Below are 83,766 nucleotides of genomic sequence, written 5' to 3' on the forward strand. Positions count from 1 at the left end.
AGGGGACACGGCAAGCGCAGGCGCAGCCGGAGCGGGGGTGAGGGGGTCTCGACGCGTGAGGCTCCTCCGGAGACCCCCCCTCACCCCCGCCCTGCGGGCTCGCTGCACCCCCTGAACGGGGGCGCAGCCCTCTCCCCGCCCGCGGGGAGAGGAGAAGACCCGCGCGTTTTCCTGGTCCCGGACAGCCCCGCCGCGAGCGGGGAGGGGCATCCTGCATCATTCCGAACGGATCCATGACGACCTCCGCCGCCATCCTCGCCGCCCTGGCCCCCGCCGCCCTGCGCGGCCGCCTCCTGCCCGACCATCCCCTCGCCGACCTGACCTGGTTCCGGGTCGGAGGGCCGGCCGACGTGCTGTTCACCCCCGCCGACGAGGAGGACCTCGCCGCGGCGCTCGCCGCCCTGCCGGCGGAGGTGCCCGTGACGGTGATCGGGCTCGGCTCGAACCTGATCGTGCGCGACGGCGGGGTGCCGGGCCTCGTCATCCGCCTCGGCGGCAAGGCCTTCGGATCGATTCACGTCGAGGGCGAGACGATCCGGGCCGGCACGGCCGTGCCCGACATGAAGCTCGCCCGCGCGGCGGCGGAGGCCGGGCTCGACGGCCTCGCCTTCTACCGCGGCATCCCGGGCTCGGTCGGGGGCGCGCTCAGGATGAATGCCGGGGCGCATGGCGGCGAGACCACCGACGTGCTGGTCGAGGCCCGCGCCGTCGACCGCAAGGGCGCCCTGCACGTGCTCTCCCACGCCGAGATGGGCTTTGCCTACCGCCACTGCGCGGCGCCGGCCGACCTGATCTTCACCCAGGCGACCTATCGCGGAAAGCCCGGCGACCGGGCCTCGATCGAGGCCGAGATGGACCGGGTCACCGCGGCCCGGGAGGCGGCGCAGCCGATCCGCGAGCGCACCGGCGGCTCGACCTTCAAGAACCCGGACGGGGGCAAGGCCTGGCAGCTCGTCGACGCCGCCGGCTGCCGCGGGCTCACCCGCGGCGGCGCCCAGGTCTCGGAGATGCACTGCAACTTCCTGATCAACCGGGGCGGCGCCACCGCGGCCGACATCGAGGGCCTGGGCGAGGAGGTGCGCACCCGCGTCCGCGAGACCTCCGGGGTCGATCTGCACTGGGAGATCAAGCGCATCGGCGTGCCCGCCCGCTGATTCGCGAATCGGCCCGCGCGTTAACCAAGCCGGCGGGTGCCCGGTGCGCGCGGCCCCGCGACCGGATGACCGGACCCGTTGCGCAAAGGTGACGCTCGCCGGTGCCGGCATCGGCCCCGCCGGGGCGACGAGCGGAATGGCCGGCACCTCCCCGGTGCTTCCTCCACCCCTCGCCAAGCAGTTGAAACAACAACGGGATCGAGAGGCGAACGCGGCCTCGCCACGGCCGGCCCGATGCTCCCGCGGCGGCCGGATCCCGGCCCTTCGAAGGCGCGCTCGGGACCGCCGCATCCGGGGCGGCGGTGCGTGCGATCGGCGTGCCGGCGGCGGAAATTTTACCGGATATTTACCAGCGAGTTCGAGAGTTGGCGTTAACGGCGCATCAAGCACTTGGACGCCGGGACGCCAGCCGAGCCGACCCTCCGCCACGACGACCACCGGGTTCTCCGCCCCGGTGAGCCCGTGATCCGCGAGGGCCGCCGACGGGCCCCGGACGACTCCAGGCCGCTTCCTTCGCGCCGGAGATCGCAGCCCGTGCCGGGTCCAGTTTCGGTGAACTCGTCCAATGGATGGTGGAGGACGCTTCCCTGAGCCGCCGATCGCCGCCGGTTACGCCGGCGGAGATGCCGGCACGCCCGCTCCCCATCCGGGGACGGCGCCGGCCTGGGGCGGCCCTGCGCGCGAATCGCGCCTGGCCCGCTACCTGCCGCGGTTCCTGCGCCCGCGCCGCTCGTCGGTGGCGGTGCCGATCGAGCGGCGGATGCCGCGCCATCTCGGGATGGGCCTGGCCTTCGGGTTCTTCGGCCTCGTCGCGGGGGCCGGCTTCGTGTCCGGCGGCGGCTACGCCGAGATGGCGGCGCGCTCCGGCACGCCCCTCGACATGGCGGCCCGGGCGCTCGGCTTCGGCCTCGACAAGGTGACGATCTCGGGCCTGGTGCAGCTGCGCTCGGCCGAGATCCTGCAGGCCGCCGGCATCGACCAGCGCAACTCGCTGCCCTTCCTCAGCGTGGTCGACGTGCGCGACCGCCTGTCCACCGTGCCGCTGATCGGCGCGGTCTCGGTGCGCAAGATCTACCCGCGCGAGCTCCTGATCACGCTCACCGAGCGCGAGCCGAGCGCCCTGTGGCAGCGCAACGGCGAGATCGCCGTGATCGCCGCCGACGGCACGGTGATCGACCAGATGCGCGACGGCCGCTTCTCCGACCTGCCCCTGGTGGTGGGCGACGAGGCCAACCTGCGCACCAAGGAATACCTCGCGCTCCTCGAGGCCGCGGGCCCGCTCAAGGACCGGATCCGCGCCGGCACCCTGGTCTCGGGCCGCCGCTGGACCCTCAAGCTCGACGGCATCGACGTGCGCCTGCCCGAGACCGGTGCCCGCGAGGCGGTGGCCCGCCTCGTCAAGCTCGAGGCCGAGTCGAGCCTGCTCGAGAAGGACATCATCGCGGTCGACCTGCGGCTGCCCGACCGGGTGGTGGTGCGGCTGACCGAGGAGGGCGCGGCGGCGCGCCTGGAGGCCCAGAAGAAGCAGCAGAAGAAGCCCAAGGGGACCGAGACATGACCCGCGCGCGAGACGTGACGCCCGCCGGTCTCCCCGGTTTCCGCAGCCCCCAGATCCCCCTTTCATCCCCGGTGAGCGTCGCGTCATGAGTCTCCTCCAGCACGGTCTCACGCCGCGCTTAAAGCCGCTCTCGGCGCGCCGGAGCGCGACCCTGTCGGTGCTCGACATCGGCACCAGCAAGATCGTCTGCCTCGTCGCCGAGCTGCAGCCGGTCGAGACGCTGGCGACCCTGCGCGGCCGCACCCACCTCGCCCGGATCATCGGCATCGGCCACCAGCGCTCGCTCGGCCTCAAGGGCGGCGCCGTGGTCGACCTCGAGGCGGCCGAGACCTCGATCCGCCAGGCGGTCCACGCCGCCGAGCGCATGGCCCGGGTCGAGGTCCAGTCGGTCATCGTCAGCCTGTCGGGCGGCCGGCTCGGCTCGCAGCACTTCGACGCCAAGGTCCCGGTGCGCACCGGCGCCGTCACCGGCTCGGACGTGCAGCGGGTGCTGGAGGCGGCGAGCACCCACAGCATCAGCCCGGGCCGCGCCGTGCTGCACGCCCTGCCGACCGGCTACTCCCTCGACCAGCAGAGCGCGGTGGTCGATCCGTCCGGCATGCTCGGCGAGCGGCTCGGCGTCGACCTCCACGTCGTCACCGCGGAGATCGCGGCGGCCCGCAACCTGATGCTGGCGGTGGAAAATACCCACCTGCGCGTCGAGGCGGTGATCGCGACGCCCTACGCCTCGGGCCTCTCGGCGCTGGTCGACGACGAGGCCGAGATGGGCGTCGCCGTCGTCGACATGGGCGGCGGCACCACCAGCGTCGGCGTGTTCTCGGGCGGCCACCTCGTCCATTGCGACGCGCTGGCGGTCGGCGGCCACCACGTCACCATGGACATCGCCCGCGGCCTCTCGACCCGGGTGGCGGCGGCCGAGCGGCTCAAGACCCTGTACGGCGCCGCGATGGCGACGGCGTCGGACGAGCGCGACATGATCGCGGTCCACGGCGTCGACGAGGACGAGCGCGACCTGCCCCACCACATTCCGAAGTCGCACCTCGTGCGGATCATCCGCCCGCGGGTCGAGGAGGTGCTGGAGCTGGTGCGCGACCGCCTGCGCAACGCGGGCTTCGCCGCCCAGGCCGGGCGCCGGGTGGTGCTGACGGGCGGCGCCAGCCAGCTCGTCGGCCTGCCGGAGGTCGCCCGCCGGATCCTGCAGGGCCAGGTCCGGATCGGCCGGCCGCTCGGCATCAAGGGATTGCCCGAGGCCGCCAAGGGCCCGGCCTTCTCGGCCGCCGTCGGGCTCCTGGTCTACCCCCAGGTCTCGCACGTCGAGCATTTCGAGCCGCGCGGCCAGACCGGCCATGCGGGCCTCGGTTCGGACACGTACCTCTCCAAGGTCGGACGCTGGATCCGGGAGAGCTTCTAACGAGATCGCCTCCCGGCGCGGGCCCCGGAAACGGGCCGCGCCGGAGAGGCGGGACGGCAAACGGCGCCGCTACCGCGCCACCAGAAACGAAACGATCACCAGAGGCTCGCGCATCATGGCCATCTCCCTGCAAGCTCCGGACATCCGCGAACTGAAGCCCCGCATCACCGTGTTCGGCGTCGGCGGCGCCGGCGGCAACGCCGTCAACAACATGATCGAGTCGGGCCTGCTCGGCTGCGAGTTCGTGGTCGCCAACACCGACGCCCAGGCGCTGACCTCCTCGAAGGCCGAGCGCGTGATCCAGATGGGCATCGGGGTGACGCAAGGGCTCGGCGCCGGCTCGCAGCCCGAGGTCGGCCGCGCCGCCGCCGAGGAGGTGATCGACGAGATCCGCGACCAGCTCTCGGGCGCCCACATGTGCTTCATCACCGCCGGCATGGGCGGCGGCACCGGCACCGGCGCGGCCCCGGTCATCGCCCGCACCGCCCGCGACATGGGCATCCTGACGGTCGGCGTGGTGACCAAGCCGTTCCAGTTCGAGGGCGTGCGCCGGATGCGCACCGCCGAGTCGGGCATCAACGAGCTGCAGCAGGCCGTCGACACCCTGATCGTGATCCCGAACCAGAACCTGTTCCGGGTCGCCAACGAGAAGACCACCTTCGCGGACGCCTTCGCGATGGCCGACCAGGTGCTCTACTCGGGCGTCGCCTGCATCACCGACCTGATGGTGAAGGAGGGTCTCATCAACCTCGACTTCGCCGACGTGCGGGCGATCATGCGCGGCATGGGCAAGGCGATGATGGGCACCGGCGAGGCGTCCGGCGAGAAGCGCGCCAACCGCGCCGCGGAAGCCGCGATCGCCAACCCGCTCCTCGACGACGTCTCGATGAAGGGCGCCCGCGGCCTGCTGATCTCGATCACCGGCGGCAACGACCTCACCCTCTACGAGCTCGACGAGGCCGCCACCCGCATCCGCGAGGAGGTCGATTCCGACGCCAACATCATCCTGGGCGCCACCTTCGACGAGAGCCTCGACGGCATCATCCGGGTCTCGGTCGTCGCCACCGGCATCGAGCCGGCGCTGATCAACGCCAACGCCATCGGCTCGCCGGAGATCGCCCAGACCGAGCAGCGCATCGCCGAGGTCGCCGAGCGCCTGCGGGCCGAGGCGCGGGCCCGGGCCGCCGCCCCGGCGGCGCCCGCCCCCTCCTTTCGTCCCGCCGAGGCCCCGGTAGCGCGGGCCCCGGTGGCGGAGCCGGTGGCGCACGCCCCCATGCACGCCCCGATCTCCGCCCCCGAGGCCCTGCGCATGGAGATGCCGACGGCCCACCAGGCCGCCAGCCTGATGCGCGACGAGGTGCAGATCACCCCGGCCCAGCCGCGCACCCCGGTCTACGAGCCGGCCCCGGCCCCGGTCTCGGCGCCCGAGCCGCAGATGCCGATGGCCTCCGGCCCGTTCATCCCGCCGTCCCCGGCGGTGGTGCGCGCGCCGCGCATGCCGCGGGTCCAGGACCTGCCGATGCCGGCCCAGAACCAGATCCGCGCCAGCCGTGGCGAGGAGCCGGTCCAGCAGGTGACGCCGGATGCCAAGCGCACCTCGCTGCTGCGCCGCCTCGCCACCGTCGGCTTCGGCGGCCGGCGCGAGGACGAGGCCGGCCAGCCGGTCCAGGCTCCGGCGGCCCCGATGGCGCATGCCGCGCCGCAGCCGGCGCCCCGGCCGATGCCGCAGGCTCCGGTCCACCAGGCGCCGGTCCAGCACGCCCCGGCCGCCCCGCGCCAGCCCGCGCCGCAATACGCCCCGCAGGCCGGCTACCCGGCCCAGCCCCAGGGCTACCGCCCGGCGCAGGGCAACCTCGACGCGCAGGGCCGCGCGGTGCCGGCCGGCACCCGCATGATGGACGACGACCAGCTCGAGATCCCGGCCTTCCTGCGCCGCCAAGCGAACTGATTGCGGCGAACTGATCGCCGCGATCGGGTCGCGGGGCACCCGCCCCGGGGGGCGTCGCCGGCAGGCGGTGCCCCCGCGGGGTCCGGACACCGCCTCGACCGGGCCGCGCGAGCCCCGCAGTGCCGCCCAAATGACACACCCCGAGGCCCCCCGGCCTCGGGGTCGTCGTGTTTTATAAACTATTGAAGGGTAAGGGCTTTTCGAGTCCGGTGCCGGTCCCCGGAGTTGTTACAGAGCGTAAGAATCCGTGATTTGGCCGTGCTTCCGAGCGCGACTATAGGTGATCTACGCACAAGGGCGAAGGCCGAGCGACTGCCGGCACTGACACCCACAGGGGCTTCAAGCAACGGACGGATCGCCTCGAAACGTGGCCTGGACAACGGGACATGATGGTGAGTCGCGGCCGAGGGCTGAGGTAATGAAAACAAGTCAACAGACGACCCTACGCTCCGCCGCGAGCCTCTCCGGCATCGGCGTCCACTCCGGTAACCCCGTCTCGATCACGCTCCATCCCGCGGAGGCGCATCATGGCATCGCCTTCCTGCGCACCGGCCTTGCCGACGACCGCGACCGCCTGATCCAGGCCCACCACGCCCAGGTCAGCGCCACCGAGCTCTGCACCGTCATCGGCAGCCGCGAGACCGGCGCCGTCGCCACCATCGAGCACCTGATGTCCGCCCTCTACGGGCTCGGCATCGACAACTGCCTCGTCGAGATCGACGGCCCCGAGATGCCGATCCTCGACGGCAGCGCCGCCCCCTTCGTGGCGGCGATCGAGGCGGTCGGCACCGCCTCCTGCGGCACGCCCCGCCGCTTCATCAAGGTGCTCAAGACCGTCCGCACCGAGAAGGGCCGCGCCTATTCCGAGCTGCGCCCGTTCGAGCGCGGCTTCCACCTCGACGTCGAGATCGACTTCGAGAGCCCGGTGATCGGCCGCAGCCGCAAGGCGCTGACCCTCACCCCCGCCGCCTACCGCCGCGAGATCGCCCGCGCCCGCACCTTCGGGATGATGCGCGACGTCGAGCGCTACTGGAAGGCCGGCTTCGCGCTCGGCGCCTCGCTGGAGAACACCGTCGCGGTCGGCGACGGCGGCGTGGTGAACCCCGAGGGCCTGCGCTATCCGGACGAGTTCGTCCGCCACAAGATCCTCGATGCCGTCGGCGACCTGGCGCTGGCCGGCCTGCCGATCCTCGGCGCCTACCAGTCCTTCTGCGGCGGCCACGGCCTCAACGTCGCGGTCCTGACCGCCCTCTTCGCCGATCGCTCGAACTACGCCATCGTCGAGGGCGCCGCCGCCCGCCGCGAGCCGGCCTTCGCCGAGTTCGGCGTCGGCCTGGGCGCCGCGGTCTACGCGCCGGAGCTCTGAGCCCGGACCGTTGCGGCCGGGCCACAGCCGGCGGGTTTCGGCGCCGGATGCGGACTTGATCCAGGTTTCGCGCCTCTCCGCGCCGTCTTGGCGCCCTATTCGCCCCACAGGGTTAAGGAAGTCCCCGATCAACGGCCGCTTGCTCCCGCGCTGTGGCCGTCACGGGCTTGGCGCGCCGCGCCGGCCTGGGCTAAGGGGCTCGTGGATCAGCGGCACGACAGGCCGCCTGCTTGGGGAAGAACCCGAATGCCGTTCGCCCACCCGCTTCGCGCCGCGAAGGTGACCGTCCTGCGGACCGCGCTGCTCGCGGCATGCGGCCTGGGACTGGCCGGCTGCGACGCGATCGATTCCATCAATCCGTTCGCCAACGAGAAGTACAAGACCGAGATCGTCCCCGACGTTCCGGCCGACAAGCTCTACAGCCAGGGTCTCGGCAAGCTCGAGGATCGCGACTACGAGGGCGCGACGAAGCGGTTCGAGGACCTCGACAAGCAGTACGCTTATTCCGACTGGTCGCGGAAGGCGGTGCTGATGACCGCTTACTCGAACTACGAGGGCGGCCGCTACGAGGACGCGATCACCGCCTCGAAGCGCTACCTGCAGCGCCATCCCGGCTCGAAGGACGCGGCCTACGCCCAGTACCTGCTGGCGATGTCGCACTACAAGCAGATCCCGGACGTGACCCGCGACCAGGACCGCTCCGAGAAGGCCCTCGTGGCGCTCACCGAGCTGGTGCAGAAGTACCCGACCTCGGAATACGCCGCCGACGCCAAGGCCAAGATCCAGATCACCCGCGACCAGCTCGCCGGCAAGGAGATGGAGATCGGGCGCTACTACCTCGAGCGGCGCAACTTCCCGGCGGCGATCAACCGCTTCCGCGACGTGGTGAGCAAGTATCAGACGACCCGCCACGTCGAGGAGGCGCTGGAGCGCCTGGCCGAGGCCTACATGGCACTCGGCATCACCGGCGAGGCCCAGACCGCCGCCGCCGTGCTCGGCCACAACTTCCCCGATTCGCCCTGGTACAAGGACGCGTTCAACCTGCTCCAGAGCGGCGGCCTGCAGCCGCGCGAGGAGAAGGCGTCCTGGATCAGCAAGGCGTTCCGCGGCGTGATCGGGATGGACACCCGCACCGCCGAGGCGCAGTAAGGCCCTCGCGGCGTCCCACCGGACATGCGGCCGTGGCGCGCACTCGCGCCGCGGCCCGTTCGGCTGTAGATACCCGCCCGTTCCTCCTCGTCCCGTCCTCCTCCTCGTCCCGGCAAGGGTGGCATGCTGGTTCAGCTCGCGATCCGCGACATCGTCCTGATCGATAAGCTCGAGCTGAACTTTCGCGAAGGCCTGAGCGTCCTGACCGGGGAGACCGGCGCCGGCAAGTCGATCCTCCTCGATGCCTTCACGCTGGCGCTCGGCGGCCGCGGCGACGGGCGCCTGGTGCGCCAGGGCGAGGCGCAGGGGCAGGTCACGGCGGTGTTCGACGTCGCCCCCGACCATCCGGCCCGGACCATCGCGGCCGCCTCCGACATCGACACCGAGGGCGACCTGATCCTGCGCCGCATCCAGGTCGCGGACGGGCGCACCCGCGCCTTCGTCAACGACCAGCCGGTCGGCGTGCAGGTGCTCCGCGCCATCGGGGCGGCGCTCGTCGAGATCCACGGACAGCACGACGACCGGGCCCTGTCGGATTCCACCACCCACCGGGCGATTCTCGACGCCTTCGGGGGCCTCGGTACCCGGCAGACCGCGGTGGCGGACGCCGCGCGCCGGGTGCGCCAGGCCCGTACCGCCCTGTCCGAGCACCGCGCCCGGGTCGAGGCCGCCCGCAAGGAGGTCGACTTCCTGCGCCACGCCGTCGAGGAGCTCGCCGCCCTCGACCCGAAGCCCGGCGAGGAGACCGAGCTCGCCGAGCGCCGCACCCTGATGCAGCAGGGCGAGAAGGTCGCCCGCGAGCTCAACGAGGCCCTCGATGCCGTCGGCGGCCAGGGCTCGCCCACCGCCCACCTCTCAGCAGCGCTGCGCAAGCTCGAGCGCCGCGCCGCGCAGGCGCCGGCCCTGGTCGAGCCGAGCATCAACGCCCTCGACAACGCCCTCGTCGCCCTCGACGAGGCCCGGACCTGCCTGGAGGACGCGCTCCAGGCGGCGGAGTTCGACCCGCGCGAACTGGAGCGGGTCGAGGAGCGGCTGTTCGGCCTGCGCGCCGCCGCCCGCAAGTACAACGTCGCCGTCGACGACCTCGCGGCCCTGCGCGGGCGCTACGAGGGCGACGTCGCGGTGATCGATGCCGGCGAGGAGGCCCTCGGCCGGCTCGAGGCGACGCTCGCCGCCGCGGACGCGGCCTATCTCGAGAAGGCCGAGGCGCTGAGCAAGGGCCGGCGCAAGGCGGCCTCCGCCCTCGACAAGGCGGTGCAGGCCGAGTTGCCGCCCCTGAAGCTGGAGCGCGCCCGCTTCATCACCGAGATCGCCACCGACCCGGAAGCCCGCGATCCCGCCGGCCTCGACCGGGTCGAGTTCTGGGCCCAGACCAATCCGGGCACCCGCCCCGGCCCGATGATGAAGGTGGCGTCGGGCGGCGAGCTGTCGCGGTTCATGCTCGCCCTCAAGGTGGTGCTGGCCGACAAGGGCTCGGCCCCGACCCTGATCTTCGACGAGATCGACACCGGCGTCGGCGGCGCAGTCGCGGACGCGATCGGTGCCCGCCTCGCCCGGCTCTCGGCCCGGGTCCAGACCGTGGCGGTCACCCATGCGCCGCAGGTCGCCGCCCGCGCCTCGACGCATTTCCTGATCGCCAAGGAGGCGGTGAAGGGCTCGGACCGGGTCGCCACCCGGGTAAAGCCGCTCGCCGCGATGCCGCGACAGGAAGAGATCGCCCGGATGCTCGCCGGCGCGACGGTGACCGAGGAGGCGCGAGCCGCCGCCGCCCGCCTGCTGCAGGCCGCCGAGGCTTGACCGCACACGAGCGTGGCCGGCCAGCACATCCTGCTGTATGGTCAAGCTCGCGGCGCGATTCGCCCCGGCAGCGCTGCTGTCGCCGACATGGTGAACGAAAGAAAAATTTTAACGAAATCTTTACCATGTCGACCGAGAGTGCTTCGTCTCGGCGCGGATCAGCCTTCCCTCGGATCCGCGCAACCGGCACGGGGCCTGTGGTCCGATGAAACAGGAAGTGAGTGCGTCCCGGGATCGCGTCGAGGAGACGGGCCTGCCTGCGCTCGGCGCGGAGGCGCAACGGCGTCTCGGACGGACGCTGCGGTCGCTCTACGAGCGCACGGTGGACCGGCAGCCGATCCCTCTCGACCAGGTCGACCTGCTGCTGCGGTTGCGCCATCGCGAGCGCGAGTTGCTGCGCCACCGCTGAGCGGTCCGGTCGAGGAGGGGCGCCAGATAAATGGGCGCTCCGCCGGGTGGCGGAGCGACGGCGATGCAGATGCTCGCCGTCATCGAGATCCCCTCGACGAGGAGGGGACGATCACCCGATGGAGAGGGGAGGGCGCCTCAGCGGCGCCGACGATCGCGCACCCGTACCGGGACGAGAGCCGGGGCCTGGGCCCGGGCACCGGCTACCGCGAGGGCACCGGCGAGGCCGAGAGCCGTGAGGATGCCGGTGATCACCATCGGCGAGGCCGTCAGAAGACCCGCCAGCAGGGCGAGCAGCACGAGGCCGGCACGCAGGGCATTGGAACGGATCATCATCAAGCCTCCATCCAGACGCCGGTGAGAACGTGTGGCGCGAAACCCGAGTTCCGCGCTGGCCTCGCCGGCCGTGCCATCCGAATGTGGGGTGTCCGAGGCGATCGCGCTACCTGCGACACGTTGGAACCTACGGTCAGGCTTGCCGTTATCTTGCCATGATCGGCCGCGGGCCGAGAGATCTGACAAGAGGGGTTACGCCATGCTGGGTTGGGCTGTCACTTTCCTCGTCGTGGCGCTGGTCGCCGCGCTGTTCGGCTTCGGCGGCATCGCCGGGACGGCCGTCGAGGCCGCCAAGCTCATCTTCTTCGTTGCCGTGGTGCTGTTCGCCATCTCGGCCGTGGTCGGCCTGATGCGGGGCCGTTCGCCGACGCTGTGACGGCCAGGCCCTGAACACGCCGTAAGCCTTTAGCCAACGCCGAGGCCGAGCGCCGTCCCTCCCCGCGAGGGGCGGCGTTTCACTGTCGGGCATGCCGGCCGAAGACCACGGGTCGCTTCGGAGGGGCGCTTCGGAGCGGGGCGCCGATTCGCGGATCACTCCTCGATCGGCGATCCGTCCGGTGCCTTAGCGTCGCTGCGTTCGAGGCTGGCGAGGAGATCGAGGAACCGGTCGGGGATCGGTTGCTGCATCATCTCGTCGTACATGGCGCGCAGGTGCGACCCGATGCGTCCCTGAACGCCGCGGTCGAGCGTGGGCTCGCCGGACCCGGCGGCGGGGCCGTCCCCGTCCTCCGGGGACTGATGGGACGACTGCGGACCGGGCGCGCCCGGGTCCTGCATCCCCTTGCCATCGTTCATACCATTCCCCTTCGCCCGTCCTGGACATGCGGACAGGGCGATGCCATGGCGCCCGGTATGCCGGGTCGCGCGCTTGCGGCGACAACGCGGGTCGGGGGAATCAGTTCCGCGCCGGTTCGGAACGAATGCGGCGACGCGGCGTTGAAGGCACGAGGTCCGACGAGCGAAACGATAAGACCCGAGCGGAACGATAAGACCAAGGGGATCTGAATGTCGACAGCACAACTCGTGGTGCAGCACCTGCCTTACCTGCGTCGCTACGCGCGCGCCCTCACGGGCAGCCAGGTGGCCGGCGATGCCTACGTGGCGGCGACGCTCGAGACGCTCGTGAACGAGCCCGAGACCCTCGGGCGCAGCACCAACGTCAAGGCCGACCTGTTCCGCGTCTTCACCCGGATCTGGAACTCGCTTTCGGTCAACGGCCAGACCGACCAGACGCAGCACGACCTCCCGGCCGAGGTGCGGCTGGGCCAGATCACCCCGCTGCCGCGCCAGGCCTTCCTGCTCTCCTGCCTCGAAGGCTTCTCCGAGGAGGATGCCGCGACCATCCTGGGCGTCGACGTGTCGGAGGTCCGCGACCTCGTGGACGAGGCCGGCCGCGAGCTCGCCGCCGACATGGCGACCGAGATCCTCATCATCGAGGACGAGCCGCTGATCGCCATGGACCTCGAGGCCCTGGTGGAGGGTCTCGGCCACAACGTCACCGGCGTCGCCCGCACCCGCACCGAGGCGGTCAAGCTCGCCTCGACCAAGCGCCCCGGCCTGATCCTCGCCGACATCCAGCTCGCCGACGGCTCCTCGGGCCTCGACGCGGTGAACGACCTCCTGAAGTCGTTCGAGGTGCCGGTGATCTTCATCACCGCGTATCCCGAGCGCTTCCTCACCGGCGAGCGGCCGGAGCCGGCCTTCCTCATCGCCAAGCCGTTCCAGCCCGCGAACGTCTCGGCGGTGATCAGCCAGGCGCTGTTCTTCCAGCAGAGTGCCCGCCGCCGCGAGGCCCGCGCGAGCGCATGATGCCATAGCGCCGCCCCCGGGCGGCGCGGCCTTCCGAGTTGCAGTCCCGGGCCCGCCGCGAGGCGGGTGCCGGGACTTCGTCGTTCTTGGGGGCTCGGGCAAGGATTGCTCGTGCGGGCGACGGAACGATCGGGGCGATCGCCAACGGCATCGCCTCCCAGCCGCTCCGATTTGCCCGCTTCGGCTTCCCTCGCTTCCAGGCTGATTCTCGCGCATTTCGCCCGCGTCGACACTGCCCGCAAGGCCGAGAGAAGTCTGCTGGTAGCGGAAGGTCGGCGATCCTGGCCGGGACCCGGCCGTCGGCGGTCGCCCCATGCCACGTAACGGCCAGCTAACGCCTGCGCGGGCGCGCGGACACGGCGCCGGGCCGAGCCCTCATCACGATGTCGCGTTTCGGCTAGACTTGAGGGTGTCCGATGAGGCCGTCCCAATACAAAAGAACGGGCCGGATCAGGATCCGGCCCGTTGGAAGAGTTTCCGGCCAATGCACAAGGGGAATGCGGGGAGGACCAGGTGGCCGGGTTGCCATATCAACGGGAATCCCACCGGAAAGGTTCCGGCGCGATGGAAGATCGTTCGTTTGTCGTTGCATGTGGCGAAAATGACGCGACTTGGAGCGGGCGGCAGCCGCCATCGGCCGGTTAACGAGAGGTTGCCGCGCTCCATCGCCTTGTCGGCATGAACTGTCCCGGACAGGCACGTCGGCGGGAACTACTGGCGCCGGGCGCGCGTTAAGAAAGCATTATCAAGCTTCGCCGCGAGGGCCACGCGTATGCTCCGCCCCCACTTCTTCTTCGGAATTACGGTTCCCGCCGCGTTCGTCGCGCTGGTCGGTCAGCCGCTGGTCCAGCACTCCGTCGAGGCCTTCGCCCGCCCGGCCGTCGAGCAGGCGGCGATCAAGGGCGACCGCCTCGGGCCGGTCCGCCCGGCCGCGAAGGTGCAGGTGCCGGTGGCGGTCGAGATCACCGGGCTCGGCGCCGCCAAGGTCACCCTGCGCAACGAGGCGGGCGACGTGGTCTACCAGGCCGACGCGCATCGCAACACGACGCTGGTCGCCCGCGACACCAGCATCCCGCAGGTCACCGTGCGCGAACGCGCCGGCGCCTCGGTGGCGCAGCGCGACGTCGGCCAGGCCGGCCAGGCCGGCCAGGCGGTGCGCCGGATGCCGGAGGGCTGCGAGGGGGCGATCAGCGGCCTGGCCGGCCACGAGGCCCGTCGCCTGCTGCCGAGCCGCTGCCTCGCCGATGCCGGCGACGCGCTGCCCTTCCGCGTCGCGGCCCTCTGACGCCATCCCTCGACAACGGGGCCGTTCACCATGACCGATCCGCGCGAATACGAGCACCCTTCGCCCGAGCCGCTGCCCCTGGAGCGCGTCCATCGCGACGGGCAGGTCGAGCCGGACATCGACCGACTCGCCAGCCTGCTGGCCGGCCTTACGGCAGTCCGGCCCGTCGACGACGTGATCTGCGCCGCCCTGGCAAGACGCAACCTCGTGGTCACGGCTCGGCCCCTCGCCGCCTGAGCCAGGTTCCCGATCATCGCACAACGACGGACCCCGGGGCGCACGCCCCGGGGTCCGTCGTTGTGCGTACAGATGTCGAAAGCGGCCCACACTGATGCGCCGGAGAGGGGAAATCTCTCTCCGGCGCATGAGGATGGGTCTCGAACCGTCAATCGTGCCGATAGGGCCCTGTCCAGATGAAGGCGGCCGCGGACGCCCGGATCGGACCGGCGCCTCACTCGTCGGTGGCGCGCCCGCTGCCCGAGGCCTGCCCGCCCTTGCGGCCGGCCGACGAGGCCAGTTCGCGGTCCTGCGAGAAGGAGCGCTTCTCCGCCGGCACGCTGCGACCGCCCTTGCTGGCAATCTCGCGCTGCCGCTCCAGATCCATGGATGCGAAGCCGCGCTTCGAAGTCGAATTTCCGGTAGCCATGAGTGCCTCCTTGGCCGGTGTTCTCAGACCGAACAACCTTCAGCGGAAATGATGGTTCCTGCCACGCATGCGAGGCAAGCCGTCGTGATGGTCCCGAAACGGGCCAGTACAGGCATCGCCACGAGAGGCCGGCGTCCTCCGGCCACTTGAGTCAACGCGCCGCAGCTGCGTGGAAAGCTTGGCCGTAGCGACGGCCCGGGCCGGGAACCCGTCCGGCGGGCCGGCGTTCGCCCGGGACCCCGCGGCAGGCGGCTCCACCGCCGCCCTTCGCCGTCGAAGGCCCGTCCAGTCCGGAGATCCCGATGACCAACAGGACCATGGTGACCCGAGAGGCCGCCGCGCACCCCGAGACCGCCCCGGCCCCCAATCGGGACGCCGCACCGGCGATGCCGGCCGAGGAGGGCAGCCCGCACCCGACCACGACCGAGGAGCCGGGCGACTCGCCCCAGCCCAACCGCCAGTTCGGCGACGAGCCGGTCGGCGGCCTGACCACGCGAAAAGAGCGGCCGCGCAAGGATTAGAGCGTGATCCGGCCGGTGGGGCCGGCACGGCAGCGGTTCCCAGCCCCGCTCCGTCCCTCTACACAGGCAGGCGGGATGGGGCGGCGGACGATGAGCGGCGGGGCGCGAGCAGCGGAGGGCACGGCCGACGGGATGGCCCGGGATACGGACGACCGCCCGGCCGGCGGCCGGGACGGGGATCGGGCGGCGCGCCGCGAGGCGATCCCCGCCAGGGCCGGGAACGACCCGGAGGCGGGCGACGCCTCCGGCGGCCTCGACCGCAGCCTATTCCGCTACATCTGGCGGCACTCGAAGCGCGACCAGATCCTGATCTGCGCCGTCGTGCTCGCCTCGCTGCCGCTCTACTTCGCCTCCCTCGACCTGCCGCGCCGCATCGTCAACGAGGCGATCCAGGGCCACGCCTTCGAGAAGGGCAACGAGACCGCCAAGTTCCTGGTGCTGCGCCTGCAGATGCCGGACTGGTTCGGCCACGATCTCTCGCTGTTCGACGGCTTCGACGTCGATCGGTTCGAGCTCCTGTTCGGCCTCTCGTCGATGTTCCTGCTGCTGGTGCTGATCAACGGCGCCTTCAAGTACTGGATCAACGTGGCCAAGGGGGCGCTCGGCGAGCGCATGCTGCGGCGCCTGCGCTTCCAGCTGTTCTCGCTGATCATGCGCTTCTCGCCGGACGCGCTGCGCCACACCAAGGCCTCCGAGGTCGCCACCATCATCCGCGACGAGGTCGAGCCGATCGGCGGCTTCATCGGCGACGCCTACATCCTGCCGGCCTTCCTCGGCACCCAGGCCGCCACCGCGATGACGTTCATCCTGCTCCAGAACGTCTGGCTCGGGCTGCTCGCCGCCGGGGTGGTGGGGGTGCAGTTCGTGGTCATCCCGCGCCTGCGGCGCGAGCTGCTGCGCCTCGGACGCCAGCGTCAGCTCGCCTCGCGCCGCCTCGCCGGCCGGGTCGGCGAGGTGGTGGACGGCATCGCGGCGGTGCATTCCAACGGGGCCGAGGCCTGGGAGCGGGCCGAGATCGGCCACCGCCTCGGCGGGCTGTTCGACCTGCGCCTGCGCATCTACCGGCGCAAGTTCATGGTCAAGTTCCTGAACAACCTGCTCGCGCAGATGACGCCGTTCCTGTTCTACTGCATCGGCGGCTACTTCGCCCTGAAGGGCCAGCTCAGCATCGGCCAGCTCGTCGCGGTGATCGCGGCCTATCGCGACCTGCCGCCGCCCCTCAAGGAGCTGATCGACTGGGACCAGCAGCGCCTCGACGTGCAGGTGAAGTACGAGCAGGTGCTGCAGCAATTCCTGCCCGAGCGCCTGCTCGGGCTCGATGCGCCGGGCCGCGACGAGTCCCTGTGCGGGCGGCTGGCCGCCGAGGGCGTCGGCGTGCAGGAACCGCACGGGCCGGTGCTCGCCAACGTCTCCCTCGCCCTGCCGCTGCCGGCGATCGTCGGCATCGTCAGCGACGGTGGTCCCGCCGCCTCGACCTTCGCGCGGGTGCTGGCGCGCCGGACGGTGCCGACCTCCGGCCGGGTCACCCTCGAGGGCCACGACCTTTCCGAATGGGCGGGCGCCGCGCTCACCCGGCGCATCGCCTTCGCGGGCGTCGACCCGATCCTGTTCCCGGGGTCCTTGCGCGAGAACATCGTGTACGGCCTCAACCGCCGCCCGCCGGATTCCGCCGTGACCGACGCCAAGGCGCTCGCCGAGGCGCACCGCACCGGAAACCCGGTCGCACCGTTCCCGGCCGACTGGATCGACTACGCCCAGGCCGGCGTCGCCGATGCGGGCGAGCTCGACGCCCTGATCCTCGACTGGCTTACCCGCATCGGCATGGGCGAGGAGGTTTATCGCTTCGGCCTCCTCGGCCAGGTCGATCCCGAGCGCCATCCCGACCTCGCCGCCCGGCTGATCGAGGCGCGGATCGCCTTCCGCGAGCGCCTGGCGGCGGAGGGGCACGCCCACCTCGTCGAGCCGTTCGATCCCGCCCGCTACAACCGGCAGGCGACGGTGGCGGAGAACCTGCTGTTCGGTGTCCCCACCACCACGGCGCTCACCGGCCGGGCGCTGGCCGAGCACCCGGTGGTCCGCCTCGTCCTCGACCGGACCGGGCTCGCCGACGACCTCGTCACCATGGGCGAGCGGATCGCCGCCACCATGCTGGAGATCTTCCGCGGCCTGCCGAGCGGGCATCCGCTGTTCGAGCAGTTCTCGTTCCTCTCCGCCGACGAGCTGCCGGAATACGAGGCGATCCTCGCCCGCCGCACCGCCACCGAGGCGTCGGCCGAGCGCCACGGCACCTCGGCCTTCGAGCGGCTCCGTCGGCGCTGGATCGGGCTGGGCCGCTACGGCTCGGCCGACGCGACCCGGCTCATCGCCCTGCCGCTCGCCTATATCGAGCCGCGCCACCGCCTCGGCCTCATCGACGACGCGTTCCGCGAGCGGCTGGTCGAGGCGCGGGGGGAGCTGCGCATCACCCTCGACGAGGCCGGCCTCGGCGGCGTCGACTTCTACGACCCCGACCGGGTCTGCGCGGCGGCCCCCTTGCGCGACAACCTGCTGTTCGGGCGCATCAACCAGTCGGTCGCCGACGCGGTCGAGACCGTGACGGCGACCGGTACCGCCCTCGTCCAGGAGATGCGGCTCGCTCCCGACATCACCCGGGTCGGCCTCGACCATCAGGTCGGTCCCGAGGGGCGCTTCCTGTCGGGCAGCCAGCGCGCGGTGGTGAGCCTGGTCCGTGCCCTCGTGCGCCGGCCCGACCTCCTCGTCCTCGACGGCGCCCTCTCGCCGATGGGCGAGAACCGGGCCCGCACGGTCCTCGAGCTCCTGCTGGAACGGTTCGGCCGCGAGAACAGCCTCGTGGCGGTGCTCCCCAACGACCGGGTGGCCGACCGCTTCGCCCTGGTGCTGCGGGCCGTCGGCACGCAGATCCACGGGCCGGAGGCGCCGCCGGCGCGGCAGGACGACGTGCCGCGGCAAGACGCGGCGGCGCGGCAAGACGCTGCGGCGGGGCAAGACGCGGCGGTGCGGGAAGAGGCGCCCGCCGCCGGTGGAGCCCTGGCGGACGGCCCGGAGCCCGGCACCGATCCCGACCCGGAGGAGGCGCGCCGGGCCGAACGGGACGCCTTCGCCGCGGCCGATGCGCCCGGCGCGGGAAGCAGCGCTTCCGGCGGAGTGGTGCCGGCGGGGGCTGGCGTTGCAGCGCCGGCTGCGGCAGTCTCCCGGCGCGCCGACAACGAGACGGGGCCGGAACCGGCGCGCGTCGAGCAGGATGTGAAGGCATGACGCTTGAGACCGAGGTGCAGTCGCTGCGCCAAGTGCCGATGTTCCGCGAGGTGGACCCGGCCCGCCTGAAGCTCCTCGCCTTCACCAGCGAGCGGGTGCATTTCGCCGACGGCCAGCGTTTCTTCGACCGGGGCGACGCGGCGGACGCGGCCTACCTGATCCTGGAGGGCGAGGCGGCCGTCACCCTGGACGGGCCCCAGGGTCCGATCCGCCTGGCGCTGCTCGGCGCCAATGCCCTCGTCGGCGAGATGGGCATCCTGGCCGACCAGCCGCGCTCCGCCACCGTGACCGCGGTGGTGGCGACGACGGCGCTTCGCATCGACCGCCGGGTCTTCCTCGAGCTCCTGAGCCAGTTCCCGCAGATCGCCATCGCGGTGATGCGCGAGCTCGCCCATCGCCTCGAGATGACCAACCAGCAGCTCGCTCAGACGCGGACCGGCTGACGCGCCTTCCGGAAAGCGTATCACCAGCCCGCGCGGGTGGAGCCGCAAGGTCCACGCGCTCGAGCGAAGCCGGTTTCCGCGTCGCGAAGCGATTGCGCCGCAATCGCCGAGCGATCAGTGGGGAGCCGTATGACACGACCGACGAGGCCGGCCCGCGAACGAGGCCGGCCCGGACAGCGATTCGGGGGGAGACCATGGATCTCGCAGCCGGCCTGAAGGGCCGCCACGTCCTCGTGACCGGGGCCTCGGGCGGCCTCGGCGACCATTTCGCCCGGCTCTGCGCGTCGTGCGGCGCCGCCGTCACGGTGGCGGCGCGGCGCAAGGAGAAGCTCGACGCCCTGGTGCGCGATCTCCTCGCCGCCGGTGCGCCGGAGGCACGGGCGGTCGCCCTCGACGTCGCCGATCCGGATTCGGTGACGGCCGCCTTCGCGGCGCTGCACGCCCTGCCGGACGTGGTGGTCAACAATGCCGGCATCGCCGAGGGCGGGGCGGCGATCGACGTCGACATCGCGACCTTCGACCGGGTGATCGACACCAACCTGCGCGGCGTCTGGGCGATGTCCGTCACCGCGGCCCGGGCCTGGCGCGACGCCGGCCGCGGCGGCGTGATCGTCAACGTCGCGTCGATCCTCGGCCTCAGGGTCGCCGGCGGGGTCGGGCCCTACACCGTGTCGAAGGCCGGCGTGGTGCAGATGACCCAGGCCCTCGGCCTCGAATGGGCGCGCTACGGCATCCGGGTCAACGCGCTGGCGCCGGGCTACATCGGCACCGACATCAACCGCGAGTTCTTCGAGACGCCCCCCGGTCAGGCGATGCTCAAGCGCATCCCGATGCGGCGGCTGGGCCGTCCGGAGGACCTCGACGGCGCCTTCCTGCTGCTCGCCGGCGACGCCTCGGGCTGGATGACCGGCGCGACCCTGCCGGTCGACGGCGGCCACCTCGTCTCGGGGCTTTGATCCGCTCGCCTCAGTTCGTCAGCCGGACCTGCGCGAAGGTGTTGAACAGCTTCGTCATCGCATCGCCGATCGCGCCGGTCTTGCCCGCCTCCATGTAGAAGTCGCCGCTGGTCGCGCAGGCGGCGAGCTGGGACGGGATGTCGTCGAGGCGCGTGCCCCGGCCGCGGATCTGGCTCGGCTGGCCGAGGGTGGCGTTGTAGCCCCAGTCCCAGGTCATCGGCAGGTAGGGCGTGTAGATCACCCCGACCCAGACCGGCAGCTTGGCGCTGCCGCCGGGCGCCTTGAGGGCGGCGCATTGCGCCGGATCGAACGGCGCGACGAGGGCGCGCTTCGGCACGTCCCAGGTCCAGGACCGGCCCGGATCGGCGACGCCGTCGGTCGCCAGGATCACGAGCTTCTTCGGGGTGGTGATGCCGTCGCCGCTCGGGCCCACCGCCTGGGTGAAGGCCGGCATGATGCCCGAAAACAGCGTCGCCCCGTCGCTCTCGCCCGAGGCGCTCGGCGTCTTGGGCAGGTTGCGGGCCACCTTGGACAGGTCGCTCGTCGGGTCGAGCACCTTGGTGAGCTGGGTGCTGAACGCGTAGATCGCGACCCGCACCCGCTTGCTCGCCGCCTCCTGCCGGCGCAGCGAGGCGACGAAATCCAGGATGCCCTGGTTCATCTCGTCGAGGCGCAGGGTGATGCCGTTGGCCTTCGCCCACTGGTAGCTGTCCAGGCTGGTATTCTTCACCGGCTGGCCGTCGTGGCAGGCGAAGGCGCACCCGTTCAGGTTGGCCTGGAGCGCCGCGATATCGGCGTTCGTCGCCCCCAGCGCCATCGAGCCCGACACGTCGATCAGCAGGTAGACGTCGATCAGGGGCGACAGGTCGGCGCTGGCCTGCGACGCGCCGTCATAGGGCATCGCCGCGGTGCCGATGACCCCCATCAGGGTCGTCTTGGTCGAGGCGGTGTAGGTCCCCGAGACGGTGACGCTGCGGCCCGCCAGGGCGACGGTGAAGCGCGCCTGCGCCGCCGTGGCGGCGACCACCTTCGGGGCCACCGTGGCGAAGACCTGCGTGGCGGTGTCCATGCCGGCCTGGCGGATCGCGGCGTCCGACTGGCCCTTGGCATCCGCCGCCCGCACCGCCTGGGCGCCGGCCAGCACCGCGGCGTCGAGGGCGGCGTCGAGGCGCGAGCGGTCCTGGCGCGAGCGGGCGAAGTCGAATCCGGCGCCGGCCAGGATCAGCAGCACCAGGAAGGTCAGGCCGACCAGCATCGCGACGCTGCCGCGTCGGTCGTGCCGGAAGGCCCGGAGCCGCGCCGTCAGGGTGAGCAGGAGGGGAGGCAGGGGCATGATGAACCGACCGGGAGGCGTCCGCCATCCTGCCCCGACGGGCGTTTCCCCGCCGTGAACGCGATCGTCGAAACCCACGGCCGTACGGTCCCGGCGCCAGAATCATATTGACCCAGGGTCAGTATAGTGGGCCGCTATCCTTCGCGTCGGCCGTCGGCCGGGGTCAAGCCGTCGGATAGGTGATGAACTCCAAAAGCGACCCATCGGGGTCGCGGAAATAGACGCTGATTCCCTCGCCGACGGCCCCGCGGCGCGGCACCGGGCCGAGCTCGACCGGCACGCCGTGGCGTTCGAGATGGGCCGCCGCCTCCTCGATCGGGCCGGGCCAGCGGAAGCACAGGTCGCTGTTGCCGGGCGCCACCGGCAGCCGGGCCCGGGGCTCGCCGATCTGGCCCGGTCCGTGGCAGTTCAGCTGCACGCCGCCGAAGCGGTAGGCGTAGCCCCGCCCGACCGGGATCACCTCGGCCCCGACCACGTCGCGGTAGAAGGCGGTCGAGCGCTCCCAGTCCGAGACGTGGATGACGCAATGGTCGAGGTGGATCGCCGGGGCGACGCCGGTCACCGGCGCGGCGGGCGCGAGGTCGGAAAGGGTCTCGGTATCCGGCATCGCGGGCCTCCGGGCTTGCACGCGGCTCAAGGTCTTGCACGCGGCTGAAGGTAACGCGGCGCCGGCGCCGGTGAACAGCGGGCCGGCGGGAAATGTCGCGCCATCGCGACGCGCCGGTCAGGCGCGCCAGAACGGCTTGAGGCTCTCCTGCCGCACCGTGTCGGGGTCGAGGCCGGTATCGCGCATCTGCGCGGGCGTCAGCGCGGCGAGGACCCGGCGGTCCCGGGCGCGCCGCCACCAGAGGCCGAGGAGGGTCGGGCGGGGCGGCCGAGGGGCGGAGACGGAATCGGCGAGCGGCAGGGAGAAGGCGGGCATGGGGGTCGATCCGAACGGGGAGAGGGCAGTCCGGCCGGGATTGCGCCGCCAGGATTGTATCGATACGAATATCGGTGCAATCGAAACATTGTTCTCGGAGCAATGATGGCCGCACTCGACTATCGCGGGCTCGCCGACACGGTGGCGGCGGAGATCGCCGACGGGCGGCTGCGTCCGGGCGAGAGGCTGCCGCCCCAGCGCGACTTCGCCTATGCCCGCGGCATCGCGGTCTCCACGGCGAGCCGGGTCTATGCCGAGCTGGCGCGGCGCGGCCTCGTCCTCGGCGAGGTCGGGCGCGGCACCTACATCCGCTCCGATCTCGGCGCCTCCGAGCCGATCCGCCCGGAGCCGCCGCCGGCCGCCCTCGATCTCCAGCGCACGATGTCCCGCCTGCCCGAGCAGGAGGCCCTGCTCGCCGAGACCCTGGCGGGGCTGGGACGCGGGGCGGTCGAGGCGGCGCTGACCCAGTACGGCCCGGCCGGCACGCCGCAGGCGCGCGGCGTCGCCGCGCGCTTCCTGGCGCAGGACGGCTTCGCCCCCGATCCGCACGGGATCCTGTTCACCGGCAACGGGCGCCAGGGGCTCGCCGCCGCCCTGGCGATGCTGGCCCCGCCGGGGGAGCGCATCGGCTGCGAGCCGCTGACCTATCCGGTGGTCAAGGGCATCGCGGCGCGGCTCGGCATCGCCCTCGTGCCGCTGCCCCTCGACGGGGAGGGCGTGCGGCCAGACGCCATCCTCCAGGCCCACCGCGCCGCGCCGCTGAGCGGGCTCTACCTCCAGCCGACGCTGCAGAACCCGCTCGGGGCGACGATGGGGCCGGGGCGCCGGGCGGAGATCGCCGCGGTCCTGGCGCGGACGGGGCTCACGCTCGTGGAGGACGCGGTCTACGGCTTCCTGCGCGATACCACGGCCATCGCCGCCCTGGCGCCCGAGCGCACGATCCTGGTCGACAGCCTGTCGAAGCGCGTGATGCCGGGCCTGACCGTCGGGATGATCGTGAGCCCGCCCGAGATGACGGACCGCCTCGCGGCCTCGGTGCGCCAGGGCGGGTGGAGCGCCCCGGGGGTCGCGCTCGCCGCCGGCACGCGCTGGATGGAGGACGGCTCCGCCGCCCGGCTCGCCCGCGCCAAGCGGGCCGACGCGGCCGAGCGGCAGGCGATCGCCCGGGACCGCCTCGCCGGCCTGCCGGTGACGGGCGACGCGGCGGCCTATCACCTCTGGCTCACCCTGCCGGAGACGTGGCGGGCCGAGGCCTACGCCGCGGCGGCCCTGCGGCGGGGCATCGCCCTCATCCCGGCCTCCTCCTTCGCGGTCAGCCCGGGCCACGCCCCGAACGCCGTCCGGCTCGCCCTCGCGGCGCCGGCGCGGGACGAGCTGGCGCGGGCGCTCGACGCGCTGCGCCGCCTCGCCCTCGCGGGGGACGATCAGGTGGTCGAGTAGGCGGCGCCTCCCGGCGGCCTCTCACTGCGCCAGGCGCACCGGCTGGTCCTTCGCCGGGCCGACGCCCGAGGGCACCGGCACGGCCGAGGAATTGTAGTTGGCGTTGATCATCAGGTTGGCGCTGCCGGACGTGCGGATCGACTTGGCGACCACGACCGTCCAGGGCGACTGGTCGGCGATCTTGTTGCCGTATCCGCTCACCGTGAGGCTTGCATTCGGCAGGTATATCGTGCCGACGATCTTGCGGGCGTTGTTGGTCGAGATGCCGAAATCGCCGTAATAGCTGCGGTCGGTGATCAGGGCGAAGCCCGCATAGGGCCCGCTCTTGCGGCCCTCGATCTCGAGCTTGGCCATGCCGATCACCTGGGCCGACAGCAGGCCCTTGAAGATCAGCACCACGTCGGTGCCGGTGATGGTAGATTGCCCGAGCAGGTTGAGGATCGGGCCGACGAAATAATGCTCGCCGGGCTGGAGCACGATGTTCGTCATCCCCAGCAGGGTCAGCTCGCCGCAATGGACGCCGGGATTGAGGTAAGTGGTGCCGCTGCCGATGTTGATCGTGAGCAGATCGTCGCACAGGAGCGGCACGTCGATGCGCATCTTGGCGAACGGGTCCGCCATCGTCGGGGCGTCGGTGACCGGGACCGGGCGGACCGGGCCGGTCGCGCTGCCCGCCGCCCGCACCTCGCCCGCCCACAGGGCCGTGCCCATCCCCGCCGACAGGTTGGCGTTGCTCTGCACGAGGCAGTCGTTGGCGGTGATCGCCGAGTTGCCGTTCAGGCCGACGGCGACCGGCGCGCCGAGGCCGATGGAGTCTTGGGAGCCCAGCACGCAGAGCGGCTTCCGCGCGGTGCGGATCGCCGTCGCGCTGGCCTCGATGGTCCAGCCGCCCGGCGGCAGCATGTTGCGGAAGAACGAGGCCCGGTGCCCGGTCTGGCGCACCGTGACCGTGCGCGCCGCGGCGTCGATCGTGGCGCTCGACGTGATCGTCCAGCGCCGGCGCAGGGCGGCGGCCATCCCGTCGGCGGCGAGGCGGGCGCGCTCCGTCGTGGCGGCGGACTGGTCGACGCCGAACTCGCCCGCGCCCTGGATCGCCGCGGCGTCGACGTAGCTCTGGAGCTTCGACTTCGCCAGCATCACCTCGGAGACCTCGGCGACGCCCACCGCCGCCGTCGCCAGCAGCGGCAGCAGCAGGCTCAGCACGACGATCACCGAGCCGCGCCGGCAGCGCCGGAAGCGGTCGAGGAGGAGCGGGGCGAGGTTCGGGCAGGCTTTCATCGGCGCGGCGGGCTGCCATTCAGGTTGTAGCCCAAAAAACTGCTATCGACAGTTGTTTTCGGGTCTCACAACGTCGGCACGCCCCATCTCTGCCGCCGGAATCCGAACAAAAGCCTAATGCCGTTGTTCGGTTGTAAGATTACGGGGTTAGTTGCAGCTCGGACTTGTGTCCGGGTTCCCGGGTCCGGCGCGGCACAGGTTCGCCGCGCCGGGTTATCTCTGGGTCAGCCGGCGACGTCGTGCTCGATCGCCCCGAAGATCGAGTGCCCGCCGGCGTCCTTCATCTCGACCCGCAGGCGGTCGCCCGCCGCGAGGTAGGGCGTGCGCGCCCAGCCGCCGGTGAGAGCCTCCGCGGCCCGCGCCTCGGCGAGGCAGGCATAGCCGGCCCCACCCTCGGCGGCGGCCCGACCCGGCCCGCCGTCGATGCCGCGGTTCGAGACCGGGCCGGCGCTGACCAGGGTCCCGGCGCCGATCGGCCGGTCGCGCGCCGCCTCCGCCACCAGGGCGACGAGGCCCTGCGCCAGGTCGGCGCCCGCCTCCGGGCAGCCGAGCGCCTTGCCGTTGCGGCTCACCAGGAGCGGTCGGTGGAGCGCGCCGTCGCGCCAGACGGTCCCGAGCTCGTCGGGCGTCACCGCCACCGGGGCGAGGCTCGCGGCGAGCGCCGGCGCCTCGGCGCCGTCGAGGTCGAGCCCGTCGGGCCTCAGCCGGTCGTGGCGGATCACCTCCGCCACCAGCGTCACCAGCCGGATCGCGGCTTCGGCCTCCGCCGCCCCGGCGCCCCGGAGCAGGTCGCCGGTGATCACCGCGAGGCCCGCCGAGAGGTCGAGGGAGGCCGCCGGATCGTCGGCGACCAGGGTCTCGCGGGGGGCGAGGAATCCGTCCGAGGGGGCGTGGCGCAGGCGGCCCGCCTCGCTCCCCGTCGCCTCGGCGCCGGCGGCCTGGCGCAGCAGGGCCGGGTAGCCCGGCCAGGCGGCGGCGTGCCGGCGGGCATAGGCGCGGGGCAGGGGGGCGACGCAATCGTGCTCGTGGAAGCGGAACGACGGCACCGAGCCGTGCTCGAGCTGCTCGGCGAGGGCGGCGAGGGCCGGGGCGTAGCGCTCCCAGTCGTCGAGGGCCTGCTGGAGCGTCGGCACCACGATGAAGGCGTCGGTGGCGCGGGTCAGGTCGCGCGAAACCACGACGAGGCGGCCGTCGCGGCCGTGCTTGAGGCTGGCGAGCTTCATTCGGCGTCCCTCCTGTCGCCCGCTGTTGCGGGCGTTCGAGCCTGCCGAGACGGCAGGCCTGCGGCCCGGTTCGTCGGGCACGTCGGTCCATCATGGACCGCCCCGGCCGCGGAGGCTACGGCCGGGGTTCAAGCTTCCCTTATGTCAGATCGTGCCGTGGACGAGGCCGTGGATGAAGCCGAGCTTGGCGATGACCGGCGGCGCCAGCACGAAGGGGTAGAGGTCGCCCTGTCCCATCGCCCGGTTGACGCTGTTCAGCGCGAACACGAAGGGCAGCCAGGCCGCCACGATCTGCTCGATGCTCTGCGCCTCGTAGGGATCGAAGTCGATCCGCGCCGCGAGCTCGCCGTTGGCGTCGAGCAGCGGGTGGACCTGCATGCCGAAGGCGCTCGCCATCTCCAGCGTGTCGACGATGTGCAGGTAATGCGCCCAGGTCTCGGCGAAGTCCTCCCACGGATGGGTGGTGGCGTAGGCCGAGACGTGGGTCTCCTGCCAGTTGGCCGGGGTGCCCTGCTCGTAATGGCGCTGGAGCGCCGCGTTGTAGTCCTGCGTATCGTCGCCGAACACCGCCCGGCAGGCGTCGAGCCGCCCGGCGTCGCGCACCAGGATGTCCCAGTAATGGTGCCCGACCTCGTGGCGGAAATGCCCGAGCAGGGTGCGGTAGGGCTCGCCCATCTCGCGCCGCCGCTTCTCGCGCTCGGCGTCGTCGGCCTCGGCCAGCGCGATCGTGATGACGCCGTTGTCGTGCCCGGTCATCACCTTCGGGCCCTGGTTCTCCGGCGGATCGGCGAGGAAGTGGAAGATCAGCCCGTGCTCCGGGTCCTCGGCGCGGGTCTTCAGCGGCAGGTTCCAGCGCAGCAGGGTGTAGAACAACCGGTGCTTGGCGAATTCCAGCTCGCGCCACTTGGCGAGGTATTCCGGGTTCGAGACGTCGGGAATCGTGCCGTTGTGCCGGCAGGCGAGGCAGAAGGCGTCCCCGGATCCCGGCGGCACCAGCCAGTTGCAGGCATCGTGCACCGCGTTGGCGCAGAACCGGCTCGGCCGCTCCGGCACCGCGAGCGGGCTCCAGTCCTCGCCGCCGGCCGGCGCGAGGGCCGAGAGCGTGCGGGTCTCGGGCAGGTAGGCCAGGGTGTGGCCGCAGCGCTGGCAGGTCCGGTTCTCGAAATACAGGATGTTGCCGCAGGACTGGCACTGGAACAGTTTCATCGGGCTCTCCACCGGGCGCGACCGCCCGCCGCACGGTGCAACGAACGTGCTAGGGGGGCGGGGGTTGCGGCGGGCCCGCTGCCTTGCGCGGGCCGGGGGGCTGCCTTCGGTCGTGAGACCGGGCCATGAGGACGACCGTGATGGATGCGAGCGCCGAGCTGGACGAGCCGATCCCCTACATGGCGCGCACGCGGGCCTATTACGGGGCGCTGGGCTACCCGCCCTACCGTTGGGCGCATTCCGGCGACGTGCCCTTCGCCTCTCTCGGCAAAGCCCTCGGCGAGAGCTGCATCGCCCTCGTCACGACGGCGGCGCCCTACCGGCCGGACAAGGGAGACCAGGGGCCGGGCGCGCCCTACAACGGCGCGGCCAAGTTCTTCTCGGTGTACTCGGCCCCGGCGGACGGGAGCCCGGACCTGCGCATCGCCCACATCGCCTACGACCGCGACCATACCCGCGCGGACGATCCCGGCAGCTACTTCCCGCTCGCGGCCCTGAAGGCGGCCGCCGCGGCGGGACGGATCGGGCGCGTCGCGGCCCGCTTCCACGGCCTGCCGACGAACCGCAGCCAGCGCACGACGATCGCGGTCGACGCGCCGGAGCTCCTCGCCCGGATCCGCGCCGACGGGGCGGATGCGGCGATCCTGGTGGCGAACTGCCCGGTCTGCCACCAGTCGCTCGCGCTCGCCGCCCGGGCGCTCGAAGCCGCCGGCATCGCCACGGTGCTGATGGGCTGCGCCAAGGACGTCGTCGAGCATTGCGGCGTGCCGCGCTTCCTGTTCAGCGACTTTCCCCTCGGCAACGCCGCCGGCCGGCCGCACGACCCCGCCTCGCAGGAGGCGACGCTGCACCTCGCCCTCGCGCTCCTCGAATCGGCCGTGGCGGCGCGCACGACGGTGCAGTCGCCCCAGCTCTGGCGCCCCGATCCGTCCTGGAAGGCGGATTACGCGAGCCTCGCTCGGCTCTCGCCCGAGGAGATCGCGCGCCGCCGCGCGGAGTTCGAGGGCGAGAAGCACCGGGCGCGGCCCGGGCGCGGGGCGTCCGGACCGGCAGCCTCCTGACGATCGGCTCCATCCCGACGGGACCGCCGTCCCGGTCCGGTGCGGCAGCGCCCACCCCCCATGCCTTCGAGGCCCTCACACCCCTTCGCGAAATCCCCTATCACCGTACCGCGAACACGAACCGGGCCGTCAGACGCCCGCGCGACGAGGAGATGCCGATGGCGATGAACGGGGCCGAGAGCCTGGTGCGCACCCTGGTGGCGGGGGGCGTCGAGGTGTGCTTCACCAATCCGGGTACCTCGGAGATGCACTTCGTCGCCGCCCTCGACCGGGTCGAGGGGATGAGGGCGGTCCTGTGCCTGTTCGAGGGCGGCGCCACGGGCGCGGCCGACGGCTATGCCCGCATGGCCGACAAGCCGGCCTCGACGCTGCTCCATCTCGGGCCCGGCCTCGGCAACGGCATCGCCAACCTGCACAACGCGCGCCGCGCCCGCTCGCCGCTGGTCAACATCGTGGGCGAGCACGCCACCTACCACCGCGCCTTCGACGCGCCGCTGACCTCCGACATCGAGGGTCTGGCCGGCCCCGTCTCGGCCTGGCTCCGCACGGGGATGAGCGCCAAGGCGGTGGCGGCGGACGGGGCCGACGCCATCGTCGCCGCCCGCACGGCACCCGGCGGCGTCGCCACCCTGATCCTGCCCGCCGACACCGCCTGGGAGGAGGGGAGCGGCATCGCCCCCCTGCCGGCGATTCCCGAGCGCCCGCGGGCGAGCGACGAGGCGATCGCGCACGCGGTCGCGGCGCTCCGCAGCGGCGAGCCGGTGCTGCTCCATCTCGGCGACCGGGCGGTGCGCGACGAGGGACGGCGGATCGCCGACCGGATCGCGAGGAAGACCGGGGCGAAGCTGCTCGCCATGACGTCGAACGCCCGCATCGACCGGGGTGCGGGCACGGTGCCGATCGAGCGCCTGCCCTATCCGGTCGATCCGGCCCGAGAGGTGCTGGCGCCCTACAAGCACGTCATCCTCGTCGGCGCGACCCTGCCGGTGGCGTTCTTCGCCTATCCGGGCAAGCCGAGCGCGCTCGCCCCGCCGACCTGCGACGTCTTCGCGCTGGCCACCCCGGAGCAGGACCAGATCGACGCCCTCGCACGCCTCGCCGAAGCGGTCGGCGCGCCGGCCGAGGTGCCGGTGCCCACCGGCCCCCGCCCGGAGCTGCCGGGGGAGGGACGCCTCGACCAGGATTCGATCGCCCGGGTGCTCGGCGCGCTGATGCCCGAGGGCGCGATCGTCTGCGACGAGTCGGTCACGACCGGGCGCAACTTCTTCCCCGCCACGCATGCGGCGGCGCCCCATACCTGGCTCCAGCTCACCGGCGGCTCGATCGGCCTCGGCATCCCGATGGCGACCGGCGCGGCGGTGGCCTGCCCGGACCGCAAGGTGATCTCGCTCCAGGCCGACGGCAGCGGCCTCTACACCGCCCAGGCGTTGTGGACCCAGGCGCGCGAGCGCCTCGACGTGGTGACGCTGATCTGGTCGAACCGCTCCTACGCGATCCTGCGCCACGAGCTGACCAATGTCGGCGCCAATCCGGGCCGCAAGGCGATCGACATGCTGACCCTCGACGACCCGCCGATCGACTGGGTCAGCCTGTCGAAGGGCTACGGCGTCGAGGCGCGTCGGGTCGAGACCCTGGCGGCGTTCGTCGACGCCCTGAAGGGCGCGCTCGCCCGCCGCGGCCCGTTCCTGATCGAGGTGGCGCTGGCCTGAGGCCGGGCCGCGCGGATCCTCCGTTCCGGCCGGCGCGAATCGCGATAGCGAGCCGGCTCGGTTTAACGGTCTGGAAGTCGCGCGCCCGATACGGCTCGGGCGCTGCGGCTGCGGATCGGACGGGATGAGCGGGAACGCGACGCGAGACGGCTCCGAGGGGCTGCTGCACCGCTGGCACGCCGCGCGCGCCGCCGCCCGCGGGCTGCCGGCCTACGAGGACATGGTCCTGGGCAATCTCGGCCGCATGGCGAGCCAGGCCGCCCTGGTGGACGCCTCGCCGGGCCGTCCCCGCCTGCTCTGGGTCGGCGAGGCGTTCGAGGACTGGCTCGGCCCGGGCCGGGCGCCGCGCGCGGCGGCGGCCGAGGCATCCTCCGATGCCATCTCCGATGCATTCTCCGGTTCTTGGGCCGGCCGCCTCCTCGAGGCCGTGCCGGGCGGGCTCTCCCATCCGCTGCAGGAGATCGTCGCCGACGCGCTCGCCGGCGGCGCGCCGGTCAGCTCGCCTTGCGCCCGGGTGGCCGGCGGCGTCGCCTACACCACCGAGGTGGCCGGCCTGCCGCTCGCGGGCCGGTCCGGGCGCCTGGTGCTGCTGTGCCTGGCCGGCCAGACCGTGCGGACGGATCTGCTCAAGACCCTGTTTCGCTCCACCCGGCAGGGCATGGCGGCGGTCACGGCGCTGCGCGACGGCGCCGGGACGGTGACGGATTTCCGCATCCTGTCCCTCAACGACGCCGCCGCGGCGATGATGCGCACCAGCATCGAGCGGGCCCAGTGGCGGCGCCTGTCGACGCTTCTCCCCGCCGCCACCGTCGGGCCGATGCTGGCGCGCCTGAACGCCGCCTTGTCCGGCGACCGGCGCCACTACGAGACCTCCTACACCCGGCCCGACGGGAGCCCGCTGCACGTCCGCGTCGAGATCGCCGCGATCGGCGACCTCCTCGGCGTGACCCTCACGGATATCGGCGACCTCAAGGCCCGCGAGGCCTCGGCGCGCCTCCTGTTCGAGCACAACCCGGTGCCGATGTGGCTCTCGGGCGAGGGCGGGGCCGTGCTGGCGGTCAACGACGCCGCCACCGGCCATTACGGCTTCCCGCGCGAGGATTTCCTGCGCCTGTCCGCCGGCGACCTCGTGATGCCGGGCGCCGCGGGGCCGGCCCAGCGCCACCGCCGGCGGGACGGCGGCGTCATCGACGTCGAGGTGTTCTCCGGTCCGATCCCGTTCGAGGGCCTGAGCGCCACCCTGACGGCGTGCGTCGACGTGACGGAGCAGCGCCGGGCCGAGCGGCGCATCGCCCACATGGCCCATCACGACGCCCTCACGGGCCTGCCGAACCGCGTGCTGTTCCACGAGCGCCTGGCCGCCCTGGTGGCGGAGCGGGCGCCGGCGGGTCTGCTCTGCCTCGACCTCGACCACTTCAAGCTCGTCAACGACACGCTCGGCCATCCGGCGGGCGACGCGCTGCTGCGCCAGGTCGCCGAGCGCCTGCGCGCCTGCCTGGGCGGGGACGGGCTGGTGGCGCGCCTCGGCGGCGACGAGTTCGCGGTCCTCCACCGCGCCGAGCGGCCGGCGCTCGTCGCGCTCGCCGACCGGATCATCGCCGCGCTCTGCCGGCCCTTCGCGCTCGACGGCCAGGACGTCACCGTCGGGGTCAGCATCGGCATCGCCCTCGCGCCCGAGCACGGCGACGACCCGGACGGGCTCCTGCGCAAGGCCGACACCGCCCTCTACGCCGCCAAGGCCGACGGGCGGCGCACCCGGCGCCTGTTCGAGCCCGCCATGGACGCGGCGCTCCAGGCCCGCCGCGCCCTCGAGCGCGACCTGCGGGCGGCGATCGCCGCCGAGGCGCTCGAGGTCCACTACCAGCCCCTCGTCGACGCCAGGACCCTCGCGGTGACCGGCTGCGAGGCGCTGCTGCGCTGGCGCCACCCCGAGCGCGGCTTCGTCTCGCCGGCCGACTTCATCCCGGTCGCCGAGGAGACCGGGCTGATCGCATCCCTGGGCGAGTGGGTGCTGGCCCGGGCCTGCCGCGAGGCGGCCGGCTGGCCGCGCCCGGTGCGGGTCGCCGTCAACCTGTCGCCGGTCCAGTTCCGCGCCCCCGACCTCGTCGGCACCGTGGCCCGGGCGCTGACGGAATCGGGCCTCGACCCGGCACGCCTCGAACTCGAGATCACCGAGCAGGTGATGCTGGAGGAGAGCGCCGCCAACATCGCGGTGCTGCACCGGCTGCGCGGCCTCGGGGTGCGCATCGCGATCGACGATTTCGGCACCGGCTACGCCTCGCTGAGCTACCTGCGCGCCTTCCCGTTCGACAAGATCAAGATCGACCGCTCGTTCACCGCGGCGCTCGGCCAGGAGGCCGCGGCTCTCGCGGTGGTGCAGGCGGTGATCGGGCTCGGCGCCAGCCTCGGCACCACCACGGTGGCGGAGGGGGTGGAGACCGAGGCGCAACTCGCCGTCCTGCGGCGCAGCGGCTGCGACGAGGTGCAGGGCTTCCTGTTCAGTCGTCCGGTCCCGGCGGCCGACCTGCGCGCCCTCGTCGCCGCCCCCGCGGTGCCCTGGCTGGCGGCAGCCTGACCTCTCAGACCGACTTTCCCCGACCCTGAGTCCGGCGGGACACAACCTGCGGCGGCGGGAGCGGCTAGGCATGGACCTTCCCGACGGGCTGCCGACCGGCCCGTCCCGCCGAAAGGTCGCCGCCCGATGCCCCCGCGCCGCCTCGTCCTCGCCCTCCTCGCCGGGCTGCCGCTCGCGGCCTGCAACGCCCGCGGGCCCGCCCAGGTCGCGGCGGTCGATCCGGATGCGGCCTGGTACATCGGCACCATGCCCGACCAGCCCTACGACGTGCCGCTGGTCGACCGCAGCCGGATGGACGCGAAGTACCGGCGCCAGACCGTCGCCTATACGGGGCTGGAGAAGCCCGGCACCGTGGTGGTCGATATCGACGAGCGCATGCTCTACCTCGTGCAGGAGGGCGGCCAGGCGCTGCGCTACGGCGTCGGCGTCGGCAAGCTCGGCTTCTCCTGGAAGGGCACCGCCACGGTCGGCCGCAAGGGCGTCTGGCCCGATTGGGGCCCGACCGCCAAGATGGTCAGCCTCAACCCCGACCTGCCGCGCACGCGCAAAGGCGGCGTCGACAACCCGCTGGGCGCCCGCGCCCTCTACCTCTACCAGGGCGGCCGCGACATCCTGTTCCGCATCCACGGCACCAACGAGCCCTGGAGCATCGGCGAGCAGATGTCCTCGGGCTGCGTGCGGATGCTCAACGAGGACGTGGTCGATCTCTACAACCGCGTGCCGGTCGGCACGACCGTGATGGTGAAGCGGAACGGGAAGTACCGGGTTTAAGGAAAAGCGTCGTGGGGGGCTCGTGAACCCTCCTCCCTCTTCGCAATGCTGTTCGGGGAAAGAGGAGGCGCGGGTTTCCCCTCTCCCCGCCCGCGGGGAGAGGAGAAGTCCTGCGCCATCCTTTTCCTCGGACAGCCCTGTGCAAAGGGGGAGGGTTTTGGCGGGTGCGCCCCCTCACACCGGCGGGTGCATCCAGAACTGGGCGATCAGCGCCGCGCCGAGGAAGGTGCCGGCATTCGCCATGAACGACACCACCACGATGCGCCAGCCGAGGCGCCGGAAGGCCGGAAAGTCCTTGGCGAGCGACAGGCCCGCGAAGGCGAGGATCGGGGTGGCGAGCGCCAGGAAGTTGATCCGGCCCGTGGCCGCGGCGATCTCCGCCGAGAACGGCGTGCCCGGATAGGTCAGCGCCATGCCGATCAGCGATGCCCACACCACCGCCGGCAGCCGGCGCCCGGCGAGGCGATAGAGCACCTCGCCGACGATCACCACGGCGACGATGATGGCGGCGCCGGCGAGCACCTGCCCGTCGGGTTTCGTGCCGTAGGTGAGCCAGTTGCCGATGAGGCCGAGCGCCGCCGTGGCGATCCAGATCAGCACCAGGGCCGGCAGGCCGAAGGCCGGGGCGGCATGGGCCGGGGAGGCATGGGCCACGACCGTCCCGGACGGCGCGGGCGCGGGTGCGGCCTCGGTCCGGCCGCGACCCCGGCCGAGGATCGGCTCCAGCACGCCGTAGGCCCAGATCGTGAAGGGTAGGGACAGGAACAGGGTGAAGTAGGTGCCGATGGTGGTGGTGATGAGGTTGCTCGCCGCCGCGAAGGTGGCGACTTCCTTCGCCATCTCGGGGGTCTGCTGCGCCGCGATGGCACCGGCGGCGGCCGCCATCATGCTGCCCGAGCCGACGCCCGCGCCCATGGCGAGCGCCAGCGGGTTGAAGATCCCGAGGCTCGCGATCAGCCCGGCCAGCACCGCGATGAACACCGCCCCGAACACCGTGCCGGTGAGGTACTCGGCGAGCACGCCGCGGCCTTCCGGCGAATCCATGCCGTAGCGCTCGCCGATGATCGCGAGGCTCGGCTCGCGCCCGACCGAGAAGGTGGCGCCGATCGCCTCGCGCTTGAGGCCGAGCAGGAGCGCCACCGGCAGGCCGAACACCATCGTGCCGAAGAAGTGGCCGAATTCCTGGAACACCAGGGCCCAGCCGGCGCCGAGGATTTTCGGCAGCGACCCGCCGACGAGGAGCCCGAGCTTGGCGACGAAGAGCAGCAGGGCCGGCTGCAGGATCGCGCCCGCCGCGTGCTGGAGCGACACCGGCAGCCGCAGGGCCGGCGGCAGGCGCGGCGCGGCGAGGCCGAGGCCCCCGCCCACCAGCAGCGCCCAGAGCAGCGGCAGCAGGATGATCTTGCCGTGGCCGAGCGGGATCGAGACGTTGCCGATCAGCTCGGCCAGCGTCACCACCACGAGGGCGAGGAGGAAGAGCGTCAGGATGCCGGTGCGCCCGGCATGGGTCGTGGGCGCGACGGCCGGGCCGCCGCTCGCGAGGGTACCGCTTGTCATGGGGTGACGTCTCCGGTGCGAGGGGGCGGTCCGGGGGCCGCCCCCCGGACCGGGTGGGGTGTCAGGCGCCGACGCCGGGGGCGTAGCCGAAGGAGGCGGCGGGAGCGGCGGCGGTCTCGACCCAGACGCTCTTGACCTGGGTGTATTCGTGCAGGGCCTCGAGGCCGCTGGAGCGGCCGTAGCCGCTCATCCCCGAGCCTCCGAAGGGCGAGGAGACGTGGATCGTCTTGTAGGCGTTGATCCAGAAGGTCCCGGCCCGGACCAGGGCCGCCACCCGGTGGGCGCGGCCGACGTCGCGGGTCCAGACCGCGCCGGCGAGCCCGAACGCGGAATCGTTGGCGATGGCGACCGCCTCCTCTTCCGTGTCGAACGGGATCACCGTCACCACCGGCCCGAAGATCTCGGTGCGGGCGCAATCCATGGCGTTGTCGGCGCCCGACAGGACCGTCGGGCGGACGTAGAAGCCTCCCTCCGCCGGGTGGCCGTCGCTGCCGGCGGCGAGCCGGGCGCCCTGGTCGAGGCCGCCGCGGATCATCGCCAGCACGTGGCGGTACTGGGCGGCGTTGCTGATCGGCCCGACCTCGGTCTGCGGATCGAGCGGATCGCCGACGCGGATGCGGTTGGCGCCCTCCGCCAGCATCGCGACGAAGCGGTCGTGGACCGGGCGCTCGACGAGGAGCCGCGAGCCGGCGACGCAGGACTGGCCGGCGCCCGCGAAGATCGCCGCTTGCGCGCCCAGGCACGCCCGCTCGAGGTCGGCATCGGCGAACACGATGTTGGCCGACTTGCCGCCGAGCTCGAGCACGCAGGGCTTGAGGTGGCGCGCCGCGGCTTCCGCGATCTTCGCGCCGGTGGCCGGCGAGCCGACGAAGACCACCTTGACCACCGCCGGCTCGGCGAGCGCCGCCTGCCCGGTGGTGTGGCCGTAGCCCGACAGCACGTTGACGACCCCCGCCGGCAGCCCGGCCCGCTCGGCGAGCGCCGCCACGGCGAGCGAGGTGAGGGGGGTCAGCTCGGAGGGTTTGAGCACCACCGCGTTGCCGGCGGCGAGCGCCGGGGCGAGCTGCCAGCCGCAGGTGAAGACCGGGGCGTTCCAGGGCGTGATCTGCAGCACCACGCCGAGGGGCTCGCGGCGGGTGTAGTTGAGGTGGCTGGTCGGGACCGGGATCACCTCGCCGTGCAGCTTGTCGGCCCAGCCGGCATAATACTCGAACATCTCGGCGACCTTGGTCGCCTCGACGCGGCAGTCGCGGATCGGCTTGCCGGCGTTCAGGGCCTCGAGGCGGGCGAGGGGCTCGATCTCGCCCCGGATCGTCCGGGCGATCTCCTGCATCACCCGGCCGCGGGCGGCGCCGGTGAGCGCGGCCCAGCGGGCCTGGCCGGCGACCGCCGCCCGTGCGGCCTCGGCGGCGACCGGGGCGCCGGCATCCGGGTATTCGGCCAGCGTCAGGCCGGTGGAGGGATCGACGAGGCGGACGGTCTCGCCGGTGCCCGGCACCATGCGGCCGTTCACCCAGGAGCCGATGACGGAGGTCTCGGGGAAGAACGGCCGCATCAGGGCGGCCAGGGTCTGGGGGCGGGTCTCGGTCATGACGGGTCCTTCCGGTCAGGCGAGCTGGAGCTTGACGATGGCGTTGAAGTCGGCGTCGTCCGCGATCTCGGCGCTGTCGCGCCACAGCCGGGCGGCCTGCGCCGACAGCGGCAGGTCGAGGTCGAGGGCGGCGATCAGCTCGCCGGCGAGCCGCACGTCCTTGCGCATCAGCTTCATGGTGAAGCCGGAATCGAAGGCGCCGTTGAGCACCCAGGTCGGGAAGTTGACCTGCGTGACGCCGCTGCGGCCCGACCCGGCATTGATGCCGGCCAGCAGGCGCGCCGGCTCGACGCCGGCATCCCGCGCCATCCGCACGGCTTCCGCGGCGGTGATCAGGTGGGCGGCGCAGAGCAGGTTGTTGGCGAGCTTGGTGACGTGGCCGGCGCCGACGCCGCCGACATGCACCCGCGTCGCGCTCATCGCGGCGAGCACCGGCTCGGCCCGGGCCACCGCCGCGTCGCTGCCGCCGAGCACCATCGTCAGCGTCGCGGCGTGCGCGCCCTTCGGGCCGCCGCTCACCGGGGCGTCGATCAGGTCGAGGCCGGCGGGCTCGAGCGCCGCCGCGATCCGCCGGGTGACGTCCGGGTGCGAGGTCGAGGTGTCGACGATCAGGAGGTCCGTCTTCGCTCCGTGGAGCGGCCCGTCGGCACCGAGCAGCACCGCCTCCACCACCTCGGGGGTCGGCAGCGACAGCACGACCGCGTCGCACTCCCGCCAAAGGGCCGCGGGGGTGTCGGCGACCGTGATCCCGTCCGCCTCCAGGGCCGCGCGGGCGGCGGGGGCGGGGTCGTAGCCGATGACCTCGAAACCGCCCCGCCGCAGCGAGAGGGCCATGCCCCGGCCCATGTTGCCGAGCCCGACGACGCCGATCGTGCGCATGTCCTGATGTCTCCCGTGGGCGCCGGGATCGTTGGCCGCGGCGCCTCCTGGGAACCGGAGAGTGAGGCAGGCCGGCGTTGAGCAGAACGGCACTGGCAGGTATTTTGCGTTGACTTGCCGGCAACGCACCCGGTGGGTGGGGAGGGAAGACGTCCGATGCAGAGCCTCGACGAACGCTGCCTGCGCTACCTTGCGGAGGCGGTCGGCTGCGGCTCGGTCCGCGCCGCGGCCGACAAGCTCAACGTCAACGCCTCGGCGGTGAGCCGCCAGATCGTCCAGATGGAGGGGCAGCTCGCCACGCCGCTGATCGAGCGTCACCGCCGCGGCGTGCGGGCGACGCCGGCCGGCTCGCTCCTCCTCGACTATTACCGCCGCCAGGCCTCCGACCGGGAGGACATCCTGGCCAAGCTCACCGAACTCAAGGGCCTGCGCCGCGGCCATATCGACGTGGTGCTCGGCGAGGGCTTCGTCGGCGACCTGATGTCGGGCCTGCTCCAGGGGTTCTGGGCCCGCCACCCCGACCTGACCATGACCCTCGACCTTGCCGCAACCAACGACGTGGTGCGCCGGGTCGTCGAGGACGAGGCGCATCTCGGCCTCGTCTACAACCCGCCGCCCGAGCCGCGGCTGCGCACCCACCTGGCGATGCCCCACCCGATCCGGCTCCTGGTGCGGGCCGACCATCCGCTCGCCGCCCATCCGGGCCCGGTGCGGCTGGCCGACCTCGCCGGCCACCGCCTCGGCACGATGCATCCGGCCTACGGCATCCGGCAGATCATCGCGGCGGCCGAGCGGGCCGAGGGCGTGCGGCTCGATCCCGTCCTGATCACCGGCTCGATCGGCGTGCTCAAGCAGTTCGTCGCCTCCGGCATCGGCGTGACCCTGCTGCCGGCCTTCTGCGCCGCCCAGGAGATCTCGGCGGGCAGCCTGGTGGCGCTCCCTCTCGCCGATCCCGGCCTCGACGGCGTCGAGGCCCAGATCGTCACCCGCCTCGGCCGCCAGCTCTCGCCGGCCGCCGGTACGCTTCTCCAGCACCTCGCCCGCGGCATGGCCGGGGAGGCGAGGAGCGGGATCCGCAGGCCGTCTTCCTCAAGGTGATGCGGAGCCGGCGCAGCAAGAAAAAATCACGGGATCAGTGGAACTTTCCCGCTTGTCGTCGAAAGCGGATTTTCGGCGGTTCCCGGCAGTGTAGGGGTGGCGATATTCACGCTGCATTAGGATCTCTACCGCAGCGTCGGCCAACCATATGCTGTCCCGATGGTGGCCGGAACGGCCCGTCCCGGGACCTCCGGGAGTGTCCGTCCATGTCGTCCCGCCCAATATCATCCCGGGCCGCGCCGTCTCGCGCCTCGTCGCTTCGCCTGGTGAACCTGCCGCTCGCCGCCAAGATCGCGGCGGCCCCCGTCCTGCTCCTGTGCCTCAGCCTCGCCGTCGCGGTCGTGTCGTGGCGCAACCTCGAGACCGTCGAGGAGACGACCGCCTGGTCCGCGCATACCCGCGAGGTGATGCAGAACGTCGACCGCACGGTCCTCGCCATGGTCAACCGCGAATCGGGGCTGCGCGGCTTCCTCCTGTCGGGCGAGGCGTCGTTCCTGGCGCCCTACCGCGCCGGTGAGGCGGACTTCGCCGCCGCTCTCGGGCGGGCCCGGACCCTGGTGGCCGACAACCCGGAGCAGCGTGCCCATCTCGACGCCCTCGGGCGGCTCGAGCAGCAATGGACCGGCGAGGTGGCCGCGCGGGCGATCCGTCTGATGGAGGATCCGGCGACGCGGGAGGCGGCGCGGCGGATCGAGGCCTCGGGCGCCGGCAAGGCGGTGATGGACGCGATCCGCGCCAAGGCCGCCGCGCTCGCGGCGGTCGAGCAGGCGCTCCTGGACGAGCGCCGGGCGGCCTCCGCGGACGCCGTGCGGCAATCGCGCCTCGCCAGCCTCGTCGGCTTCGCCGTGATGGTCGCGGCGGCGGCGCTGTCGCTGCTGCTCCTGCATCGCGGCGTGATCCGGCCGATCCGCGGCATGACCGCGGCGATGGGCCGGCTCGCCGGCCACGACCTCGCCGTGGAGATCCCCGGCGCCGGCCGGCGCGACGAGATCGGCGGCATGGCCGATGCCGTCCAGGTGTTCAAGGACGGTCTGATCCGGGCCCGGGCGCTGGAGGAGGAGACGAGGCTCGCCCGCGCTTCCGCCGAGGAGCAGCGCCGCGCCGGCATGCGCCAGATGGCGGACGCCTTCGAGCACGCGGTCGGCGGCATCGTCGGCCAGGTCGCGGCCTCGGCGACCGAGCTGCAGGTCACCGCCCGGGCGATGTCCGCGACCGCGACCCGGACCGCCGCGCAATCGACCGCCGTGGCCGCCGCCGCCGAGGAGGCCTCGTCGAATGTCGGCACGGTGGCGGCGGCGGCCGAGGAACTCGGCGCCTCGGTCCAGGAGATCGGCCGCCAGGTCGACGGCTCGGCCGGCCTCGCCCGCACCGCCGCCGCGGAGGCCGGCGCGACCGCCGGGGTGGTGCGCGACCTCAGCCTGGCGGTGAACCGCATCGGCGACGTGGTCGGGCTCATCTCGTCGATCGCCGCCCAGACCAACCTCCTGGCGCTCAACGCCACGATCGAGGCGGCGCGCGCGGGGGCGGCCGGCCGCGGCTTCGCTGTGGTGGCGGCGGAGGTGAAGGAACTCGCCGGCCAGACCGCCAAGGCCACGGACGAGATCACCGGCCAGATCGCCGCCATCCAGGCCGCGACCGGCCGGGCGACCACCGCGATGGCGGGCATCGGCGGGCGGATCGACGAGATCAGCGGCGTGTCGGCGGCGATCGCGGCCGCCGTGGAGGAGCAGGGCGCGGCGACCCGCGAGATCGTCCGCAACGTCTCCCAGGCTGCGACCGGCACCGGCGAGGTCACCGGCACCATCGCCGGGGTCGCGGGCGCGGCGGAGGAGACGGGCGCGGCCGCCGGCCGGGTCCTGACCTCGGCCTCCGCGCTGTCGCACCAGTCGGAGCGTCTCTCCGCCGAGGTGACGCGCTTCCTCGCCACCGTGCGGGCGGCCTGACGGTCCTGCGAGGATCCGAACGCCCGACGGGGGCCCCGCGTGCCGCCCGGTGAGTTCTCAGGCGGGCGGGCAGGTCGGGCCCGGTTCCTCGGCCGCCCGTCCGAGGGCCGCGCGGAAGTCCGGCAGGGCGAGGACGTGCAGGAGGTCGCGCAGCAGGCCCGCCCGCTCGGGGCCGAAGGCGGCGTCGAAGCGGCCCTGGACCTCGTCCCACAGCGGGGTCGCCTCGGCGAGCTTGGCGGTGCCGGCCTCGGTCAGCGCCACGCGGCGGGCCCGGCGGTCGTGCGGGTCCGGCACGACGCTGACATAGCCGTCCCGGGTCAGCGGCTTGAGGGTGTGGGCGAGCCCGGAGAGGTCCATCACCATCGCCTCGGCGAGCGTCCCCATGGTCGGGGTGCCGAGTCCGCGGATCGTCGCCAGGAGGCCGAACTGCGTCGCGCGCAGCCCGCAGGGCGCCAGCGCCTCGTCGTAGAGCTGCCCGACGCTGCGCGTCGCCCGGCGCAGGGCCGCGTTGCTGCAGCGGGTCGGCTTGATCGTCACGGGCGGGCCTCCGCATCCCGGTGCCCTGCTGCCGCTCGGGAGCATCCTCGGGTATGCAGCCTGGCGCACGCCGCCGCAATGCACCCGCGCCGAACGTCGCGGGAGTTCGGGGGAAGACGGGGTGACGGGCTCCGCTATATGCAGCGGCCGACGCGGTCGGGCCCCGCCCCGGGCATGACCGCGGAGGCGCCCGGACGGATGGGAGACGGATGACGCAGGGCCCGGACCTCGAAGCGGAGAACGAGCGCCTGCGCGCCGCGCTGGCGACGGCCGAGCGCGAGCGGGACGCGGCCCGGGCGGAGGCGCGGTCGGCCGTGACCTCTCCGGCACGCGGCGTTCCGGCCGGGACTGACCGCCCGGGTGGGTTCCTCGCCGACCCGCGCCTGCGGGCGGCGCTCGGCATCGCCACCGTCGGGGTGATCGTGTTCGACATGGCGGGCCGGGTGCTGGAGGCCAACGACACCTTCCTGGCGATGAGCGGCTACGACCGCGACGATCTCGCCCTGGGCCGTCTCACCGGCGCCACCCTGGTGCCGCCGGAATGGCAGGCGGTGTCCCGCCGCGTCATCGCCGAACTCCAGGCGCGGGGCCGCTCGGACTCGACCGAGCGCGAGTACCTGCGCCGGGACGGCTCGCGGTTCTGGGGCCTATGCGCGGCGACCCGGCTCGACGACGGCAACGGCTTCGAGTTCATCATCGACATCACCGACCGGCGTCGGACCGAGGAGGCGCTGCGGCGCAGCGAGGCGCGCTACCGCACGCTGTTCGAGGCGATCGACGCCGGCTTCTGCGTCATCGCGCTGCAGTTCGGGGCCGACGGCAGGGCCGAGGATTACCGCTTCCTCGAGGTCAACCCCGCCTTCGCCCGCCATACCGGCGTCGACGGGGCGGCCGGGCGGCGGATGCGCGAGCTCGCCCCCAACCACGAGCAGCACTGGTTCGACCTGTACGGCCGGGTGGCGCGGACCGGCGAGTCGGTGCGCTTCATGCAGCCGGCCCAGGCGCTCGGCGACCGCTGGTACGAGGTCCACGCCTTCCGGGTCGATCCGCCGGAGGCCCACCACGTCGCGATCCTGTTCAACGATGTCACCGCCCAGCGCCGGCTCGAGGAGGCGCTTCGCAGCCTCAACGAGACCCTGGAGCGCCAGGTCGCCGTGCGCACCGCCGAGCGCGACCGGATCTGGCAGGTCAGCCGCGACATGCTCGGCGTCGCCGACGCCGCGGGTGTCTGGCTCAGCGTCAACCCGGCCTGGACCGCGACCCTGGGCTGGCAGCCCGAGGAAGTGGTGGGCCGCAGCTCCGCCTGGCTCGAGCACCCGGACGACCAGGACCGGACCCGCGACGAGATCCGGCGCCTGGCCGCCGGCGAGCCGACCCTGTCGTTCGAGAACCGGTTCCGCACCCGGGACGGAAGCTACCGCACCCTGTCGTGGCGGGCGGTGCCGTTCGAGGGCAGCCTGTACTGCGTCGCCCGCGACGTCACCGACCAGCGCGAGCGGGCCCAGCGCCTCGTCCAGGCCGAGGAGGCCCTGCGCCAGTCGCAGAAGATGGAGGCGGTGGGCCAGCTCACCGGGGGCGTCGCCCACGATTTCAACAACCTGCTCACGATCATCCGCTCGTCGGTGGATTTCCTGCGCCGGCCCGAGCTGCCGGAGGCGCGGAAACGCCGCTACCTCGACGCGGTGTCCGACACGGTGGACCGGGCGGCCAAGCTCACCGGCCAGCTCCTCGCCTTCGCCCGCCGCCAGGCCCTGGCGCCCGAGGTGTTCGACGTCGTCGCCCGTCTCCAGGGCGTCGCCGACATGCTCGACACGGTGACGGGCGCGCGCATCCGCGTGGTGACCGAGGGCCCCGACCGGCCCTGCTTCGTGCGCGCGGACCTGAGCCAGTTCGAGACCGCGCTCATCAACATGGCGGTCAACGCCCGCGACGCCATGGAGGGGGAGGGAACCCTCACCCTGGTGGTCGCCTGCGGGGCGGAGAAGCCCGAGATCCGCGGCCACGCCGCCGCCAGGGGCCCGTTCGCGGCGATCTCGCTCACCGATACCGGCACCGGCATGAGCCCGGCGGTGATCGACAAGATCTTCGAGCCGTTCTTCACCACCAAGGAGGTCGGCAAGGGCACGGGTCTCGGCCTGTCGCAGGTGTTCGGCTTCGCCAAGCAGTCGGGCGGCGACGTCGACGTGACGAGCCGGGTGGGGCAGGGCTCCACCTTCATCCTGTACCTGCCGGAGGTGGCCGCCCCGGCCGAGCCCGGGTACGCGGCCCCGGCGGACGAGGGAATGGCGCCGGCCCGGGCCGGGCAGCGGGTGCTCCTCGTCGAGGACAATGTCGGCGTCGGCCGCTTCGCCGCGCAGATCCTCGGCGACCTCGGCTACGTCGCCACCTGGGTCACCAACGCCGAGGCCGCCCTCGACGTGCTCGGCGAGGACGCCGCCTACGACGCGGTGTTCTCCGACGTGGTGATGCCCGGCATGGGCGGCATCGAGCTCGCCAAGACCCTGCGCCGGCGCCATCCGGGCCTGCCGGTACTGCTCACCTCCGGCTACAGCCACGTCCTGGCCCAGGAGGGCTCCCACGGCTTCCCGCTGCTGCACAAGCCCTACTCGGCCGAGCAGCTCTCCAGGATGCTGGCGAGCGCGATCGGGCAGCGGCGGAGTTGACACTCCGGCGCATGGCGGAGGGGTCTGACGGAACCCTGTTCGTCGTCGACTGCGCCGGTCCGCATTGCAACTGCGCCGACAAGGCCACCCTGCATCTGGCCGAACTCGGCGTGCCGGTGAAGGTGATGATCGGTGGCGTCACCGGGTGGGTGGACGAGGGCGTCTCAGTGGTGCGGGCCTGAGCCGCCGCGAATGCCCAAGCCGAATCCAATTTCGGTTGACAATAAACCATATGGTTTAATATAAAACGATATGGTTTATTCATCCGACGCCACGCTCGACGCGCTCTTCCACGCCCTCGCCGATCCGACCCGCCGGACGATCATCCGCATGCTGGCCGAGGGGCCCCGCGGCCTCGGCGAGGTCTCGGCTTCGTTCCCGATCTCGAGCGTGGCCGTGTCGAAGCATGTCAGGACGCTCGAGGCGGCGGGTTTGGTCACGCGTCAGGTGCAAGGGCGCTCGCATTTCTGCCGCCTCGAACCGATGGCCCTGCTGACCGCCCATCGCTGGCTGCAAGCATATGAAGGCTTCTGGACCGAGCGCCTCGACGCCCTGGAGGACCTTCTGGGCGAGATGAAGCGGGAATCCGGCCCGCCCTGACGCCCGCCCCGAACCGGCAACCAACCAGACAGGGAGGACGGACATGGCACACGACATCGTGGTGCGGCGTGATGCCGCGCGGGCGGACCGGACCGGGGCAGGGCCGGATTCCCCCGCGATTCCCGACGATCGCGGCCGCGTCCGGCGCGTCGTGGTCGCCTCCTCCCTTGGGGCCGTCTTCGAGGCCTACGATCTGGTGCTGTTCGGGCCGATGGCCGCCATCATCGCCCGGCAGTTCTTCTCCGGGCTCGACGAAACCTATGCCTATATCTTCACGCTCCTGTCCGCCGCCGTGACCTTCCTGGCGCGGCCGTTCGGAGGCGTGATCTTCGGCCGCCTCGGCGACCTCGTCGGCCGGAAATACACCTTCCTCTTGACGATCGTCATCATGGGCGGCTCGACGGTCGCCATCGGCCTGCTGCCGACCTATGCGGCTATCGGCATGCTCTCGCCGCTGCTCCTGATGAGCCTACGCATCGTGCAGGGCCTCGCCTTCGGGGGCGAGTTCGGCGGGGCTGTGACCTACATCGCCGAGCACGCCTCCGCCGAGCGGCGCGGGCTCGCGACGAGCGCGGTCGGGATCACCATGGCCTGCGGGCTCGTCCTCGCCATCCTGGTGGTGATCGCCTGCGAGACCCTCCTCGGCAAGGCGGCCTTCGAGGAATGGGGCTGGCGGATCCCGTTCCTGCTCTCGGCCGTGCTGATGCTGGTCTCGATCTACATGCGGCTGCGGCTCCAGGAATCGCCGGTCTTCCTGCGGATGCGTCGGGGCGGCGGCGGCTCGTGCGAGCCACTCCGGGAGACCCTGGGGCGGTGGACGAGCCTGCGGACCGTGCTGCTCGTCCTGTTCGGCGCCGCCGCCGGACAGTCGGTCGCCTCCGCCACCGGCTCCTACCCGATCTACCTGCTGATGCTGAACCTGAAGATCGACCCGTTCCTCCTGCACTACACGATCCTCGGCTACAGCACCGGCCTCGTCGCCTGCATGGTCGCAGCCGGCTGGCTCTCGGACCGGGTCGGCCGCAAGCCGGTCATGCTCACCGGATTTATCGGCACGGCCCTCCTGGCCCTGCCGGTCTACGAGGGCGTGACGCGCTACGCCCATCCCGACCTCGCCGCGGCGGTGGCGGAGCACCCGATCACGGTCGCCGCCGATCCGGCCGGATGCCACCGCCCATTCGATCCGTTCGGGATCGCCCGCTTCGACAGCCCGTGCGACATCGCTCGCCGGGCGGTGGCCAAGCTCGGATTCCCCTCCACGACGCGCGACCTGCCCGCCGGCGAGCCCGTCCGGATCACGGTCGGCGCGGCGAGCCTCCCGTCCTTCGACGGCGCCGGTCTCGACAAGGCGGCGCTCGACGCACGGGTGGCGGAACTGGGCAAGGCGCTGGCCGGCGCCGTCGCTGCGGCCGGCTATCCGACCCGGGCCGATCCCGCCAGGACGAACGTCCCGGCGCTGATCGCCCTCCTCAGCCTGCTCAACGCCTTCGTGGCCCTGGCCTCGGCCCCGCTCGCCGCCTGGATGATCGAGCTGTTTCCGACCCGGATCCGGAACACCGCCCTGTCGATTCCCTACACGTTCGGCGGCTGGTTCGGCGGCTTCCTGCCGGCCATCGCCTTCGCGGCCTTCACGGCGACCGGAAACCTCTATGCCGGCCTCTGGTACGCCGTCGCGATCCTGGCCCTCGCTTCCATGGTCTCCGCCCTGTTCCTGCCCGAGACGCGGGGCCGCGCGCTCGACACCATCGCCTGACGGACGGATCCCGATCATCCTGGAAGGAGCCGAGAGCCATGTCCGCAACCATGTCCGACGATACCTCCGACGCCCCGCGGATCGCGATCGCCCTCGTCCGGCAGCTCGATGCCGCCGCCGCTTTGGTCTTCGACGCCTGCACCGATCCGCGCCGGCTCGCCCGCTGGCTGACGCCGGGGGCCGGCGAGGTCCGGGCGGCGAGCGGCGACCTGCGGGTCGGCGGCCGGTTCAGCCTGGAGGGCTGCAACCCGGATGGCGGGGCCTACGCGGTCTCGGGCGAGTATCTGGAGATCGTGCCGGCGCGCCGGATCGTCATGACGTGGCACTATGCCGGCGCCGGCCCCCTCGGCGGTCCGCCCTCGCGGGTCCAGATCGACCTGCGGCCCCTCGGGGCGGACGTCACCGAATTGACCTTGTCGCACACCCGGCTCGACCGGCAGGACGCGGCCGACCGCTACCGCGCGGCCTGGGCGATCTGCCTGGAGCGCCTGCACTGGAGCACGGCGCCGCGGCCGGAGGAGGCGGTGTTCACCCCGCCCCTCGGGGCGATCAGCAACCTCTACGGGGCGCGGCACCGGGCCTTCCAGGAGACGTTCGAGACCGGCGACCTCGCCAACCGGCTGCGCAGCCTCTCGGTGACGCGGGAGCTGAACCCGGCCCAGCGGGTCTTTGTCGAGGGCCGGGACATGGTCTTCGTCACCTCGATCGACCACCGCGGCTTCCCGACCTGCTCGTACAAGGGCGGCGCGCCGGGCTTCGTGCGGGTCGTCGATCCGCGCCGCCTCGAACTGCCGATCTATGACGGCAATGGCATGTATCTCACCGCCGGCAACCTCGCGGCGAATGCCAAGCTCGGGCTGCTGTTCATCGATTTCGAGACGCCGCATCGCCTGCGCCTCCACGGCACGGCGCAGGTCCTGCGGGACGCGCCGTCGCTCGCGCGGCATCCCGAGGCCGAGCTGGTCGTGGCCATCGCGATCGCGGAGGTCTTCGTGAACTGCCCGCGCTACGTCCACCGCTACCGGCGCGAGGCGAACTCGGCCTTCGTGCCCGGGCAGGATCGGGCGGGCGCCGTGCCGGCCTGGAAGCGTATCGACGTGTTCGGGGATGTCCTGCCCGGCCGCGACCGGGCCGCGCTCGGGGCGGACGATGTCGGATCGCTGACCCTGGACGAGTACCGCGCCCTGCTGAGGCGAGGGGAGACGTGATGTCGTGCCCGAGCGAGATGGACCGGAGGCTTTGCGCCTCCGGTCCATCTCAAGTTCACACTGCCGCGAAAGCCCGCAGCACCGCGTCGGCCGCCTCGCGGGTCGTGGCCGTGCCCTTGAGGTCGCGGGTGCGCGACGCCGGCTCGCGGAGCGCCGTCTCGATCGCCGCCACGATGGCGTTCGCCGCGTCCACCTCGCCGAGATGTTCCAGCATCATCGCGGCGGTCCAGATCTGGCCGACCGGGTTGGCGATGCCTTTGCCCGCGATGTCCGGCGCCGAGCCGTGGACCGGCTCGAACAGCGAGGGGAAGCGCCCCTCCGGGTTGATGTTGGCCGAGGGCGCGATGCCGATCGTGCCGGTGCAGGCGGGCCCGAGATCCGACAGGATGTCGCCGAAGAGGTTGGACCCCACCACCACGTCGAACCGGTCCGGGTTCAGCACGAAATGCGCGGTGAGGATGTCGATGTGGTACTTGTCGCGACGCACGTCGGGATAGCGCTCGCCCATCGCCTCGACCCGCTGGTCCCAGTACGGCATCGTGATGGCGATGCCGTTCGACTTGGTGGCCGAGGTCAGGTGCTTCTTGGGCCGCGACTGCGCCAGGTCGAAGGCGAATTTCAGGATCCGGTCGACGCCGTGACGGCTCATCACCGTCTCCTGGATCACGATCTCCCGCTCGGTGCCCGGATACATCGTGCCGCCGACCGACGAATACTCGCCCTCGGTGTTCTCGCGCACGACGTAGAAGTCGATGTCGCCGGGCTCGCGGCCGGCGAGCGGGCAGGGCACGCCCGGCATCAGCCGGACGGGGCGCAGATTGACGTACTGGTCGAACTCGCGCCGGAACTGCAGGAGCGAGCCCCAGAGCGAGACGTGGTCCGGCACGGTGGCCGGCCAGCCGACGGCGCCGAAGAAGATCGCATCGGTCGGCGTCAGGACTTCCTTCCAGTTCGCCGGCAGCATCGTGCCGTGCTCGGCGTAGTAGTCGCAGGAGCCGAAGGCGTGGTGCTCGAGGTCGAGGCGAAAGCCGAACCTCTCCGCGGCGGCCTCGAGGAGGCGGACGCCCTCGGGCACGACTTCCTTGCCGATGCCGTCGCCGGGGATGACCGCGATGCGGTAGGGCTGAGTCTTGGTCGTCATGGCGAAACGTCCTCTCACGCCAGCGCGGCGCGCACGTCGGCGACGTCGAGGACGTCGTTCAGCGTCTGCTCGAAGCGGGCGAGCAGGGTGTCGATGTCCTCGTCCGTGCAGCAGAGCGGCGGCGCGAAGCCGACGATGTCGTCGGCGAAGGCGCGGAAGATCACGCCGTTCCTGTAGCCGAACCGGGCGAGGTGGCCCGAGATGCCGAGATCGGCCGAGGGCTTGGTGCGCTTCTCCTTGTTCGTGACGAGCTCGACGCCGGCGAGCAGGCCCCGCACCCGCACGTCGCCGACGAGGGGATGGTCGGCGAGGCGCTCGAGGCCCGCGGTGAAGCGCTCGCCCGCCCGGCGGCCGTTCTCCAGGATGCCGCCTTCGGTGTAGAGCCGCAGCACTTCGAGCCCGACTGCGGCGCTGACCGGATGGGCCGAGTAGGTGAAGCCGTGACCGATCGGCTTGCCGGCCGGGGCCCCGTCGGCGATGGCGCGGTAGATCCGGTCCGACATCAGCACCGCGCCCATCGGGCTGTAGCCCGAGGTCAGGCCCTTGGCGGTGGTCATCAGGTCCGGCACCACGCCGTCATGCTCGCAGCCGAAGAGCGGGCCGGTGCGGCCGAAGCCGGTGATGACCTCGTCGGCGACGAACAGGATGTCGAGCTCGCGCGCGGCCTCCCGCATCGCCTTCAGCCAGCCGTCCGGCGGCACGATCACGCCGCCCGAGCCCTGGACCGGCTCGGCGAAGAACGCCGCCACGTTGTCCGCGCCCAGCTCCTCGACCTTGGCCTTCAGCGCCGCGACCGATGAGGCGATCACCGCCGCGTCGTCGTCGCCGGCCGGGTTGCGGTAGGGATAGGGCGAGGGAATGTGGTGCTGGAGCGTGGTCGGCGCGTCGAAGCCGTCGTGGAAGGCGGGAATCGCGGTCAGCCCGGCGCCGACGGTCGAGGAGCCGTGATAGCCCCGCTCCAGGGCGATCATGTGCTTCTTCGTCGGCCGCCCGGTCACGTTGTAGTAGTAGCGGATGAACCGCACCGCCGAATCGACCGCGTCCGAGCCGCCGAGCGTGAAGTAGACGTGGTTGAGGTCGCCCGGCGCCAGTTCGGCGAGGCGCGCGGCCAGCCGGATCGCCGGCTCGCTCGAGAAGTGGAAGTAGCCGGTGGCGTAGGGCAGCCGGCGCATCTGCTCGGCCGCGACTTCCACGATCGACTCGTGGCCGTAGCCGACATTGACGCACCACAGGCCCGAGAAGCCGTCGAGCAGGGTGTGGCCTTCCGCGTCGGTGAGCGTCGCGCCCTGGGCCGATTGCAGCACCGTGGCGCCGCGCGCCTCGTGGCCCTTCCACGAGATCACCGGGTGGATGAGGTGGTCGCGGTCGAGCTCGATCAAGGAATTGGGGCGCATGGCTCAGAGGCTCCGGGGCGGCGTGAGTTGCAGGATGCCCGGGGGGCCGCGGGATTTTTTGCCGAGATGGGCGGGCGGCACCGCGCGGGGAGCGGGTTTGGACGGGGCGGGGCGGCAGAATCGATGGGGGGAGGGATCTGGTGAACAGCCCGGGCGTGTGATGCGCGACTGACCGTCAGGACCGCGGGTCTCCCCCTCTCCCCGCGGGCGGGGAGGGTCTTCACCCCCCTTGTCGGGGTGAAGGGAGCCCGCAGGGCGAAGGTGAGGCCGGGGAAGTCTCCCTCGTCGAGACCCCCTCACCCTCGCTCCGGCTTCGCCTGCGCTTGTCGCTTGCACGACAAGGTGCAAGCGACCCTCTCCCCGCCCGCGGGGAGAGGGGGAGACCCGCGCTTGCTTTGTCTTGGGACAGATCGCCTTCTGCGAAGAAGGCGCGCTACGCCGCCGCCCCGCGCCCGGCGCACACCTCGTCGAGCCACCCGGTCCGCAATTCCGGCACCGAGGACAGGAGCAGCCGCGTATAGGGCTCCTTCGGATCGGCGAGCAGCGCCTCGGTCGGGCCGGCCTCGACCACGCGGCCGTGCTGGAGAACCATGACGGCGTCGCTGATCGAGCGGATCACCCCGAGGTCGTGGCTGATGAAGACGTAGGCCACGTTGAGGTCGCGCTGGATCTCGACCAGGAGGTCGAGCACCGCCTCGCCGACGACGGTGTCCAGCGCCGAGGTCACCTCGTCGCACAGGATCACGTCGGGCTCGGCGGCGAGCGCGCGGGCGAGGTTGATGCGTTGCTTCTGGCCGCCGGAGAGCTCGCCCGGTCGCCGCTCGGCGACGCTGCGGGGCAGGCGGACCTGGTCGAGGAGCTGCATCAGCCGCTGGCGGCGGGCCGCGGCGCCGAGGCGGTGGTAGAAGGCCAGCGGCCGCTCCAGGATCTGGGCGATGCTCTGGGCCGGGTTCAGCACCGTGTCGGCGTTCTGGAACACGATCTGGATCCGCCGCAGGGTCTCGCGGTCGCGCCGGTCGAGCGCCGGGGCCAGGACCTTGCCGTCGAGCCGGACCTCGCCGCGGGCGGCCGGCACGATGCCGGAGACGACGCGCGCCAGCGTGCTCTTGCCCGAGCCCGATTCGCCGATGATCCCCAGGGTCTCGCCGCGGCGCAGCGAGAAGCCGACGTCGTGCAGGATCTTGACCCGCGGCAGGCCGTCGGCCCCGGCCGGGCCGTAGCCGGCGGTGATGCCGGTGGCGGCCAGCACCGGGGCCTCGCCGGTCTCTGGAGCAGCCTCCGCGCCCTTGCGCTTGACCGGGGAGGCGGCCGCGATGAGCTGGCGGGTATAGGGGTGGGCCGGCGCGCTCACCATCTGCTCGACGGCGCCGATCTCGGCGAGGCGCCCGTGGCGCAGGACCGCGATCCGGTCGGCGATCTGGGCCACCACCGCGAGGTCGTGGCTGACGTAGATGCCGGTGATGCCGCGCTCGCGGATCGCTGCCTTGAACGAGACCAGCACCTCGATCTGGGTCGTGACGTCGAGCGCCGTGGTCGGCTCGTCGAAGATCACGAGGTCTGGATCGTTGAGGAGCGCCATGGCGGCGAGCAGCCGCTGGAGCTGCCCGCCCGAGACCTGGTGGGGGTAGCGGTCGCCGATCGTGTCCGGGTTCGGCAGGGCGAGCTCGGCAAACAGGGTCTTGGCCTTGGCGGTGGCGGCCTCCGCCGTGAGCGAGCCGTGGATCAGCGCGCTCTCGATCACCTGCGCCATGATGGTGCGGGCGGGGTTGAACGAGGCCGCGGCCGACTGGGCGATGTAGGCGATGCGGTTGCCACGGAGTGCCCGCAGCTCGGAGGGCGACGAGGCCAGGACCTGCGTCCCGAACACGTCGACGCTGCCGCCGCGGATGGCGCAGCCCTTGCGGGCATAGCCCATCATGGCGAGCGCGATCGTGGTCTTGCCCGAGCCCGATTCGCCGATCAGCGCCAGGACCTCGCCGCGGGCGATCTCGAACCCGACCTCGTGGACGATCGTCGTCTCGCGGCCGTCCTCGGCCTTGGCCGCGACCTTCAGGGCCTCGACCCGGACGGTGCCGCTCTTGTGCGCGTGCGCCATGATCAGCGCCCTCCCGCTCTCGCCCGGCCGGGCAGGTTGTCGACCAGGAGGTTCACCCCGATGGTCAGGATCGCGATGGCGATGGCCGGCATCACCACCGCCGGGGCGCCGTAGCTCAGGCCCGCCACGTTCTCGCGCACCAGCGAGCCCCAATCGGCGTAGGGCGGCTGCACGCCGAGCCCGAGGAACGACAGGCTCGAGAGCAGCAGCACCACGAAGACGAAGCGCAGGCCGAAATCGGTGGCGAGCGGCCCGACCATGTTGGGCATCACCTCGCGCAGCATGATGTAGCCGCGGCCCTCGCCGCGGGCCTTCGCGGCGAGCACGAAATCCTCGGCCGCGATGTTGACGGCGAGCGCCCGGGTGATCCGGTAGCAGCCCGGCACGTAGATGAACGCCATGGTCAGCACCAGGATCGGCAGCGACGAGCCGAGGCCGGCGATCAGCACCAGCGCCAGCATCTTCGAGGGGATCGAGGTCAGCGCGTCGAGGAGCCGGCTGAGCGCGCTGTCGGTCCAGCCGCCGACCACCGCGGCGAACAGGCCGAGCCCGATGCCGGCGGTGCAGGCGAGCGCGGTGGCGAGCGCCGCGATGCCGACCGTGTAGCGGGCGCCGAGCAGGATCCGGCTCAGCATGTCGCGGCCGAGATAGTCGGTGCCGAGGGGGAAGGCGGGGCTCATCGGCCCGAACACGTCGGTGTCGACGATCGCGCCGGCATCGTGGGGGCTCAGCGCCTGACCCAAGATGGCCATCGCGATGCCGGCCAGCACGATGCCGGCGCCCAGGCACGCCGTGGGGGAGAGCCGCAGGCGCAGCCGCGGGGCCGCCGGGGCGATCTCCGGCACGGTCTCGCCGAGGCCAAGGTTCTGGTCACGCATGGCGCAGCCTCGGGTTGGACAGGATGGCGACGATGTCGGCGGTGGTCACCAGCAGCAGGTAGACGGCGCAGAACACGATGGCGCAGGCCTGCACCACCGGCATGTCGCGCATCGACACGCTGTCGACCATCAGCTTGGCGATGCCCGGATAGTTGAAGATCGTCTCGACGATGATGACGCCGCCGAGCAGGTAGGACAGGCTGAGCGCGACCGCGTTGGCGATGGCGCCGACCGTGTTCGGCAGGACGTGGCGCAGGACCACCCGGGCCGGGCTCGCGCCCTTGAGCGCCGCCATCTCGACGTAGGGCGCCTTCATCGCCTCGATCACGGCGGCGCGGGTCATCCGCACCATCTGGGTGATCACCACGAAGGACAGGCTCATCACCGGCATCGCCACGGCGCGCAGGAATTCCAGCGGGGTGGCCGAGCGCGGCACGAAGGAGAGGGCGGGCAGCCAGTGCAGGTGGACGGCGAAGACCAGCACCGCCAGGGTGGCGACCAGGAATTCGGGCACCGACACCGCCGCGATCGTCAGGATGCCGACCGCCCGGTCGTAGGCCGAGCCGCGCCAGACCGCCGCCGTGATGCCGAGGGTCAGCGCCACCGGCACCGAGATCGCCGTCACGATGCCGGCGAGGATGAGCGAGCTCGACAGCCGGGCCCAGATCAGGTCGCCGACCGGCTGGCGGCTGACCAGCGAGGTGCCGGCATTGCCGGTGAGAAGGCCGCCGAGCCAGGTGGCGAAGCGCTGGAGCGCCGGGGCGTCGAGGCCGAGCGCCTGGCGCAGGCCCGCCACCGCCTCCGGGGTCGCGCTCTGGCCCAGGATCGCCTGGGCGACGTCGCCCGGCAGGAGCTGGGTCGCCCCGAACACGACCACCGAGACGAAGAGCAGCGTCGCGGCGGCGACGAGCACGCGGCCCGCGATCATCGTCAACATGCGGCGGCTCATGCGCCCTCCCTGATCCTTGGATGGCCGGCCCTCCCGGGCGGGCTTGTCGTTGCAGGTTTCGGTGCAGGTTCGGCGCCGCGGGACCGCGACGCCGCGCGGCCGGCGCCCCCGACGCGCCGCGCCCCCGGGGCTGGGCCTGGGAGGATGCGGGGGACGGGGACGTGCCCCGTCCCCGCGCGGCGAGAGATCAGGCGTCGAGCCAGGCGTACTCGCCGAAGGTGTAGCCCATCAGGCCGCCGGTCGGGATCGGGTGCAGGCCCTTGATCTTGCTGGAGTAGCAATCGATGTTGCTGATGAAGGCCGGGATGCCGATGCCGGCCTCGTCGTGCACCAGCACCTGCGCGTCGTGGTACATCTGCTTGCGCTTGGCCTCGTCGCGCTCGGCCCGGGCGGCGACGATGAGCTGGTCGAACTTCTCGTTCTTCCAGCGCGACTCGTTCCAGGCCGCATCCGACTTGAAGAACAGGCTGAACAGCAGGTCGGCGGTCGGGCGCGGGTTGATGTTGCCGAAGCAGAACGGGCTCTTCATCCAGTAGTTCGACCAGTAGCCGTCCGACGGCACCCGCTGGACGTCGATGTTGAGGCCGAGCTTCTTGGCGTCCTGCTGCATCAGCACCGCCATCTCGACCGAGGCGTCGGCCGCCGGCGAGGCGACGAGCGGGATGGTCGAGCCGAGCACCCCGGCCTTGTTGAAGTGGAACTTGGCCTTCTCGGGGTCGTAGGGCCGCTGCGGGATGTCGGCGGCGTGGTAGCGGTTCGAGGACGGGATCGGGTGATCGTTGGCGACCTCGGCGTAGCCGCGGAAGACCGCGCTGCGCATCTGGGTGCGGTTGAGCAGGTACTTCATGCCGAGCACGAAGTCCGGGTTGGCGCCCGGGCCCTCGTCGAGGCGGGCGATCAGGTTGGTGTAGAGGCCGGCCTTGGTCTCCAGCACGCCGAAGCCGCCCATGCTCTCGATCACCCGCAGCGAGCGCGGGTTGATCACCGCGGCGATCTGCACGTCGCCGGACATGAGGGCGTTCACCCGCGACTGCTCGTCGGGCAGGCCGAAGAACTCGATGCTGTCGAGGAACGGGCCGGGCTGGCGCCAGTAGTCGCCGTTGCGCACCGCCATCGTGCGTACGCCCGGGGTGAACTCCTTGCACTTGAACGGGCCGGTGCCGATGCCCTTCGAGAAGTCGGTCGTGCCGGCCTGGACGATGTGGAAGTGGGCGGTGCCGAGGATGGTCGGCCAGTCGGCGTTGGCGCCGCTGAGCACGATGCGCACCTCGTTCGGGCCCGCGGCCTCGATCGCGGTCATCTGCTTGGCCAGCGTGTTGGCCTTGGAGCCGACCGCCGGGTCGAGGTGGCGCTTGAGCGAGAAGACCACGTCCTCCACCGTCAGCGCCTTGCCGTCGTGGAAGGTCACGCCCTTGCGGATCTTGAAGGTCCAGGTCTTGGCGTCGGGGCTGTCGTAGCTCTCGGCCAGCTCCGGGCCCGGGGCGCCGGTCTGGTCGATGCGGACGAGCTTGTTGTAGAAGAAGTTGCAGCGGACGTAGTCGCTCGCGTTCGACTGCTTGGCCGGGTCGAGCGTGTCGGAGGTCGAGCTGGTATAGGTGCAGACCCGGATGTTGCCGCCGCGCTTCGGCGTCTGGGCCAGCGCCTTCGTGGCGCTGCCGAACACCGTGCCGCCGGCGAGAACGCCCATGCCGGCCGAGCCGAGCAGGCCCAGGATGTCGCGCCGCGACGCTCCCCGGCGCAGGCCGTCGAGGACGCGGCCGCGGTCGGCGGGGCTCATGGTCTCAAAGGCGTCTGCGTCCAGCTGCGACATCGTCTTCCCCTCGGGCCTGGCTTGGCGGTGGCGTTGTCTGGCGGCGCCGTCCGTTTCGCGGTGCGATGGCGCCATGCTGCACCGCCGAAATTTTGGGCATGATCCGTTCGGCACAAACAATCAGCACCATCTTCGTAGGATTGTCAACAATCTGAATCGTTCGCGGCCGCTGCTTCCGGCGACACGGGCCGGACCCGGGCTCTCGCCGCGATCCGACCGTGCCTTCATGCCGTCCGGAGCGCCTCCGGCGGCAGCTTCTGCGGTACCGCTCCCCGCCTTCGACCGGGGCGCCGCGGCGCTCCGGCGGTATGATTCGGGCAGTCCGCCGATCCGCGAGAGCCCGATGTCCGACGCCGCCGCCCTCCTGTCCGCCCTCGTGGCGATCCCCTCGGTGTGCCGCATGCCGAACGGCGCGATCGTCGCGCTGGTGCGCGACCACCTCGCCCGCCACGGCGTCGAGGCGGCGGTCCTGCCGGGGCCGGAGGGCGACCGGGCCAACCTGTTCGCGACGATCGGCCCGCGCGACGTGCCGGGGATCGTCCTGTCGGGCCATCTCGATGTGGTGCCGGCGGGCGAGGGCTGGACCGGCGACCCCTTCGCCCTGCGGCAGGCCGGCGACCGCCTGGTCGGGCGCGGCGCCGTCGACATGAAGGGCTTCGTCGCCTGCCTGCTGGCGCTCGTGCCCGAGATGGTGCGTGCGCCGCTCGCCCGGCCGATCCACCTCGCCCTGTCCTACGACGAGGAGGTCGGCTGCGTCGGCGTGCGCCACATGATCGCCCGGCTGCCCGAGCTCTGCGCCACCCCCACCGCCTGCCTCGTCGGCGAGCCCTCGGAGATGCGCCCGGTCCTGCGCCACAAGGGCAAGGTGGCCGGCCGCCTCACGGTGCGGGGGCGCGCCGGCCATTCCTCGCGGCCGGATCTCGCCGACAACGCCGTGCACCTCGCCGCCGACCTCGTCGGGCTGGTGCGCGGCCTGCACGAGGATTTCGTCGCGCGGGGCCCGTTCCACGATATGTTCACGCCGGCCTCCTCGACCCTGCAGGTCGGGGTCATCGCCGGCGGCACCGGCGTCAACGTCGTGCCCGATACCTGCCGGATCGACTGGGAGGCCCGCGCGGTGCCGGGCACCGACCCGATGACGATCCACGACGCCCTCCTCGCCCGGGTCGCCGGCCTGGTCGACCCCCTGCGGGCGGCCGGCCGCGAGGTCGCGGTCGAGAGCGAGGTGTTGTCGGCCTATCCCGCCCTCGATCTGCCCGACGACGCGCCGTTGCGGAGCCTCGCCGAGGCGTGGTCGGGCCACGCCGCCCTCGGGGCGGTGAGCTACGGCACCGAGGCCGGCCTGTTCCAGGCCGCCGGCATCCCGTCGATCATCTGCGGGCCCGGCCGCATCGCCGAGGCGCACCGGCCGGACGAATCGATCGGGCTTGCCGACCTCGACGAATGCTGTGCGATGCTGCGCCGCGTCATCGCGCAACAGAGTTGAGGCCAGGTGGAAGCCAGGTGAACCGCACCAGTCTGCGCACGTTGTCGGGTCCAGGACCTCACAAATCCAGGATCCGACAGGAGAGCAGCATGCGTTCGATACTCGCCGGACTTGCCGCCGGCCTTCTCGTTGCCGGTGCCGCCTCGGCCCAGACCGCCGCCCCCTCGACCGCCCCGATGGCCACCCCCGGCCCCGGCACCGGATCGAGCATGGGCACCGGCCCGGCCGCGACCGGCACCGTCGCGCCGATGCCGAACAACACCGGCGGTGCGGCCGGCGGCGTCGTGGCGCCCGGACCGACCGGCGCCTCGACCGTCACAGGCAATTCGGCCGCCGGCGGCAATGCCGGCCAGCCGTCCCGGGCGGTGCCGCAGGGCAGCGGCGGCAGCGGCAGCCGCTGAGCGCTCCCGGGCGGGCCATATCGCGATCCTATCGCGTCCGCCCGTCGATGGTATTGGAAATGCCCCTCCCGGCGCGGTAACACCGCGCCCAAGAGCAGGCCGGCCGCCGACACGGCGGCCGGTCGCCACGGGAGGTTTGACAGCATGAACGCCCACCAGCACTTCATCGGCGGCACCTGGACCGGCAGCGAGGCGACCCTGCCGGTGGTCAACCCGTCGCACGGCCAGGAGATGGCCCGCATCGCCCGGGGCGGCGCCAAGGAGATCGATGCCGCCGTCAAGGCTGGACACGCCGCCATGGACGGCGAGTGGGGCCGCCTCGACGCCGCGTCCCGCGGCCGCCTGCTCCTCAAGCTCGCCGAGCTGATCCGCCGCGACGCCGAGATCCTGGCGAAGATGGAGAGCGAGGACGTCGGCAAGCCGATCACGCTCGCCCGCAACGACGCCCAGGTCTGCGCCCGCTACTTCGAGTATTACGGCGGCGCCGCCGACAAGGTGCACGGCGACACGATCCCGTTCCAGAACGGCTTCACCGTCATGACCGTGTACGAGCCGCACGGCGTCGTCGGCGTGATCGTGCCGTGGAACTATCCCCTCCAGATGACCGGCCGCTCGGTCGCCCCGGCGCTCGCCATGGGCAACGCCGTGGTGCTGAAACCCGCCGAGGACACTTCGCTGTCGGCGCTGCACCTCGCCAAGCTCGCGGCCGAGGCCGGCTTCCCGGCCGGCAGCCTCAACGTGGTGACGGGGCTCGGCGAGGAGGCGGGCGCCGCGCTCGCCTCGCACAAGGGCATCCACCACATCAGCTTCACCGGCTCGCGCGAGGTCGGAACCCTGATCCAGACCGCCGCGGCCAAGAACACGATTCCGGTGACGCTGGAACTCGGCGGCAAGTCGCCCCAGGTGGTCTTTGCGGACGCCGACCTGTCGGAGGCCGGCACCGTCATCGTCAAGGCGATCACCCAGAATGCCGGCCAGACCTGCTCGGCCGGTTCGCGCGTGGTGATCGAGGACGCGATCTACGACAGCTTCGTCGCCGACCTCGCCAAGCGCTTCAAGGACCTGCGGGTCGGCTCGGGCGAGCAGGACCTCGACCTCGGCCCCGTCGTCAACGCCAAGCAGTGCGAGCGGGTGCAGAGCTATATCGATCTGGCGCGCCGCGACGGCCTGACCATCCTGGCCGAGGGCGAGCTCGGTACCAACGTGCCGGGTGACGGCTACTACGTCCGCCCGACCCTGATCGGCGACGTGCCGCCCGACCACCGCCTCGCCCAGGAGGAGATCTTCGGGCCCGTCCTGGTGGCGATCCGGGTGCGCGACGAGGCCGAGGCCCTGAAGGTGGCGAACGGCACCGAGTACGGACTGGCCGCCGGCATCTGGACCCAGGATCTCGGCAAGGCGCTGCGCCTCTCGAAGGGCATCAAGTCGGGCCAGGTCTTCGTCAACAATTACGGCGCGGGCGGCGGCGTCGAGCTGCCCTTCGGCGGCGTGAAGGGCTCGGGCCACGGCCGCGAGAAGGGCTTCGAGGCCCTCTACGGCTTCGGCTCGATGAAGATGATCGCGATCAAGCACGGGGTCTGACGGTCATGGCGGCGGGGAGTGGTAGGGTCAGGCCGCTCGAGGGCCTGACCGTGGTGGCGCTCGAGCAGGCGGTGGCGGCACCCTACTGCTCCTCGCGCCTGGCCGATGCGGGCGCCCGCGTCATCAAGATCGAGCGGCCGGAGGGCGATTTCGCCCGCGGCTACGACGCGGCGGTGAACGGGCTGGCGAGCTACTTCGTCTGGCTCAACCGCGGCAAGGAGAGCCTGGTCGCCGACATCAAGGACCCGGGCGATGCCCGGCTCCTGCACGCGGTGCTCGCCAAGGCCGATGTGTTCATCCAGAACCTCGCGCCCGGCGCCGCGGCCCGCGCCGGGTTCGGCTCGGACGAGCTGCGCGCCCGCTACAAGCGGCTCGTCACCGTGGACGTCACCGGCTACGGCGCGGGCCACGCCTATTCGGACATGAAGGCCTACGACCTCCTGGTCCAGGCCGAGAGCGGCCTGGCCGAGATCACCGGCCATCCGGCGGGTCCCGGCCGGGTCGGGGTGTCGGTCTGCGACATCGCCTGCGGCATGGCGGCCCATTCCGCCGTGCTGGAGGCGCTGATCGCCCGGGGCATCACCGGCGAGGGGGCGAAGCTCGAGGTCAGCCTGTTCGACGGCATGGCCGACTGGATGAACGTGCCGCTGCTCTACTTCGAGGGCACCGGCCGGGCGCCGCAGCGGGTGGGCCTGGCCCACCCGTCGATCTGCCCCTACGGCGCCTTCCCGACCCGGGACGGGGCCCTTGTGCTGCTCTCGATCCAGAACGAGCGCGAATGGGTCAAGTTCTGCGCCGCGTTCCTGCGCCAGCCCGAACTCCCGTCGCGCCCGGGCTTCGAGAGCAACACCGCCCGGGTGGCGAATCGCCCCGAGGTCGATGCCGTGGTGGCGCGGGTCTTTTCGGAGTTGAGCCGCGACGAGGCCGCCGACCGATTGAGGGCCGCCGGCACCGCCTACGGCTTCGTCAACGGGCTGTCCGACCTCGTGTCGCATCCGGCGCTCCGCCGGGTCACCGTCGAGACCCATGCCGGTCCGGCCTCGATCGTCGCGCCGCCGGCCTTGCGCAACGGCCAGGCCCCGGTGCTGGGTCGCGTGCCCGGGATCGGCGAGCACAGCGAGGCGATCCGGCGGGAATTCGCAGCCGCGTAGACCGCTTGGCGGTGTAGACCACTTGGCGGTCATGCGATCGATCCCACCCACCACCTCGTCCTGAGGTGCCCGGCGATCGAAGATCGCCGGGCCTCGAAGGAGGGCTCCAGGAGGCGCGGAGTTCGCTGGAGCCCTCCTTCGAGGCTTGCTTCGCAAGCACCTCAGGATGAGGTTCGTCTCTGGATAAACCGAACAGACGGGCGCACGGCCTGAGAGGACGACCACCATGGCCACCATCCGCGAAGACGACCTGGTCGCTTCCATCGCCGACGCCCTGCAGTTCATCTCGTACTACCACCCGGCCGACTACATCGAGAACCTCGCCGAGGCCTGGCGGCGCGAGGAGAGCCCGGCGGCCCGGGACGCGATGGCGCAGATCCTGGTCAATTCGCGCATGGCCGCCTTCGGCCGCCGGCCGATCTGCCAGGATACCGGCACGGCGCAGATCTTCATGAAGGTCGGGCTCGGAGCGCGGATCGTCTCGAACCGCTCGCTTCAGGAGATCGTCGACGAGGGCGTGCGCCGGGCCTGGCGCGAGGAGCGCAACCCGCTGCGCGCCTCCGTGGTCTCCGAGCCGCTGTTCGGGCGCCGCAACACCGGCGACAACGCGCCGGCCATGCTCCACGTCGAGATGGTGGCGGGTGAGCTGGTCGAGGTCCACGTCGCGGCGAAGGGCGGCGGCTCGGAGAACAAGGCGAAGTTCGCCGCCCTCAACCCGAGCGATTCCGTCGCCGACTGGGTGGTGCGCACCGTCGAGACGCTCGGCGCCGGCTGGTGCCCGCCCGGCATGCTCGGCATCGGTGTCGGCGGCTCGCCCGAGAAGGCGATGACGCTCGCCAAGCTCTCGCTCCTCGATCCGATCGACCTGCCGCAGATCCGCGCCCGCGGGCCCTCGTCCAGGGAAGAGGAATTGCGGCTCGAGATCTTCGAGCGGGTCAACGCGCTCGGCATCGGCGCGCAGGGGCTCGGCGGCCTCACCACCGTGCTCGACGTCAAGCTCAAGACCTTCCCGGTCCACGCCGCCTCGCTCCCCGTCGGCCTGATCCCGCAATGCGCCGCCGACCGGCACGCCCACTTCACCCTCGACGGCAGCGGCCCGGCCGTCTTCACCCCGCCCTCCTTCGATCTCTGGCCGCAGGACATCAGCGTCGCCACCGCCGCCGGGCGGCGGGTCGACCTCGACCGGCTGACCCGCGAGGAGGTGGCGACCTGGCGGGCCGGCGAGACCCTGCTGCTGTCGGGTCACCTCCTCACCGGGCGCGACGCGGCGCACCTGCGCCTGACCCGGATGCTGGAGGCCGGCGAGGAGCTGCCGGTCGATCTGCGCGACCGGGCGATCTACTATGTCGGGCCGGTCGATGCCGTCGGCGACGAGGCGGTGGGTCCCGCCGGCCCCACCACCGCGACCAGGATGGACAAGTTCCTGGAGCCGATCCTGTCGCGGACCGGCCTCCTCGTCATGGTCGGCAAGGCCGAGCGCGGCCCGGCCGCCGTCGAGACCATCGCGCGTCACGGTGCGGCCTACCTGATCGCGGTGGGTGGGGCGGCCTACCTCGTCTCGAAGGCGATCAAGTCGGCCCGGGTGCTCGCCTTCGCCGATCTCGGCATGGAGGCGATCCACGAATTCGTGGTCGAGGACATGCCGGTGACGGTCGCGGTCGATGCCGCCGGCACCTCGGTCCACCGCGACGGCCCGACGAGGTGGCGCCGGCCGGTGCGGGAGATGGCGCCGGCGTAACTCCGGGATCGGTCGTTCGGTCGAGCGCGGGCTTCTCCCTCCCTTCTGCGGGGGAGGGTACGGGCTCACCGCTGTCGCGTCTTACCCTCCACCGTCACCGTCCAGTCACGCCCGCGTGCTGAATCGGGCGAAAAAGGAGAACCGCGTGACCGGCGCCCCTCGCTACGCCCTCTACTTCACGCCGAAGCCCGGCTCGGACCTCGCCCGGTTCGGCAACGCCGTGCTCGGATACGACAACCACACCGGCGCCGAGGTACCCCGCCCCGAGGGGATGGCCGACCTCGCGGACGTGACCGATTCTCCCCGCCGCTACGGCTTCCATGCCACCCTGAAGGCGCCGATGCGGCTCGCCCCCGGTCTCGCCGAGGCCGACCTGCTCGCCGCGGCGGAGACGCTGGCGGCGGACCATCCGCCGGTCCCGGTCGGCCTCCTGCGGGTCGCGACGCTCGGCGCCTTCACGGCCCTGGTTCCCGACGCGGCGCCCCCCGAGCTCGGCCTGTTCGCCGCCGAATGCGTCGCCGCCTTCGAGCCGTTCCGCGCCTTCCTCACCGAGGCCGAGGTGGCGCGCCGCAGGCCCGAGCGCCTGAGCCCCCGGGGCCGGGCGCTGCTCGCGGCCTGGGGCTACCCGCACGTCTTCGAGGAATTCCGCTTCCACATGACCCTGAGCGACGCGCTGCCGGAGGAGGCCCGCGCGCCCTGGCGCGAGCGTCTGGCGGCGGCCTACGGCGCGGGCGCCCCCCTCGTGCTCGACGCCCTGTCGGTGCTGCGCCAGGACGGGGCCGCCCCGTTCCGGGTGCTGCGGCGCATTCCCCTCGGAGGCTGACGCGATGGCCGGACAGCTGGGCCTCGAGCCCGTCATCGACCCGACCGCCACGGTCCGGGAGTGCCGCTTGGGCCGCTACACCGAGGTCGGCCCCCGCACCCAGCTCGCCGAGACCGTGCTCGACGACTATTCCTACATCGGCAACGACGGCGAGGTGATCTACACCACGATCGGCAAGTTCTGCTCGATCGCCGCGATGGTGCGGATCAATCCCGGCAACCACCCGATGGAACGGGCCTCGCAGAGCCACTTCACCTACCGGGCCGCCTCGTACTGGCCGCAGGAGGCGAACGAACCGGCCTTCTTCGAGCGGCGCCGGGCCCTGCCCGTCACGATCGGGCACGACGTCTGGATCGGCCACGGGGTCGTGGTGCTACCCGGCCGCACCATCGGCACCGGGGCGGTGGTCGGCGCGGGCGCCATCGTCACCCGGGACGTCGCGCCCTACACCATCGTGGTCGGCAACCCAGCCCGCCCCGTGCGCCGCCGCTTCGACGAGGCGAGTGCCGAGCGCCTGCTGCGGCTGGCCTGGTGGGACTGGGACCACGAGCGGTTGCGCACGGCGCTCCCGGACTTCCGTCAACTGCCGATCGAAGCCTTCCTTGATAAGTATGCCGGCTAAGCACTGACGCGCTGTCATCCTGTTGTCGCTTAACCAGCGTTTACGTTCGCCGAACAGTCGAATCGGGCGGGCGAATGCTGGTTGTCGAGAACCTTACGCGTCAATACGGGGCGCGCCGTGCGGTGGACGGCGTCAGCCTGTCGATCGAGCGCGGCAGCTTCGTCGGCGTGATCGGACGCTCGGGTGCCGGCAAGTCGACCCTGCTGCGGATGCTCAACCGCCTCGCCGACCCGACGGCCGGGCGCATCCTCTTCGACGGCACCGACGTGACGGCGCTCCGCGGCCGGGACCTGCGTGCCTGGCGTGCCCGCTGCGCCATGATCTTCCAGCAGTTCAACCTCGTCGGGCGGCTCGACGTGATGACGAACGTGCTGATGGGCCGGCTCGACCAGGTGCCGACGCACCGCTCGCTCCTGAAGCTGTGGAGCGAGGAGGACCGGGCGCTGGCGCTCGCCGCGCTGGAGAGCTTCGACATGGGGGCGTTCGCCGCCAACCGGGCCGACCAGCTCTCGGGCGGCCAGCAGCAGCGCGTCGCCATCGCCCGCGCCCTCGTCCAGGAGCCGGAGATAATCCTGGCCGACGAGCCGGTGGCCTCCCTCGACCCGCGCAACACCCGCCTGGTGATGGACGCGCTCGCCGACGCCAACAAGCGCTACGGCATCACCGTGCTCTGCAACCTGCACTCCCTCGACCTCGCCCGGGCCTATTGCGACCGCTTGATCGGCCTCTCGGCCGGCCGGGTGGTGTTCGACGGCCGCGGCTTCGACCTCACCGAGGACGTCGCCCGCACCCTCTACGGCCTCGAGGCCGGCGAGGTGATGGACCGCGGCGAGCCCGAGACGGCGCCGGTGCTGGCCCCCGTGCGCGCCCCGGTCCGCCACGCCGAGGCGCTGAGCGCCTGATCTTTCCGAGACCCCAGACAAGGATTCGACCGATGCTGACCCGTCGCACCCTCGTGGGCGCCGCCGCCCTGATGCTCGCCGCCGGCCCCGCCTTCGCGCAGGACTGGAAGGCCAAGTATCCCGAGCTGACGCTCGGCGTGATCCCGGCCGAGAACGCGTCGGGCACCGTCGACCGCTACACCCCGCTCACCGCCTACCTCTCGAAGGAGCTCGGCGTGCCGGTGAAGCTGCGGGTCGCCAACGACTACGCGGCGGTGATCGAGGGCCAGCGCGCCGGCAACATCCAGATCGCGTTCTACGGCCCGGCCTCCTTCGCCCGCGCGGTGATGACCGGCGTGAAGACCGAGCCGGTGGTCAACCAGAAGCACGAGACCGGCGCGTCGGGCTACTACTCGGTGATCTACGTGAAGGCCGACAGCCCGTACCAGAAGATCGAGGACCTGAAGGGCAAGAGCCTCGCCTTCGTCGACCCGAACTCGACCTCCGGCAACCAGGCGCCGCGATACTTCCTGCAGAAGGCCGGCCACGACCCCGAGAAGCTGTTCGGCAAGACCTTCTTCGCCGGCAGCCACGAGAATGCCGTGCTGGCGCTCATCCAAGGTACCGCGGACGCCGCGGCCAATCTCTGGAACTCCGAGACCGACACCACCATCACCCGCATGGCCGCCAAGGGCATGAAGAAGCCCGACGGCACGCCGCTGAAGCAGGCGGATGTCCGCGTCATCTTCAAGTCCGAGTTCTTGCCCGAGGGCCCCTTCGCGGTCCTCGCCAGCCTGCCCGACGACCTGAAGCAGTCGATCCGCCAGGCCTTCCTCGCCCTGCCGACCAAGGACAAGGCCACCTTCGACAAGCTGTCGGACGGCAAGGACCTCGGTCTCAACGCGGTGACGCTGAAGGACTACCAGCCGATCATCGACATGCTCCGCCACAACGACGAGCAGCGCAAGCGGTCGTAAAACGACGTTTTACAAGTATGGCGCTTCCCCTCCCCTTGTGGGGAGGGGCTAGGGGTGGGGGTGGTGCCGGATAGACCTCGGCGGTGCCTCCTGAACCACCCCCACCCCCAACCCCTCCCCACAAGGGGGAGGGGAGGAGCACCCCCCGTGACCGTCCGCATCGAGAAACTGCCGCCCGAGCGCGAGAGGACCCTGCTCGCCGCCTATTCCGGTGCCGTCGCCTCGACGCGCCGGCGCACGCTCGGGGTCTTCGTCGTCGTCGTGGCGCTGTACCTCCTCGCCGGCTGGATGGCCGAGGTGCGGCCGCTCACCTTCCTCGACAACATCCACAACTTCACCGCCTATCTCGGCCAGATCCTGCCGGTCCTGACCCTGGACAACCTGCCGGCGGACCTTGCCGCCTGGTACTGGGGCCTGCCGAAATGGCTCTCGCTCTTGGGCGAGACGATCCTGATGGCCTATCTCGGTACGCTGTTCGGCGGCATCGCGGCCTTCTGCCTGTGCTTCCTCGCTTCGGCCAACCTGGTGCGCTCGACCGCGATCCGCTTCTGCGCCCGGCGCTTCCTGGAGGTGTGCCGCACGGTGCCCGAGGTGGTGTTCGCGCTGATCTTCGTCATCGCCTTCGGGCTCGGGCCGATGGTCGGCGTGCTCGCCATCGCCATCCACACCACCGGGGCGCTCGGCAAGCTCTTCTCCGAGGTGGTCGAGAACATCGACATGAAGCCGGTCGAGGGGCTGACCGGGACGGGGGCGGGCTTCCTCGAGACCGTGCGCTTCGCGGTGGTGCCCCAGGTGCTCTCGAACTTCGCCTCCTATGCGCTGCTGCGCTTCGAGATCAACGTGCGGGGTGCCGGCGTGATGGGCTTCGTCGGGGCCGGCGGCATCGGCCAGGAGTTCCTGGTCGCGATCCGCAACTTCTACTATTCGGACGTGAGCGCGATCCTCGTCCTCATCATCCTCACCGTCGTGGCGATCGACCTCGGCACCGAGCGCCTGCGCCATCACCTCCTCGGCCGGGAGGCCCACGCGTGACGCGCCGCTCCCCTTCCGCCCTGCGTCGGGCCGCGCTCGCCGATCTCGAGGGCCTGCGCGCCCGCCACCCGGCGGTCTTCCGGCCCTCGTGGTCCCGCCGAGCCGCGGTGGTCGGCACCCTCGCCGTGATCCTCGGCCTCGCGGCCTTCGCGATGGTCCGGCTCGATTTCTCGCTCCTGCGCATCGTCCACGGCCTGCATCGGCTGGGCGAGTTCGCCGGCATGATGCTGCCGCCCTCGGCCGAAGGGCGCCTCGCGCTGTTCCTGTCGGCGCTCGGCGAGACCCTGGCGATCGCGTTCCTCGGCACGCTGACGGCGGCCTGCCTCGCCTTTCCGGTGGCGTTTCTCGCCGCCCGCAACGTGGTGCCCAACCCCTTCCTGCGCTTCGGCGTGCGCCGCGGCTTCGACGTGATCCGCTCCGTCGACGTGCTGATCTGGGCGCTGATCTGGATCAACGTCGTCGGCCTCGGCCCCTTCGCCGGGGCGCTCGCCATCGCCTGCTCGGATTTCGGGGCGCTCGGAAAACTCTTCTCCGAGGCGATCGAGACCGCCGACCGCAAGGCGTCGGAGGGCGTCACCGCGTCGGGCGGCTCGCGGCTGCACCGGGTGCGGTTCGGCCTGGTGCCGGCGGTGCTCCCGGTCCTGGCGAGCCAGGTTCTCTACTTCTTCGAATCGAACACCCGCTCGGCCACCATCATCGGCATCGTCGGGGCGGGCGGCATCGGCCAGTACCTGACCGAGCTGATCCGGGTGCTGGAGATGCAGCAGGTCGCCTTCCTGGTGCTGATGATCCTCGTCACCGTGGCGCTGATCGACCTCGTCTCGGGCCGCCTGCGCCGGGCGATCATCGGGGGCCCGGCGCACTGATCCCGAGGGGTTAGGGGCCTGATTCCACCGGGTTTTCGCAGGCGCGACGGGCTGCGAGAACCTCGCGCGGCGCGCGTGTCTTCCCGATTGTCTTCCCCCGGGAGCGGCGCCTATAAGCCGGCTGTCTCATCCGTCCCTTGCGGCGTCGAGAGCCTCGCCGGGCGCTCTCCGCGCGCCGGGGCGATCAATCCGCCGGGGAGCGCCATGGCCGGGCATTCACAGTTCAAGAACATCATGCACCGCAAGGGCCGCGTCGACGCGGTCCGCTCGAAGGTGTTTTCCAAGCTCGCCCGCGAGATCACCGTGGCGGCCAAGCTCGGCACGCCGGACCCCTCGATGAACCCGCGCCTGCGCGCCGCGATTCTCGCGGCCCGGGCCGAGAACATGCCCAAGGACAACATCGAGCGCGCCATCAAGAAGGCGGCCGGGGGCGACGCGGAGAACTACGAGGAGGTCCGCTACGAGGGCTACGGTCCCGGCGGCGCCGCGCTGATCGTCGAGGCGCAGACCGACAACCGCAACCGCACCGCGTCCGACGTCCGCTCGGCCTTCACCAAGTCCGGCGGCAGCCTCGCCGAGACCGGCGCCGTGTCGTTCATGTTCGACCATGTCGGCCTCGTCGCCTTCGACGCCAAGGTGGCCGACGCCGACACGATGCTGGAAGCCGCCATCGAGGCCGGCGCCGACGACGTGAAGTCGGACGAGGGCGGCCACGAGGTCATCTGCGAGCAGGGCGCGATGGGCGAGGTCTCCAAGACCCTCGAGGCCCGCTTCGGCGAGCCCCGCCGCACCGCCCTGATCTGGCGCGCCCAGAACACCGTCGACGTCGACGACGAGACCGCCGAGAAGCTGATCCGCCTCGTCGAGACCATCGAGGACCAGGACGACGTGCAGAACGTCTTCGTGAACTTCGCGGTGTCGGACGCGATGATGGCGAAGATGCAGGGGTGAGGCTGAAGGGGCGGTCATCCATGACCGCTCCTTGAGCCTCACAGGGTCATCCCTGCCCCTGATGACAGTAATTTTTCGCAAGATTGTTCTGCCCCACCCGCGACCTCATCCTGAAGTGCGGGCGATCGAAGATCGCTGAGCCTCGAAGGAGGGTTCCAGGGATCGCGGAGATTTCTGGAGCCCTCCTTCGAGGTCAGTCGATCTTTGATCGACTAACACCTCAGGATGAGGTGGGAGGGTGGGACCTGTCGCCTGCTTCGGCTTTCGCCCGACCCACTCACCCCGGCAGCCGCAGCCGCGCCCGCAGACCCCCCATCGCCGACCTGTCGAGCTCCAGCCCGCCGCCATAGAGCTCCGCCAGTTCCGTGGTGATGGCGAGCCCGAAGCCGTGGCCCGGCACGGTCTCGTCGAGGCGCCGGCCGCGTTGCGCCACCGCCGCCAGGGCCTCCGGCCCGAGGCCCGGCCCGTCATCCTCGATCCGGACCACGATGTCGCTGCCCGCGGCGTCGGCCGACACCCGTACCGCGCGGGTGCACCAGGTGCAGGCATTGTCGATCAGGTTGCCCAGCATCTCGTCGAGGTCTTGCGGGTCGCAGGCCGCCGCGAGGCCGGGCGGGATCGCGGACGTGATCCGCACGCCCTTCTCGGCGTGCAGGCGCTCCAGGGCCGATGCGAGGTCGGCGACCGGGCCGGCGAGGTCCGTGCGGATCCGGGTCGCCCCGGTCAGCGCGGCGCTGCGGGCCCGGCGCAGGTGGTGACGCACGCCGCGGTCGAGGCTGCCGACGAGGTGCGCCAGGCGCCCGTCCGGGTCGCGGCCGGGCTCCGACAGGGCGAGGCTCAGGGTGGCGAGCGGCGTCTTCAGCCCGTGGGCGAGGTTCGCCACATGGGTGCGGGCCTGGGCGAGCTGCGCGGCGTTCTGGTCGAGGAGGGCGTTGATCTCGGCGGCGAGCGGCCGGACCTCCGCCGGTTGGGAATCGGGCACCCGCTCGCGCTGCCCGGCCCGCACCGCTTCGAGTTCCCGGCGCAGCCGGTCGAGGGGCTTGAGGCCGAGGCGCACCTGCGCCACCGCGCCGGCGGCGAGGCACAGGCCCAGCACCCCGAGGCTCGCCGCGAGCGCCAGGCCCGCCTCGCGCAGCGGCCCCCAGAGGGCGGCGCGCGGCGCGCTCGCAAGGACCACGGTGCCGTCCGGGAGGGACAGGACCCGCAGGATCAGCGCCTCGCCGCGCGGGCCGGTTCCGTCCGCGGGACGGGGCCGGTCGTCGTCCGCCTCCGGGACCTGCGGGGGAGCGAGGTCGCGCCCGGCGAGGGAGGCGGAGCCGAGCGTCGCCGCGCCCCGCCGCACCTGCCAGGCCCAGCCCGAGCCCGGTCGGTCGAAGGGCGGCGCGTCGAGGTCGCGCGACAGGCGCAAGGCCGGGCCCGGCTCCAGCCCCGAGACCAGGGAGACGATCTGCGCGTCGAGCCGGGACTCGATCTGCCCGCGCACGAAGCGCGCGAGGATCAGCCCGATGGCGAGGCCCGCCACCACCAGCGCCGCCACGATCAGCGCCAGCGCCGCGAGGAGCAGGCGCCGGCGCAGGGAGCCGATCTGGCCTAAGCCCGTCACGCCGCCTCGCCCGCGGTGAGCCGGTAGCCGTGGCCGCGCACGGTCTCGATCCGGGCCGGGGCGATCTTGCGGCGTAAGCGCGTGATGATGACCTCGACCGAGTTCGAATCGACCTCCGCGTCGCCCTCGTAGACCCGTTCCAGCAATTCGCCCCGGGGCACCACCCCGTCGCGGCGCAGGATCAGGCAGGACAGGACCCGCCATTCGAGGGCGGTGAGCTTGAGCGGCAGCCCGTCGCGGGTGAAGGCGCCGAGGCCGGGATCGAAGGTGATCGGGCCGCAGGCGATGCTCGTCGCCCCGTGGGCGGCGGCGCGGCGCACCAGCGCCCGCAGGCGGATCACCAGCTCCTCGACCCGGAACGGCTTGACCAGGTAATCGTCGGCCCCGGCCTTGAAGCCCGCCACCTTGTCGCTCCAGGCGTCCCGCGCGGTGAGAATCAGCACCGGCAGGGTGCGGCCCGCCGCCCGCCAGCCCTGCAGCACCGCGATCCCGTCGCGCTTCGGCAGGCCGAGATCGAGCACCGCCGCGTCGTAGGTCTCGGTGTCGCCGAGATGCGCGCCGTCCTCGCCGTTGCGGGCGTGGTCGACGGCGCAATTCTCGGCGCGCAGGACCCGCAGGATCTCGGCGGCCAGCGCCGCGTCGTCCTCGACGAGCAGGAGCTTCATGGGCGGATGACTCGGAGGTGGGAACGCGGATTCCGCCGTAGTCCCGGCTGTTTAACCGAACCTGAACGGCGAGGTTCAGGCCCGGTTCCCGGGCCCTGACGTAGAAGAGCGCCAACCCGGAAGGGCCCCAATGACAGGAACACGCCGATGACCGACCACACCACCATCGAGGGCAAGGCCACCGAGATCGAGACCGCCAAGGTCGAGACCGGCGCGACCGAGACCGTCGCACCCGCCCCGCGCACCAAGCCCCGCCGCGGCCTCCTCGTCGGCGCCGTCGCGGTGCCGCTGGCGCTCGGCGCCGTCGGGCTCTCGCTCGCCCAGCCGGCGCAGACCCCGCTCACCCCCGTCGCCCCCGTCGCCGTGAGCGCTCTGGCGCCGTCTGGCGCCACCGCCGCCAAGGGCGAGGTCGCCGAGATGTTCGGCAACAAGTTCATCCTTCAGGACGGCACCGGCCGCGCGCTGGTCGAGACCGGCCGGGCCGGCGAGGGCGGCACCCTGGTCGCCAAGGGCGAGAGCGTGACGGTGCAGGGCCGGTTCGAGAACGGCTTCCTCCACGCCAGCGCGCTCACCCGGGCCGACGGCAAGATCGAACCCTTGCGCCCGATGGGCCCGCCCCCCGGCGGCCTCGACTGGGCGAAGGACAAGGCCGGGCTGGGGCCGACCATCGACGTCCCGGCCCTCACCAAGGCGGTCACGGATGCCGGCTACTCGGACGTGCGTGTCGCCGGCCGCGGCCCGCGCCACCTCGACGTGGCGGCCAAGGGCCAGGACGGCAAGGAGCGGATGCTCCATGTCGGCTTCGACGGGCAGATCCGCGAGAAGCGGGTGTTCTGAGGGGCGTGACGGGCTCGGCCCGACAGTGTCGGGCCGCCTCGCATGAGGCGGGCTGTCCGAAAAAAAGGAGAGGCGCGGATTTCCCCCTCCCCCCTCTTCGGGGTAGGGTGCTCCACGGAGTGGGGCGGGAGAGGGGAACCACGTTTCCGGAAAAGACTGAGCCGTTCTGAAGGGCGCGCTCTGGATCAGCGTCGCGCTGCCCCTCTCCCGCCCGGCGCACGAGTGCTTCGCACTCGCAGCCGGGCACCCTCCCCCGCAGAGAGGGGAGGGGAAAGCCCACGTCAGCGTAGGGGCTGATCGATCGCGTCCCATCGTCTGAGCCGACGTCACAACGTCGCCAGCACGCCCCCGTCCACGTAGAGGATCTGGCCGTTGACAAAATCCGAGGCGGACGAGGCCAGGAAGATCGCCGCGCCCTGCAGCTCCTCCACCCGGCCCCAGCGCCCGGCCGGGGTGCGGTTCCTCAGCCAGGCGTCGAAGTCGGGGTTCTCGATCAGGGCCTGGTTGAGCGGCGTCGCGAAGTAGCCCGGGCCGATGCCGTTCACCTGCAGGCCGTGGCGGGCCCAGTCGGTGCACATGCCCTTGGTCAGGTTCTTCACCGCGCCCTTCGAGGCGGTGTAGGGGGCGATCGAGTAGCGCGCCGCCTCGCTCTGGAGGCTGGCGATGTTGATGATCTTGCCCCGCTTGCGTCCGATCATGTGCCGGGCCACCGCCTGGCCGACATAGAACACGCTGTCGAGGTTGACCCGCATCAGCTCGTGCCAGGTCTCGACGGAATACTCCTCGAGCGGCGCGCGGCGCTGGATGCCGGCATTGTTGACCAGGATGTCGAGGGGGCCGATCTCGGCCTCGATCCGGTCGACGCCCGCCTTCACGGCGGCCGCATCCGACACGTCGAAGGCCGCAGCCTCGGCCGTGATGCCCTCGTTCCGCAGCTCCGCCACGGCGCCGTCGAGCTTTGCCGCATCGCGGCCGTTGAGCACGATCGCCGCTCCCGCGCGGCCGAGGCCGAGCGCCAGCGACAGGCCGATGCCCTGGCTGGAGCCGGTCACCAGGGCACGGCGGCCCGACAGATCGAACAAGGCGGTCGACACCGGCGAACTCCTCCCCGACGCGCTCCGGCCGGCGACCTTCGGGCCGCTCCTTGCGGTTGCGCTCGTACCCGAAGGGAAGCATGGTACCGATACCAAGGCAAGCGGCATCGCGGCGCCGGTGATCCGGCCGCCAGCGAGCCCACCGGGAGGAGATGTTTGGCCATGACGCTCGCCGCGCGCATCCACGCCGCCAAGGACCTGCGGGTCGAGACGATCTCGCTGCGCGAGCCGGAGGCGGACGAGGTCGTGGTCGCGCTCGGCGCGGGCGGCATCTGCGGCTCGGACCTGTCCTATTACGGAAAGGGCCGGGTCGGGGATTTCAGCTTGCGCGAGCCGATGGTGCTCGGCCACGAGGTCGCCGGCACGGTGACGCGGGTGGGCAACGCGGTCACCGGCGTGAAGCCGGGCGACCGGGTCGCGGTCGATCCGAGCCGTCCGTGCCTCGCTTGCGACTATTGCCGCGCCGGCCGCTCGAACCTGTGCCGCAACATGCGGTTCTTCGGCTCGGCGGCGATCTTCCCGCATGTCCAGGGCGGCTTCAGCGAGCTCTTCCTCGCCCGGGCCGACCAGTGCGTGCCGATCCCCGACACGATGCCGATGCGGGTCGCGGCCTGCGGCGAGCCCCTGGCGGTGGCGCTCCACGGGATCCGGCGGGCCGGCGAGCTCCTGGGCCGCCACGTCCTCATCGCCGGGGCCGGGCCGATCGGGCTCCTGTGCCTGATGGCGGCGCGGCTCGCGGGGGCGCGCCGGATCGTCTGCACCGATCTCGCCGAGGCGCCGCTCGCCATCGCCCGCGAGATCGGCGCGGCCGAGACCATCAATGTGGCCTCGCAGCCCGAGCGGCTCGCCGCCTACGAGGCCGACAAGGGCACCTTCGACGTCGCGCTGGAAGCCACCGGCGCGCCCGCGGCGCTCGCCTCGCTGTTCCGGGTGGTGCGGCCCGGCGGCCGGGTGGTGCAGCTCGGCATGATGCCGCCGGGCGACGTGCCGGTGCCGGCCAATCTCCTGATGGCCCGCGAGATCGATTTCGTCGGCGCCTTCCGCTTCCACGAGGAGTACCGCACCGCCATCGCGCTCCTGGCCTCCGGCCGGATCGACGTCGCGCCGATCCTGTCGGCCGAGCTGCCGATGTCCCGGGCCGACGAGGCCTTCGCGCTCGCCGCCGACCGCAGCCGGGCGATCAAGGTCCACCTCGCCTTCTAGGCCGGCCGATGGCCGACGGGTCCACGCCCCCGCGCCGGGCACCGACGATGCGCGACGTGTCGCGCCTCGCCGGCGTCTCGCCGATGACGGTCTCGCGCACGCTGGCCGCGCCCGCCCGCGTCTCGCAGGAGACGCGAGCGCGGGTGCTGGCGGCGGTGGACCGGCTCGGCTACGTGCCGGACCGCGGCGCCGGGAGCCTGTCGTCGCGGCGCACCGGCTTCGTCGCCCTGATCGTCCCGACCCTGACCAACCCGAACTTCGCCGACACCGCCGCCGGCCTCACCGCCGTGCTGCGCCCGCGCGGCTACCAGCCGCTGATCGGGGTCACCGGCTACTCGGTCGCGGAGGAGGAGACGGTCCTGCGCGCGATGCTGTCGCGCCGCCCGGACGCGATCGTGGTGTCGGGGATGCACCGCTCGTCTCGCGCCCGCGACCTCCTCGCCCGGGCCGGGGTGCCGGTGGTGGAGATCTGGGACCGGCCGGAGGCGCCGATCGACCGGGCGGTGGGCTTCTCGAACTACGAGGTCGGACGGCTGGCGGCACGGACCCTCGCGGGTCTCGGCGCCGCCCGCATCGCCGGCCTCGGGCCGGAGCGCATCGGCGAGGTCCGGGATTTCCGCGGCGAGGAGCGCCTGCGCGGCTTTCGCGACGGTCTCGCCGAGGCGGGCCGTGCCGACGATCTGGTCCTGCACCACGGCCGCGCGGCCGGCGCCTTCGCGCACGGGGCCGAGGCGCTGGCGGAGCTCGTCGCCCGCGGGGGCGCCGAGGCGGTCTTCCTCGTCTCCGACATCTCGGCCTTCGGGGCGCTGATGGAGTGCCAGCGCCGCGGGATCCGGGTGCCGCAGGACGTGAGGCTCCTGGGCTTCGGCGATTTCGAGATCGGCCGCCAATGCGTGCCGCGCCTCTCCACCATCGCGGTCGATCCCGACGAGATCGGCCGGCGCACCGGCGCCCTGCTGCTCGGGCTCCTCGACGGCGGGGCGGGGGAACCGGCGGTGATCGACCTCGGGTTCAGGCTGCTCCTGCGGGAGAGCACCGGCTAGGCAGATTTCGCCGAAGTGGTGACCGGTTCGGCGCCGAAAATCTGCGACAGAACAAGAACCCAAGCGGTTAAAGCGTTGGCCTGCCAACGCAGGTCGGCTTGGGGTCGCGACGGGAGCCGAGGTCGCGAGCCTCGCGGGTCAGGCCACGCGCGGCCGGGGCGCCGGGCGGGGCCGCAGCACCGGGGCGACGGCGTCGTGACCTTCTTCCACCGGGCTGCGTTGAGCGGCCCGGGGCTGCTCGACCAGCGGAAACAGGTCCTGCAGCCCGCGCGAGACGCCGGCGAGCACCGGCGCGAAGGGGCCGACGAACGGGGAGGGGGCCGTGTCGGCCTTGACGAAGCGGGAGTTGGACATGTCGCACTGCAAACCTGTGGGCGAGAGTTAACGCGCCGCAACACGGTTTGGTTCAATGCGGATGCCCGACGATCGCCGGGCCGGCCTTCAGCGGCTCGGCGTCGGGGCGATCAAGGTCTCGGCGGCGCCGGCCGGATCCATGCCGATGCGGCCCCAGCCCGGGAGCTTCAGGGCCGGGCGGCGCAGGTCCAGCCCCGCCACCGCGCCCAGCACGTTGACCTCGATCCCCTCGACCCAGCCGAGGGTCAGGCCGAGATAGCCCCGGGCCGAGAGCTGGAGGCCGGTTCGGCTCGGCGTCCAGGCGACGGCGCGCTCCGAAAAGTCCTTGCCGAGGGCCGTCGGCGGCAGCGCCACCCCGAGGTCGGGCACGGCGCGCAGGACATGGGCCACGAAGGTGTTGGAGTTCGGCCCCGGCCAGGCGCTGTAGCTGCCCGCCGCCCGGTGCGGGTAGGTCGCGACGGCGGCGTGGATCCGCGGCACCGCGGCGGCCGCCGCCTCGCCGTCGAGGGCGAGCACGACCTGCGGCGGGTTGCCGAACCAGCGCGCATCCGCCGCGTAGGCGTCCTTGCGCACCGGCAGGCCCCAGCCGACCACGTCGTAGCGGGTGTAGCGCGGTGCTCCGGCCTCCTTGACCACGATCCAGGTGTGATGGGCGAAGATGCCCCGCCAGCGCCCGACCCGGGCGGCGTAGATCCGCACCAGGGCCTCGGGCGCCGCGGCGGGAGCGGGCAGGAGCCGCGCGCTCGACCAGTCGGCGGTGGCCCAGTCGGGGGCGAGGTCGTCGCGGCTCCACCACCACAGGGCGTGGGCGGCGAGCGGCAGCAGGAACAGGAGAACGAGCGCCAGCACCAGGGTGCGCGCACACCAGGCCAGGGCGAGCAGCATGACGCGAAGATGGTCGTCGGAGCGGGGCGGCGCAACCGCGGCCGGGCGAGACCGTTGTTGGCCTGCAACGAGTACTGCGGACGGGTACGGGAGAACGCGATGGCCGAGGTGAAACGGGTGCTGGACGCCCTGGTGCGCAGCCGCCGCGGCGGGCTCGCGGCCTCCGCCGCCCTCGGCGGCCTGGCGCTCATCGCCGGCCTCGCCGTGCGGGCGACGCAGCGCGGCGAGCCCGGGGCGGAGCCGGCGCGAGGGGCTGGAGCCCCGCAAGGTCCGGCCCGGGACACGGCCCGCGCCCCGGCCGCGACGCCCTTCGAGGCCGGTGCGCTCAGCGACGACGAGGCGACGCTGTGCCTGCGGATCATGGTGGCGGCCTCCGCCGCCGACGGGGTGATCGACGCCCGCGAGCGCGAGCGGCTGGACGCCGCGGTCGCCGAATCCGGTCTCGACCTCGCCGGCCGCCAGTGGCTCGCCCGCGAGCTCGAGGACCCGGCGACGATCGACGAGATCGCCGACCGGGTCGCCACTCCCGAGGCCGGTGCCCGGGTCTACGCCGCGGCCCGCCTCGCCATCGATCCCGACACGATGCAGGAGCGCGCCTTCCTGCGCATGCTGGCCGACGCCCTCGACCTCGACGACGACGCGCTCGCCCGGGTCGAATCCGGCCTCGCGGCCTGATCGGCAACCCCGATGCGCCTCGACGGCCGGCAAGCCCTCGAACTGCTCGCCCGCCTCGGCTACGGCGCCCGCGGGGTCACCTACTGCCTCGTCGGCGGCCTCGCGGTGCTCGCTGCGATCGGCGTCGGCGGGCAGACCGGGGGCAGCCGCAGCGCCCTGCTGATCCTGCTGGAGCGGCCGTTCGGCTGGATCCTGCTCGGCGTCGTGGCCCTCGGGCTCGCCGCCTTCGCGCTCTGGCGCGTGGTCGAGGCGGTGACCGATGCCGACCGATACGGCCGCTCGGCCAAGGGATTGGCGACCCGGGCCGGCCACCTCGTCAGCGGCGTGACCTATGGCGGCCTCGGCCTGTCGATGATGACGGCGGCGCTCGGCCGCGGCACGGCGCGCCAGGCCGAGGACCAGGGCGCCCGCGACTGGACCGCCTGGCTGCTGCAGCAGCCCTTCGGCCAATGGCTCGTCGGCGCGGTCGGCCTCGTGGTGATCGGCGCCGGCCTCGCCTTCGCGGCCAAGGCCTGGAAGGGCGACGTGTGCAAGCGCCTCTCGGTGCCGCACGACGCCCGCGACTGGGTCCGGCATGTCGGCCGCTTCGGCTACGCCGCCCGGGCGCTGACCTTCGGGCTGATCGGCGGCTTCCTGATCGCGGCCGCGGTCGAGAGTCGGTCGAGCGACGTGAAGGGCCTCGGCGGCGCCCTCCAGGCCCTGCGCGACGAGCCCTACGGCTGGGTGCTCCTCGGGCTGACCGCGGCCGGCCTCGCGGCCTTCGGGATGTTCGGCCTCGTCCAGGCCCGCTACCGCCACATAGACCCGCCGGACCTCGACGCTGCGCGTCGGGCGGTGACAGAGATTACTCGCTGATTCATAATCATTAGAAAATGATTATCACAAAAATATATGCCTTGTCTTTTTTATTTTTTGTTTCTTGACAAAGTAAGTTGCCGCAAATTATAAAAATCCTAGGTGTATGATGGGTGTTTCTCATGGAAGCGCAAACTATAAATAGATGTTTTATGAGATTCGAAGACCGCGCGGAGAGAATTACAGCAAAGCAGGTCGCCGAAACTTTTGTGTCGGTAGGTCCGCTTATTGATTTACTGAGTTCTAGAAACAATCAAATTGTTTATGGGAGGCGTGGTACAGGAAAAACCCATGCACTTAGATACTATCAAAGCATGTGTAATAAAACAAGAGATGTCGCAATATTTATAGATGCTCAAAATATTGGATCTAACGGATCTATTTATAATGATCATTCGATACCAGTTAGCGAGCGTGCCACACGATTGTTAGTCGATGTTTGCTCTGCGATCCACCACGAGTTGATCGTCATTTTTAGCGATCCAAGCCGTGGATGGAATTTGGCGGAAGCAGCCCCAGTTCTGGACGGATTTGTTGCTGGTTTCAGCGAGACCAGAGTTGATGGCGCCGTTGAGCGAGAAGCAAGTCATAAAGACAGTTCGGTTTCTAAATCAACCGCATCAGCAACTATCAATCTTGGAACAATTCCGAATTCATCGTTCGGCTTGTCAAATGAAGATTCAACTAATCAGGAGCACGCAACCAAGATCAAAGTAACTGGAACGGATCACACTTGGATTGATTTCAACTATTTTTCGAGGGCGATTCGCGCCTTGGCGCGCTATCTTGGCGCCTCCCGATTGTGGGTCCTAATAGATGAGTGGACTACTATACCACCTGAAATACAGCCGTATCTTGCAGATCTGCTGCGTCGAGCGATGTTCAGCGTCCCGAACATTACCGTAAAAATTGCAGCAATCGAGCATCGTGCCTCTTTCAAGATCGATCTTGCAAACGAAGGCTATATTGGATTCGAGCTTGGTGCAGATATCAGCACTGCGATAAATCTTGACGATTATCTTGTAATTGATAACGACGAAGAAAGAGCTAAAAATTTTTTCCGAAACTTTGTAAGCAATCATGCTATTGCGATAGCCTCTGAAATCGGACTGAATATCGGACATCCAGGGTCTATCATAGCAAGATCTTTTACTCAGGAGAATGTGTTTACTGAGTTTGTGCGCGCTACAGAAGGAGTGCCGCGAGATGCTATGCATATTTTAGCATTGGCAGCTCAAAAAGCGAGTACAAATCAGATATCGATGCCCGTTGTGCGCTCCGCTGCCCACTCATTTTTTCAGACGGAGAAATACAATACAATACAAGCTAACAAGGAAAATCGCGTCCTGCTTGATTGGATTAGGGACGAAGTTATCAGTAATAGACGTACGCGTGCCTTCTTGTTGCCAGTTGCTGTGGAAGATGTCATCATAGATCGACTCTTTGATAGGCGTGCTTTGCATATTCTCAACCGAAGCAGATCGGCTGCGCACAGGCCCGGCGAAAGATTTATTGTATATAAACTTGATTATGGCCTCTACGTAGACCTAATAAATACTGATAAATTCCCCGAGGGCCTGCTTCTGTCACTAGATGCTGGCAAAGATGTCGATTTCGATGTGCCCTTAGATGACGCACGCTCTTTCCGTAGAGCAATACTTGATTTAGATCAATTCTATGCAGCTAATCCCCAATTCAAAAGAGCGCCATAGCACATAAGATGCTCGCAAAAGCTCTCCCTGCGCTGGGCTGGGCTTTTGCAATCATCTGTTGTGCAACCTTAAACGTCAATATATTTACTTTAAATTTTATTGAAAAAATAAACGCATTGTCTTAAGCGTTATTAAATAACAGTACGTCGTGACGAGATCATAAATATTTCAATGGTCGTGCCCGTGCTCCGGCAGCGTCAGGCCGAAATGCGTCACCAGGTCCTGGACCTGGGCCGGGGTCAGGTGGCGCGGGTTGAGGTTGCGCAGGAGCAGGTAGAGCTTGGCGGTCTCCTCCAGCTCCTCGGTGGCGAAGACCGCGGCCTCCAGGGTGTCGCCGGCCACCACCGGGCCGTGATTGGCGAGCAGCACCGAGGAATATTGCCCGGCGAGCCCCCGGATCGCGTCGGCCACCGCCGGGTCGCCGGGGCGGAAGTAGGGCACCAGTGCCACCGCGCCGGCCCGCATCAGGCTGTAGGGGGTGAGCGGCGGCAGCACGGCGCGGGGGTCGATCTCCGGCAGCATCGAGACCGCGACCGCGTGGGTCGAGTGCAGGTGGACGATCGCCCTGGCCGACGAGCGGCTGTCGTAGAGGGCGCCGTGGAGCGGAATCTCCTTCGTCGGCTTGTCGCCCGACAGGAGCTTGCCGTCGCGGTCGAGGCGCGAGATCCGGGCCGGATCGAGGAAGCCGAGCGAGGCGTTGGTCGGCGTCACCAGCCAGCCGCCGTCGTCGAGCCGCAGCGAGATGTTGCCCGACGAGCCGGGCGTCAGGCCGCGCTCGAACAGCGAGCGCCCGAACCGGCAGATCGCCTCGCGCAGGGCGGACTCGCTCATCGTCGACACGTCCGTCACGCGGTCGCTCCCTCGATCAGTTCGAAGCCGAGATCCACCACCGTCGCCGGGCTCCCCGTGCAGAGCAGCCGCGCCGCCGTGGCGCCGGCCTCGACCCGCGGGGTGCGGATGGTGGCGAGCGGCTGCGGCATCAGCCGGCCGACATCGAGGCCGTTATAACCGAACAGGGCGAGCCGCCCCGGCACCGCGATGCCGTGGGCCAGGCAGTGGAAATAGCCGCCGAGCGCCATGTCGTCGTTCGAGAAATAGGCCGCGTCGAGGTCAGGCACCCGCTCCAGCAGGGCGGCAAGCCCCTGCCGCCCGGCCTCGACCGAGGAGGGGCTTGCCACCCGTTCCTCGCCGGCCGGCCCCATTCCGGTCTCGCGCAGGGCATCGCGAAAGCCCGCGTAGCGCTTGGCGGCGCGCCGGTCCTTCGTCAGGTCGTGGCCGATATAGCCGATGCGGCGGTAGCCGCGGCCGACGAGGTGGCGGGCGCTCGCCTCGCCGGCGGCGCGGTTGGAGTAGCCGACCACGATGTCGAGGCCCGGCCCGTCGGTGTCGAGGAGCTCGGCCACCCGCACGCCGCTCGCCGCGAGGCGCCGCCGCGTGCCGGGATTGTGCTCGAGCCCGGTGACGATCAGCCCGGCCGGGCGCCAGCTCAAGAGCGAGCCGACCACCGCCTCCTCGCGGTCCTGGTCGTAGTCCGTCACGGCGATGACCGACTGGAAGCCCTCCTGCTCCAGGGCCGCGGTCGCGCCGCGCAGGAGGTCGGGAAAGACGATGTTGGTGAGCGAGGGGATCACGATGCCGATCAGCCGTGAGCCGGTCGAGGCGAGGGTGCCGGCGATCCGGTTCGGCACGTAGCCGAGGCGCGCCACCGCCGCCTCGACGCGGGCCCGGGTCTTCTCCGAGAACGAGCCGTGGCTGCGCAGGACCCGCGACACCGTGCTCTCGCCGACCCGCGCCTCGCGGGCGACGTCCGCGAGCGTGATCGGGCGGCGGCCGGTCCCGTCGAACGGCTCCGCGTCCCCCGTCGCGAAGGCCTCGTTGCCTCCCTCGTCCATCCCTCGTCCCCCGACGCGCCGCGTCTTGTCATCGCCGCGCGGCAGCGCCACGATGTCATGGTTCCCGGGCCGGCTCAACGGATCGTTGGTCCGTATTGGCAGCGCTGCCAATTCGGTGCTAGAGCCTGGGACGAGGGCGCGGCGTCAGATCGCGCGGGACAGCGGATCGCAAGATCCGCAGGAGGAAACGGCATGAGCGACACACCCGCCCGCGTCGCGGTGATCGGCCTCGGCTCGATGGGCTACGGCATGGCCCAGGCCCTGCGGCGCGCCGGCCTCGACGTCGCCGGCAGCGACGTCTCGTCCGAGAGCGTCGCGCGTTTCGTCGCCGAGGGCGGCCGGGGGGCCGAGAGCCCGGCCCGGGCGGCCGCGGATGCCGGCATCGTGGTGTGCGTCGTGGTCAACGCCGCCCAGACCGAGGCGGTCCTGTTCGGGCCCGACGGCGTCGCCGCCGCCATGCCGGAGGGCGCGGTCTTCGTCTCCTGCGCCACGATGGACCCGGAGGTCGCCCGGCGGCTCGCCGCCCGGCTCGAGGCCACCGGCCGGCACTACCTCGACGCGCCGATCAGCGGCGGCGCCCAGCGCGCGGCGCAAGGCGAGCTGACGATCCTGGCCTCGGGCAGCCCGGCGGCCTTCGCCCGGGCCAAGCCCGCCCTCGATGCCATGGCGGCCAAGCTCTACGAGCTCGGCGACGCCGCCGGCGCCGGCGCGGCCTTCAAGATGATCAACCAGCTGCTCGCCGGCGTCCACATCGCGGCGGCGAGCGAGGCGATGGCCTTCGCGGCCCGTCAGGGCCTCGATCTGAGGCGCGTCTACGAGGTGATCACCGCCTCGGCCGGCAATTCCTGGATGTTCGAGAACCGGATGCCGCACGTCCTCGACGGCGACTATGCGCCGCGCAGCGCCGTCGACATCTTCGTCAAGGACCTCGGCATCGTCCAGGACATGGCCCGCACGCAGAAATTCCCGGTGCCGGTGGCGGCGGCCGCCCTGCAGATGTTCCTGATGGCCTCCGGCGCCGGCATGGGCCGGGACGACGACGCCTCGGTGGCGCGGATCTACGCCCAGGTGACCGGGACCGCGCTGCCGGGCGGGGCGGGGTGACTGTCGGCTCCCATCCACTGAATTGACATCCACCGGGGCATTCCGGGCTTTGCTTCGCAGCCCCGGGATGACCCCGAGAGGTGGTGATGTGAGTGGCCGTTCGACCGGCTTTGCCGGTCTGCCAGGATAAGCCCACCAAGACGCCCGGGAGGGAGGACCACGATGCCGCGCTTTGCCGCGAACCTGACCCTGATGTTCACGGAAGTCCCGTTCCTCGACCGGTTCGCGCAGGCCGCGGAGGCCGGGTTCGAGGCGGTCGAGTTCCTGTTTCCCTACGAGCATCCGCCCGAGGCGATCGGCGAGCGCCTGAAGGCGCACGGCCTGACCCAGGCCCTGTTCAACCTGCCCCCGGGCGACTGGGCGGCGGGCGAGCGGGGGCTCGCGGCCCTGCCCGACCGGTTCGAGGAGCTGAAGGCCGGCGTCGAGACGGCGCTTGCCTACGCCCGCGCCACCGGCGTGAAGCGCCTGCACCTGATGGCCGGCATGGCCGACCGCAGCGATTCCAGGGCGCAGGACTCCTACCGCCGCGCCGTCGGCTGGACGGCGGAACGGGTCGGCCGCGAGGGGCTCGACCTCGTGCTGGAACCGATCAACGCCCGCAACATGCCGGGCTACTTCCTCAACGATTTCGATTATGCCGCCGACCTGATCCGCGCGCTGGCGCTGCCGAACCTGAAGCTGCAGTTCGACCTCTACCACTGCCAGATCCTGCACGGCGACGTGACCATGCGGCTGCGGGCCCTGATGCCGATGGTCGGCCATGTCCAGACCGCCAGCGTGCCCGAGCGGCACGAGCCCGGCAGCGGCGAGATGAACGACGCCTTCCTGTTCGCCGAACTCGACCGCCTCGGCTACGACGGCTTCGTCGGCTGCGAGTACAACCCGCGCGCCGGCACCCGCGAGGGCTTGGGCTGGTTCGACGCCTATAAGGGAGCCCGCGCATGACCCTGGCACTGGGCTGCGTCGCCGACGACTATACCGGCGCCTCCGACCTCGCCAACACCCTGACCAAGGCGGGCCTGCGCACGGTCCAGACCATCGGGGTGCCGGCGGACGATCTCGCGCTGCCCGAGGTCGACGCCGTGGTGGTCTCGCTCAAGAGCCGGTCGATCCCCGCCGACGAGGCGGTGGCCCGCTCGCGCGAGGCCGCCGCGTGGCTGAACGCCCGGGGCGCCGGCCACCTGCTGTTCAAGGTCTGCTCGACCTTCGATTCGACCGACGAGGGCAATATCGGCCCGGTCACCGACGCCCTGCGGGAGGATGCCGGCGAGGCGATCGCGCTCGTCACCCCGGCCTTCCCGGAGACCGCGCGCACGGTCTATCTCGGTCACCTCTTCGTCGGCATGGTCCCGCTCGCCGAGAGCCCGCTCAAGGACCATCCCCTCAACCCGATGCGGGATTCGAACCTCGTGCGGGTGCTGGCGCGCCAGAGCCGGGCGGGTGTCGGACTGGTCGACCTCGCGACGGTGGCGCAGGGCGCCGAGGCGGTGGGGGCCCGGCTCGACGCGCTCGCCCGCGAGGGCAAGGGCGCGGCCATTGCCGACGCGGTGCTCGACCGCGACCTCGCGGTGCTGGGCGCCGCCGCCCTGACCCGCAAGGTCTCGACCGGCGCCTCGGGCCTCGGGCTGGGGCTCGCCCGCGCCCTGGTGGCGGCCGGG

Annotated in this window: 74 protein-coding genes and 2 pseudogenes; 50 read left to right on the forward strand and 26 right to left on the reverse strand. The window is 71.6% G+C overall.

What is annotated here, in order from left to right; genetic code table 11:
* Positions 1-233: 233 nt before the first annotated feature.
* From murB to HPY23_RS03695, 9 genes and pseudogenes are all read left to right on the forward strand, one after another.
* Positions 234-1,154: a UDP-N-acetylmuramate dehydrogenase gene (murB, locus tag HPY23_RS03660; RefSeq protein ID WP_091881686.1), complete on the forward strand. Its 921-nt coding sequence runs from the start codon at positions 234-236 to the stop codon at positions 1,152-1,154.
* 308 nt (positions 1,155-1,462) lie between these two features.
* Positions 1,463-1,750: pseudogene (locus HPY23_RS33985) on the forward strand (D-alanine--D-alanine ligase); the annotation flags it as partial.
* Complete coding sequence (locus tag HPY23_RS03665; protein WP_060847008.1) at positions 1,720-2,712, forward strand: cell division protein FtsQ/DivIB; 993 nt, start codon at positions 1,720-1,722, stop codon at positions 2,710-2,712. The pseudogene HPY23_RS33985 and the gene HPY23_RS03665, both read left to right, overlap by 31 nt.
* An 85-nt stretch (positions 2,713-2,797) precedes the next feature.
* The gene (ftsA, locus tag HPY23_RS03670) at positions 2,798-4,123 is read left to right on the forward strand and encodes a cell division protein FtsA (RefSeq protein ID WP_060847009.1); all 1,326 of its coding nucleotides are present in this window, start codon (positions 2,798-2,800) and stop codon (positions 4,121-4,123) included.
* 115 nt (positions 4,124-4,238) lie between these two features.
* Positions 4,239-6,071 carry a cell division protein FtsZ gene (ftsZ, locus tag HPY23_RS03675; protein ID WP_060847010.1) on the forward strand — a complete coding sequence of 611 codons (1,833 nt, stop codon included), beginning with the start codon at positions 4,239-4,241 and terminating at the stop codon, positions 6,069-6,071.
* A 418-nt stretch (positions 6,072-6,489) separates the two neighbouring features.
* On the forward strand, positions 6,490-7,437 hold the full coding sequence (lpxC, locus tag HPY23_RS03680) for a UDP-3-O-acyl-N-acetylglucosamine deacetylase (RefSeq protein WP_060847011.1): 948 nt from the start codon (positions 6,490-6,492) through the stop codon (positions 7,435-7,437).
* Between the two features lie 246 nt (positions 7,438-7,683).
* Positions 7,684-8,586, forward strand: coding sequence for an outer membrane protein assembly factor BamD (locus HPY23_RS03685; protein WP_060847012.1), 903 nt, complete (start codon positions 7,684-7,686; stop codon positions 8,584-8,586).
* A 123-nt stretch (positions 8,587-8,709) separates the two neighbouring features.
* A complete protein-coding gene (gene recN / locus HPY23_RS03690) occupies positions 8,710-10,383 on the forward strand; it encodes a DNA repair protein RecN (RefSeq protein WP_060847013.1) in 1,674 nt (557 codons plus the stop codon).
* A 205-nt stretch (positions 10,384-10,588) separates the two neighbouring features.
* Positions 10,589-10,792: a hypothetical protein gene (locus HPY23_RS03695; protein WP_060847014.1), complete on the forward strand. Its 204-nt coding sequence runs from the start codon at positions 10,589-10,591 to the stop codon at positions 10,790-10,792.
* Positions 10,793-10,929: 137 nt separating this feature from the next.
* Here the strand turns inward: HPY23_RS03695 and HPY23_RS03700 are convergent, their stop codons facing one another.
* Positions 10,930-11,127 (reverse strand): hypothetical protein, encoded by a 198-nt coding sequence (locus tag HPY23_RS03700; RefSeq protein WP_060847015.1) that lies wholly within the window; start codon positions 11,125-11,127, stop codon positions 10,930-10,932.
* A 199-nt stretch (positions 11,128-11,326) separates the two neighbouring features.
* Between HPY23_RS03700 and HPY23_RS03705 the strand changes: the two genes are divergently transcribed.
* On the forward strand, positions 11,327-11,503 hold the full coding sequence (locus HPY23_RS03705; protein WP_048429091.1) for a DUF1328 domain-containing protein: 177 nt from the start codon (positions 11,327-11,329) through the stop codon (positions 11,501-11,503).
* Between the two features lie 155 nt (positions 11,504-11,658).
* Here HPY23_RS03705 and HPY23_RS03710 read toward each other — a convergent pair whose 3' ends face one another.
* On the reverse strand, positions 11,659-11,904 hold the full coding sequence (locus HPY23_RS03710; protein WP_091881689.1) for a NepR family anti-sigma factor: 246 nt from the start codon (positions 11,902-11,904) through the stop codon (positions 11,659-11,661).
* 228 nt (positions 11,905-12,132) lie between these two features.
* Here HPY23_RS03710 and HPY23_RS03715 point away from each other — a divergent pair, with 228 nt between their 5' ends.
* From HPY23_RS03715 to HPY23_RS03725, 3 genes are all read left to right on the forward strand, one after another.
* Positions 12,133-12,936: a response regulator gene (locus HPY23_RS03715; protein ID WP_060847017.1), complete on the forward strand. Its 804-nt coding sequence runs from the start codon at positions 12,133-12,135 to the stop codon at positions 12,934-12,936.
* Positions 12,937-13,708: 772 nt separating this feature from the next.
* Complete coding sequence (locus tag HPY23_RS03720; protein WP_091881692.1) at positions 13,709-14,221, forward strand: hypothetical protein; 513 nt, start codon at positions 13,709-13,711, stop codon at positions 14,219-14,221.
* A gap of 30 nt (positions 14,222-14,251) precedes the next feature.
* Positions 14,252-14,458, forward strand: a complete 207-nt coding sequence (locus HPY23_RS03725) for a hypothetical protein (RefSeq protein WP_091881696.1) — start codon at positions 14,252-14,254, stop codon at positions 14,456-14,458.
* Between the two features lie 214 nt (positions 14,459-14,672).
* Here HPY23_RS03725 and HPY23_RS03730 read toward each other — a convergent pair whose 3' ends face one another.
* Positions 14,673-14,867, reverse strand: a complete 195-nt coding sequence (locus tag HPY23_RS03730; RefSeq protein WP_048429096.1) for a con-10 family general stress protein — start codon at positions 14,865-14,867, stop codon at positions 14,673-14,675.
* Between the two features lie 302 nt (positions 14,868-15,169).
* Between HPY23_RS03730 and HPY23_RS03735 the strand changes: the two genes are divergently transcribed.
* The 4 genes from HPY23_RS03735 (at position 15,170) to HPY23_RS03750 (ending at position 20,063) form a co-directional block, all read left to right on the forward strand.
* Positions 15,170-15,388, forward strand: a complete 219-nt coding sequence (locus HPY23_RS03735; RefSeq protein ID WP_060847020.1) for a hypothetical protein — start codon at positions 15,170-15,172, stop codon at positions 15,386-15,388.
* 132 nt (positions 15,389-15,520) lie between these two features.
* A complete protein-coding gene (locus HPY23_RS33515) occupies positions 15,521-18,664 on the forward strand; it encodes an ABC transporter transmembrane domain-containing protein (protein WP_200601620.1) in 3,144 nt (1,047 codons plus the stop codon).
* Complete coding sequence (locus HPY23_RS03745; protein WP_091746525.1) at positions 18,661-19,107, forward strand: Crp/Fnr family transcriptional regulator; 447 nt, start codon at positions 18,661-18,663, stop codon at positions 19,105-19,107. The genes HPY23_RS33515 and HPY23_RS03745 overlap by 4 nt, the downstream gene beginning before the upstream one ends.
* Positions 19,108-19,301: 194 nt before the next feature.
* Positions 19,302-20,063, forward strand: a complete 762-nt coding sequence (locus HPY23_RS03750) for an SDR family NAD(P)-dependent oxidoreductase (RefSeq protein ID WP_060847022.1) — start codon at positions 19,302-19,304, stop codon at positions 20,061-20,063.
* A 10-nt stretch (positions 20,064-20,073) separates the two neighbouring features.
* Here the strand turns inward: HPY23_RS03750 and HPY23_RS03755 are convergent, their stop codons facing one another.
* The 3 genes from HPY23_RS03755 to HPY23_RS03765 form a co-directional block, all read right to left on the reverse strand.
* Positions 20,074-21,396 (reverse strand): pilus assembly protein, encoded by a 1,323-nt coding sequence (locus HPY23_RS03755; protein WP_060847023.1) that lies wholly within the window; start codon positions 21,394-21,396, stop codon positions 20,074-20,076.
* Positions 21,397-21,559: 163 nt separating this feature from the next.
* On the reverse strand, positions 21,560-22,003 hold the full coding sequence (locus HPY23_RS03760) for a VOC family protein (protein WP_060847024.1): 444 nt from the start codon (positions 22,001-22,003) through the stop codon (positions 21,560-21,562).
* A 117-nt stretch (positions 22,004-22,120) separates the two neighbouring features.
* Entirely contained in the window at positions 22,121-22,318 is a 198-nt protein-coding gene (locus HPY23_RS03765) for a DUF1127 domain-containing protein (RefSeq protein ID WP_060847025.1), read from the reverse strand.
* 105 nt (positions 22,319-22,423) lie between these two features.
* On the opposite strand from HPY23_RS03765, the gene HPY23_RS03770 reads away from it, so the two are divergent.
* Positions 22,424-23,758 carry an aminotransferase-like domain-containing protein gene (locus tag HPY23_RS03770; protein ID WP_091882112.1) on the forward strand — a complete coding sequence of 445 codons (1,335 nt, stop codon included), beginning with the start codon at positions 22,424-22,426 and terminating at the stop codon, positions 23,756-23,758.
* A 21-nt stretch (positions 23,759-23,779) separates the two neighbouring features.
* Here the strand turns inward: HPY23_RS03770 and HPY23_RS03775 are convergent, their stop codons facing one another.
* The 3 genes from HPY23_RS03775 to HPY23_RS03785 all read right to left on the reverse strand — a co-directional run bounded on the left by HPY23_RS03775 (position 23,780) and on the right by HPY23_RS03785 (position 27,465).
* Positions 23,780-25,036 carry a pilus assembly protein TadG-related protein gene (locus tag HPY23_RS03775; protein ID WP_060847026.1) on the reverse strand — a complete coding sequence of 419 codons (1,257 nt, stop codon included), beginning with the start codon at positions 25,034-25,036 and terminating at the stop codon, positions 23,780-23,782.
* A 224-nt stretch (positions 25,037-25,260) separates the two neighbouring features.
* On the reverse strand, positions 25,261-26,259 hold the full coding sequence (locus HPY23_RS03780; RefSeq protein ID WP_091881702.1) for a fumarylacetoacetate hydrolase family protein: 999 nt from the start codon (positions 26,257-26,259) through the stop codon (positions 25,261-25,263).
* Positions 26,260-26,403: 144 nt separating this feature from the next.
* Positions 26,404-27,465, reverse strand: coding sequence for a zinc-binding metallopeptidase family protein (locus tag HPY23_RS03785; RefSeq protein WP_060847028.1), 1,062 nt, complete (start codon positions 27,463-27,465; stop codon positions 26,404-26,406).
* A 125-nt stretch (positions 27,466-27,590) separates the two neighbouring features.
* On the opposite strand from HPY23_RS03785, the gene HPY23_RS03790 reads away from it, so the two are divergent.
* The 4 genes from HPY23_RS03790 (at position 27,591) to HPY23_RS03805 (ending at position 33,581) form a co-directional block, all read left to right on the forward strand.
* Entirely contained in the window at positions 27,591-28,526 is a 936-nt protein-coding gene (locus HPY23_RS03790) for a hypothetical protein (RefSeq protein WP_060847029.1), read from the forward strand.
* Positions 28,527-28,684: 158 nt separating this feature from the next.
* Positions 28,685-30,235 (forward strand): acetolactate synthase large subunit, encoded by a 1,551-nt coding sequence (locus HPY23_RS03795; RefSeq protein ID WP_060847030.1) that lies wholly within the window; start codon positions 28,685-28,687, stop codon positions 30,233-30,235.
* Positions 30,236-30,359: 124 nt separating this feature from the next.
* Entirely contained in the window at positions 30,360-32,810 is a 2,451-nt protein-coding gene (locus tag HPY23_RS03800; RefSeq protein WP_175539837.1) for a putative bifunctional diguanylate cyclase/phosphodiesterase, read from the forward strand.
* A gap of 126 nt (positions 32,811-32,936) precedes the next feature.
* Positions 32,937-33,581 (forward strand): L,D-transpeptidase, encoded by a 645-nt coding sequence (locus tag HPY23_RS03805; protein WP_091881706.1) that lies wholly within the window; start codon positions 32,937-32,939, stop codon positions 33,579-33,581.
* Between the two features lie 174 nt (positions 33,582-33,755).
* On the opposite strand, the gene HPY23_RS03810 is transcribed toward HPY23_RS03805, so the two are convergent.
* The 3 genes from HPY23_RS03810 to HPY23_RS03820 form a co-directional block, all read right to left on the reverse strand.
* The gene (locus HPY23_RS03810) at positions 33,756-35,138 is read right to left on the reverse strand and encodes a DUF3100 domain-containing protein (protein ID WP_091881709.1); all 1,383 of its coding nucleotides are present in this window, start codon (positions 35,136-35,138) and stop codon (positions 33,756-33,758) included.
* 61 nt (positions 35,139-35,199) lie between these two features.
* Positions 35,200-36,729 (reverse strand): aldehyde dehydrogenase family protein, encoded by a 1,530-nt coding sequence (locus HPY23_RS03815; protein WP_091881713.1) that lies wholly within the window; start codon positions 36,727-36,729, stop codon positions 35,200-35,202.
* Between the two features lie 15 nt (positions 36,730-36,744).
* A complete protein-coding gene (locus tag HPY23_RS03820) occupies positions 36,745-37,737 on the reverse strand; it encodes an NAD(P)-dependent oxidoreductase (protein WP_280142891.1) in 993 nt (330 codons plus the stop codon).
* Between the two features lie 27 nt (positions 37,738-37,764).
* Here HPY23_RS03820 and HPY23_RS03825 point away from each other — a divergent pair, with 27 nt between their 5' ends.
* A complete protein-coding gene (locus HPY23_RS03825; protein WP_091881719.1) occupies positions 37,765-38,706 on the forward strand; it encodes a LysR family transcriptional regulator in 942 nt (313 codons plus the stop codon).
* 206 nt (positions 38,707-38,912) lie between these two features.
* Positions 38,913-40,649: a methyl-accepting chemotaxis protein gene (locus HPY23_RS03830; protein ID WP_091881722.1), complete on the forward strand. Its 1,737-nt coding sequence runs from the start codon at positions 38,913-38,915 to the stop codon at positions 40,647-40,649.
* A 57-nt stretch (positions 40,650-40,706) separates the two neighbouring features.
* Here HPY23_RS03830 and HPY23_RS03835 read toward each other — a convergent pair whose 3' ends face one another.
* Positions 40,707-41,186, reverse strand: coding sequence for a MarR family winged helix-turn-helix transcriptional regulator (locus HPY23_RS03835; protein WP_244537478.1), 480 nt, complete (start codon positions 41,184-41,186; stop codon positions 40,707-40,709).
* A 209-nt stretch (positions 41,187-41,395) separates the two neighbouring features.
* On the opposite strand from HPY23_RS03835, the gene HPY23_RS03840 reads away from it, so the two are divergent.
* The 5 genes and pseudogenes from HPY23_RS03840 to HPY23_RS03860 all read left to right on the forward strand — a co-directional run bounded on the left by HPY23_RS03840 (position 41,396) and on the right by HPY23_RS03860 (position 47,410).
* A complete protein-coding gene (locus HPY23_RS03840) occupies positions 41,396-43,849 on the forward strand; it encodes a hybrid sensor histidine kinase/response regulator (RefSeq protein ID WP_091881728.1) in 2,454 nt (817 codons plus the stop codon).
* Positions 43,843-44,031, forward strand: a pseudogene (locus HPY23_RS03845) (rhodanese-like domain-containing protein); the annotation flags it as partial. The gene HPY23_RS03840 and the pseudogene HPY23_RS03845, both read left to right, overlap by 7 nt.
* A gap of 70 nt (positions 44,032-44,101) precedes the next feature.
* A complete protein-coding gene (locus tag HPY23_RS03850; RefSeq protein ID WP_091881734.1) occupies positions 44,102-44,449 on the forward strand; it encodes an ArsR/SmtB family transcription factor in 348 nt (115 codons plus the stop codon).
* 43 nt (positions 44,450-44,492) lie between these two features.
* Positions 44,493-46,202 (forward strand): MFS transporter, encoded by a 1,710-nt coding sequence (locus tag HPY23_RS03855; RefSeq protein ID WP_091881737.1) that lies wholly within the window; start codon positions 44,493-44,495, stop codon positions 46,200-46,202.
* A gap of 38 nt (positions 46,203-46,240) precedes the next feature.
* Positions 46,241-47,410, forward strand: coding sequence for an SRPBCC domain-containing protein (locus tag HPY23_RS03860; RefSeq protein WP_236012560.1), 1,170 nt, complete (start codon positions 46,241-46,243; stop codon positions 47,408-47,410).
* Positions 47,411-47,465: 55 nt separating this feature from the next.
* On the opposite strand, the gene HPY23_RS03865 is transcribed toward HPY23_RS03860, so the two are convergent.
* The 6 genes from HPY23_RS03865 to HPY23_RS03890 form a co-directional block, all read right to left on the reverse strand.
* Complete coding sequence (locus HPY23_RS03865) at positions 47,466-48,551, reverse strand: tartrate dehydrogenase (RefSeq protein ID WP_091881740.1); 1,086 nt, start codon at positions 48,549-48,551, stop codon at positions 47,466-47,468.
* A 14-nt stretch (positions 48,552-48,565) separates the two neighbouring features.
* The gene (locus tag HPY23_RS03870; RefSeq protein WP_091881744.1) at positions 48,566-49,945 is read right to left on the reverse strand and encodes an aspartate aminotransferase family protein; all 1,380 of its coding nucleotides are present in this window, start codon (positions 49,943-49,945) and stop codon (positions 48,566-48,568) included.
* Between the two features lie 433 nt (positions 49,946-50,378).
* On the reverse strand, positions 50,379-52,040 hold the full coding sequence (locus tag HPY23_RS03875) for an ABC transporter ATP-binding protein (RefSeq protein WP_091881747.1): 1,662 nt from the start codon (positions 52,038-52,040) through the stop codon (positions 50,379-50,381).
* Positions 52,041-52,042: 2 nt separating this feature from the next.
* A complete protein-coding gene (locus HPY23_RS03880; protein ID WP_082742491.1) occupies positions 52,043-52,918 on the reverse strand; it encodes an ABC transporter permease in 876 nt (291 codons plus the stop codon).
* Positions 52,911-53,867, reverse strand: coding sequence for an ABC transporter permease (locus HPY23_RS03885; RefSeq protein WP_060847043.1), 957 nt, complete (start codon positions 53,865-53,867; stop codon positions 52,911-52,913). Before HPY23_RS03885 ends, HPY23_RS03880 begins: the two co-directional genes overlap by 8 nt.
* Before the next feature lie 187 nt (positions 53,868-54,054).
* Entirely contained in the window at positions 54,055-55,677 is a 1,623-nt protein-coding gene (locus HPY23_RS03890) for an ABC transporter substrate-binding protein (protein ID WP_091881750.1), read from the reverse strand.
* Positions 55,678-56,020: 343 nt separating this feature from the next.
* On the opposite strand from HPY23_RS03890, the gene argE reads away from it, so the two are divergent.
* The 12 genes from argE (at position 56,021) to HPY23_RS03950 (ending at position 68,186) form a co-directional block, all read left to right on the forward strand.
* Positions 56,021-57,163: an acetylornithine deacetylase gene (gene argE, locus HPY23_RS03895; RefSeq protein ID WP_091881753.1), complete on the forward strand. Its 1,143-nt coding sequence runs from the start codon at positions 56,021-56,023 to the stop codon at positions 57,161-57,163.
* Between the two features lie 89 nt (positions 57,164-57,252).
* On the forward strand, positions 57,253-57,564 hold the full coding sequence (locus HPY23_RS03900) for a hypothetical protein (protein ID WP_091881757.1): 312 nt from the start codon (positions 57,253-57,255) through the stop codon (positions 57,562-57,564).
* Positions 57,565-57,708: 144 nt separating this feature from the next.
* Positions 57,709-59,145: an aldehyde dehydrogenase family protein gene (locus HPY23_RS03905; RefSeq protein WP_091881760.1), complete on the forward strand. Its 1,437-nt coding sequence runs from the start codon at positions 57,709-57,711 to the stop codon at positions 59,143-59,145.
* 5 nt (positions 59,146-59,150) lie between these two features.
* Positions 59,151-60,296 carry a CaiB/BaiF CoA transferase family protein gene (locus HPY23_RS03910; RefSeq protein ID WP_091881763.1) on the forward strand — a complete coding sequence of 382 codons (1,146 nt, stop codon included), beginning with the start codon at positions 59,151-59,153 and terminating at the stop codon, positions 60,294-60,296.
* A 226-nt stretch (positions 60,297-60,522) separates the two neighbouring features.
* Entirely contained in the window at positions 60,523-62,034 is a 1,512-nt protein-coding gene (locus HPY23_RS03915; protein WP_091881768.1) for a fumarate hydratase, read from the forward strand.
* 145 nt (positions 62,035-62,179) lie between these two features.
* Positions 62,180-62,857, forward strand: coding sequence for a DUF1045 domain-containing protein (locus tag HPY23_RS32805; protein ID WP_244537479.1), 678 nt, complete (start codon positions 62,180-62,182; stop codon positions 62,855-62,857).
* Positions 62,858-62,861: 4 nt separating this feature from the next.
* Positions 62,862-63,479: an LbetaH domain-containing protein gene (locus HPY23_RS03925; RefSeq protein ID WP_091881775.1), complete on the forward strand. Its 618-nt coding sequence runs from the start codon at positions 62,862-62,864 to the stop codon at positions 63,477-63,479.
* 74 nt (positions 63,480-63,553) lie between these two features.
* Positions 63,554-64,381: a phosphonate ABC transporter ATP-binding protein gene (gene phnC, locus HPY23_RS03930; RefSeq protein WP_091881778.1), complete on the forward strand. Its 828-nt coding sequence runs from the start codon at positions 63,554-63,556 to the stop codon at positions 64,379-64,381.
* Between the two features lie 32 nt (positions 64,382-64,413).
* On the forward strand, positions 64,414-65,337 hold the full coding sequence (gene phnD, locus HPY23_RS03935; RefSeq protein WP_060847052.1) for a phosphonate ABC transporter substrate-binding protein: 924 nt from the start codon (positions 64,414-64,416) through the stop codon (positions 65,335-65,337).
* A 147-nt stretch (positions 65,338-65,484) separates the two neighbouring features.
* Positions 65,485-66,369, forward strand: coding sequence for a phosphonate ABC transporter, permease protein PhnE (gene phnE / locus HPY23_RS03940; RefSeq protein WP_091881781.1), 885 nt, complete (start codon positions 65,485-65,487; stop codon positions 66,367-66,369).
* Positions 66,366-67,235: a phosphonate ABC transporter, permease protein PhnE gene (gene phnE / locus HPY23_RS03945; protein ID WP_091881784.1), complete on the forward strand. Its 870-nt coding sequence runs from the start codon at positions 66,366-66,368 to the stop codon at positions 67,233-67,235. Before phnE (HPY23_RS03940) ends, phnE (HPY23_RS03945) begins: the two co-directional genes overlap by 4 nt.
* A gap of 204 nt (positions 67,236-67,439) precedes the next feature.
* Positions 67,440-68,186, forward strand: coding sequence for a YebC/PmpR family DNA-binding transcriptional regulator (locus HPY23_RS03950; RefSeq protein ID WP_048434141.1), 747 nt, complete (start codon positions 67,440-67,442; stop codon positions 68,184-68,186).
* 277 nt (positions 68,187-68,463) lie between these two features.
* Here HPY23_RS03950 and HPY23_RS03955 read toward each other — a convergent pair whose 3' ends face one another.
* Both HPY23_RS03955 and HPY23_RS03960 read right to left on the reverse strand, forming a co-directional pair.
* Complete coding sequence (locus tag HPY23_RS03955) at positions 68,464-69,789, reverse strand: sensor histidine kinase (RefSeq protein WP_091881787.1); 1,326 nt, start codon at positions 69,787-69,789, stop codon at positions 68,464-68,466.
* Positions 69,786-70,454, reverse strand: coding sequence for a response regulator (locus tag HPY23_RS03960; protein WP_060847056.1), 669 nt, complete (start codon positions 70,452-70,454; stop codon positions 69,786-69,788). Before HPY23_RS03960 ends, HPY23_RS03955 begins: the two co-directional genes overlap by 4 nt.
* Before the next feature lie 147 nt (positions 70,455-70,601).
* Between HPY23_RS03960 and HPY23_RS03965 the strand changes: the two genes are divergently transcribed.
* Positions 70,602-71,291 carry a DNA-binding protein gene (locus tag HPY23_RS03965; protein ID WP_091881790.1) on the forward strand — a complete coding sequence of 230 codons (690 nt, stop codon included), beginning with the start codon at positions 70,602-70,604 and terminating at the stop codon, positions 71,289-71,291.
* A gap of 326 nt (positions 71,292-71,617) precedes the next feature.
* Here HPY23_RS03965 and HPY23_RS03970 read toward each other — a convergent pair whose 3' ends face one another.
* Positions 71,618-72,385, reverse strand: a complete 768-nt coding sequence (locus tag HPY23_RS03970; RefSeq protein ID WP_175539838.1) for an SDR family oxidoreductase — start codon at positions 72,383-72,385, stop codon at positions 71,618-71,620.
* Between the two features lie 162 nt (positions 72,386-72,547).
* Here HPY23_RS03970 and HPY23_RS03975 point away from each other — a divergent pair, with 162 nt between their 5' ends.
* Positions 72,548-73,588, forward strand: coding sequence for an L-idonate 5-dehydrogenase (locus HPY23_RS03975; protein WP_091881796.1), 1,041 nt, complete (start codon positions 72,548-72,550; stop codon positions 73,586-73,588).
* Positions 73,589-73,635: 47 nt separating this feature from the next.
* Positions 73,636-74,631: a LacI family DNA-binding transcriptional regulator gene (locus tag HPY23_RS03980; protein WP_091882121.1), complete on the forward strand. Its 996-nt coding sequence runs from the start codon at positions 73,636-73,638 to the stop codon at positions 74,629-74,631.
* Positions 74,632-74,769: 138 nt separating this feature from the next.
* Here the strand turns inward: HPY23_RS03980 and HPY23_RS03985 are convergent, their stop codons facing one another.
* Positions 74,770-74,985 carry a hypothetical protein gene (locus HPY23_RS03985; RefSeq protein WP_060847060.1) on the reverse strand — a complete coding sequence of 72 codons (216 nt, stop codon included), beginning with the start codon at positions 74,983-74,985 and terminating at the stop codon, positions 74,770-74,772.
* Between the two features lie 87 nt (positions 74,986-75,072).
* On the reverse strand, positions 75,073-75,870 hold the full coding sequence (locus tag HPY23_RS03990) for a DUF3750 domain-containing protein (RefSeq protein ID WP_060847061.1): 798 nt from the start codon (positions 75,868-75,870) through the stop codon (positions 75,073-75,075).
* 99 nt (positions 75,871-75,969) lie between these two features.
* On the opposite strand from HPY23_RS03990, the gene HPY23_RS03995 reads away from it, so the two are divergent.
* The 3 genes from HPY23_RS03995 (at position 75,970) to HPY23_RS04005 (ending at position 79,112) form a co-directional block, all read left to right on the forward strand.
* A complete protein-coding gene (locus tag HPY23_RS03995; protein ID WP_060847062.1) occupies positions 75,970-76,545 on the forward strand; it encodes a DUF533 domain-containing protein in 576 nt (191 codons plus the stop codon).
* A 12-nt stretch (positions 76,546-76,557) separates the two neighbouring features.
* Positions 76,558-77,400: a DUF1206 domain-containing protein gene (locus HPY23_RS04000; protein ID WP_091881799.1), complete on the forward strand. Its 843-nt coding sequence runs from the start codon at positions 76,558-76,560 to the stop codon at positions 77,398-77,400.
* Positions 77,401-77,522: 122 nt separating this feature from the next.
* Positions 77,523-79,112: an ORC-CDC6 family AAA ATPase gene (locus HPY23_RS04005; RefSeq protein ID WP_200601623.1), complete on the forward strand. Its 1,590-nt coding sequence runs from the start codon at positions 77,523-77,525 to the stop codon at positions 79,110-79,112.
* A gap of 168 nt (positions 79,113-79,280) precedes the next feature.
* Here HPY23_RS04005 and otnC read toward each other — a convergent pair whose 3' ends face one another.
* Both otnC and HPY23_RS04015 read right to left on the reverse strand, forming a co-directional pair.
* Positions 79,281-79,943 (reverse strand): 3-oxo-tetronate 4-phosphate decarboxylase, encoded by a 663-nt coding sequence (gene otnC, locus HPY23_RS04010; RefSeq protein ID WP_060847064.1) that lies wholly within the window; start codon positions 79,941-79,943, stop codon positions 79,281-79,283.
* Positions 79,944-79,957: 14 nt separating this feature from the next.
* Positions 79,958-81,004: a LacI family DNA-binding transcriptional regulator gene (locus HPY23_RS04015; RefSeq protein WP_082742494.1), complete on the reverse strand. Its 1,047-nt coding sequence runs from the start codon at positions 81,002-81,004 to the stop codon at positions 79,958-79,960.
* Positions 81,005-81,196: 192 nt separating this feature from the next.
* On the opposite strand from HPY23_RS04015, the gene ltnD reads away from it, so the two are divergent.
* The 3 genes from ltnD to HPY23_RS04030 all read left to right on the forward strand — a co-directional run.
* Positions 81,197-82,108, forward strand: coding sequence for an L-threonate dehydrogenase (ltnD, locus tag HPY23_RS04020; RefSeq protein WP_091881802.1), 912 nt, complete (start codon positions 81,197-81,199; stop codon positions 82,106-82,108).
* Between the two features lie 162 nt (positions 82,109-82,270).
* Positions 82,271-83,053, forward strand: a complete 783-nt coding sequence (otnI, locus tag HPY23_RS04025) for a 2-oxo-tetronate isomerase (RefSeq protein WP_091881805.1) — start codon at positions 82,271-82,273, stop codon at positions 83,051-83,053.
* On the forward strand, positions 83,050-83,766 hold a 717-nt coding region (locus tag HPY23_RS04030; RefSeq protein ID WP_200649561.1), incomplete at its 3' end, for a four-carbon acid sugar kinase family protein. The genes otnI and HPY23_RS04030, both read left to right, overlap by 4 nt.

Source organism: Methylobacterium ajmalii (assembly GCF_016613415.1).
In the GTDB taxonomy this organism is placed as follows: domain Bacteria; phylum Pseudomonadota; class Alphaproteobacteria; order Rhizobiales; family Beijerinckiaceae; genus Methylobacterium; species Methylobacterium ajmalii.

Bases quoted from the DNA above. Each gene is read 5' to 3' on its own strand.
- murB (WP_091881686.1), top strand. From the start codon at position 234: ATGACGACCTCCGCCGCCATCCTCGCCGCCCTGGCCCCCGCCGCCCTG.
- HPY23_RS03665 (WP_060847008.1), top strand. From the start codon at position 1,720: ATGGATGGTGGAGGACGCTTCCCTGAGCCGCCGATCGCCGCCGGTTAC.
- ftsA (WP_060847009.1), top strand. From the start codon at position 2,798: ATGAGTCTCCTCCAGCACGGTCTCACGCCGCGCTTAAAGCCGCTCTCG.
- ftsZ (WP_060847010.1), top strand. From the start codon at position 4,239: ATGGCCATCTCCCTGCAAGCTCCGGACATCCGCGAACTGAAGCCCCGC.
- lpxC (WP_060847011.1), top strand. From the start codon at position 6,490: ATGAAAACAAGTCAACAGACGACCCTACGCTCCGCCGCGAGCCTCTCC.
- HPY23_RS03685 (WP_060847012.1), top strand. From the start codon at position 7,684: ATGCCGTTCGCCCACCCGCTTCGCGCCGCGAAGGTGACCGTCCTGCGG.
- recN (WP_060847013.1), top strand. From the start codon at position 8,710: ATGCTGGTTCAGCTCGCGATCCGCGACATCGTCCTGATCGATAAGCTC.
- HPY23_RS03695 (WP_060847014.1), top strand. From the start codon at position 10,589: ATGAAACAGGAAGTGAGTGCGTCCCGGGATCGCGTCGAGGAGACGGGC.
- HPY23_RS03700 (WP_060847015.1), bottom strand. From the start codon at position 11,127: ATGATGATCCGTTCCAATGCCCTGCGTGCCGGCCTCGTGCTGCTCGCC.
- HPY23_RS03705 (WP_048429091.1), top strand. From the start codon at position 11,327: ATGCTGGGTTGGGCTGTCACTTTCCTCGTCGTGGCGCTGGTCGCCGCG.
- HPY23_RS03710 (WP_091881689.1), bottom strand. From the start codon at position 11,904: ATGCAGGACCCGGGCGCGCCCGGTCCGCAGTCGTCCCATCAGTCCCCG.
- HPY23_RS03715 (WP_060847017.1), top strand. From the start codon at position 12,133: ATGTCGACAGCACAACTCGTGGTGCAGCACCTGCCTTACCTGCGTCGC.
- HPY23_RS03720 (WP_091881692.1), top strand. From the start codon at position 13,709: ATGCTCCGCCCCCACTTCTTCTTCGGAATTACGGTTCCCGCCGCGTTC.
- HPY23_RS03725 (WP_091881696.1), top strand. From the start codon at position 14,252: ATGACCGATCCGCGCGAATACGAGCACCCTTCGCCCGAGCCGCTGCCC.
- HPY23_RS03730 (WP_048429096.1), bottom strand. From the start codon at position 14,867: ATGGCTACCGGAAATTCGACTTCGAAGCGCGGCTTCGCATCCATGGAT.
- HPY23_RS03735 (WP_060847020.1), top strand. From the start codon at position 15,170: ATGACCAACAGGACCATGGTGACCCGAGAGGCCGCCGCGCACCCCGAG.
- HPY23_RS33515 (WP_200601620.1), top strand. From the start codon at position 15,521: ATGGCCCGGGATACGGACGACCGCCCGGCCGGCGGCCGGGACGGGGAT.
- HPY23_RS03745 (WP_091746525.1), top strand. From the start codon at position 18,661: ATGACGCTTGAGACCGAGGTGCAGTCGCTGCGCCAAGTGCCGATGTTC.
- HPY23_RS03750 (WP_060847022.1), top strand. From the start codon at position 19,302: ATGGATCTCGCAGCCGGCCTGAAGGGCCGCCACGTCCTCGTGACCGGG.
- HPY23_RS03755 (WP_060847023.1), bottom strand. From the start codon at position 21,396: ATGCCCCTGCCTCCCCTCCTGCTCACCCTGACGGCGCGGCTCCGGGCC.
- HPY23_RS03760 (WP_060847024.1), bottom strand. From the start codon at position 22,003: ATGCCGGATACCGAGACCCTTTCCGACCTCGCGCCCGCCGCGCCGGTG.
- HPY23_RS03765 (WP_060847025.1), bottom strand. From the start codon at position 22,318: ATGCCCGCCTTCTCCCTGCCGCTCGCCGATTCCGTCTCCGCCCCTCGG.
- HPY23_RS03770 (WP_091882112.1), top strand. From the start codon at position 22,424: ATGGCCGCACTCGACTATCGCGGGCTCGCCGACACGGTGGCGGCGGAG.
- HPY23_RS03775 (WP_060847026.1), bottom strand. From the start codon at position 25,036: ATGAAAGCCTGCCCGAACCTCGCCCCGCTCCTCCTCGACCGCTTCCGG.
- HPY23_RS03780 (WP_091881702.1), bottom strand. From the start codon at position 26,259: ATGAAGCTCGCCAGCCTCAAGCACGGCCGCGACGGCCGCCTCGTCGTG.
- HPY23_RS03785 (WP_060847028.1), bottom strand. From the start codon at position 27,465: ATGAAACTGTTCCAGTGCCAGTCCTGCGGCAACATCCTGTATTTCGAG.
- HPY23_RS03790 (WP_060847029.1), top strand. From the start codon at position 27,591: ATGAGGACGACCGTGATGGATGCGAGCGCCGAGCTGGACGAGCCGATC.
- HPY23_RS03795 (WP_060847030.1), top strand. From the start codon at position 28,685: ATGGCGATGAACGGGGCCGAGAGCCTGGTGCGCACCCTGGTGGCGGGG.
- HPY23_RS03800 (WP_175539837.1), top strand. From the start codon at position 30,360: ATGAGCGGGAACGCGACGCGAGACGGCTCCGAGGGGCTGCTGCACCGC.
- HPY23_RS03805 (WP_091881706.1), top strand. From the start codon at position 32,937: ATGCCCCCGCGCCGCCTCGTCCTCGCCCTCCTCGCCGGGCTGCCGCTC.
- HPY23_RS03810 (WP_091881709.1), bottom strand. From the start codon at position 35,138: ATGACAAGCGGTACCCTCGCGAGCGGCGGCCCGGCCGTCGCGCCCACG.
- HPY23_RS03815 (WP_091881713.1), bottom strand. From the start codon at position 36,729: ATGACCGAGACCCGCCCCCAGACCCTGGCCGCCCTGATGCGGCCGTTC.
- HPY23_RS03825 (WP_091881719.1), top strand. From the start codon at position 37,765: ATGCAGAGCCTCGACGAACGCTGCCTGCGCTACCTTGCGGAGGCGGTC.
- HPY23_RS03830 (WP_091881722.1), top strand. From the start codon at position 38,913: ATGTCGTCCCGCCCAATATCATCCCGGGCCGCGCCGTCTCGCGCCTCG.
- HPY23_RS03840 (WP_091881728.1), top strand. From the start codon at position 41,396: ATGACGCAGGGCCCGGACCTCGAAGCGGAGAACGAGCGCCTGCGCGCC.
- HPY23_RS03850 (WP_091881734.1), top strand. From the start codon at position 44,102: ATGGTTTATTCATCCGACGCCACGCTCGACGCGCTCTTCCACGCCCTC.
- HPY23_RS03855 (WP_091881737.1), top strand. From the start codon at position 44,493: ATGGCACACGACATCGTGGTGCGGCGTGATGCCGCGCGGGCGGACCGG.
- HPY23_RS03860 (WP_236012560.1), top strand. From the start codon at position 46,241: ATGTCCGCAACCATGTCCGACGATACCTCCGACGCCCCGCGGATCGCG.
- HPY23_RS03865 (WP_091881740.1), bottom strand. From the start codon at position 48,551: ATGACGACCAAGACTCAGCCCTACCGCATCGCGGTCATCCCCGGCGAC.
- HPY23_RS03870 (WP_091881744.1), bottom strand. From the start codon at position 49,945: ATGCGCCCCAATTCCTTGATCGAGCTCGACCGCGACCACCTCATCCAC.
- HPY23_RS03875 (WP_091881747.1), bottom strand. From the start codon at position 52,040: ATGGCGCACGCGCACAAGAGCGGCACCGTCCGGGTCGAGGCCCTGAAG.
- HPY23_RS03880 (WP_082742491.1), bottom strand. From the start codon at position 52,918: ATGCGTGACCAGAACCTTGGCCTCGGCGAGACCGTGCCGGAGATCGCC.
- HPY23_RS03885 (WP_060847043.1), bottom strand. From the start codon at position 53,867: ATGAGCCGCCGCATGTTGACGATGATCGCGGGCCGCGTGCTCGTCGCC.
- HPY23_RS03890 (WP_091881750.1), bottom strand. From the start codon at position 55,677: ATGTCGCAGCTGGACGCAGACGCCTTTGAGACCATGAGCCCCGCCGAC.
- argE (WP_091881753.1), top strand. From the start codon at position 56,021: ATGTCCGACGCCGCCGCCCTCCTGTCCGCCCTCGTGGCGATCCCCTCG.
- HPY23_RS03900 (WP_091881757.1), top strand. From the start codon at position 57,253: ATGCGTTCGATACTCGCCGGACTTGCCGCCGGCCTTCTCGTTGCCGGT.
- HPY23_RS03905 (WP_091881760.1), top strand. From the start codon at position 57,709: ATGAACGCCCACCAGCACTTCATCGGCGGCACCTGGACCGGCAGCGAG.
- HPY23_RS03910 (WP_091881763.1), top strand. From the start codon at position 59,151: ATGGCGGCGGGGAGTGGTAGGGTCAGGCCGCTCGAGGGCCTGACCGTG.
- HPY23_RS03915 (WP_091881768.1), top strand. From the start codon at position 60,523: ATGGCCACCATCCGCGAAGACGACCTGGTCGCTTCCATCGCCGACGCC.
- HPY23_RS03925 (WP_091881775.1), top strand. From the start codon at position 62,862: ATGGCCGGACAGCTGGGCCTCGAGCCCGTCATCGACCCGACCGCCACG.
- phnC (WP_091881778.1), top strand. From the start codon at position 63,554: ATGCTGGTTGTCGAGAACCTTACGCGTCAATACGGGGCGCGCCGTGCG.
- phnD (WP_060847052.1), top strand. From the start codon at position 64,414: ATGCTGACCCGTCGCACCCTCGTGGGCGCCGCCGCCCTGATGCTCGCC.
- HPY23_RS03950 (WP_048434141.1), top strand. From the start codon at position 67,440: ATGGCCGGGCATTCACAGTTCAAGAACATCATGCACCGCAAGGGCCGC.
- HPY23_RS03960 (WP_060847056.1), bottom strand. From the start codon at position 70,454: ATGAAGCTCCTGCTCGTCGAGGACGACGCGGCGCTGGCCGCCGAGATC.
- HPY23_RS03965 (WP_091881790.1), top strand. From the start codon at position 70,602: ATGACCGACCACACCACCATCGAGGGCAAGGCCACCGAGATCGAGACC.
- HPY23_RS03975 (WP_091881796.1), top strand. From the start codon at position 72,548: ATGACGCTCGCCGCGCGCATCCACGCCGCCAAGGACCTGCGGGTCGAG.
- HPY23_RS03980 (WP_091882121.1), top strand. From the start codon at position 73,636: ATGCGCGACGTGTCGCGCCTCGCCGGCGTCTCGCCGATGACGGTCTCG.
- HPY23_RS03985 (WP_060847060.1), bottom strand. From the start codon at position 74,985: ATGTCCAACTCCCGCTTCGTCAAGGCCGACACGGCCCCCTCCCCGTTC.
- HPY23_RS03990 (WP_060847061.1), bottom strand. From the start codon at position 75,870: ATGCTGCTCGCCCTGGCCTGGTGTGCGCGCACCCTGGTGCTGGCGCTC.
- HPY23_RS03995 (WP_060847062.1), top strand. From the start codon at position 75,970: ATGGCCGAGGTGAAACGGGTGCTGGACGCCCTGGTGCGCAGCCGCCGC.
- HPY23_RS04000 (WP_091881799.1), top strand. From the start codon at position 76,558: ATGCGCCTCGACGGCCGGCAAGCCCTCGAACTGCTCGCCCGCCTCGGC.
- HPY23_RS04005 (WP_200601623.1), top strand. From the start codon at position 77,523: ATGGAAGCGCAAACTATAAATAGATGTTTTATGAGATTCGAAGACCGC.
- otnC (WP_060847064.1), bottom strand. From the start codon at position 79,943: ATGAGCGAGTCCGCCCTGCGCGAGGCGATCTGCCGGTTCGGGCGCTCG.
- HPY23_RS04015 (WP_082742494.1), bottom strand. From the start codon at position 81,004: ATGGACGAGGGAGGCAACGAGGCCTTCGCGACGGGGGACGCGGAGCCG.
- ltnD (WP_091881802.1), top strand. From the start codon at position 81,197: ATGAGCGACACACCCGCCCGCGTCGCGGTGATCGGCCTCGGCTCGATG.
- otnI (WP_091881805.1), top strand. From the start codon at position 82,271: ATGCCGCGCTTTGCCGCGAACCTGACCCTGATGTTCACGGAAGTCCCG.